This is a genomic window from Colwellia maritima (assembly GCF_022669015.1).
GTDB lineage: Bacteria > Pseudomonadota > Gammaproteobacteria > Enterobacterales > Alteromonadaceae > Colwellia > Colwellia maritima.
The window spans coordinates 115,344-230,686 of record NZ_JAKKSL010000002.1; the positions used below are offsets into that span (position 1 = coordinate 115,344).

General features: G+C 36.1%; 100 protein-coding genes and 19 pseudogenes (2 of these 119 cut by a window edge). 62 read left to right on the plus strand and 57 right to left on the minus strand.

Annotated features, from left to right (window positions below; all coding sequences use genetic code 11):
• From L3081_RS10615 to pspF, 4 genes and pseudogenes are all read right to left on the minus strand, one after another.
• Positions 1-230, minus strand: the 5' portion of a protein-coding gene (locus L3081_RS10615; protein WP_242285978.1) for an ABC transporter permease subunit. It extends 664 nt beyond the left edge of the window; 230 of the gene's 894 nt are visible here — the first part of the coding sequence; the start codon lies at positions 228-230; the stop codon falls past the left edge of the window.
• Complete coding sequence (locus L3081_RS10620) at positions 220-1,005, minus strand: ABC transporter permease subunit (RefSeq protein WP_242285980.1); 786 nt, start codon at positions 1,003-1,005, stop codon at positions 220-222. Before L3081_RS10620 ends, L3081_RS10615 begins: the two co-directional genes overlap by 11 nt.
• Before the next feature lie 245 nt (positions 1,006-1,250).
• A complete protein-coding gene (locus tag L3081_RS10625; RefSeq protein WP_242285982.1) occupies positions 1,251-2,939 on the minus strand; it encodes an ABC transporter substrate-binding protein in 1,689 nt (562 codons plus the stop codon).
• A pseudogene (pspF, locus tag L3081_RS10630) lies at positions 2,932-4,058 on the minus strand (phage shock protein operon transcriptional activator). Before pspF ends, L3081_RS10625 begins: the two are co-directional and overlap by 8 nt.
• 256 nt (positions 4,059-4,314) lie before the next feature.
• On the opposite strand from pspF, the pseudogene pspA reads away from it, so the two are divergent.
• The 4 genes and pseudogenes from pspA (at position 4,315) to pgi (ending at position 7,798) form a co-directional block, all read left to right on the plus strand.
• Positions 4,315-4,973 (plus strand): annotated as a pseudogene (gene pspA, locus L3081_RS10635) (phage shock protein PspA).
• A 123-nt stretch (positions 4,974-5,096) separates the two neighbouring features.
• Positions 5,097-5,293, plus strand: a pseudogene (gene pspB / locus L3081_RS10640) (envelope stress response membrane protein PspB).
• A 15-nt stretch (positions 5,294-5,308) separates the two neighbouring features.
• Positions 5,309-5,761, plus strand: coding sequence for an envelope stress response membrane protein PspC (gene pspC, locus L3081_RS10645; RefSeq protein ID WP_242285984.1), 453 nt, complete (start codon positions 5,309-5,311; stop codon positions 5,759-5,761).
• A gap of 393 nt (positions 5,762-6,154) precedes the next feature.
• Complete coding sequence (pgi, locus tag L3081_RS10650; RefSeq protein WP_242285985.1) at positions 6,155-7,798, plus strand: glucose-6-phosphate isomerase; 1,644 nt, start codon at positions 6,155-6,157, stop codon at positions 7,796-7,798.
• A gap of 67 nt (positions 7,799-7,865) precedes the next feature.
• Here pgi and epd read toward each other — a convergent pair.
• A pseudogene (epd, locus tag L3081_RS10655) lies at positions 7,866-8,929 on the minus strand (erythrose-4-phosphate dehydrogenase).
• Positions 8,930-9,024: 95 nt separating this feature from the next.
• Positions 9,025-11,014, minus strand: a pseudogene (tkt, locus tag L3081_RS10660) (transketolase).
• Between the two features lie 354 nt (positions 11,015-11,368).
• On the opposite strand from tkt, the gene L3081_RS10665 reads away from it, so the two are divergent.
• Positions 11,369-11,509 carry a hypothetical protein gene (locus tag L3081_RS10665; protein ID WP_242285987.1) on the plus strand — a complete coding sequence of 47 codons (141 nt, stop codon included), beginning with the start codon at positions 11,369-11,371 and terminating at the stop codon, positions 11,507-11,509.
• A gap of 64 nt (positions 11,510-11,573) precedes the next feature.
• Here L3081_RS10665 and L3081_RS10670 read toward each other — a convergent pair whose 3' ends face one another.
• From L3081_RS10670 to L3081_RS10715, 11 genes are all read right to left on the minus strand, one after another.
• Positions 11,574-11,897 carry a hypothetical protein gene (locus L3081_RS10670; protein ID WP_242285988.1) on the minus strand — a complete coding sequence of 108 codons (324 nt, stop codon included), beginning with the start codon at positions 11,895-11,897 and terminating at the stop codon, positions 11,574-11,576.
• Positions 11,898-11,949: 52 nt separating this feature from the next.
• A complete protein-coding gene (locus L3081_RS10675) occupies positions 11,950-12,747 on the minus strand; it encodes a type II toxin-antitoxin system HipA family toxin (RefSeq protein WP_242285990.1) in 798 nt (265 codons plus the stop codon).
• A 120-nt stretch (positions 12,748-12,867) separates the two neighbouring features.
• The gene (locus L3081_RS10680; protein ID WP_242285991.1) at positions 12,868-13,269 is read right to left on the minus strand and encodes a HipA N-terminal domain-containing protein; all 402 of its coding nucleotides are present in this window, start codon (positions 13,267-13,269) and stop codon (positions 12,868-12,870) included.
• On the minus strand, positions 13,263-13,610 hold the full coding sequence (locus tag L3081_RS10685; protein WP_242285993.1) for a helix-turn-helix domain-containing protein: 348 nt from the start codon (positions 13,608-13,610) through the stop codon (positions 13,263-13,265). The genes L3081_RS10680 and L3081_RS10685 overlap by 7 nt, the downstream gene beginning before the upstream one ends.
• A gap of 351 nt (positions 13,611-13,961) precedes the next feature.
• Positions 13,962-14,678: a tyrosine-protein phosphatase gene (locus L3081_RS10690; protein WP_242285994.1), complete on the minus strand. Its 717-nt coding sequence runs from the start codon at positions 14,676-14,678 to the stop codon at positions 13,962-13,964.
• Between the two features lie 425 nt (positions 14,679-15,103).
• A complete protein-coding gene (locus tag L3081_RS10695; protein ID WP_242286010.1) occupies positions 15,104-16,840 on the minus strand; it encodes a GumC family protein in 1,737 nt (578 codons plus the stop codon).
• Positions 16,841-16,845: 5 nt separating this feature from the next.
• A complete protein-coding gene (locus L3081_RS10700) occupies positions 16,846-17,349 on the minus strand; it encodes a Wzz/FepE/Etk N-terminal domain-containing protein (RefSeq protein WP_242286012.1) in 504 nt (167 codons plus the stop codon).
• A gap of 94 nt (positions 17,350-17,443) precedes the next feature.
• The gene (locus L3081_RS10705; RefSeq protein ID WP_242286014.1) at positions 17,444-17,902 is read right to left on the minus strand and encodes a polysaccharide biosynthesis/export family protein; all 459 of its coding nucleotides are present in this window, start codon (positions 17,900-17,902) and stop codon (positions 17,444-17,446) included.
• A gap of 45 nt (positions 17,903-17,947) precedes the next feature.
• On the minus strand, positions 17,948-18,457 hold the full coding sequence (locus L3081_RS26795; protein WP_338027349.1) for an outer membrane beta-barrel protein: 510 nt from the start codon (positions 18,455-18,457) through the stop codon (positions 17,948-17,950).
• Positions 18,417-19,151 carry an outer membrane beta-barrel protein gene (locus L3081_RS26800; protein ID WP_338027296.1) on the minus strand — a complete coding sequence of 245 codons (735 nt, stop codon included), beginning with the start codon at positions 19,149-19,151 and terminating at the stop codon, positions 18,417-18,419. Before L3081_RS26800 ends, L3081_RS26795 begins: the two co-directional genes overlap by 41 nt.
• A gap of 166 nt (positions 19,152-19,317) precedes the next feature.
• Complete coding sequence (locus tag L3081_RS10715) at positions 19,318-19,734, minus strand: 3-phosphoshikimate 1-carboxyvinyltransferase (RefSeq protein ID WP_242286016.1); 417 nt, start codon at positions 19,732-19,734, stop codon at positions 19,318-19,320.
• Positions 19,735-19,974: 240 nt separating this feature from the next.
• Between L3081_RS10715 and L3081_RS10720 the strand changes: the two genes are divergently transcribed.
• On the plus strand, positions 19,975-20,217 hold the full coding sequence (locus L3081_RS10720) for a hypothetical protein (RefSeq protein WP_242286018.1): 243 nt from the start codon (positions 19,975-19,977) through the stop codon (positions 20,215-20,217).
• A 118-nt stretch (positions 20,218-20,335) separates the two neighbouring features.
• Here L3081_RS10720 and L3081_RS10725 read toward each other — a convergent pair whose 3' ends face one another.
• The 10 genes and pseudogenes from L3081_RS10725 to L3081_RS26810 form a co-directional block, all read right to left on the minus strand.
• A complete protein-coding gene (locus L3081_RS10725) occupies positions 20,336-20,908 on the minus strand; it encodes a uracil-DNA glycosylase family protein (RefSeq protein ID WP_242286019.1) in 573 nt (190 codons plus the stop codon).
• Positions 20,905-21,150 (minus strand): cysteine-rich CWC family protein, encoded by a 246-nt coding sequence (locus L3081_RS29040; RefSeq protein WP_420839724.1) that lies wholly within the window; start codon positions 21,148-21,150, stop codon positions 20,905-20,907. Before L3081_RS29040 ends, L3081_RS10725 begins: the two co-directional genes overlap by 4 nt.
• A gap of 178 nt (positions 21,151-21,328) precedes the next feature.
• Positions 21,329-22,168: a phosphate signaling complex protein PhoU gene (gene phoU, locus L3081_RS10735; RefSeq protein ID WP_242286023.1), complete on the minus strand. Its 840-nt coding sequence runs from the start codon at positions 22,166-22,168 to the stop codon at positions 21,329-21,331.
• Between the two features lie 12 nt (positions 22,169-22,180).
• A pseudogene (gene pstB, locus L3081_RS10740) lies at positions 22,181-22,926 on the minus strand (phosphate ABC transporter ATP-binding protein PstB).
• Positions 22,927-23,042: 116 nt separating this feature from the next.
• Positions 23,043-24,359 (minus strand): phosphate ABC transporter permease PstA, encoded by a 1,317-nt coding sequence (gene pstA / locus L3081_RS10745; protein WP_242286025.1) that lies wholly within the window; start codon positions 24,357-24,359, stop codon positions 23,043-23,045.
• The gene (pstC, locus tag L3081_RS10750) at positions 24,352-25,125 is read right to left on the minus strand and encodes a phosphate ABC transporter permease subunit PstC (RefSeq protein WP_242286026.1); all 774 of its coding nucleotides are present in this window, start codon (positions 25,123-25,125) and stop codon (positions 24,352-24,354) included. The genes pstA and pstC overlap by 8 nt, the downstream gene beginning before the upstream one ends.
• Positions 25,074-25,628 carry a phosphate ABC transporter permease family protein gene (locus L3081_RS10755; RefSeq protein WP_338027297.1) on the minus strand — a complete coding sequence of 185 codons (555 nt, stop codon included), beginning with the start codon at positions 25,626-25,628 and terminating at the stop codon, positions 25,074-25,076. The genes pstC and L3081_RS10755 overlap by 52 nt, the downstream gene beginning before the upstream one ends.
• Positions 25,610-25,783 (minus strand): hypothetical protein, encoded by a 174-nt coding sequence (locus L3081_RS28200; protein WP_338027298.1) that lies wholly within the window; start codon positions 25,781-25,783, stop codon positions 25,610-25,612. The genes L3081_RS10755 and L3081_RS28200 overlap by 19 nt, the downstream gene beginning before the upstream one ends.
• Positions 25,784-25,868: 85 nt before the next feature.
• Entirely contained in the window at positions 25,869-26,471 is a 603-nt protein-coding gene (locus tag L3081_RS26805) for a substrate-binding domain-containing protein (RefSeq protein ID WP_338027350.1), read from the minus strand.
• A complete protein-coding gene (locus tag L3081_RS26810; protein WP_274620492.1) occupies positions 26,471-26,947 on the minus strand; it encodes a substrate-binding domain-containing protein in 477 nt (158 codons plus the stop codon). The genes L3081_RS26805 and L3081_RS26810 overlap by 1 nt, the downstream gene beginning before the upstream one ends.
• Positions 26,948-27,289: 342 nt before the next feature.
• Here L3081_RS26810 and L3081_RS10765 point away from each other — a divergent pair, with 342 nt between their 5' ends.
• Together L3081_RS10765 and tyrA are read left to right on the plus strand one after the other, a co-directional pair.
• A complete protein-coding gene (locus L3081_RS10765) occupies positions 27,290-28,390 on the plus strand; it encodes a 3-deoxy-7-phosphoheptulonate synthase (protein WP_242286028.1) in 1,101 nt (366 codons plus the stop codon).
• 208 nt (positions 28,391-28,598) lie between these two features.
• Positions 28,599-29,732, plus strand: a pseudogene (tyrA, locus tag L3081_RS10770) (bifunctional chorismate mutase/prephenate dehydrogenase).
• 95 nt (positions 29,733-29,827) lie between these two features.
• On the opposite strand, the gene L3081_RS10775 reads toward tyrA, so the two are convergent.
• A complete protein-coding gene (locus L3081_RS10775; protein ID WP_242286034.1) occupies positions 29,828-30,424 on the minus strand; it encodes a hypothetical protein in 597 nt (198 codons plus the stop codon).
• 250 nt (positions 30,425-30,674) lie between these two features.
• Between L3081_RS10775 and L3081_RS10780 the strand changes: the two genes are divergently transcribed.
• On the plus strand, positions 30,675-31,361 hold the full coding sequence (locus tag L3081_RS10780) for an MOSC domain-containing protein (RefSeq protein WP_242286035.1): 687 nt from the start codon (positions 30,675-30,677) through the stop codon (positions 31,359-31,361).
• Positions 31,362-31,558: 197 nt separating this feature from the next.
• Here L3081_RS10780 and L3081_RS28205 read toward each other — a convergent pair whose 3' ends face one another.
• The 5 genes and pseudogenes from L3081_RS28205 to L3081_RS10810 form a co-directional block, all read right to left on the minus strand.
• Entirely contained in the window at positions 31,559-31,816 is a 258-nt protein-coding gene (locus L3081_RS28205; protein ID WP_242286037.1) for a PEP-CTERM sorting domain-containing protein, read from the minus strand.
• Between the two features lie 314 nt (positions 31,817-32,130).
• Entirely contained in the window at positions 32,131-32,364 is a 234-nt protein-coding gene (locus tag L3081_RS10790; protein WP_242286038.1) for a hypothetical protein, read from the minus strand.
• Positions 32,365-32,690: 326 nt separating this feature from the next.
• Positions 32,691-33,918 (minus strand): annotated as a pseudogene (locus tag L3081_RS10800) (sensor domain-containing diguanylate cyclase).
• Between the two features lie 190 nt (positions 33,919-34,108).
• Positions 34,109-36,442, minus strand: a complete 2,334-nt coding sequence (locus L3081_RS10805; protein WP_242286043.1) for a ligand-binding sensor domain-containing protein — start codon at positions 36,440-36,442, stop codon at positions 34,109-34,111.
• Positions 36,443-37,092: 650 nt separating this feature from the next.
• Positions 37,093-37,728, minus strand: coding sequence for a TetR/AcrR family transcriptional regulator (locus L3081_RS10810; RefSeq protein ID WP_242286045.1), 636 nt, complete (start codon positions 37,726-37,728; stop codon positions 37,093-37,095).
• A 196-nt stretch (positions 37,729-37,924) separates the two neighbouring features.
• Here L3081_RS10810 and L3081_RS10815 point away from each other — a divergent pair, with 196 nt between their 5' ends.
• The 8 genes from L3081_RS10815 to L3081_RS10840 all read left to right on the plus strand — a co-directional run bounded on the left by L3081_RS10815 (position 37,925) and on the right by L3081_RS10840 (position 45,358).
• A complete protein-coding gene (locus L3081_RS10815; RefSeq protein WP_242286047.1) occupies positions 37,925-38,410 on the plus strand; it encodes a TonB-dependent receptor plug domain-containing protein in 486 nt (161 codons plus the stop codon).
• A 65-nt stretch (positions 38,411-38,475) separates the two neighbouring features.
• Positions 38,476-39,921, plus strand: coding sequence for a TonB-dependent receptor (locus tag L3081_RS10820; RefSeq protein WP_274620493.1), 1,446 nt, complete (start codon positions 38,476-38,478; stop codon positions 39,919-39,921).
• On the plus strand, positions 39,866-40,306 hold the full coding sequence (locus L3081_RS26820; RefSeq protein WP_274620494.1) for a hypothetical protein: 441 nt from the start codon (positions 39,866-39,868) through the stop codon (positions 40,304-40,306). Before L3081_RS10820 ends, L3081_RS26820 begins: the two co-directional genes overlap by 56 nt.
• An 85-nt stretch (positions 40,307-40,391) precedes the next feature.
• Complete coding sequence (locus L3081_RS10825; RefSeq protein WP_274620495.1) at positions 40,392-41,312, plus strand: AMP-binding protein; 921 nt, start codon at positions 40,392-40,394, stop codon at positions 41,310-41,312.
• Positions 41,231-42,079: an AMP-binding protein gene (locus L3081_RS29045; protein WP_274620496.1), complete on the plus strand. Its 849-nt coding sequence runs from the start codon at positions 41,231-41,233 to the stop codon at positions 42,077-42,079. The genes L3081_RS10825 and L3081_RS29045 overlap by 82 nt, the downstream gene beginning before the upstream one ends.
• Positions 42,076-42,828, plus strand: a complete 753-nt coding sequence (locus L3081_RS26830) for a biotin carboxylase N-terminal domain-containing protein (RefSeq protein ID WP_338027299.1) — start codon at positions 42,076-42,078, stop codon at positions 42,826-42,828. The genes L3081_RS29045 and L3081_RS26830 overlap by 4 nt, the downstream gene beginning before the upstream one ends.
• On the plus strand, positions 42,768-43,196 hold the full coding sequence (locus tag L3081_RS26835) for an ATP-binding protein (RefSeq protein WP_338027300.1): 429 nt from the start codon (positions 42,768-42,770) through the stop codon (positions 43,194-43,196). The genes L3081_RS26830 and L3081_RS26835 overlap by 61 nt, the downstream gene beginning before the upstream one ends.
• Positions 43,175-45,358 carry a carboxyl transferase domain-containing protein gene (locus L3081_RS10840; RefSeq protein WP_242287016.1) on the plus strand — a complete coding sequence of 728 codons (2,184 nt, stop codon included), beginning with the start codon at positions 43,175-43,177 and terminating at the stop codon, positions 45,356-45,358. The genes L3081_RS26835 and L3081_RS10840 overlap by 22 nt, the downstream gene beginning before the upstream one ends.
• 185 nt (positions 45,359-45,543) lie before the next feature.
• Here the strand turns inward: L3081_RS10840 and L3081_RS10845 are convergent, their stop codons facing one another.
• The 6 genes from L3081_RS10845 to L3081_RS10870 all read right to left on the minus strand — a co-directional run bounded on the left by L3081_RS10845 (position 45,544) and on the right by L3081_RS10870 (position 50,296).
• Positions 45,544-45,684, minus strand: coding sequence for a hypothetical protein (locus L3081_RS10845; RefSeq protein ID WP_242287064.1), 141 nt, complete (start codon positions 45,682-45,684; stop codon positions 45,544-45,546).
• 324 nt (positions 45,685-46,008) lie between these two features.
• A complete protein-coding gene (locus L3081_RS10850; protein ID WP_242286049.1) occupies positions 46,009-46,491 on the minus strand; it encodes an HAD hydrolase-like protein in 483 nt (160 codons plus the stop codon).
• Positions 46,492-46,582: 91 nt separating this feature from the next.
• Positions 46,583-47,767 carry a GGDEF domain-containing protein gene (locus L3081_RS10855; RefSeq protein ID WP_242286051.1) on the minus strand — a complete coding sequence of 395 codons (1,185 nt, stop codon included), beginning with the start codon at positions 47,765-47,767 and terminating at the stop codon, positions 46,583-46,585.
• A gap of 243 nt (positions 47,768-48,010) precedes the next feature.
• Positions 48,011-49,531: a hypothetical protein gene (locus tag L3081_RS10860; protein ID WP_242286053.1), complete on the minus strand. Its 1,521-nt coding sequence runs from the start codon at positions 49,529-49,531 to the stop codon at positions 48,011-48,013.
• The gene (locus L3081_RS10865; protein WP_242286054.1) at positions 49,506-49,937 is read right to left on the minus strand and encodes a fibronectin type III domain-containing protein; all 432 of its coding nucleotides are present in this window, start codon (positions 49,935-49,937) and stop codon (positions 49,506-49,508) included. Before L3081_RS10865 ends, L3081_RS10860 begins: the two co-directional genes overlap by 26 nt.
• Entirely contained in the window at positions 49,934-50,296 is a 363-nt protein-coding gene (locus L3081_RS10870) for a hypothetical protein (protein ID WP_242286056.1), read from the minus strand. Before L3081_RS10870 ends, L3081_RS10865 begins: the two co-directional genes overlap by 4 nt.
• Positions 50,297-50,988: 692 nt before the next feature.
• Between L3081_RS10870 and L3081_RS10875 the strand changes: the two genes are divergently transcribed.
• The 4 genes from L3081_RS10875 (at position 50,989) to L3081_RS10890 (ending at position 53,183) form a co-directional block, all read left to right on the plus strand.
• Positions 50,989-51,585: a winged helix-turn-helix domain-containing protein gene (locus L3081_RS10875; protein WP_242286057.1), complete on the plus strand. Its 597-nt coding sequence runs from the start codon at positions 50,989-50,991 to the stop codon at positions 51,583-51,585.
• A 91-nt stretch (positions 51,586-51,676) separates the two neighbouring features.
• Complete coding sequence (locus tag L3081_RS10880) at positions 51,677-52,165, plus strand: hypothetical protein (RefSeq protein ID WP_242286059.1); 489 nt, start codon at positions 51,677-51,679, stop codon at positions 52,163-52,165.
• A gap of 62 nt (positions 52,166-52,227) precedes the next feature.
• Positions 52,228-52,767: a hypothetical protein gene (locus L3081_RS10885; protein ID WP_242286061.1), complete on the plus strand. Its 540-nt coding sequence runs from the start codon at positions 52,228-52,230 to the stop codon at positions 52,765-52,767.
• 2 nt (positions 52,768-52,769) lie between these two features.
• Positions 52,770-53,183 (plus strand): hypothetical protein, encoded by a 414-nt coding sequence (locus L3081_RS10890; protein WP_242286063.1) that lies wholly within the window; start codon positions 52,770-52,772, stop codon positions 53,181-53,183.
• A gap of 213 nt (positions 53,184-53,396) precedes the next feature.
• On the opposite strand, the gene L3081_RS26845 is transcribed toward L3081_RS10890, so the two are convergent.
• The gene (locus L3081_RS26845) at positions 53,397-55,541 is read right to left on the minus strand and encodes a PKD domain-containing protein (protein ID WP_274620497.1); all 2,145 of its coding nucleotides are present in this window, start codon (positions 55,539-55,541) and stop codon (positions 53,397-53,399) included.
• Positions 55,538-56,176: a collagenase gene (locus L3081_RS10900; RefSeq protein ID WP_274620498.1), complete on the minus strand. Its 639-nt coding sequence runs from the start codon at positions 56,174-56,176 to the stop codon at positions 55,538-55,540. The genes L3081_RS26845 and L3081_RS10900 overlap by 4 nt, the downstream gene beginning before the upstream one ends.
• Before the next feature lie 722 nt (positions 56,177-56,898).
• Here L3081_RS10900 and L3081_RS10905 point away from each other — a divergent pair.
• The 5 genes and pseudogenes from L3081_RS10905 to L3081_RS10925 all read left to right on the plus strand — a co-directional run bounded on the left by L3081_RS10905 (position 56,899) and on the right by L3081_RS10925 (position 59,503).
• Positions 56,899-57,066 (plus strand): hypothetical protein, encoded by a 168-nt coding sequence (locus L3081_RS10905; protein ID WP_242286065.1) that lies wholly within the window; start codon positions 56,899-56,901, stop codon positions 57,064-57,066.
• Positions 57,067-57,357: 291 nt separating this feature from the next.
• Positions 57,358-57,639, plus strand: a pseudogene (locus tag L3081_RS10910) (transposase); the annotation flags it as partial.
• Positions 57,640-57,926: 287 nt separating this feature from the next.
• Positions 57,927-58,160 carry a CopG family transcriptional regulator gene (locus tag L3081_RS10915; protein ID WP_242286067.1) on the plus strand — a complete coding sequence of 78 codons (234 nt, stop codon included), beginning with the start codon at positions 57,927-57,929 and terminating at the stop codon, positions 58,158-58,160.
• Positions 58,147-58,410: a type II toxin-antitoxin system RelE family toxin gene (locus L3081_RS10920; RefSeq protein WP_242286069.1), complete on the plus strand. Its 264-nt coding sequence runs from the start codon at positions 58,147-58,149 to the stop codon at positions 58,408-58,410. The genes L3081_RS10915 and L3081_RS10920 overlap by 14 nt, the downstream gene beginning before the upstream one ends.
• Positions 58,411-58,813: 403 nt before the next feature.
• A complete protein-coding gene (locus tag L3081_RS10925; RefSeq protein WP_242286071.1) occupies positions 58,814-59,503 on the plus strand; it encodes a hypothetical protein in 690 nt (229 codons plus the stop codon).
• Between the two features lie 271 nt (positions 59,504-59,774).
• Here L3081_RS10925 and L3081_RS10930 read toward each other — a convergent pair.
• Positions 59,775-60,017: pseudogene (locus tag L3081_RS10930) on the minus strand (transposase); the annotation flags it as partial.
• A gap of 464 nt (positions 60,018-60,481) precedes the next feature.
• On the opposite strand from L3081_RS10930, the gene L3081_RS10935 reads away from it, so the two are divergent.
• The 6 genes and pseudogenes from L3081_RS10935 (at position 60,482) to L3081_RS10960 (ending at position 66,963) form a co-directional block, all read left to right on the plus strand.
• Entirely contained in the window at positions 60,482-61,207 is a 726-nt protein-coding gene (locus tag L3081_RS10935; RefSeq protein ID WP_242286073.1) for a hypothetical protein, read from the plus strand.
• A gap of 182 nt (positions 61,208-61,389) precedes the next feature.
• The gene (locus tag L3081_RS10940) at positions 61,390-61,872 is read left to right on the plus strand and encodes a hypothetical protein (protein ID WP_242286074.1); all 483 of its coding nucleotides are present in this window, start codon (positions 61,390-61,392) and stop codon (positions 61,870-61,872) included.
• 314 nt (positions 61,873-62,186) lie between these two features.
• Positions 62,187-63,620, plus strand: a complete 1,434-nt coding sequence (rimO, locus tag L3081_RS10945; RefSeq protein WP_242286076.1) for a 30S ribosomal protein S12 methylthiotransferase RimO — start codon at positions 62,187-62,189, stop codon at positions 63,618-63,620.
• 635 nt (positions 63,621-64,255) lie between these two features.
• Positions 64,256-65,464: pseudogene (zigA, locus tag L3081_RS10950) on the plus strand (zinc metallochaperone GTPase ZigA).
• Positions 65,465-65,731: 267 nt separating this feature from the next.
• Positions 65,732-66,220 (plus strand): ferritin-like domain-containing protein, encoded by a 489-nt coding sequence (locus L3081_RS10955; protein WP_242286078.1) that lies wholly within the window; start codon positions 65,732-65,734, stop codon positions 66,218-66,220.
• The gene (locus L3081_RS10960; protein ID WP_242286079.1) at positions 66,208-66,963 is read left to right on the plus strand and encodes a ZIP family metal transporter; all 756 of its coding nucleotides are present in this window, start codon (positions 66,208-66,210) and stop codon (positions 66,961-66,963) included. The genes L3081_RS10955 and L3081_RS10960 overlap by 13 nt, the downstream gene beginning before the upstream one ends.
• A gap of 170 nt (positions 66,964-67,133) precedes the next feature.
• Here L3081_RS10960 and L3081_RS28215 read toward each other — a convergent pair whose 3' ends face one another.
• The gene (locus L3081_RS28215) at positions 67,134-67,700 is read right to left on the minus strand and encodes an AAA-type ATPase lid domain-containing protein (protein WP_338027301.1); all 567 of its coding nucleotides are present in this window, start codon (positions 67,698-67,700) and stop codon (positions 67,134-67,136) included.
• Positions 67,669-68,433 carry a sigma 54-interacting transcriptional regulator gene (locus L3081_RS28220; RefSeq protein WP_338027302.1) on the minus strand — a complete coding sequence of 255 codons (765 nt, stop codon included), beginning with the start codon at positions 68,431-68,433 and terminating at the stop codon, positions 67,669-67,671. The genes L3081_RS28215 and L3081_RS28220 overlap by 32 nt, the downstream gene beginning before the upstream one ends.
• Positions 68,434-68,878: 445 nt before the next feature.
• Between L3081_RS28220 and L3081_RS10970 the strand changes: the two genes are divergently transcribed.
• From L3081_RS10970 to cydC, 7 genes and pseudogenes are all read left to right on the plus strand, one after another.
• Positions 68,879-69,433 carry a GbsR/MarR family transcriptional regulator gene (locus tag L3081_RS10970; protein WP_242286081.1) on the plus strand — a complete coding sequence of 185 codons (555 nt, stop codon included), beginning with the start codon at positions 68,879-68,881 and terminating at the stop codon, positions 69,431-69,433.
• A gap of 95 nt (positions 69,434-69,528) precedes the next feature.
• Positions 69,529-71,114 (plus strand): annotated as a pseudogene (locus L3081_RS10975) (cytochrome ubiquinol oxidase subunit I).
• A gap of 10 nt (positions 71,115-71,124) precedes the next feature.
• Positions 71,125-72,277: pseudogene (gene cydB, locus L3081_RS10980) on the plus strand (cytochrome d ubiquinol oxidase subunit II).
• A 41-nt stretch (positions 72,278-72,318) separates the two neighbouring features.
• Positions 72,319-72,444 carry a cytochrome bd-I oxidase subunit CydX gene (cydX, locus tag L3081_RS10985; RefSeq protein WP_242286083.1) on the plus strand — a complete coding sequence of 42 codons (126 nt, stop codon included), beginning with the start codon at positions 72,319-72,321 and terminating at the stop codon, positions 72,442-72,444.
• Between the two features lie 92 nt (positions 72,445-72,536).
• Positions 72,537-74,024 carry a thiol reductant ABC exporter subunit CydD gene (cydD, locus tag L3081_RS10990; protein ID WP_274620499.1) on the plus strand — a complete coding sequence of 496 codons (1,488 nt, stop codon included), beginning with the start codon at positions 72,537-72,539 and terminating at the stop codon, positions 74,022-74,024.
• Positions 74,025-74,164: 140 nt separating this feature from the next.
• The gene (locus L3081_RS26855) at positions 74,165-74,287 is read left to right on the plus strand and encodes a hypothetical protein (protein ID WP_274620500.1); all 123 of its coding nucleotides are present in this window, start codon (positions 74,165-74,167) and stop codon (positions 74,285-74,287) included.
• A complete protein-coding gene (gene cydC, locus L3081_RS10995; protein ID WP_242286085.1) occupies positions 74,284-76,014 on the plus strand; it encodes a thiol reductant ABC exporter subunit CydC in 1,731 nt (576 codons plus the stop codon). Before L3081_RS26855 ends, cydC begins: the two co-directional genes overlap by 4 nt.
• Positions 76,015-76,122: 108 nt before the next feature.
• Here the strand turns inward: cydC and L3081_RS11000 are convergent, their stop codons facing one another.
• From L3081_RS11000 to L3081_RS11010, 3 genes are all read right to left on the minus strand, one after another.
• Entirely contained in the window at positions 76,123-77,010 is an 888-nt protein-coding gene (locus L3081_RS11000; protein WP_242286087.1) for a hypothetical protein, read from the minus strand.
• 169 nt (positions 77,011-77,179) lie between these two features.
• On the minus strand, positions 77,180-78,745 hold the full coding sequence (locus L3081_RS11005; RefSeq protein ID WP_242286089.1) for an esterase-like activity of phytase family protein: 1,566 nt from the start codon (positions 78,743-78,745) through the stop codon (positions 77,180-77,182).
• A gap of 341 nt (positions 78,746-79,086) precedes the next feature.
• Positions 79,087-80,787 carry a M28 family metallopeptidase gene (locus L3081_RS11010; RefSeq protein WP_242286090.1) on the minus strand — a complete coding sequence of 567 codons (1,701 nt, stop codon included), beginning with the start codon at positions 80,785-80,787 and terminating at the stop codon, positions 79,087-79,089.
• 392 nt (positions 80,788-81,179) lie between these two features.
• On the opposite strand from L3081_RS11010, the gene L3081_RS11015 reads away from it, so the two are divergent.
• Positions 81,180-81,956: an FHA domain-containing protein gene (locus L3081_RS11015; RefSeq protein WP_242286092.1), complete on the plus strand. Its 777-nt coding sequence runs from the start codon at positions 81,180-81,182 to the stop codon at positions 81,954-81,956.
• A gap of 275 nt (positions 81,957-82,231) precedes the next feature.
• On the opposite strand, the gene L3081_RS11020 is transcribed toward L3081_RS11015, so the two are convergent.
• The gene (locus L3081_RS11020; protein WP_242286094.1) at positions 82,232-82,606 is read right to left on the minus strand and encodes a hypothetical protein; all 375 of its coding nucleotides are present in this window, start codon (positions 82,604-82,606) and stop codon (positions 82,232-82,234) included.
• A 1,340-nt stretch (positions 82,607-83,946) separates the two neighbouring features.
• On the opposite strand from L3081_RS11020, the pseudogene L3081_RS11025 reads away from it, so the two are divergent.
• The 6 genes and pseudogenes from L3081_RS11025 to L3081_RS11050 all read left to right on the plus strand — a co-directional run bounded on the left by L3081_RS11025 (position 83,947) and on the right by L3081_RS11050 (position 92,770).
• Positions 83,947-86,128, plus strand: a pseudogene (locus tag L3081_RS11025) (OsmC domain/YcaO domain-containing protein).
• 145 nt (positions 86,129-86,273) lie between these two features.
• Positions 86,274-86,740: pseudogene (locus L3081_RS11030) on the plus strand (hotdog fold domain-containing protein).
• Positions 86,741-87,015: 275 nt separating this feature from the next.
• Entirely contained in the window at positions 87,016-88,614 is a 1,599-nt protein-coding gene (locus L3081_RS11035; protein WP_242286096.1) for a cation:proton antiporter domain-containing protein, read from the plus strand.
• A gap of 193 nt (positions 88,615-88,807) precedes the next feature.
• Entirely contained in the window at positions 88,808-89,593 is a 786-nt protein-coding gene (locus L3081_RS11040; protein ID WP_242286098.1) for a hypothetical protein, read from the plus strand.
• 7 nt (positions 89,594-89,600) lie between these two features.
• Complete coding sequence (locus L3081_RS11045) at positions 89,601-90,398, plus strand: mechanosensitive ion channel family protein (RefSeq protein WP_242286100.1); 798 nt, start codon at positions 89,601-89,603, stop codon at positions 90,396-90,398.
• A gap of 242 nt (positions 90,399-90,640) precedes the next feature.
• Positions 90,641-92,770 (plus strand): TonB-dependent receptor, encoded by a 2,130-nt coding sequence (locus L3081_RS11050; RefSeq protein ID WP_242286102.1) that lies wholly within the window; start codon positions 90,641-90,643, stop codon positions 92,768-92,770.
• Positions 92,771-92,949: 179 nt separating this feature from the next.
• On the opposite strand, the gene L3081_RS11055 is transcribed toward L3081_RS11050, so the two are convergent.
• Positions 92,950-93,366, minus strand: a complete 417-nt coding sequence (locus L3081_RS11055; protein ID WP_242286104.1) for a DUF4124 domain-containing protein — start codon at positions 93,364-93,366, stop codon at positions 92,950-92,952.
• Positions 93,367-93,731: 365 nt separating this feature from the next.
• On the opposite strand from L3081_RS11055, the gene L3081_RS11060 reads away from it, so the two are divergent.
• Entirely contained in the window at positions 93,732-94,421 is a 690-nt protein-coding gene (locus L3081_RS11060; protein WP_242286106.1) for a cytochrome b/b6 domain-containing protein, read from the plus strand.
• A 75-nt stretch (positions 94,422-94,496) separates the two neighbouring features.
• Here L3081_RS11060 and L3081_RS11065 read toward each other — a convergent pair whose 3' ends face one another.
• From L3081_RS11065 to L3081_RS11075, 3 genes are all read right to left on the minus strand, one after another.
• Entirely contained in the window at positions 94,497-94,973 is a 477-nt protein-coding gene (locus L3081_RS11065) for a c-type cytochrome (protein WP_242286108.1), read from the minus strand.
• 151 nt (positions 94,974-95,124) lie between these two features.
• The gene (locus L3081_RS11070; protein ID WP_242286126.1) at positions 95,125-95,661 is read right to left on the minus strand and encodes a gamma carbonic anhydrase family protein; all 537 of its coding nucleotides are present in this window, start codon (positions 95,659-95,661) and stop codon (positions 95,125-95,127) included.
• 100 nt (positions 95,662-95,761) lie between these two features.
• Positions 95,762-97,471, minus strand: coding sequence for an ATP-binding protein (locus L3081_RS11075; RefSeq protein WP_242286128.1), 1,710 nt, complete (start codon positions 97,469-97,471; stop codon positions 95,762-95,764).
• 334 nt (positions 97,472-97,805) lie between these two features.
• Between L3081_RS11075 and L3081_RS11080 the strand changes: the two genes are divergently transcribed.
• The 8 genes and pseudogenes from L3081_RS11080 (at position 97,806) to L3081_RS11125 (ending at position 105,427) form a co-directional block, all read left to right on the plus strand.
• Positions 97,806-98,636, plus strand: coding sequence for a metalloregulator ArsR/SmtB family transcription factor (locus L3081_RS11080; RefSeq protein ID WP_242286130.1), 831 nt, complete (start codon positions 97,806-97,808; stop codon positions 98,634-98,636).
• Positions 98,637-98,663: 27 nt separating this feature from the next.
• Positions 98,664-99,686 (plus strand): annotated as a pseudogene (gene arsB / locus L3081_RS26860) (ACR3 family arsenite efflux transporter).
• A pseudogene (locus L3081_RS11100) lies at positions 99,679-100,658 on the plus strand (permease); the annotation flags it as partial. The pseudogenes arsB and L3081_RS11100, both read left to right, overlap by 8 nt.
• An 18-nt stretch (positions 100,659-100,676) precedes the next feature.
• A complete protein-coding gene (locus tag L3081_RS11105; RefSeq protein ID WP_242287020.1) occupies positions 100,677-100,910 on the plus strand; it encodes a thioredoxin family protein in 234 nt (77 codons plus the stop codon).
• A gap of 81 nt (positions 100,911-100,991) precedes the next feature.
• On the plus strand, positions 100,992-102,008 hold the full coding sequence (locus tag L3081_RS11110) for an ArsJ-associated glyceraldehyde-3-phosphate dehydrogenase (RefSeq protein WP_242286133.1): 1,017 nt from the start codon (positions 100,992-100,994) through the stop codon (positions 102,006-102,008).
• Between the two features lie 37 nt (positions 102,009-102,045).
• A complete protein-coding gene (arsJ, locus tag L3081_RS11115) occupies positions 102,046-103,284 on the plus strand; it encodes an organoarsenical effux MFS transporter ArsJ (RefSeq protein ID WP_242286134.1) in 1,239 nt (412 codons plus the stop codon).
• A gap of 240 nt (positions 103,285-103,524) precedes the next feature.
• The gene (locus L3081_RS11120) at positions 103,525-104,919 is read left to right on the plus strand and encodes a Na+/H+ antiporter NhaC family protein (RefSeq protein WP_242286135.1); all 1,395 of its coding nucleotides are present in this window, start codon (positions 103,525-103,527) and stop codon (positions 104,917-104,919) included.
• A gap of 4 nt (positions 104,920-104,923) precedes the next feature.
• Positions 104,924-105,427: a hypothetical protein gene (locus L3081_RS11125; protein ID WP_242286136.1), complete on the plus strand. Its 504-nt coding sequence runs from the start codon at positions 104,924-104,926 to the stop codon at positions 105,425-105,427.
• 184 nt (positions 105,428-105,611) lie between these two features.
• Here L3081_RS11125 and L3081_RS26865 read toward each other — a convergent pair whose 3' ends face one another.
• From L3081_RS26865 to L3081_RS11140, 4 genes and pseudogenes are all read right to left on the minus strand, one after another.
• Entirely contained in the window at positions 105,612-105,983 is a 372-nt protein-coding gene (locus L3081_RS26865) for a pyridoxal-phosphate dependent enzyme (protein WP_274620501.1), read from the minus strand.
• Between the two features lie 11 nt (positions 105,984-105,994).
• Positions 105,995-106,459: a pyridoxal-phosphate dependent enzyme gene (locus tag L3081_RS26870; RefSeq protein WP_274620502.1), complete on the minus strand. Its 465-nt coding sequence runs from the start codon at positions 106,457-106,459 to the stop codon at positions 105,995-105,997.
• A gap of 77 nt (positions 106,460-106,536) precedes the next feature.
• Positions 106,537-107,493 (minus strand): histone deacetylase family protein, encoded by a 957-nt coding sequence (locus tag L3081_RS11135; RefSeq protein WP_242286138.1) that lies wholly within the window; start codon positions 107,491-107,493, stop codon positions 106,537-106,539.
• Between the two features lie 44 nt (positions 107,494-107,537).
• Positions 107,538-109,402, minus strand: a pseudogene (locus tag L3081_RS11140) (GNAT family N-acetyltransferase).
• Positions 109,403-109,739: 337 nt separating this feature from the next.
• Between L3081_RS11140 and L3081_RS11145 the strand changes: the two are divergent.
• From L3081_RS11145 to L3081_RS11160, 4 genes and pseudogenes are all read left to right on the plus strand, one after another.
• Positions 109,740-110,376 (plus strand): annotated as a pseudogene (locus tag L3081_RS11145) (sulfotransferase).
• Positions 110,377-110,430: 54 nt separating this feature from the next.
• Positions 110,431-111,003 (plus strand): tRNA-(ms[2]io[6]A)-hydroxylase, encoded by a 573-nt coding sequence (locus L3081_RS11150; RefSeq protein WP_242286140.1) that lies wholly within the window; start codon positions 110,431-110,433, stop codon positions 111,001-111,003.
• A gap of 55 nt (positions 111,004-111,058) precedes the next feature.
• On the plus strand, positions 111,059-111,607 hold the full coding sequence (locus tag L3081_RS11155; protein ID WP_242286142.1) for a sugar O-acetyltransferase: 549 nt from the start codon (positions 111,059-111,061) through the stop codon (positions 111,605-111,607).
• 200 nt (positions 111,608-111,807) lie between these two features.
• Positions 111,808-112,455, plus strand: a complete 648-nt coding sequence (locus tag L3081_RS11160) for a LiaF domain-containing protein (protein WP_242286143.1) — start codon at positions 111,808-111,810, stop codon at positions 112,453-112,455.
• A gap of 113 nt (positions 112,456-112,568) precedes the next feature.
• Here L3081_RS11160 and L3081_RS11165 read toward each other — a convergent pair whose 3' ends face one another.
• Positions 112,569-113,804 carry an alpha/beta hydrolase gene (locus tag L3081_RS11165; RefSeq protein WP_242286145.1) on the minus strand — a complete coding sequence of 412 codons (1,236 nt, stop codon included), beginning with the start codon at positions 113,802-113,804 and terminating at the stop codon, positions 112,569-112,571.
• Positions 113,805-113,915: 111 nt separating this feature from the next.
• Here L3081_RS11165 and L3081_RS11170 point away from each other — a divergent pair, with 111 nt between their 5' ends.
• The 3 genes from L3081_RS11170 to L3081_RS11180 form a co-directional block, all read left to right on the plus strand.
• Positions 113,916-114,326 carry an acyl-CoA thioesterase gene (locus L3081_RS11170; protein WP_242286147.1) on the plus strand — a complete coding sequence of 137 codons (411 nt, stop codon included), beginning with the start codon at positions 113,916-113,918 and terminating at the stop codon, positions 114,324-114,326.
• Between the two features lie 89 nt (positions 114,327-114,415).
• Positions 114,416-114,760: a YajD family HNH nuclease gene (locus L3081_RS11175; protein ID WP_242286149.1), complete on the plus strand. Its 345-nt coding sequence runs from the start codon at positions 114,416-114,418 to the stop codon at positions 114,758-114,760.
• Positions 114,761-115,319: 559 nt separating this feature from the next.
• Positions 115,320-115,343 carry the beginning of a hypothetical protein gene (locus L3081_RS11180; protein ID WP_242286150.1) on the plus strand. The gene runs 771 nt beyond the window's last position, so 24 of the gene's 795 nt are visible here — the first part of the coding sequence; the start codon lies at positions 115,320-115,322; its stop codon lies beyond the right edge, outside the window.

Consider the following 115,343-nt stretch of genomic DNA (forward strand, 5'->3'; position numbering starts at 1 on the left):
AAAAAGCTTACATTACCATCTGCGTGCCATGCAGGGGGTAATAATATCATATCAAGTTGCCCATCAACTGGAGAGTAAGGTGCTAATATAGGGGCGAAAATAGCGAGAATTATTAAGAATATAAAACAATTAAAGCCCACCATGGCCACAGGCGTTTTACGAAAAATTTGCCACAATTGCATAAAGGGCGAAGGAAAAATTTCTTCCGTATATATCTTATCACGAGCCATACTTGTTACCTCGGGCTAGTGGATTCAGTGCGGCATAAATAAAGTCTGTTAAAATGTGAATCATAAATATAAAACATGACAAGACCAATAAGCCACTTTGTATTGCAGTGTAGTCGCGTTGATAAATACTTTCAATGAGCCGGCGACCAATGCCAGGCCAACTAAAAATCACTTCAGTTACCATTGCTATGGTTACTAAGTTAGCAAACTGTAAGCCAACATGACGAATAATCTTAATCAATGCATTTCTAATAGCGTGACGGAAAATAATTTGCTGAAAGCTTAATCCTTTAGCATTAGCAGCTCGAATATAACTCGTTTCTAAGACTTCAATCATCGATGTTCGGGCTAAACGGATAAAGATGGTAGCGGGAGCAACTGAAATAACACTGGCGGGTAATATTATGTGTGAAGTAGCATCAGTAAATGCTTGCCATTTATAAGGACTATCGCTAAGTAAAATATCAATAAATTGGATTCCAGTAACATGATTTATTTCAAATAGTAAGCTAATTTGGCCGGCTGAAGGAAGCCAACCTAAGTTGATTGAAAAAATTAAAATAGCTAACAAGCCAAGCCAAAAAACAGGTATTGAATAACCGATCATTGATATAGATAAAATTAAATTATCAGCTGTTTTATTATGTTTTATTGCGGCAATAAAACCGAGTGGCACCCCAATAAACATTGCTATAAATAGCGCAACCAAACTTAGTTCTATGGTTGCAGGCAATAAATTAAGTACTTCAGCCCCTATATCTGATTGACTTGACATTGAAATGCCAAGATCACCGTGAATGATATGCTGCAAATAAGCAATATATTGCCAAAAAATATTACTGTTGGTTTGATATGATTCTTGAATTTTTCAAGTCGGGTATGGGGTTGCGTTGATTGCACCCGTTATGTTGATGATAGCATCGCCTGGAAATAAAAAACTTAAACTAAAAGAAATTAGTGTTAATACTAACATGGTAAAAATAAACAAATTGAGCCGGCGTATGGTAAAAATCAACATAATTATTGTTTACCTATTTGAGGAGGGTCAACTTCTTCGGAGGGGACGATTTTTATTTTAGTATTTTTTATCTTTTTTAAAGGGATGGCTTTGGCGGCAGAATAAAAGTTTATACCACCAAAGGCAGCTAATATTTCGCCGGTTACATTATCACTTCTTGCTTGATATCGTTTTGAATGAGCAATGGGGATTAAGGGAATTTCTTGCGTTATTATCTTCATTGCTTGGGCGTAGTATTTTTTTCTTAAATTTAGATTGTTAGTTTGTAACGCTTGTTGAATAATATCATCATATTCTTGATTACACCAAAAAGTTGTATTACTGCCGGTATCTGCGGCAGAACAACTTAGCATTGGCGAGAAAAAATTATCAGGATCGGGATGGTCTGCTGACCATCCCAATAAAAAGCTTTGGTGTTCGCCACGTTTTAAGCGGTTTAAAAAAGTATTCCACTCATAGCTAACAATATTGACTTTTATACCAATGTTATTTAAATCTGCTTGAATAAGTTTAGCCATAGTTATTGCATTAGGGTTGTAGGCTCTTTGTACAGGCATTGCCCATAAGTCCATAGTAAAACCTTGCGGATAACCGACAACTTCAAGCAGGCTTTTTGCTAGCATAGGATTAAATTCTTGCTCTGCAATAGTATCATCAAATGCCCATGAGGTATTAGGCAATATTGAATTAGCCAGTTCCGCCTTACCTTTATAAATGGTTTCAAGCAATACTTGTTTATTAATTGCATAACTAATTGCTTGTCTAACTAATTTATTATCAAAAGGGGGATTTCTAACATTAAAGCCAAAATAACCAACATTTAAAGCTGTGATAGACTCTAATATTAAGTTTTTATTTTGGCTTATTTTATTGTGGGCAATTGGATAAGCAGTAACATCGCACTCTTTTGCTAATAGTTTAGTTAGCCTTCCTGTATTACTTGGGGTTATATCAAACACTAATTGTTCTATTTTTGCAGGTTCTTGCCAGTATTGATCATGACGATAAAATCGAATTAATGAGCCAACACGGTATTCTTTTAGTTTAAAAGGACCTGTACCAATGGGGTATGTATCTATGTTTGCTTTGTTATTTTGTTTGGTAAGCTGCTCTGCATATTCAGCAGATAAAATAATGGCATAATCGGTGGCTAAATTCGCCAAAAAAGCGTTGTCTGCATGGGTTAAATGAAAGCGTATGGTGTAATCATTTATTTTTTCAATTTTTTCAACAAGGTCTTTTAAACCGATATTTTGAAAAAAGGGATAGCTACCACCTGATACTAAATGGAATGGGTGGTCTTCCTTTAGCATACGATTAAAACTAAATAAAACATCATCTGCGTTTAAAAATCGTGTTGGCGTAAAATAGTCAGTTTGATGAAACGCAACATCTTTGCGTAAATAAAAGGTAACTTTTTTACCATTTTTAGTAACATGCCAAGATTTTGCTAATGCGGGAGTTAGCGTGTTTTCTACTCCCTGATAAGTCAGTAACCTATCGTACAATTGGTTTGATGTGGCATCAATAGTTGTGCCTGATGTGATCAATTGAGGATTAAATGTTTCTGGTGAGCCTTCTGCGCAATAAATAACACTGTGCTCGCTTAATGAAACAATGCTTTCGTCATTGCAGCCAAAGAGTGAAAGTAAACTCATGCAAACTACGGAATTAAGTGTTCTCTTACTCATCAGAATCGTTACCATCAAGTAGATTGTATTTTTTTAAATAACCCCTTAACTGATGATAGGTTAATTCTAACGCTTGTGCTGTTTTCTTTTGATTATATTGGCAATGTGCTAGCGCAGATTTTATCAACTCTACTTCATAATTTTGTGATAATGTTTTTAACGATTGCGGAAATTCGTTGTTAATAAGCATTGGTGATACAACGGTTGTTGCTACCTCTGCTTCATTCTTTGTACTCTCTGGCTCATTATCGTTAACTAAAGCTTGGGGGGCCTCGTTAGGCGTTGTTTGCTGTGAACTTGTTATTCTATCAAGTGTTTTAATGCGTTGACTCGGTCTAAAAGGGGATTCAAACGGGTCAATAATTAACTCATGAACAGGTAGGTGAGGGTTGTTACATCGATAAACACTTCGTTCAATTACATTTTTTAGTTCGCGTATATTACCGGGCCACGAATATTCGAGCATTGTTCGTTTTGCTTTTTCTGTAAAACCACTGAAAAGCTCAAACTCTAGTTCACGTGCCATATTCATAGCAAAATGCTCTGCCAACATTAACACGTCGTCAAGGCGTTCTCTTAATGGTGGTAAGGTAATAACATCGAATGCTAAGCGATCAAGCAAATCAGCTCTAAACTGTCCGGAGGCTGCCAAAAGGGGTAAATCTTCATTTGTTGCGGCAACTAAACGAACATCTGTTGTAATTGTACGAGAGCCACCTACGCGTTCGAATTCACCGTATTCAACCACACGTAATAACTTTTCCTGAATTAAACCTGATGTGTTGGCAATCTCATCTAAAAATAATGTGCCATTATCTGCGCGTTCAAATCGACCTTCATGCCGTTTACTTGCTCCTGTAAAAGCACCAGAGTCATAACCAAAGAGTTCTGTTTCCAGTAGATTTTCATTTAATGCGGCGCAATTTAGTTTTAAATAGCTTTGTTCCAGCGTTTAGATAAATAATGCAAACGCGCAGCGACCAATTCTTTACCTGTTCCGCGCTCACCAATAATTAATACTGGTTTGTTTAACTGTGCAATCTGAGAAATTTGCTCTAAGACTTCTAGAAAGCTGTTTGATTGCCCAAGAAGATTATCTTGTTTACTAAAGCGTGCCATGGTTAGACCTAACTTTTGGTTTATTTCACTAACAAATAGTGTATTTTATTAATTGATTAGATAACAGTACTTTTTGATTATTTAAAAAAACTTTTTAAAACATGAGGTTAAAAAGTATTGGCATGTTGGCGTAAAACATGAATAACATTAGATATAAATTTAAATGCAAATTTATAGTCGATTTCATTAAAGTTGAGCAAGCACTACTGTTTGTTTATACATGAAAGCGTTCATTTAAGTAAGAGAGGATGTTGTTATGGGTATTTTTTCAAGGTTTACCGATATTATTAACTCTAATATCAATAATTTATTAGATAAAGCCGAAGATCCGACCAAAATGGTTAGATTAATTATTCAAGAAATGGAAGATACCTTAGTAGAGGTTCGTTCTAGCTCAGCTAAAACTTTAGCGGATAAAAAAGAGCTAACGCGCCAAGTTACACGCTTTGAAAATGAAGCTCAACAATGGCAAGAAAAAGCTGAATTGGCCTTGAGCAAAGATCGAGATGATCTAGCGAGAGCAGCTTTAATGGAGAAGAAAAAAGTACTGAAAATTCACAATCATTAGTACAAGAACTAGTTAATGTAGAAGAACACATAACTAAACTTCAAGGTGAAATTTCACAGTTACAAGATAAGTTAGCTGATGCAAAAACACGTCAAAAAGCCATTATCATGCGAGAAAAAACGGTGAGCTCTCGTTTAAAAGTAAAGCAGAATATTGATAGTAATAAAGTCAATGATGCTTTAAGTCGTTTTGATCGTTATGAAAGTAAAATTGATGGGATTGAAGCACAAGTTGAATCATACGATTTAGGACGTAAATCGCTATCTGATGAAATTGCTGAACTTGAATCCAATGAAAAAGTTGATGATGAATTAGCGTCATTAAAAGCTAAAATGAACAAAAAATAATAATAAGCTATTAGTATAAAGTTTTGAGTAGTGAAGTTAATTTACTCACTTTAAACTTGTTGTATAAGTTATTAAAATAATTTAAGGAGACATATCGTGGAAGGTATTATTATTGCACCTGTCATGGTTTTTATGGTTATAGTTGCCCCCATTTGGCCGGTACTACATTACCGAAGTAAAGGACAGGTGAGTCAAGGCTTGAGTGAAGAAGAATATATACAATTATCTAACTTATCGGAAATGGCTGATAAAATGGCCGATCGAATTAAAACGCTTGAGGCGATTTTAGATGCTGAGACCCTGATTGGAGAAGTAAATGATGAGAACCAAGCGAGGTGAGCTATATCGAAATTCGGCAAAAGGGAAAATTCTTTGGTGTTTGTGCAGGCATTGCGGATTACTTCGGATGGGAAACTTGGTTAGTAAGAATATTGGTTGTTTCAGGTGTATTGTTTGGCATGCCTTTTTTGGTTTTAGGTTATATTGCGGCTTGGTTTATTTTGGATAAAACTCCGAAAGCGCAACAAAAATCAGGTAATGATAAATTTCAACGCTCAAAAGGAGAACGTTTCTATAACCAAGATAACCCTGATAATAATTCAGATTATGAGCGGGCTAATGAGTCAATTAAAGTCAAAGCGAGGGTGTGGCAGTCAGGTGAGCCACCTAAACAAGCCTTTCATGATATTCGTAAAAAATTTGGTTTACTTGAAAAGCAATTACAACATATTGAAAAATACGTAACGTCATCTGAATTTACTGTTGCTAGAGAGATCAATAAGCTATAAGTGATATACTCAAACCACCTCAAACTGAGGTGGTTTGAGTATATAGAGCATAGTTTATTACTCGTGAAACATTTTTAATGAATACACCTGACTGTTTGGCGACATCACTAATCGTTTATTTCATCTAACCAATTCACCTTTAATGTTGATATTTAATGGCATTACAACGAACAGAAGTGGTAGAACAATTCTTACTTGTATCATCCGGCCAATAACTAATACTATTTTTATCTAATTAAATAAGCAGCTAGTATACGCAAGTCCATTTACAATAATTGATAGCGCTGTCATTTTTATTGATTGTACATCAATATCCATACAGTGTCATAAAACAACCCTACAGTTATGTAGGATTCACTCGTTACCGAAATCCCGGTTTTTATAGGAGCTTCTATGTCAGATCGTCAAACATTAGCTAGTTGGAAAAAGCTGAAGCAGTTAGCTTTAGATAAAAAATCTCAGCACATGAATACTTTGTTTGCCAACGACAGTAAACGTTTTGAAAAATTCTCAATTGAGTTGCCAAACTTGCTACTTGATTACTCTAAAAATTTAATAGATTGTGAAACCATTGATAGTTTAATTGCGTTGGCAGAAGAAACTGAAGTATGCCAATGGCGTACTAAAATGTTTGCCGGGGATAAAATCAATAAAACGGAAGAGCGGGCTGTACTTCACACAGCTTTACGACGTCTGAATAATGATGAGCCACTGATTGTTGATGGTGAAAATATCACTGAACAGGTGCAACAACAATTAAAAAAAATGGAAGGATTCGTTAATAAAGTACGCGAAGGACATTGGTTAGGATATTCAGGTAAACGTATAACTGACATTGTAAATATTGGTGTTGGAGGCTCTAACCTTGGTCCGCAAATGGTGACAGAAGCATTAAAGCATTATAGTGATGGTGCCGTGAATGTACATTATGTTTCTAATGTTGATGGCGCACAAATTGTTGAAGTATTGAGGCCGTTAGATCCGCAAAATGTCTTGTTTATCGTATCCAGTAAAACCTTTACAACTACAGAAACGATGACTAATGCGAAAACCGCAATGAAATGGCTCACCAGTGCGTCATTCGACGAAAAATCTGTAGCAAAACATTTTGTGGCTGTGACTGCTCATAAAGAAAATGCCATGAATTTGGGTATTGAAGAACAGAACATTTTTGGCATGTGGGATTGGGTTGGCGGTCGCTTCTCGCTATGGTCAGCTATTGGGCTAGCGATTGCTTTAGATTTAGGTTTTGATAAGTTTATTGAACTTCTCGATGGCGCGAGTGAAATGGATCAGCATTTTATTCATGCGCCATTAAGAGATAATATGCCAACAATTATGGCATTGATCAGTGTTTGGAATACCACCTTTTTAGGGGCACGATCACAAGCTATTTTACCTTACGACCAAACATTACATATGCTTTCAGCTTATTTACAGCAGGCGGAAATGGAGAGTAATGGTAAGTCAGTGACTTGGGATGGTAATGAAGTCGATTACGCAACAGTTCCTTCTATATGGGGAGAATTAGGTATAAATGGGCAACATGCTTTTTATCAATATCTTCATCAAAGTAACAATGTTGTACCTGCCGATTTTATTGGTTCAGTTGAAAGTGTTACCCCTGTATTTGGTCATCATGAAACATTAATGGCCAATTTTTTTGCACAAACTCAAGCGTTAATGGCAGGAGTCAATGAAGAGCAGGTTAGAGCAGATCTAAAGGCGAAAGGGCGTACGCCTGATTACATTGACAAGGTAGCGCCACATAAAGTGCACAAGGGTAACCGACCTACCAATACCATTTTACTAAAACGTATTGATCCTAAAACACTGGGAAGCTTAATCGCTGCTTACGAACATAAAATATTTGTTCAGGGTATTATTTTGCAAATATGCTCGTTCGATCAATGGGGGGTTGAACTAGGCAAAGGTTTAGCAGCTGAAATACAACAAGAGCTAGAAAATAATAGTATTTCAGCGAAACATGATTGCTCTACCGCAAGCTTAATGAAATTTTATTTAGAAGCCAATTGATATCAATAGCGCATAAAATAGTATAACGTGTTTAATGAATAAAGCAGTCATTATTTTAATGACTGCTTTAAGCCATTGCTTGTGCCGTATCTAGCATTCTATTAGCAAATCCCCATTCATTATCGCTCCATATTAGCATTTTAACTAAACGTTTATGGCTAACGCGTGTTTGATTACCATCGACAATACATGAATGAGTATCATGATTAAAATCAACAGAAACTAAAGGCTCTTCAGTATAGGCTAGTATATTTTGTAATCCATTCTCGCTAATAGGCTTTGCTTCGGCATTTTTTATTATTTGATTAATTTCAGCAATACTTACATCAGTATTCACTTTCACACTTAAGTCCATCGCAGTAACATTGAGTGTTGGAACACGTACTGCAATGGCTTCAAACCGTCCTTTAAACTTAGGTAAAATTCGCTCAATGCCTAAGGCCAGTTTAGTATCAACAGGAATAATAGATTGACTCGCAGCGCGACTTCGTCTTGGATCAGGATGATAGGCATCGATAACTTGTTGATCATGCATTGATGAGTGAATAGTCGTGATAGTGCCACTTTCAATACCGAACGCATCATCAATTACTTTAATCACTGGCACTATACAATTTGTGGTACATGAACCATTCGAAACAACCCGATCTTCATTGGTTAGCTCCTGATGATTAATACCATAAATGATGGTGGCATCAATGTCTTGAGTACAAGGATGTGAAAATAATACTTTTTTTGCACCCTGTTTAATATGTGCCAAACCATCAGCTTGACTACCAAATATACCTGTACAGTCTAGTACAATATCAACCTGATGTTCATGCCAAGGTATTTGTTCTATCTTTTCAAAATGTAGTAATGCTATTTTGTTTTTACCCTGTGTATTTAGGTTTTCTGTCGAAGTGAGCGTTTTGCGATCAGAAATTATCAGTGTTTCATCTTGTTGCTCAACACCAAAAGCGAAGCGTCCGTGAGTGGTGTCATATTTAAGTAAATGAGCCATACCATTTCTGCCGGAGCAAGATCGTTAATTGCAACAATGTTGAAAATATCTGTTTTACCACTTTCATAAAGTGCTCGAACAATACTACGGCCAATGCGGCCAAAACCATTAATAGCAATGTTTATCATAGAAATACAGTAATGGGGGGAATCCGCATAATAGAGGGATAAAAGGTGGGCTATTAAAATCGCCCACCATAGAAGTGCCGTTTGGTAAACGTAAATTAAAGTTTATTTACCGTATTGATAACATTATCAACAGTAAAACCAAAGTATTCAAGTAGCACATTACCCGGTGCAGACTCACCAAAAGTTGTCATACCAACTACTGCGCCATTCAAGCCTACATATTTAGCCCAAAAATCAACATGCGCAGCTTCAATAGCAACACGTTTGGTTACGTTTGCAGGTAAAACTGATTCTTTGTAATCATTGGTTTGTGCGTCAAAAACATTAGTAGATGGCATTGAAACAACACGTACTTTTTTGCCTTGCTCGGTCAAAACTTTAGCTGACTCAACAGCCAAAGCAACTTCTGAGCCAGTAGCCATTAAAATAACGTCAGGTGTGCCATCACAATTTTGTAAAATATAAGCACCTTTGGCAATATCGCTAACTTGTGATTGGTTACGAGTCATTGCCGGTAAACCTTGACGAGAAAAAATTAGCGCAGTTGGAGCTTTTTGGTTTTGTACTGCCGCTTTCCATGCAACAGCTGATTCAGTTGCATCGCATGGGCGCCATGTGGTTAAGTTTGGTGTGGTACGTAAGTTAGTTAACTGCTCAATAGGTTGATGCGTAGGACCATCTTCACCTTGACCAATTGAATCATGGGTGTAGACAAAAATATTTTGGATACCCATTAATGCTGACATACGTACCGCATTACGTGCATATTCCATAAACATCATGAAAGTAGCGCCGTAATTGATAAAACCACCATGTAATGAAATACCATTCATAATACCGCTCATACCAAACTCGCGAACACCATAAAAAATGTAGTTACCGGCTGCATCTTCTTGAATACCTTTAGAACCAGACCAAAGTGTTAGGTTTGAACCCGCTAGATCGGCAGAGCCACCAAGCATTTCTGGTAAAACGTGACCAAAAGCTTCTATAGCATTTTGTGATGCTTTACGTGAGGCAATATTTTCACTATTTTCATGGCATTCTTGTATGAACGCATTCGCTTTTTCTTCAAAGTCTTTCGGTAATTCACCTTTTATAACACGGCGTTCAAATTCACTGGCAAGTTCAGGGTAAGCTGCTTGGTAAGCGCTGAATTTTTCATTCCAATTAACTTGGTTAGTTGCGCCTTTTTCTTTTTGATCCCATTGTGCATAAACATTTTCAGGAATTTCAAAAGGAGCATGAGTCCAATTTAAAAATTTGCGTGTTGCTGCTATTTCGTCATCACCTAAAGGAGCACCGTGACAGTCATGAGTGCCTGATTTATTGGGTGAACCAAAACCGATAATTGTTTTACAACAAATCATACTTGGTTTGTTAGTAACCGATTTTGCTTCAGTTATCGCTGCGGCAATTGCCTCACTATCATGTCCGTCAACACTAATGACATGCCTGACCGTATGATTCGAAGCGTTGTGGGGTATTATCTGTAAACCGACCATCAACATGACCATCAATAGAAATACCATTGTCATCCCAAAAAGTGATTAGCTTGCCTAATCCTAAAGTACCTGCCAATGAACATGCTTCATGAGAAATACCTTCCATCAAACAACCATCACCTAAGAAACAATAAGTGAAGTGATCAACAACGTTGTGTCCTTCACGGTTAAACTGTGCTGCTAAAGTTTTTTCCGCAATTGCCATGCCTACGGCATTTGAAATACCAAGACCTAACGGGCCTGTTGTTGTTTCAACGCCAGGGGTATATCCATATTCAGGATGGCCTGGAGTTTTAGAATGCAATTGGCGGAAATTTTTTAAATCATCAATAGATAAATCATAACCAGATAAATGTAATAGCGAATAAATAAGCATTGAGCCATGACCGTTAGAAAGAATGAATCTGTCACGATCCGCCCAGTTTGGGTCATTTGGGTTATGTTTTAAAAAGTCACGCCATAATACTTCAGCGATATCTGCCATACCCATAGGGGCCCCAGGGTGTCCTGATTTTGCTTTTTGTACACTGTCCATGCTTAAAACACGAATAGCATTGGCTAGTTCTTGACGCGACGACATATTAGCTCCGGATCTATTTTTAATTAAAGGGGAAATTGAATTGTGCTTATTTTCCCTTACCATAAGTCATATCGCAAATGATATTACATTATTTTTTATATTAACTCGGTAATATACTTAACTAAGCGTTATTAAAAAGTGCCGTAAAGGTAGTGTTTTGCTTAATTAGCTTATAAATAGTAAATAAATCAATAATTATATTGAATTATTTACTTAAATAGTTTAGTTTTTAATCAAGTTACTTAGATGGTTAATTATTATGTATCTAGTAATTTAATAATATTTAATTTAGATTTAGAAAATAAAAAAAGAAAAGGTAATCCAATCAAAATTTAGTAAATTTAGGTAAATAAAATGCGTAAGTCATCCCCTAGAGGATTAAAGCTGACTACGGTTATTTTTGCAGTACTTATTATGACCGTTTCGGCAATATTGAGTAATACCTCAATAGCTGATGACATGGAAGTAAAAACAGCACAATCAGAATCACAATGAAAATTTAAGCCCTGTTCTCAATAGATTGAGTAACAGGGCTTTTTTCTTTTATATCTGAATTAACTTAACGATACTTGCCATTTTTCGTTTTTATACTGGCTACTTTGCGCGCAATAGCGAGTAATTCTGGCGAAATATCATCAGCACCTGCTTTGATTAATTTGCTCACATCCCCTGATGAAAAAAGTGTTCCGCGATCAGATTTTACACCTAACGATCTTACAAAATCTTTTGTTTTTCCTGTGCTACAAGTATCAATATATTTATAGATAATTTGTTCATTAAAACTTTCAGGCTCTTTTCTCAGTATCGTAATTTGGTCAGAGAGTGATTTAATTTCCGACTCCAAGGTTTCAATTAGGTCGGCAATATTTAAATAGGGTTTCATTAAGTTTTTGACTCTTATAAAGGTTGGTTGATTTTGTACGTAAATGATGCAATTAAATTGTTAGTCTTAAATTTTGATTTACTTCTTCTATTAAAAATTTAGGGACATCTTGTTCTGTAGCAACTTTACGCCATTGAGACACGATTTCTGTGGTGTTATCTATAATATCATCTATTTTCTTTTTACTAAAAATAGGGCTTAGTTTTTCAAAGGTATAAAAATCTTTTCTGGTGAAGTTATCTTGTTTTGAATTGAGTGTCATCCAGTGTTTACTTACCCAATGGCTGTTTGGTTTATAACTATAGGCAAGATCATAAGCAGGTGCTAGCTGCCAACTGTTATCGTTATTTAATATGAACGCAAAATTTTTGGCGTGATCGTCATGGTTTCTAGCCACAACATTAAACACCATTCGTTTAAACAGTTGTAATGCATCCACAGCACCTAATTTTAGCTTTCTAGCGGTACCAAATAATTCAGCATATGAATATGAGCCTATATTTTTATAGCTCACATGTTCAAGCCCGTTGAGTGTTTGTACGTGTATTTTCTCATTACCGCGTCGGTCAAATCTTTGCGTAATAAAATGTCTGCGGTCACCTTCATTGAGCAAAAAGCAGGGCTGCATATTGATGCCGCACTCGGTTGCCATTAAATGGTATGCGTATTCCATAGCACCATACCCCATAGGGTCACCAAAAGTTTCTTGGTTTTTATTATGTTCACTAACCCCGTCAAATTTCATTAAATAATGACTAAAGCCTTCTGGTGCATTTGTTTGCCCAGAGCGCACTTGAGTAAAATCGTTATTAAATGCTAGTACTGCTTTCGGTCTTGCTCCGCCAAGCACTCATACCTACAGACATGAGTGACATCATGGCTTCTTGGTCTTCATGGGCGTTATTTGCTAAATGTAAACTAAATTTTTCTCGTTGGTTTAATACTTCTTGGGCGATAGTAATAAGCGAGTCTAGTTGTATTGCTTGAGAGGCGTTAAGATTTTTTCTTTTAACTGCGGCGCATATGTTAATGCACCCATCCCACGCGTACCGGTATATTGTAAACGTTGTAATGGCGTAATATCACTGGTGGATTTACCTTGGCTAGCTATCCATGCATTCATGACGGCATTACCAAAGTCGTCGGGTAGTGAGTCAGCTATTAGTCCAGGAAGCCCTTTAAATGTTTCGTGATCAATTCCTGGAAATGAATATATTTTACTTTTTAATGGCATTTTTATTGGAGACAGCTCAATACCTGTTTTTATAAAACGAGGAAAGTATTCAAAATAGCCGAGTTGAGTTTCTGTGTTGTAGCTAAGAGCACCAACGTCATGATGTTGGTATTTTACCGTGATAACTTCCATTACCATGAGGTGTTTTCCTTGTTTTTGGCTATGCTTTTAGTCATTGTTTTATGCTCGGCGGTAGCTCTTTTTCGCTGTTTCCCTTGAAGTTTTGCTAATTGAATAGGTGATATTTCTTGCTTGGGGATAAATGCATTTAACTGTTCTGTAAGATTAAGTGCAATTAAAATGGCAATAAAAGATTCGAGTGTTGATTTTCCTTTTTCACTATTAGTGACAGCCTTGATTGATATTCCTGCTTTTTGGGCTAAAGCTTGTTGTGTTAAATCTGCATTTAGGCGAGCGGTTCTTATTCTATCGCCTAATTCACTCGCTATAGCATCAGGTGATTCAGAATCGAATGTCATTATAAACTCCAAAAGAGTGATAGAAACGTATTTATACCAATCTCAGTAACTATGTGATCATTTCTACTTGCTAAAATCACCCACTAGATCGTTATTTAATCATTAGACCAACTCGTTATTGAAATAAATGCCTTGTATTTGGCAATTTTTTCAACGTATAAAATAGATCACTTAGTTAATGAAACTGGTATTATTTTATAGAGTATGACACAGTATTGGAATATAGAAAATAACAGATTTTGTAATCCTCCCTTAAGGGTGTTTTAATCGCTTTTTATGGCTTTTACAATCCTTTAAGGGGTGGTAGGTATGCTATGTAAATTTAGGCGAGAATTTGAACTTTTTGTAAAATCATTGAAATTTATTATTGTGAATCAAACTGTTAGGTATTAAATTAACCAGTGTGCTTGCTTGTTGTTCACCAATTAGTGCTTTTGCATGTTCAAATCCGACCAATATATCAGGTTTTCGTCCTTTTAAATTATGACAATCAGAGGCTATTGCACTGACTTTCTCATCAATAAGGAGTTGTTCTGCAAAATGTTGTACGTCACTACCAAACTTACCTGTAAGGCTGCAAGAAGTGATTTGGATAGGACAACCTAAATCGATAAATACTTGTAGCTTTTCTGGATGGTTCATGAAGGTACTGTTACGTTCTGGATGCACAATAATAGGAAGATATTTATTTGATAATACCCAACGAACAAGATTGTCACTACCATAAGGAATATCGTTTCGAGGGAACTCTAGCAGAAATGTTTTTTGATCTTGATATTCACCTAACCAAGGTATCTGGTTGCTGCTAACCATGGTCATAATTTCAGGTCCAATGCGAAGTTCTGCACCCAAAAGTAGTTTAATTTGAATATTTTCTTTATCTACTTCTTCTTTAAATTGTATAAATGCTTGCTCTAGCTGTTGCTTTGTATTGTTAAAGCGACCCATATGGATGTGTGGGGTGAGTACTTGTGTTGTCACACCGTTATCAACCGCTATTTTCAGCATAGTTAGTGCTTCGTCTAAGCTGCTAGCGCCGTCATCTATATTGCAGTTTGGGTAAAACATGGCTGTGAATATCTATCATTTCTACATCGATTAAATCTTTTTGATTTAGAGTAATATTATATCATGACAGAGAGATTAGTGATTTTTTATTTATCATTAATACCCGTTTCATTAATTAAGTGATCTATTTTATATGTATAAAATTATATGTATTAAAAATTGCCAAATACAAGGTATTTATTTCAATAACGAGTTGGTCTGATGATTAAATAACGATCTAGTGGGTGATTTTAGCAAGTAGAAGTGATCACATAGTTAGTGAGACTGCTATAAGTTAAAAGAGGGGGAATATAGATAAAATAAAGGTAGCACGGTGAATGAAAAAATTCAGCGTGCTACATTGAAAAGCGCTCAGCAGTTGTTATTGTTTAATTTCTGTTGAAGCTTTATTTAAGCGTGTATTAATTTTTATGTACTTATAAAAATTAATCTTTCGCAGGTTTAGTACCGTAATACTCACCTGAGTAGTAGTGATCACCGTAATAACTCATTTTATTAGGCTCTGCTACCGTTAATACGGCACCAATAATATTCGCGTTTAATTTTTGTAATCTAGACACGGCTTCTTTAGCGACTTTAACACGCGTATCTTCAGCTTTAGCTACAAAGATAACCCCATCAACTTTGTTCGCTAAAATACACGAATCACTTACAGGTAAAGTAGGAGGGCCATCTAAAATTATGTAGTCAAACTCCTGTTTTAGTTTTTCAAGTATCAGTTCAAACTTGTTTGATGACAACAACTCCAGTGGATTTCTTGCAATAGTTCCACACGTAATTACATTTAGTTGCTCATTGTTGTCTTTGTAATATATATCACTTTCTGTGGTCACTGAACCGGTAACTAAATCGGTTAAACCAAATTTAGGTTTTATGTTTAAACTGCTCGCTATGCTAGGTTTACGCAAATCTACTTCCAACAGTAATGTTTTACCTAGGTTGCTATAAGCAGCAGCAAGGTTAATTGCCATCGTTGACTTACCTTCGCTCCCTGTAGCAGAAGTCACTAAAATTGTTTTTGGTGGGTTATCAATATTGGAAAACAGTAACCCTGTGCGGATAGTATTGATACTTTCCGAAAACGGCGAACGTGAATCATCTAAATATTGTTTCTCAGGTTTAACTATGCCTTTTTTACCTTTTACAACCGGTGTAATTCCCAATCTTGGTAGTTTGAGTTTTTCTTCAATAGCGTCTGGAGTTTTAAAGGTGTTGTCTAATGCTTCTCGCATAAAGGCTAATACAACGCCAAAGAAAGCACCAAAGACACCCGCTAGCACTATGATAAGTTTAATATTTGGTTTAAAAGGTACTTTAGGTACAGTCGCACGATCAATGATATGAACATTAGATGCGGTGTATTCACTTTTTCCACTGGTTTCCATTAAACTTACTTGAAAGTTTTCATAGATTCTTCGGTTATTTTCTACTTCTCTTTCTAAGCTTACAAGTGAAAAGTTTTCAGTTTGTAGTGATTGAATGTCAGCTCTCGTTGTGCTGATTAATTTGTTTATATTGGTCACTTGAAATTGTGCTAATCTATAATTTTTCTCAATATTATCAACGACTTTTTTTACTTCTTCGGTAAGGTTTTGTTGTGCGCTTTTAAGCTCTGAACGGGCAGCAATCATTTTAGGGTGTTTCTCACCGTAGCGTTCAAACAGTTCATTAACTTTTCGTGAAAGAAATGCCTCTTCTTTTACCATGTCACTGGCTGTTTTATTCTGTAATACAGGGCCAAGTGAATAGAATTCTTTTGAACCTGGTTCAATATTTTTAATCGCTAAATATTGTTCTTCAGCGGCACTAAGGTTAGTTTGTGCACGTATTAACTCATTATTTAAAGATTGTAACTGAGTGTTAGCAATACGCTGTTGTTGGCTAGTATCAACCAAACCTTGTTGTGAACGATATGTGCTTAATTTGGTTTCTGAATCTTGAAGTTTGGCTTTTAGTGCTGCAAATTGTTCACCTAACCAAGACTCTGTGTTTTTTACTTCACCTAAGCGTGATTCTAAACCAAATTGAATATAGGCATCAGAAAGAGCATTGATTATATCTGCTGCTTCTTGTGGGTCAGCCGAAGTGTAACTAATATTGATGATCTGGCTTTGTTTGCCACCCGATACTTCAATGCCACTTTGAATGCCAGAAGCAAGCATTATTTTTATGTCAGCGTCTGTTGGTGCTGATTTTTTTGGTTGTCAGTTTTGCTAAATAATGCAGAAAACTCTGTTTTTATGTCTTTAATAACACTGCTTAAGCCAGATATTGGTTTACTTTTATTTTCTTTTTTCGCCTTCTTATATTTTTCTACTAAGCCTAGTTTTTCAACAACTGTTTCAGCAATATTACGAGAATTAATTATTTCGTATTGCGTTTCGTAGTATAAAAAAACTAAAGCAGAAGCGATATATTGTTCGTTTCTGTTAGCATTGGGTTGTTGTGGATCTGCTAAAATTTTTGCAGATGCCCTGTAAATAGGAACAGAGGAAGAGGCGATTAAACCGCCAATAATAAGGCAACATAATGTGACTGCCATTATGCTCCATTTAGCTCTTTTGATAGTACGCCAATACTGCCCCAAATCGATAACTTCTTCATTATCAAAGTTTATGTTGGTCGATTGGTTTTGAACGGTCGGTGATTTGTCAGCAACTACTGTGTTCATATTCATTTGTCCTTAAAAAAAGCTTTCGCTGACAGTGATTACATCACCAGGTTTGATTTTGTCATTTAAGGCTACGGCCTTGATAAAACGTTTGTCATTCTCGCTTACTAAAGAAATAGTGGTGCGAGAGGCTCTTTCGGTGAACCCACCGGCCAAGAGCTACTGCTTTTTCAACTGTTAGATTCTTTTTATAAGGGTAGCTACCGGGTTTTTTTATTTCACCATTAATATAAAAAGGGCGGTATTCCGTGATAGTTACAGTAACATTAGGTTTCTTTAAGTAACCTTCGAGTAATAGTTCTGTTATTTTTTGCTCAACTTCAGAAATGGTGTGGCCCTCGATAGCAACTTGCCCTAGTAATGGCATAGAAATGTCTCCATTACCACTAACGCGGACTTTATCGACACTTAAATCATTTTCATTAAATACGGTGATTGATATTTGATCGTCTGCAGAAATACGATAATCATCGATTTCGTCAGCAATGGCAAAACCTGATATTGGCATAATTACAGTTAAGTAAAGAATGAAAAAAAGTTTTAATAACTTCATGAGTTCCCTTTGATATATACGAGTAGAGTTGGATAATGTTTAGGTTTATTTAAACTTAGTGGTTAATGAAAGCCCGATAATATTGGCTTTGTAGTTATAGATTGCAAAATCTGAATTTCTTTCAATGTATTTATAATCTAAGCTGATGTTAAGCCAAGTTAATAGGCTGTGATCTAATCCTAGTTTTATATTATGGCGTTTATCTGTTCTGCTTTGTGCCGTTACTATATCGTCATTATCATAAGTGTATGATGCTTTAATTTGTGTTCTTGGCGTAATTTTATGTTCAGCATTAACCGTATATGTATTGGTTATAAAGGCACTTGTTAGTTGCTGAGAAGATTCTCTCGTCATTCTACTAGCGCCGAGTTTAATCTTGGTGTACGTGTTTGGCTTCCATGTCATATCTAGCATGTATGATAAACCCGTAATGTCGTTATAAACATCTTGCTCAAAGTCTTTACTCTGATAACCAAGTTTAAATGTTCCACTAGTTTTAGCGGTTATATCCCATTCAACACCAAACCAAATAGAAGGCTTCTTTACTTGATTGATCGGGAAATTGACTCTTAATTATGTAGTCATAATCTGCAACACTGGCTTGAAATAATAATCGTGTTTTTGGGGCGATACGGTAAAAAAATGTACCGGTTAATGCATTGCGATCTACATCACGATAATCTTGAAAGTTGTTGCTATAACGGTACTCTCTGTGATCTAAGCCGAAAACTAATTGACCAATACTTTCGCGTGTGCCGTAGTAAAATTTAGCATAAGCTTGTTTTTTTTCGGTTTGATTAAACTCATTAATTAATGAAGACACTGAGTTGTTTGTACCTGGCTCTTCAATTTTATCCTGATAAGAAACTTTAAACTCGGAGTCAATTTTTAGTGAATGATCAAAATGAGCAAAAAGAGCAATATCGTGGTTGTTGTAATTAAGCTCACTATAGTCTTTATAAGCCGCATATTCGCCTTGATAATCCAATGCTAAAATGTGTTTACCCATATAAGTAAAATATTTTAGATCAGGTGAAATGGTTACTGATGAATCTGCAAAAGGTTCCACATTTCGTAACACATTATTGTCATGTTGGGTTAGTAATGAGGCATTTAGTAGTAACCCTTGGCGCTCTTGAGCATGGGTGATTGGGCCAAAAAGGGTACATGTTGCTATGCCAGTGATTAAGATTATTTTTTGTATTTTTTCCACAAAGTTCACAATTACCACAATTTCCTTATCTAGCACAAAAATACCATTTTATTGTTTGTTGCTATCATTCAAAATTTTACGTAAGCAATAAATATGCCCACAATTAATTTTATTTAAAAACAAAAAGTTAGGTTGTTTTTAAATGATGTTTTTTTATAGTGTAAAAAAAGCTGACACGCTTTCTATGATTGATGCGTAGTTTTTACAAAAATGTTTCTTTAAACCGGCCCCAAATACCAAGCGAAAAATTAGGAAATAGATCAATACCTAAGGCAGATTTTACCAGATAAAGTATTAATAATCCAAGTCCAGTACAAAATATTAAAAATAAACTTGATACTATCGCAGTGAGGATGATAGACATGCGTCTTTCTTGTCGGCTTAATTCCCTGTAGTTCTTTCCGGCTAGAAAAACATAGTAAAACCGCCATTGGTAAAAGGGGAGCTTAAATGTGCCTCTTAAATCTATTTTGTGTTTACCCCGCCTACGTGATCCTACTGCAGTTAATAAATGAGTTAACTGTTCATCTGAAAAACTGCTAGCTACCTCTTGAGGCATTCTTGATAATAATTTTTTTATTGCGGGTTGATTTGTTATGTTGTGATCGGTTGCATCCACTTGCATTAATCTTTGTTTTAAAGTGCTTTAATAATTAGAATATATTTTTTTATATCCTTGTGCTACTGTTAATCCTGAGTTTTTACTCTTTCTAATAGTATTGTCTATTTTATTTTTTAAGCTATTTTGCACACTTATATATTTACAGTGTGTAGTTATATAGTTAGTAGTAATGTCATAGTATAGTGATATGGCTTAATTCAATCTAATCATCATCTAAATGCAAAAGGATTTTAGCAAGTGAAACTTTCGCAATGTAGCACAATTAATATACATAAATTACCACCTAAATTAGTTGAGTTATTAAAAACAGCTGAATGCAGCTCTATTGTTGGTTTTGGTGTGACACAAGAACAGCGAGACTTTATGCTATTCACGGCTATTGTAGATAATCAGGATTCTGATTTTTTTAAAGGGCTAACTAAGGAGGTAAAAGAATATCTTTTAACGTTAAGCGAAAGTTTATCCGTTGAGGGACATTAATTACGCTCTCCTTCTTTCATAATCATACCAATCTCACTAACTTAGTGAGCATGGCTACTCGCTAAATCATCATTTACATAGAAAATTAAGTTTCACGTTTATTTTTACTAATGTGATGCTAGTCAGGCATTAACGCGGTAACTTTCTTTTGAAGTAAGGGAATAACCTCTTTTTCAAACCAAAGATTTTTCTTTAACCATAGATTATTTCTTGGGCTAGGGTGAGGCAATACTATTTTATTCAACGGTAATAAAGTTTGCCATTGTTTTGCTAGCTTTGTTATAGGGGCTTTAGAGTGCAAATGCCATTCAACTGCATATTTGCCTAGTATAATTGTTAATTCTATTTCCGTTAGTTTTTCTAATAACGCTTTTCGCCAAGTTGTTGCACATTGGGGTATTGGTGGTAAATCACCTGATTTTCCTCTACCAGGATAACAAAATCCCATAGGCAAAATGGCAAATAATTGCTCATTGTAAAACTGACTTTTATTAACCCCAAGCCATGCTCTTAATCTATCGCCACTTTTATCATCAAAAGGCATTGATTTTTGATGCGCTTTTATTCCAGGAGCTTGTCCCACAATAAGTATTTTACTTTGGGTACTAATTTGTAATATTGGATTGGGTTCTAAGGGTAAGATTTTTTCGCATAATCGACATTGTTTTACTTGAGACAATAAATTTTTCATGCGGATTGTTTTTTGTAGGATGTCAGAATATATTGACGTTTAAATTGATCTGGTTTGTTATTGAACAAGTTAATACAATTTTCGCAAATGCACGATGTACGTCGCAAAGCCGCAGGTACTATAGCCGTAAGCTCATTAGGAATTTTTGCAGTGCTACACCGGCAAGCGTTATTACTGTTAACCATACAATTATTTATGCCCTTACAAAAAGGGCATAATATTGCATTGACTGAATTTTGCATCGCTATATATCTCTTTGGTTAAATAAAACATGCTTAAAACATAGCTAAAACACAACTGATACAGGTTACTATACACATATGTGCAATTGTTGTTTTGCGAGTTTACAAACTTTTAAGTTTTATTTAAAGCTTAATAAATAATAAACGTGCTTTACTTTTTGTAATAAGGCGAGGGGCTTTAAGTTTTCATTTTTGCTTTTATTTGTTCAGTAGTTGCATGTCGAACATCTTTACCTTCAACGAGGTAAACAATATATTCGCACAGATTCGTTGTGTGATCACCTATTCGCTCAAGTGCTCTAGCACACCAAGTAACCCGCAATGCATTTTTTATTTCACGAGGGTTTTCCATCATTTTTGTGACCAACAAACGTGAGATATTGTCAAACTCTTCATCAACTACGTTATCATTTCGGATAATTTCTAATGCAGCTTCTACATCCATTTGGGCGTAGGCCATTAAGGCTTTATTTAACGTTTCACTGACATGCTTACCTAGGTGTTTTAGTTCAACTAACGGTCTTGTATCAACTTCGTCACTATTGCCTTCAATGCTGCCTTCTTTATCTGTATTAGCTTTAATCGCACGATATTTTGCCAATTTTATTGCATTTTTTCCGAACTTTACTGCTTCATCACCCATACGTTCAAGATCGGTTATACTCTTAATAACGCTAACCAATAAACGTAGATCACTTGCAGCCGGTTGTCTTCGTGCTAAAATTTGAGTGCAATATTCATCAATTTCTAGCTCCATAGTGTTGACTTCTTTATCACGTTTAATTACTTTTTTTGCGAGTTTTTCGTCAGCATTTAAAACGGCACTTAATCCATCGTTCACTTGTTTTTCAACGAGGACACCCATATCCATGACTAATGTTCTTACTTGCTCTAACTCTTGGTTAAAGCGCCGTGAAATGTGCTTGTCTAAATGTAATTTTGTCGTAAAGCCCGTAGGATTGTCACTTGATTCACTAGGTGAGCTTTTATCTGTGTGGCTGTTATCTTGCGTTGTCATGTGATTCTCCAATTAACCGAATCGGCCAGTGATATAGTTTTCGGTAAGTTTGTGGCTAGGGCGTGTGAAAATATCTTCCGTTTTGCCCATTTCAACTAATTTTCCCATATGAAAATAGGCGGTGTGTTGCGAAACACGAGCGGCTTGTTGCATTGAATGAGTTACGATGGCAATAGTGTATTTTTCTTTGAGCTCGTCAATTAACTCTTCAATAATTGCTGTGGCTATAGGATCAAGAGCTGATCCGGCTCGTCCATTAAAATAACTTCAGGGCTAACGGCTATTGTTCTTGCGATGCACAATCGTTGCTGTTGTCCTCCAGATAAACCCGTTCCTGGCTCTTTTAATCTGTCTTTAACTTCATTAAATAATCCTGCTTTTTGTAAACTAGTTTCTACAATGTCATCAAGTTCTGATTTGTTGTTGGTTAAACCGTGAATACGGGCCCCATAAGCAACATTATCATAAATAGATTTAGGAAATGGGTTGGGTTTTTGAAATACCATACCAACACGAGCACGTAATAAAACGGGGTCTAAATCTTTGGCGTAAATATCTTCATTATCAAGCAATAATTGACCTGTCACTCGACAACTATCAATAGTGTCATTCATTCGATTTAAGCATCGTAAAAAGGTAGATTTACCACAACCAGAAGGCCCAATAAGTGCAGTTACTTGGTTTTGTGCTAGATCTAGACTGACATTGTGAATTGCTTGTTTTTCACCATAATAAACATCAGCTCCTCTAATTGACATTTTTGCTTCATCGGCGTAGATATTGCCAACAGTATGCGTTATTTCATCGAGGGCAAATTCATTTGGTTTTGTTTCTAAATTAATCATGTATGTTTCTCAATAGATTCTTTTATACGTTATTTATTTTCAAACTTAGAACGCAACACGGTTGCCGTAATGTTTATCACTAATAATAAGGCTAAGAGCACTAAAATAGCTGCGGATGTTTTTGCTAAAAAGGCTCTTTCTGGGCTGTCGGCCCATAAAAATATCTGTACAGGTAAAACGGTTGCTGAATCTACAATACTAGTAGGTACGTCAACAATAAAGGCTACCATACCAATCATCAATAAAGGTGCTGTTTCACCTAATGCCTGAGCTACACCAATAATTGCACCTGTAATGATGCCAGGCATAGCTTGGGGCAATACATGTGAGAATGTTACTTGCATCTTTGATGCGCCCAAACCTAATGCTGCTTCTCTTAATGAAGGCGGAACCGCTTTTATCGCTGCTCTGCTAGCAATTATAATGGTCGGTAATGTCATAAGTGTTAGAACTATCCCACCTACTAGTGGCGCTGACCTAGGCAGCTCAAATAGGTTAATTATCACCGCTAACCCCAATAAGCCAAAAACTATAGAAGGTACTGCGGCTAAATTATTTATATTAATTTCAATTAAATCGGTCCAACGATTATTTGGCGCAAACTCTTCTAAATATAATGCACCAAAGCAACACCCAAAGGAAATGAAAGTAATAAAGTTACCAAGCATGGTCAATAATGTGCCGGCAAGGGCACCTTTTATACCTGCAAGTTCAGGTTCTCTTGAATCACTCGCGGTGAAAAAACTTAAGTTTATGCGATTATCAACACGGTTCTCTGTTACAAGTTTTTCTAGCCAAATAGCTTGTTGCTTTGAAACTCGTAAACCTGCTTCTCCTTGAGAGAATCCTTCTTTAAGATAACTATCCACGTCATCATCCGACCTAATCCAGACATTGACCTTTTTATCAAATTGTTCAGGAGCGGCAATTAACATATCTTTTATCGTAAATTCAGCGTTAGTTGAGAACAACTTAGTTAATTGACGTTTTTCTGAGCGACTAAGTTTTTCACCTGTTGAGAACATTTGATAAACAGAGTTTTTTAATACCTTGCGGTAATTGGCTGTTTTTAATTGTTCAGCAAACGCGGCTTCATTGGTGGGCGATTCAAGGCCTAACCATTCTTTTTTATAAGTAATATCTAGTTTAACCCAGTGCTGATTAAACGCCGGCAGTGCTTTAATTGTTATATCACTGATTAAAATTACTACTAACATAAAGCCAAATAATACCGCTAAGAGTCCTAGACGTTTAAAGCGTTTTTCCTTTTTGTGCCGTTGCTTCAAACTCCGAGCAACAAGCTCTGTGGTAGGAGATTTTTTTGTGTTTTGGATAACTTTAGTCATATTGTTCTCTGTATTTTCTGACCACTTTTAGCGCCAAAATATTTAAGCCAAGTGTGGTAATAAATAACATTAATCCAAGCGCAAAAGCGGCTAATGTTTTTGGACTATCAAATTCTTGATCGCCAGTGAGTAAGGTGACAATTTGCACGGTAACGGTTGTGACTGAATCTAACGGGTTTGCCGTTAAATTTGCAGCCATACCCGCGGCCATTACTACAATCATGGTTTCGCCTATTGCACGTGAAACAGCCAATAAAATAGCGCCAACAATACCTGGTAAAGCGGCCGGAAGTAGAACGCCTATCACGGTTTCGCTTCGCGTAGCTCCCATGCCAAAAGAAGCTTCTTTAAGTGAGTGGGGTACCGCGCTTATTGCATCTTCTGATAAGGATGATACAAAGGGGATAATCATCGTACCCATCACTAACCCAACGGCTAAAGCGCTTTCGGAAGCAACGCTTAAACCAAAGCTCTCGCCTACATTTCTGATTACTGGTGCGACAGTTAATGCGGCGAAAAAACCATAAACAACGGTTGGTATACCTGCTAATATTTCTAACATGGGTTTGGCGACGCTGCGTAATCTAGCGCTAGCATATTGAGATAAATATATTGCTATCATTAAGCCAACGGGAACAGCAAGAAGCATGGCTATAAAGGTAATTAACATGGTGCCGGCAAATAGAGGAACAGCGCCAAAACTACCTGACCCACCTACTTGATCAACACGCATTGCCGTTTGTGGGCTCCATTGCGTGCCAAACATAAATTCAGCAGGGGAAACGCTTTTAAAAAGTGAATTGACTCAAACAAAACCGAAACAACAATGCCTACTGTGGTTAAAATGGCAATGGCTGAAGACGATATGAGTAATGCTAATATGATAGTTTCAGATTTTTGTCGGGCTTTAAAGTTGAGACTAAACTTTCTCACGAGCATGATAACGCTTACTACAGCAATTACTAATACTAGGGCTGTTTTTAACCAAGCGGCTTTTTGATTCAGTGTTTGTAGCGTGAGCGCGGCTTGAAATTGTGCTTGTATGCTTGTATTGCTTTGTTGTTCTATGCCTGCAGCTGCTATGCTTTGAATTAATCCTTGAGCTGTTTCTGTTGAAGCAATAGAACGAATATTGTTTAGATACAAGCCTAAATCAATAGATGATAATTGCTGAATTTTTTCGGGTAATGTATTGGTGAGTAATTGTTCAATAACTAGTTGTTCTACGCTATTGAAAATGAGCAAGGTAATCAGTGCGGTAAACCACATACCATGGCGGTTAATAAACCAAATTGCTCTGGCAAGTTGGTAAGTGCTTTTTTATGTTCTGCTCCGCCGCCAATTTTCAGTGAACGTTTTATTCCAAACCAATAACTAAACAAGGTTAATGAAAGTAGAACAATAAAAAGTAAAGATGAATTCATATAATAAGACCAGTTTTCCAAATTTAACGATAAGATATGACAAGAAGCTTATTCTCGTCATATCTTACGCGTTAGTTAATATGGGTTACTTGTTCAAAGTTAGCGGAGTAAGTGATAAAACATTTTTACGTACGTTTGATAACTTTTCTTCACCAAGAGGAATAAGACCTTTGTCAGTTAAGTAACCTTCTTCACCCATTGCCGCTTCACTAGTATATTCAGTTAAGAATTCTAAAATACCAGGAACTTTACCTACATGAGCATTTTTCACGTAAAAGTATAATGGACGAGATACTGGGTAAGAACCGTCAGCAATGGCCTCAAATGAAGGACCTTCACCATCAATAATTGAACCTTGAAGTGTATCGTTATTTTGATCTAAAAAGCTAAATCCGAAAACGCCGAATGCTTTAGGGTTGCTTGAAAGTTTTTGTACAATTAAATTATCATTTTCACCTGCTTCAATGTAAGTGTGATCTTCACGAACACTGTGGCAAATTTCTTTATACTTAGCTTTGTTTTGTTTTTTTATTGCTTTAATCCAATCGAATTTTTTACAACCGCCTTCTAAAACCAATTCAGCAAACGCATCGCGGGTTCCTGAAGTTGGTGGTGGACCTAATACCTCAATTTTAGTGGTCGGTAGTGTTGGGTTTATATCACTCCATAATTTATATGGGTTAGCAATTAACTTAGGGCTGCCGTCTTTTTCGGAACGTTTTTAGCTAAAGCGAGAAACAATTCTTTACGAGTAATATTCATTTTATTGGCAGTATTTGAGTTCGCAAGTACAATACCGTCGTATCCTACTAATACTTCTGTGATGCTTTTCACACCATTTTTTACGCACATATCAAATTCACTTTTTTTCATACGGCGTGAAGCATTTGATAAGTCAGGTGTGTTTATTGCGTTGCTAGTACAAAATAACTTCATACCACCGCCAGTACCTGTAGATTCAATTTTAGGTGTGTTGAATTTTGTACTTTTACCAAAACGTTCAGCAACAACTGTAGAAAAGGGGTAAACAGTAGAGGAACCTACAGCGGTAATGGTGTCACGGCTATTGCTTTGTGCGTTTGCAACCTGAGCCATTAACGCTACAGTGCTTAAAGATAAGGTCATTATTGTCGTTGTTATTTTTCTCTTCATCATGTTGTTCATAATATTTCTCTTGTTAAAATTTTAACGTTATAAAAATTATTTAATTTAAAGCTGTTTTATTAATCTGGGCACAGTGTAGGAATGTTATATTACAGTTACATGACTGAATTGTTACAGTTATGTGAAAGCGGTACATGAAAGGATTTTTTAAAATTACGCTGTACTCCATTAAATTATTGTGTAAAAATAACCTTACAAATAGCGTAATTAATTCTTTACGATTTTATGTTTTTATTTTTATCAAGCTGCAGTCTTCTATAGACGCATTTTGAAATTTTCAATATTTTCAATAAATCTTGTTTTAGCCAACGCACTTTTAATGACTAAATTATAGGAAAGAACATGGCAACAATAACGGCCGACCGTCAAGCTCACAAAAGCACCTTGAATGATATTCATGTTAACGAAGAACGTGTACTGATAACGCCAGAGCAACTTAGAGAGGAATTACCTTTAAAAGATCCTGGCAGAGCATTTGTAAAATCTGCGCGTAAAATTATTGCCAATATTATTCATAAAAAAGATCCCCGCTTGCTTATTATTAGTGGGCCATGCTCAGTGCATGATATTGAAGGTGCGAAAGAATATGCCCGTGAGTTGAAAAAATTACATGATCAATATAAAGATTCTTTATATATAGTGATGCGTGTATATTTTGAAAAACCTCGTACAACGGTTGGTCGGAAGGGACTAATTAATGATCCACATATGGATGGTTCGTTTGATGTAGAAACAGGGCTTAAAAAAGCACGAGAATTATTAATCTACTTAACTGAATTAGGACTACCATTAGCAACAGAAGCACTTGATCCCATTAGCCCTCAATATTTAGCCGAGTTATTTAGTGGGTCTGCTATTGGTGCGCGTACTACTGAGTCACAAACTCACCGAGAAATGGCAAGCGGTTTATCAATGCCTATAGGGTTTAAAAATGGTACAAATGGTAGTTTAGATGTCGCAATTAATGCATTGCAGTCGGCTGCGTCGTCACATCGGTTTATGGGGATTAATCGCCAAGGCCAAGTGTCGTTGATTAAAACATCAGGCAACCCTGATGGCCATGTTATTTTACGTGGTGGCAAGAAACCTAACTATGATAGCGTTAATATAAATGAGTGTGAGCAAGTGTTAGCCAAACATAGTTTAGAACCAGGAATTGTGGTTGACTGTAGTCATGGTAACTCTAATAAAGATTATCGTCGTCAACCTCTTGTTGCAACGAATGTTTTTAATCAAATAGTTGAAGGTAATAAGTCAATTATTGGTATTATGTTAGAAAGTAATATAAACGCAGGAAATCAAAGTAGCGATCTTGCGATTGCCGATATGGAATATGGTGTGTCGGTTACCGATGCATGTATTGATTTAAACAGCACTAAAACGCTATTATCTCAAGCGAATGATATGCTGAGTGAAGTATTAAACAACCGCATTGCAAAATAATTTTTAGCTATGCGTATTAAATAAAAATTTGGCTAACCATTTTTTTAGAAAACTGTTATTTCAACAAAAGGGTAATTTATTACCCTTTTGTTGGATCTGAGTTTTTTTATTAGCAAACGCTTATTACCATAAGAGAATGTCATAAGAGAATGCCATAAGATATTAGATATAAAAATAACCATAATAGAAAATTGATAAAAGAGAACGTATGAATAATTTTGACGACAATCTTAAAGTTTTACGAGATGAGATTGATGAAATAGATAGCCAGTTAGTCGAGTTATTAGCGAAACGTTTGGCTGTTACTGCCAAAGTGGGGGAATTAAAAAGCGCCGAAGGCATGCCTATTTTTGCGCCTGAACGTGAAGCGCACCTCATTAGTAAACGCAGAGAGCAAGCCGAGCAGGTCTGGTTTAAGTGGTGATTTAATTGAAGATATTTTACGTCGTCTAATGCGAGATTCTTATGTCAGCCAAGACGCCGCCGGTTACCAATGCATTAACCCTGCTTGTAAAAAAGTGGTTGTAGTGGGTGGTAAAGGCCAATTAGGTAGTATCTTTGTTGATTTGTTTCAACGCTCTAACTATCAGGTGGCCATTATCGAACAAGATGACTGGTCAACTAGTGCTGATGTGTTAGCTGAAGCTAGTTTGGTTATTGTTGCTGTGCCAATAAGACTTACATCTTTGGTTATTAATCACTTAAACCATTTACCACTGATTGTATTTTAGCAGACTTTACAAGCGTTAAAGAATCACCACTATATGAAATGATGAAAGTGCATCAAGGACCCGTGGTAGGTTTACACCCTATGTTTGGCCCAGACGTTACTGGGTTAATTAAGCAAACTATTATTGTTTGTGATGGTCGCGAAACAGAGCAGTACCAATGGCTGTTAAAGCAGTTTCAAGTGTGGGGCGCTAAAATTTATCAAGTATCGGCACAAGCACACGATCAAGCTATGTCAATGGTGCAAGTGATGCGACATTTTTCAACCATCGCCTATGGTTATCATTTAATGGCTGAAGGGGCAGATATTGAACAACTGTTAAATATGAGTTCACCTATCTATCGCTTGGAGCTCATTATGGTGGGGCGCTTGTTTGCACAAAATCCTATTCTATATTCAGATATTATTTTTTCTAATCCTGACAATATCATGATGATGAAACGTTTTGCTTATCGTTTTTTAGAGTTATTAGAAGATGTTGAACAAGGAGATAAAACAGCTTTTGTAAGCATGTTTAAACAGGTATCTGATTGGTTTGGCGATTATGCAGACGACTTTTTGGCAGAAAGTAAAACAATGTTGTTAAAAGCAAATGAATTGAAAAAGATCTAGCCCAAATGTTACTTTTCAAGACTAGCCGCGCACTAAAGTTAACGATTTTACTCGTTAACTTTTTCAAGCATTAATTTCAAGCATTAAATTCAGCACTAAAAACGATAAGCAAGCCCGATAGAAATTTGGTGATCAATCCACACAGCTCGGTCAAACTGTGCTACGCAGCCATCTGCTTGACAAAATAAAGTATCATCGTCGTCAGTTAACGTTGCATAGCCACGTAACTCAGTAATGAAGACTAGATTAGCAGAATAATTGTAGCGAGTTCCTACTGCCAAAGTTATTGATGGATAAATAGCGCTATCAAAGTCACTGTGAAAATAAGTAGTACCAATACCTAAACCTAAAGTGGTTACATATTCACGTTCTTTAAACAGTGATACACCGCTGAAGTGCGTATAAACAGTATCAAAAGAGTGTGTTGTGTTATCTATTGTGTCAGTGAAGTCGCGAGAAATATAATTAACTAAAATTTGGCCTTGCCCTGTGGGCGAATCTTGCCAAGCAAAAGCTAGGGCAAAGTTAGGTTCATTTGTCGTTGATAATTCAGCGCTATAATCGTCATTTATCAGTTCAGGACTAAAGTTTTTGCCGATTAATGCTGTTACCTCTAATTCTACCGCTTGAAGGTTAGTTGAGAATAAAAGCATTAATAATAGGCTATACAGTGTTTTTTTTACACCAATCAACCGGGGCGGGCGTGAATAAAACTCCAATGGTGGCATAATTGATTCTTCCTTAGTTTTTTTATGTTTTTCTGTTTATAGTCATAAGCTTACTCTGCTTTATACAAATTACAAGTGATAAAAGGGCAAGTCAGTGGCAATTTAGTGTTTTATTCTTGAGCCCAAACTCAAGTTGATGGTAATTGTAAGTCAATATATTCGATAATCAAAAACTGTTGACCAAAATAAATATTTGGAATGCAGGGAGGTTAGTATGACAAAACAGTATTATCTAAAAGGGGTGTTTCGGGGCACAGCCGAATCTGCATATGGTTTGGAAACCGCAATAAATAAAATTCGGGTTGAAGAACCCTTATATCTATTTTCTGAGGGGTTGGATGGTGATCAATCTGCTGATTTACGTCATCACGGAGGATTAGAACGTGCATTACATCAATATCCTTTCGAGCATTATGCTTACTGGCAACAAAAATATGGAGTCAATAATGAATGGCAAACAGCCGGCATGGGAGAGAATATAAGCTCAATAGGTATGACTGAAGAAATCGTTTGTATAGGGGATCGTTATCAATGGGGCGCAGCTATTATTGAAGTCAGCCAACCACGTTCGCCTTGTTTTAAACTAAATAAACGATGGGGAATTAAAAATTTTTCGGTTGCGATGCAAGATATTAGTCGTTGTGGTTGGTTGTATCGTGTCATTCAACCGGGCCGGGTTAGTGTAAATGAGCCTTTGCAACTGATAGAGCAAGTGCCTAATACAATGACATTACGTGAAGTGTGCGACATTTTTTTTGGTGATCCGCTTAACATAGAGGGATTGAAAAAACTAAAAATGCAAAATAAATTATCACAAAGTTGGATGTCTAAAGTGACTCAACGTCTTGAGACAAATGAGGTGGAAAATTGGCATACTAGACTGCTAGGACCTAAAAAATGAATAAATAAGCGTTATATTATACTTTTTAAGTATAAAAATTATTTTCATCATTATCTTACGCTTACATTTAGCCTTTTATTTTTACTCAGTGGGAATCAACTAGTCATATTACAACGGATGAGGCTATTTTAAAAAAAGCCTCATCACGTAACATAACGCACAAATAAATTGAATTTTATACGTTTTTTTGTTCCCTATTAACGTATTTTTTGTCTCTGTGTTAAGGTAATACCCGCTAGACCTAAACCAAGTAAAAATAGAGTGCCAGGCTCTGGAACATTAGCAGAAGCAGCAGCTACTCTTGCATTAGCAACGATGTAGCCGGTACCATTGCCTGAAATGTAATTGGCTAAAGTATCACCAAAAACCCAGTTAACACCGTAGGCAACATTGGTACCTAAATCTCTAGGAGCTCCAGTACCAAGGCCTGTCCGCCCAGTTGTGAATTCATTCACGCTTGGTGGGGCAATTGTAAAACTAGCTAAGTCAGCAAAGGTTAAATTAACACCTGCACCGAACCCAATGTCGGGAAGCCAAGATTTATCGCTATTTTCATATATTTTGGCTACTTTGTTACTTAAATCAGCAAAGGATAAGTCATAGCCGTTATTGTAAAGTGGTCGGAAGGCAGCATTTGATGGCTCATTTGCAACGACAGCAAAGTTTCCAAGACCATCAGTAATCCAAAAATTTAAATAGGGAGAGACATAAGGTCCAGTTCCAACCGTAAATCGAGTAAGATCATCTAAGCGATCAATATGTAAATTAGTTATATCACCCGCGTTGCACCATTAATATCATTTGAACCAAGACCTGCTTTCTCGCCACCCACATCAATTATAAATTCAATGCTGCTACCGTGGTCAATAATGGTTGGTGTGGTGCGAATATCATAAGCAATAAAGCCGGCGTAGGTTGGTGCTGTAAAGGCAAAAGTACTGAGCCCTGTGATTAGAGCTAAAACTACAGATCGTAAACGGTCTATACATATATTTTTATTCATAAATAACCTCATCTTGTAATTAGTTTTATTGAGCCTTAGAATAGAGCATATTTTATACCACATTAAATTTTGTAGTTTAAAATCAAGTAAATAGGTGGATCTTGGTGAGTATTTAATTGTTTTGGCGGTAGTATTGTAAAAAAAGTAGACAGCTATCATGGTATGAGTGGCAAGTAGATACAATCACCAATTACATCGTTGTTTATTTAATAATTAGAACAACTCGTTATTGAAATAAATGCCTTGGGTTTGGCAATTTCTTCTACGTATAAAATAGATCACTTAATTAATGAAACTGATATAATACAAACACAGTTTTATCAGTGTCAATTTAGGCTAATAGTAACTTGCCTGTCTGTAATAGAGGTTGTTAATAGTAAATTTTGTTTGTCTATATGTTCTTGTATTTTATCTATTAGCTCGTTATAGGATATATCGTTGTCATTTAATGGATTAAAACAAAGTTCAACCCACGCATTTCGTCCATGGGTTTTAGCGGCATACAGTGCAATATCTGCAATATTAAGTGATTGTTGCCAAGTAATATTATTGTTTTTATTTTTACTAAAAGGTATGGGGGCTATACCTAAAGAACAGGTGTTATGAATGAATTTACCATTACCTAAATCAAATGAATGTTGCTCTATATTGTGTCTGATACGTTCAGCCATTTTTGTTAAAAAGTTACGTTCAGTATACTGACAGACAACAAGAAACTCTTCCCCCCCCCCGCACAACCCAATCTGATTGGCGGCATGTCGTTTTAATTATATCTACCAGTTGGCAAAGTACTTTGTCACCGCCTTCATGACCATAAGTGTCATTAACCCGTTTAAAATGATCTGCGTCGATTAATATAAAGCCAAAATCTAGGTTCGTTGTTGAACCATCAGTATCACATTGTCGTTGTTGTAAAACTAATGATTGACTAAGGTATTTATCGAGAAAACGTCGGTTATGCGCACCGGTTAACTGATCGGTATAAGTTACTCTTTCGAGGTTTTCAATCGCTTTATTAAGTGCTTCATTTTTATCTTCAATTTGCTCATAAGCTAAAATGTTGTCCATAGCAACGGCAGTATAACTTGCTAAAGTGCGTAACATTTCAATATTTGTTGAGGTGAAGGCATGTTCATTTTTACTTTGAACACTTAATACCCCAACGGTTTTATTTTTAAAGATCAGCGGTTCATAAATTACAGACGACATTTTGTTGTCTGTTAAGGGTTTAACTTTAACGGTAAACTGATAGTTATTTAAATCCGTATCAGACATTAGAATATACTCTTGGGCGTTAATGACGCTTTGTACGGCAAGCCTTTCTTTATTGGTAATAGAGAAATTAAAACTATCAAGAAAAATGTTTTCTTCGATAACCGTTGGAAAATAAATACTGTTTGATTTTTCTTCAATTATTCCAAGTAAAAAAGCGTCTACCGGCATTATTTTACAAAGACTATTGTATAATTTGGTGCCAACTTCTTGCTTAACATGAGAGGCTGTTAATTCTTTTCCTACTTCGCTAAGCATTAATATATCAGCGGTTTTATGCATAACTTTTTCTGTAAAGCTACTTTTTGTATATGTAAGTGATGCAGTCTAAGCTTTAAAATCAAATAAAATCCAAGACAAATCGTTAATAATACCAGTATTTTGAACCATAATGTTTGGTGCCAAGCTGCTTCTTGCGTAAATGATAAAGCAACTTGTTTACCGCTCCATTTGCCTGTTCTATTGGTCGACTTTACTTTAAAAGTATAGTTGCCAGGGGGAGATTCGTATATTGGGTGGAACGCTGTTTAGCATTAGTTTCAATCCAGTGGTCATCATACCCTTCTAGCTGATAGGCATAGTGTAACTTTTGAGGAGCTGAGTAGTCTAAACCAAGAAATTCAAATGATATACTTTTAACTTCTGCAGGTAATATAAGTGACTCTTCATTTCGTGAATTTTGAGTTTTACCATCTATTTTTAATTTAGTAATAACAACGTTAGGCTCATGCTCCCAATCACGATAAAGCTCTGGTTTTATGATTAATAAGCCATTACTCCCACCAAAAAATAAAAGACCTGCTTTTGTTTTACCTACATTGCCATAATATTGATTACCAACATCAATTCCGTTAGCTTGATCTAGTTTTACACTTTGCAATGTTGAAGTATCGAGCATACCTTCACTACCCCATAAGCGGTCACTCTCATTGTGTCCCATTCTATAATAGAAAGTCATTTTTTCATTATTTGGTATTACCTTTATTGCTTGAGAGTTGACAATATTTTTAGTCCATGATGATATTTTGAATAATTTATCTCGGTTGCTATTTACCCACATATTTTGTTCATTATCAAAAAACACTGAGTTTATTTGTTGGTTCAATTCACTAATCAAATGGCCATGTTCATCAACAATGGGTAACAACTGATTAGTGCCTTTTAATATGACAAAAAGACCTTGAATAGTGGCAACCCAAGTAGAGCCATCACCAGACACACGTATTCCGTTTACAGAGGTGCTAAATTCTTTATTATCAAAGGTTGTCTGCGCAATAAATTGTTTATTCTTGCTGTCAAAACGGTAAAAACTGACATCTGAGGCTATCCATAAATCCCCATCATTATCAGCCCATAATCTTGTAACCCCTCTAACATCAATACCATCTTGTGGTGTAAAGTGTTTAAAATTGTCAGTTTTTGAGTTGTATCGATATAAGCCTTGATGCATTGTACCCACCCATATATCACCATTAGTTGTTTGAGCCATGGCTAAAACACCGTCAGCTTGTAATTGATCGTCTTGGCCATTGCTTGGACGATGGCCGTTGATAAAACCAAGGGTAGGTGAAAAAACATCAATACCATTTTTATTGGTTCCTAACCAAATATGGCCATTTTTCAGCTCTAAAATAGATAATACTTCATCGGTACTTAGTCCTGTATCTCTTACTGGACTATGGCGGAGAGTTCTAAAAGCAGCATTGTTAGTGTTGTAAATATTAATGCCTTTTCCCCAGTTACCTATCCAAACAATACCTGAGCTATCAATAAACAGGGTACTAATTTCATTTTGATTAATGCTGCCAACAATAAACTTATCATAAAGCATATGTTTAGTTACTTTGCCTGATAAGATGTTTACTTCATTAATTCCCCCTCCATATGTACTTATCCAAAGTGTTGTGGGTGTTATTTGTTTGATAGCAGTTACCCAAGGTGACGAAATTGCGTTTTTATTACTTGGCTCAATACTCAACCAATTGATGGTTAAGTTTTTTTGTTTTAAAGTAGGTTCAATCCATGCTGCACCTTTGTCTGCAGTGCCTAACCATAATTTTCCATCGGAAGATTCAAACATGGTATAAATAATTTGGTTAGCGAAAGAATTAGGCTGATTATGATCACTAAGCACACTTTCAAAGGTTTGAGTATCGTGATTAAATTTATTGAGCCCTTGCCAAGTACCAACCCATAATACTTTGTTTTTATCGATGAGAAGTGAACGAACATGGTTATCGTTTAGTGTGGCTTTATCATCTTTTTGATGTGTAAAGTGCGTGAACGTGTTCAGCGAGGGATCAAAATAATCTAATCCACTATTTGTTCCTAACCAAATTCCACCTTGTTCGTCGCCTATGATTGCTCTGATAGAATTATTGGCTAAACTATTTTGGTTGTTTGAATTGTGTTTGTAGTTAATAAATTGTTCGGTCTGTGGGTTAAATACTGATAATCCATTCGCATTAGTACCGATGTAAATTAACCCATCGTAGCCTTTCCACATGGTGTTAATACGGTTACCACTTAATGAATTACTCTCATTTTCATCGTATTTAAATGCTTTATAATCGGAGCCATCGTAACGCAAAAGACCATCAGAACTCGCGATCCAAATAAACCCCTCGTTATCTTCAACAAAGCTTGAAATAGCGTCTCTTTGTAGCACTTGGTCAGCATTAACATCTTTAAAGTAGTAATCTCCAAATTCAAAAATGCTATCAGAGTTATTATTTTCAATTGAAACAACTTTCTCAGAATAAATAAAACCGAAAAACAAAATGAAAAGTAAAAAACGAATAAACATTAATTTATTATCCTAACGTAATTTTATAAATAGCCACTTATAAAGTTGTTGATACACCTGTAAATGAAACAATTACTTACCTATTTATAACAAGCTATTACCGCAATAGAAACCTTTATTCATACACTGTTAATGCAATTGTATTATGCCACCGTTTAATTGAACTGTTAAAATCAGCGTTTTAGTCATCTCAATGAATAAACTAGTTAACTAACGATTTGTTGTTATATTCTGTGCTCTCAAAACTTAATATTTCGTTAGCTTAAATAATAAAAACGCTTATGTATAAAGTGTAGAACAGTTTTATACAATAGTGTTTTTAATTTATTCATAGCGAGTCCCTTTGTGTTTGGATGGCTGTCGCCTCAATTAATTTGACAAAGAAACAGGGAGCAGTATGTAATTAACCGTAGGTTCTTTAAGGCATTCACAACAAAACAAAGGCATGATGGTTTTGATGTTGAAACATTAGCGAAATGAATAAGCTTGTATCAACAATGAAAAGAAACTAGCATTCTGATCTATGAACAAAAGCAGAGATTACTAGCTGTCTTAGCCGTCAAAAGGTGCTATGGAATTAAATTCACAGCAATATAATGAAGCTGCTTAACTATTTAAGCGAAAATTGTCTTGAAAACACCGTTAGTCGGTTATTGTACATTAAAGCCTTCAAGTAATATTTTCATTACAAGGTGAAATTGATTTTTCAACTCTTCACCATTGGCTTCTTCATCAGGTTGAATTAACCACTTTCTAATGATATCAAAACGTAAGGTATCATACATATCGCATATTAATTTGGCTGATATATCATTACGTATCAAACCTGATTCCTGAGCAATTTCTACCCTATATAATCGCGCTGCTCTAAAAGGGGAAAAAACATCATACACTTTAGTTTTATTTTTAGATTTAGTTAGATAAATACCGCTAAGAATATTAGTGTGTGTTAAAACCATTTTAAAAATGCGTCTGTGATCGACAATCCAGTCTAATAGTTCGTCTATATTAGGAGGAATAAGTATATTTTTATATTTCACCTTATTATTTGAATCGTTTGACCAAACATTGCTATTAGCAAACCAGTCTAAAGTCCATTCTTCTAACATTTTGTTTTTACTAGTAAAATAATTAAAAAATGTTTTTTTACTTATTTTTGCTTCAGAAACAATATCTTCTACTGAAACTTCGTCAAAATCCCTTTCACTAAACATTCTCTCAGCAATAGTTAAAAGTAATGACCTTGTTTGTTGTTTTTTATATTCCCGTAATCCCACATTATTCATATTTATTACCAAATCTATTGCAAGCCAATATTTTAATTTAGCCCTGTGTAAAAGGCAAACTAATAACTTTATCGCCTAGGTGTAAAAATACTCTTGACATAATTTTACACCGAGTGTAATTTATTGGTGTTATTTAAGCTTTAAAAATTACAAAAAATAGCAAATAAAAATAAATATTTTAGGGGAGACAGTAGATATGAGATTAGAAAAAAGTATTTTAACACCTTTAGCTTTATCTATTTCAGTAGCATTAAGCCTTAATACCGTTGCTTATGCTGAAGAAAATGAACAAGTTTTACAAAAGGGCAAACAGGAAATAGAGGTTATAGAAGTAACGTCCCAAAAACGAACGCAAAGTATTCAATCTGTGGCGGCTTCAATTTCAGCAATATCAGGCGACAGTATAACGAAAGGGAATGTTACTAATATAGTTGATATGTCTGACATGATTCCAAATGTTCAAATTGCCGGACAAGGCGGTTTACCTAATATTTATATACGAGGTATTGGTTCAGGTGTTAATTATTCTTTTGAACAGTCCATTGCACAATTTAAAGATGATATTTATCAAGGAAGAGCTGTTTTAGCGCGTGCACCTGTTTTTGATATAGAGCGTATAGAGGTAATGAAAGGTACGCAAAGTATTATGTTTGGAAAAAACGCAACTCTTCGGTGCTATTAATACCACGACTAAAAGTGCTACTTCAGGAACGGAAGGATTTATTAGTCTTGGTATTGGTTCATTAAATGAAAAAACTGGAAGGTGCTTTTAATACTGACATTAGTGATAACTGGTCTGCAAGGGTTTCTATTTTAGACCAAAGTACCGATGGTTTTATGGTAAATGATTATGACGGTAGTGATATTGGGGGTATTGATAAATCAGGTATTCGGTTAGCTTTGAACGGAAGTATTTCTGATAATTTATCTCTTGATTTTAAAGTTGAGCATAATGAATCTTCTGTTGACGATAGCATAAAACAATATGAAGTTGATGAAGAGCAATTACAAAAAGCATTAGATGCGGGTTATCCAGGAGGATTAGTTAATACACTACAGTATAGTGGACCAATTGATACGCACTCATATTATTCAGACCCAACAGGCCAACAAAAACCTTGGGCGGATGAATTGAAATCTGATACAGCAGTATTGAGATTAGATTATCGACTAGGTGAGAATACCGTTACCAGTATTACCTCGTATACTGACTATATTTGGGAATACTCTTATGAACCAACTTACTCAGAGCAAACATGGTTAGCGTTAAAAAGAGATGAAGACTTTAATCAAATAACTCAAGAGTTTCGTGTTGTCTCTCCTGTAGGTGAATTTTTTGATTACATAGCGGGCGTCTATTTTAATAAAAACACTTTAACCCTTACACAAAGTGTTGATGTATATGATTTTATTTCTGTACCTATTCCGCAAGCCGGTTTTGGTTTGCTTTCTGATTTCACTCAAGATACCTCAAGCTATGCTGCTTTTTTCTCATTAGGTTTTCAGTTGAGTAATAAATTTAAAGCAACAGTCGGGGTAAGGTATGACTCAGAAACTAAGGAGGTAGATACAACGCAAAATACTTATACGGAAGATTTTGGCTATCCAGAATCAGTAGGTTTAGGTATTGCTGATTCAGTTGTAGCAAGTTTAGGTGCAGGAAATTTAGATTTAACTGATAAACGCCATAAAAGTAACGTATCGCCAGGCATTAATTTAACTTATCAAGCGAGCGAAGATTTAATGGCCTATGCCTCTTGGAAAATTGGTTATAAAGGCGGTGGGTTTGATGGAAGTTTAGCAAATGGCTCTGGAATTTTAGGCAGTATTGATGAAAATGGCATGCCATACAATTATGCTAACTTGCCGACAGAGCCTAACGACTCTTTTGAGTTTAAAGAAGAAAAAGCAACCGCCTATGAGTTAGGCTTTAAATCAACAATATTAGATGGTATTGGTCGATTTAACATGGCTTATTACCACACCATTTATAAAGATCAGCAAGTATCTACATGGAATGGTAATGCTTATATAGTTAACAATGCGTCGGAAGCTGAAATTCAAGGTGTTGAGATTGAGTCTATTTTCATCTTAACAGACTCACTTACCTTAGTTGCAAATGGTGCTTGGTCAGATTTTGAATTTTCTGATTATAAAAAAGGTCCGGCCTACTGTATGGCAGCAAAAAATTGATGGTGTATTAACGCAAGATTTAACAGGAAGAACAGGACTTTTTGCTCCTGATTACACGGCCTTTATTAGCTTAAACCATGAGTACAGCATTAATGATGACTGGTTATTAGAATCAAACATTAATTTGAGTTACTCAAGTGAACTTTATACATCGTCTGATTTGGATGAAAGATCTAAACAAGACGCCTACTCGAAAGTTAATCTGCGTTTTAGTTTATTAGATGTTAACAATGACAATTGGTCATTTAGTTTGTTAATCAAAAATTTAACAGAAGAAACGATCATGAGAACATCTCAAGACATGCCAGTAACAGCATTTGCATATTGGGCTTCAATTGATAATCCAGAAAGAAGCTATTCGTTAACTGCAACCTATCAGTTTTAATTATATCAAAACAAAAGTGTGAATTGGTTGTAGTAATTCACACTTTCTCCTAATCAAATTAATAAAAAATAACAGGAATACCTTCATGAACGAAGCCTTATACTTGGAAAAGCTAAATATGCTTTGGAATAAAGCTTGGCCTTTAAATACCCCTCGTTTACCAGAATACCCAAAAGGTAAAAAGCCTTTAAGTGATTACTTAAAACAGTGGGCAGAAGAACAACCTGATAAGCTAGCGCTTTGTTTTTATGGGAATGATATTACCTATAGTGAACTCGACATATTGAGCACTCGCTTTGCCAATGTATTAATATCTTTGAGCGTAAAACCTGGCGATCGAATAGCTGTTTATATGCCAAATTGCCCTCAATTACACATTGCATTTTATGGTATTTTAAAATGTGGTGCTGTTTATGCGCCTTTGAGTCCCTTATCAAAGGGCATGGAACTTCAGTTTCAACTTAATGATTGTGATACAAATATTGTTATTTGTTTTGATCAGCTTTTACCTATTTTATTACCCGTTAAGGAATTACTTGGTATTGAGCATGTCATTATGACAAGCATCAGTGAGTTATTACCAAAATCACCAACCATTCCTTTACCAGAACTATTCAAGCTTCCCAAAATAGAAAATGATGAATGTCTGGATTTTTATACCGCTGTTCATGCTGCGTCATTAAAAGCTATTACTCATCAACCTAAATTAAATGATATGGCAGCGTTAAATTATACAGGGGGAACAACGGGGTTACCCAAAGGTTGTATTCATACCCACGGAGACATGCTTTATACCTGCGCAAGTTATGTACCTGTGTCTTTAGGAACAGACCCTAATATGATCAGCTTGAATTTTTTACCTGAATTTTGGATTGCTTTGGTGAAAACTCAGGTTTGCTATTTCCTATTTTCAATGGCACAACCATGGTATTGCTTGCTCGGTGGGATGTTGAAGTTTTTTTATATGCTATTCAGCATTACCGTGTTACTCAATGTGGTTTATTAGTTGATAGTGTTGATGAAATTCTAGAATACCCACAGCTTTATGATTTTGACATTAGTTCTTTAACAGCCACAGGCTGTATTTCATTTACCAAAAAACTGACTGCTGATTATCGAACACGTTGGCAAGCGCTAACAGGTTGTATATTGCATGAGTTCAGTTACGGAATGACAGAAACTAATACATGTGACACTTTTACTTTAGGGTTTCAAAGTAATAATTTTGATTTGTCATTTTCACCTACATTTGTTGGTTTACCCGTTCCAGGCACTGAATTTAAAGTATGTGATTTTGAATCAGGCGAATTAGTGCCTTTAGGAAGCGAGGGAGAATTATGTATTAGATCTCCTTCCTTATTTAAAGGTTATTGGGGGAGTGAACAAAGAACAACGTTAAATAACAATTGGTTTCATACTGGCGATATTGGCCTAATTACTGACGCCGGATTCATACGATATTTGGGACGTCGTAAAGAAATGCTAAAAGTAAATGGTATGAGTGTGTTTCCCTCAGAACTAGAAGCAATGCTTGGCCAACACCCTAATATACTCGGTAGCGCAGTATTAGGAAAAGAGGATACAAAGCGAGGCCAAAGGGTGATTGCTTTCGTGTTACTCAAACCCAATAGTGCTGAAACAGAACCCTGTTTAAAAAAATGGTGTGAAGAAAGAATGGCTATATATAAAGTGCCAGACATTATATTTGTAAAAGAACTACCGATGACTGCCACAGGAAAAGTAAAAAAACAGGATTTGGAGAAATTATTGTGAGTAAAACCTTTAAACGTATTTTAATTGCCAACCGAGGTGAAATAGCAATACGGATCACCCATACCCTGTCAGCAATGGGAATAGGATCGGTTGCCGTTTATGCTGAAGATGATAAAAACTCTTTACATACCACTAAAGCCGATGTGGCCGTTCCTTTAAAGGGGAAAGGCGTAAAAGCATATTTAGATATTGAGCAATTAATTAGCCTTGCCATTAATAACCAATGTGATGCTATTCATCCCGGTTATGGTTTTCTGTCTGAAAACGTTGATTTTTCTCGTCAATGTGAAAATAAAGGTATTACTTTTATTGGTGCTAATCCTCATGTTTTATCATTATTGGGTGATAAGGCTCAAGCACGAGAACTGTCAATATCTTGTAAAGTACCCTTAGTACAAGGGCTTAATAATAGCCTTACTTTAGATGAAGTTATTGACTTTTTTGAGCATAAAAATAACAGTAAACCCATCATGATTAAAGCGCTTGCCGGTGGTGGCGGTAGAGGCATTAAACCTGTAAATAGAATTGAAGACATAGAACAAGCGTATAACCAATGTCAAAAAGAAGCGTTAGCAGCATTTGGCTGTGGTGATTTATATGTTGAACAACTTGTAGAACAGGCGCGTCATATTGAAATACAAGTTATTGGTGATGGCACTGGGGCTGTTAACCATTTATGGGAACGTGAGTGTACGCTGCAACGAAATCATCAAAAATTAATGGAGGTAGCACCCAAATCCCTTCATTAGATGAAGACACTCGCCAAAAAATTATAGAAGCGGCATTAAGGTTAGCGTCAACAGTAAAATATCAAGGATTAGGTACTTTCGAATTTTTACTGGATGCAACAAACCATCATAATTTTTATTTTATGGAGGCTAATCCTCGGATACAAGTTGAGCATACCGTAACAGAAGAAATTACTGGCTTAGATTTAGTTCAAATACAAATACAGCTTGCCCAAGGAAATACGCTAGCAGAGTTAAATTTAGTGAATGAGCCTGTAAAATTGGGCTATGCTATGCAAGTTAGGATAAATACAGAATTAATGGATCCTGATGGTACCGTTAGCCCCGCAACGGGTGTATTGACCGAATATCAAACCTCTGTGGGTTAGGTGTTCGCGTAGACGGCTACGGCTACCAAAATTATCAGGTCACTCCTGTGTATGACTCACTTATTGCGAAATTAATCGTTAAAGGTAGTGACTATGTTACTACGGTAAACAAAGTCTATAGAGCCCTATGTGAATTTATAATTGAAGGCGTAAACACTAATAAATCAGTATTGTTAAATTTATTACAGCTACCCCAAGTAAAAGAAAATAACATCACGACAAATTTTGTTGAACAGCATTTAACCGCGTTGTTTGCTAAGCAATCACATCCTGAATTATGTTTTAGTCACAATGATAATGGTTTGCCCACCCAACAGGATTTTAACATACCAATTGATTGTGAAGGAGTGATGTCCCCAAGTGTAGGCGTTTTGGTTGAGTTGTGTGTTAAAGAGGGAGATACAGTTTTTAAGGGACAAACGCTCGCTCACCTCGAAGCCATGAAAATGGAATTTCCAGTAAAAGCAACACTCAGTGGCACGATAACGCATATAACCGTGGCGATGGATTCACCAATAAATAGCGCAGAATTGATGTTCATTATTGCACCATCTGATGTTGATACAGGTGAAGTTCAAATAGAAAATGAATTAGATTTAGATAGTATACGAGATGACTTGTTAGAAGTTTTACAGCGCCATGAACAGTTAAATGATGATGCAAGACCGAAAGCCGTGCAAAAGCGTCATGAAAAAGGGATGCGTACAGCACGCGAAAATATAAATCATTTACTTGATGAAGATAGCTTTAATGAATATGGCGCAATGCTGATAGCTGCCCAACGTAAACGTTTTTCTGTAGACGAATTAAGAAAAATGAGCCCTGCTGATGGTTTAGTTGCCGGTACGGGGACAGTAAATAATGCTATTTTTGATGATGACTCATCTCGTTGTATTGCCATGTCGTACGATTACACTGTCTTTGCCGGCACACAAGGGATTATGAACCATAAAAAAATGGATAGAATGCTTGATCTAGCTAAGCAATGGCGTATACCCGTCATTTTATTTGCAGAAGGGGGCGGAGGTAGACCATCAGATACTGATTTTAATGGTATTGCCGGGCTAGATTGCCATACTTTTGTTGCAATGGCAGCATTATCAGGATTAGTGCCAACGATAGGTATTGTTGCAGGACGATGTTTTGCAGGAAATGCCGCTTTACTTGGTGTTTGCGATGTGGTGATTGCTACAAAATCAGCATCTATTGGAATGGTCGGCCCTGCTATGATCGAAGGAGGGGGTTTAGGAACATTTACAGCGGAAGAAGTTGGTCCAGTTTCTGTGCAATCACCCAATGGCGTTATTGATATATTGGTTGAAAATGAACAAGAAGCCGTTGATACAGCCAAAAAATATTTATCATATTTTCAAGGAGCAGTAACAAACTGGCAAAGTGATGACCAACGCAAGTTAAGGCATTATATTCCTGAAAATCGCATGCGTATTTATAATATTAGAGACCTCATTAGCACTATTGCAGATATCGACACTGTACTGGAAATACGTCAAGATTTTGCGCCTGGGATTATCACGTCATTGATCAGAATTGAAGGCAAACCTTTTGGACTTATAGCAAATAATCCAAGCTATTTAGGTGGAGCTATTGATGCGGTATCTGGTGATAAAATGTCTCGCTTTATGCGGTTATGTAACGCATTTAATATACCAATGATATCACTTTGTGACACACCAGGTTTTATGGTTGGGCCAGAGGCTGAAAAACAAGCAACAGTGCGTCATATCGCTCGAATTTTTGCTGCTGCCGGCAGTTTAACCGTACCATTTTTTACTATTGTACTGCGCAAAGGCTACGGTTTAGGTGCTCAAGCAATGGCCGCCGGTAGTATGCATTCGCCCGTATTTACAGCGTCATGGCCTACGGGGGAGTTTGGCGCGATGGGGGTTGAAGGCGCAATTAGTTTGGCTTTTTCAAAACAGCTTGCGGCAATAGACGATATTAATGAACGTGAAAAAATGTTTAAATCTTTAGTTGATAAAGCTTATGAAAATGGTAAAGCATTGAATATGGCCAGTTACATGGAGATTGACGCAGTGATTGACCCTTTAGACACAAGAAAATGGATATTAAGAGGGTTAAAAGCAACACCACAACCCAATAACAAAACAGAGACAAAACATTCGTTTATTGATACTTGGTAACTTGTATTAATTAACTCGCACGCGAATCTCTGCGAATAAACCCGATAAGGTTGTTTGCTGTTAACAACCTTATCAATGAATTACAGGGGCTAAAAAAGGGAAGGGTGACAAAGTAAAGTAGCAAGAGTCATATCATTCTTACATGTCACCAGACTCCGTTATATTTTGATGCTATTAAAGTCTATTTAGCGATGTATTGCGGAGATAAATTCAGGGAAGGTATTAAAACACCATTGTGGGTTGTATTGTGCAATATCTTCGCCGTAGTTATAACCGTAAGTTAAACCAACACTGTCTATATTCGCTGCCTTTGCAGCTAATACCAAGTTGATTAAGTTCTTTCCCACTCAGCGAGAATTAAAAGGCTTAGAGGCAAGGCATTGATTGAAGAGAATGGTTATTCCCTTGTCAAAATCAATAACGCCGCATATAAGCCTTTTAAACTCGCCCTTCGGAGCTCATTAGCAACCTGATAACATCACAAAATTGAAGAAATATAGAGTAACTATGTTTAATCAATTTTGCTTGTTCTAAGCTCGCTAATGAAGCTCTGAGTTGGGAAGAAATTTAATCAAATTGGTATAATATATCATTCTTAGAATCACCAATCATTAAGCATTGCTCTGCCATCACGTCAAGTTGTTTTAAGGCTAAAAATAGTGGTGCCTTGGATCAGGTTTTTTTTCTGGTAAGGTATCACCACCAATGAATATTTCAAACATATCACTAATACCTAAACCTGATAATATTGGTTGAATAAAATCTTCAGGTTTGTTGGTAATTATCGCTAAACGAAAGCCCTCATTTTTTAACGTAATTAAACCCTCTTTAACACCCTTGTATAAAACAGAATTAACACATAAACATTCTTGATAATGAGTTAAAAAAGTAGCTAAAGCACTCTGCACTATCCTTGTATCTAGCGTTTTATCCACTGTAGATGAGCCTGATAATGCGCGTTCTATTAATGATTTAGCACCATTACCTACCCAATGGCGAATACTTTCTTCATCAAATTCAGCTTTATTTAAATCTTTTAACGTTCTATTGACCGCTAAAGCAAGATCTGGCGCACTGTCTACCAAAGTGCCGTCAAGGTCGAAAAGTAATACCTGTTTTTGTTTTATGCTCATAAAGATTTCAATCAGTATATTAAGTTAGTTGGAATTTATAGAATTATATCACTCAAGTAAAACAATTATCTAAGTAGAACAGGTAAGTGTGCTACTGGCTGACATTATTTCGGCCTTTCTTTTTAGCGCGATAAAGTGCTAAATCAGCATTTTTTAATGCTTGCTCAAAACTTTGTTTAGGCGCTCTTTGCGCAACACCTATTGATACCGCCACATTCACCTTTTTGTTATTATTCTTTTTAACGTTCCTGCTCGTTTTACCTGTTCGTTGTGCGCTACGGATTACCATGTCGTAGTTAGCAATACTTTGGCGTAGTTTATCTAACACCGGAATAGCTTGTTCAGCTGTTTTTCTTGGAAAAACAATAGTGAACTCTTCGCCGCCATAGCGATAAATTTTACCACCACCACGCACTTCAGTCATTCTTGCAGCAACAAGCTTTAAAACTTCATCACCAATATCATGACCATAGGTGTCGTTAAATTTTTTAAAATGATCAATATCAAGCATCGCCACTGTGTATTTGCGCCCAAGTGATAAGGCGAGTTGATTTAGTGCACGACGAGTCGGCAACCCAGTTAAATCATCTCGGTAAGCTAAATAGTACGAATCAGTGCTAACGGCGAGTAAATATAGTGCAGACATTACTAGGGCAATAAGCGACCAAGGCAAAGTTATTATGCTTAGCTGATTTAAATACCAAACAATAAACGTAATGAGTAGCGCTGTGAGTGTTAAATCGTGATTTTTTATACTACGCCACATTAATAAAATACCTATGAGTCCAAGTGGTATGGTAATAGGAATATAGGGTGAAACAGATTTCCACAATGGCGTTTGTGGTACTAAGCTATTTAAATTCTGGTTCAGTTGCAGCCAAAAAAATGTCAGTACTCCAAACAAAGCAATAAATATAAGCCGACTGACGAGATGAACAGATAAAAGTGCTCGATCTTTTATTAAAGCCAATAACATTAATAAGCTAGCACCGTATAAAAATAGCCATTGCTTATTCAACATTAAAGATTTGGTGTTAATAGATGGGGAGTTTGTTGCCACTAAAAACAGCAGCCAAAAGCCGCATAAAATAGCTATTCTACTGCGATTAAATTGGGTTGCAAATATTGCCGTAACTATCAGTAATGGATAAACCAAGAAGTTGACTAACGTTAATTTACTTTGCCACTGTATTTGAAAGTGAATTAATAATGAGAATAAGCCTGTAACTGCAATTAAACATAATAATGTAGACTTCATCCCTTTTAACTTAACCAACTGAAACTCCAAAAACTTCTACTCAAACAAAGTGACTATTGTATTGATATACTTATTGCTTTTCTACTTTTAGATTAAATAAGCGCTTGAAGCTTTATGTGAAGCCATATTGATTGAGTCTAATCAATATATAAAAACGCCATAAGAAAGCTTATGGCGTTTAACATAGTTCTATCGTTTTTTGTCACAAAATTAATTTACCGTATGAGAGACATTAAACATAATCTCTGCGGGGTTAGGTGATTAAAAAATTGTAACTTGCACGTCAATCCAAGCATTTGCAGTACCTAATGTTCCACCTTTAGCAACAGGGTAGATGCTAAAGCCATTCCATGGGTCAGTAAATGTTTGATTAATTTGTAATGGTGCATCATTGAAATCTTCAGGCGCCCAAGTTGAGCTACGGGAGTTAGGTGTAGCATCGAGTAATAATGAATTATGATTGTACCATGGTGCATTGTTTATGATATCTGCTGTATTATCGAGGTAATTAATTAAATTAATTGAAATACCATTTTCTAAAAACGGCGTGCGAATTGGCGATGGACTATTAATTTCACTTTTCTCGACCGTTCTATATTCGATAAAATAAGTTTTATCACCCGTACCACCTGATTTTAATTTAAGACCTATAATACCAGGAGCATTATGACCTGAGGCTGTACCATGGTTAAATGTATATAAACGATAGGTACCGGATGTTGTGATTGTAGGTACATCAGTATCACTAAACCAGTTGAAATAGTTCTTATAAGCTAAGTTAATTTCTTCTAGTGTGTGTCCACCCATACCCATTAAATCAAATACGTTGGCGTAGTTAAGTATACTGTCATTTGCATTACCATTAAGGGTGCTGTTACCACCTTCAAGTCCCATTGCGTGTTGTAAACCCATTGCATGAATAGCTTCATGAGCGATAGTACTTGCTGCATGCGTATAAATCTCCATTAACGGTGGACCTGCTTGCGAGTTAATTGCTGTTAAATCTGCACCGTCATTTGGACCAATTTTTTCAGATGTCACCATCACAATAGTTGCTTCACCAGGGAAGTTTGGATCAACACCGGTGTTAACAATTTGTTCTTTATATTCTTTAGCCCATCTCGCCTTGTCGTTGTCGTAAACCGAACTATTACTTGGCATAGTGATTTTATTCTTTATTTCCCAAGTAAAAGTAAATTTACCATACGATTGCTCAGTGAAGTATTGCTTAGCAATTTCCATTTCTGCATTGATTTGAGCGGTAGTAAACGATAAGTCTTTATTAGGGAATCTAAAAGGGTAAACAATGACGTGTAATCTATCGTAATCGTAGCCGTCGTTACCGGGATCAACAGCGCCTGGCGTTACACGACAACTCGTTTTATTAAAATCAGCAACAACACTTACGCCTTTAAATAAACCTTCTAAGCTAACATTGTTCCAACCATTTTTAGGTTGATTAAGTACTACACATTCAGTGTTGCCAACATGCGAAGACCTAATGCTGTCATCGCCTGCCACTGGCCAACCATTAGCGCTACCCGCGAGTGTTAAGTTACCCAACCCATGAGCAGAACTAAAAGCAATGCTTGTCACATCTAAATTAAAAGTAGACACACTAAAGCCATGTTTACTTGACGCTGCAGGCACACAAACTGGTACACCATCAGTTAATGAACCAACCGTTGTAGGCTCTTGCGTTGCGCAAATATCTGCTAATACATCTGTGTTAATTGGATCTGTTGGGTTTGTTGGATCAGTCGGATCTGTTGAGCCAAACATCTAAAGTTTGTACCGTAATAGTTGAACTCCATGCAGAAGTGTTAGTACTATTTTTAGCATGCATGGTGTAGTAATACGTAGAGTTAGGCGATAACGATGAATCATTATAGCTAGTTGTATTTGCTCCAGGCGTTGCAATAGTTACCCAAGAGCCACCAGGTGCTGAACGTTGTAAAGTAAAGCTATCCTCGTTATTAGAGTTATCACTCCATGTGAGGTTAATTGAGTTTGTTCCTGGAGAGCCTGCAAGGTTATTTGGCGCAGGAACTGGGCCTGTATTATTACCACCTGAGCCACCACCAGTATCACCACTACCAGTATCTCTACCAATTGAAGTTCTACATGATGTTGCATCAAAATCAACAGACAAAGATGCGTTGTTACGTGTACCTGTAACGGCAATCATGGTCCAATATTGGTTAGGGTTAGATATAATGACACATTCACTATTAGTGCCACTGTTAAAGATTTGTAAGCAGTACTGTTTGATGCCGTGCTCGGCCAAACACCTGCACCAACATAAAGGTTTAGGTCACCAGTACCATGCGCTGTACTTATAGCTATACTGTTATGATTGCTTGCACCACCTAAACTAAGGTAGGCAGTACCATTATTGCTAACGCAGATGGGAGAGCCGTCTGATATTGAAGTGGAGGCCCCTTGTGTTGCACACATATCGGGCAAGTCTGCAGCGAAAGCATTTGCGATGCCGAGGTTTGCTGCAATGACACTTGTTGTAATATAGAAAATTCTTTTATATTTCATAATTATTATCTTTTTTTGCATGAATTTACATGGGTGTTTTAAAAGTATTTTTTAAGTACTCATGCTCTCTAACGATATCCTTTGTTTAATAAATTCTTCCCTGCTTGAAGTTAAAATCTCATTTTTTCTTTAGAATTTCTTCTTCAACTTCCAAGTGATTATTTAATCTTGAAAATTTAAATTAATAGTTTTTTCATGTTTGTGTCATGAAAAATTCATAAATAAATGTTAGGCGTATAAAATATCACCATATCGAATCTATATTGAAAAAAGTAAGTAGGTCAAATAGTTTTTAAATTTAAATTTGTTTTATTATTTCTAGTAAAATCAAAGACTAATAAGTGACTTTAAATGATTTTTTATGATTTTACATGACAATTAATGACGCTAGATTACAGAGGCAAAAGAAGAGTGAATAATATATTAACTGACCCTTTGGTTAATAAAATGATGATTGACGGTGAAATTTGAATAGAAATATTTTTAGATAGCACAACATTATTTTCTAAATGACTAAACTTAAAAATAGCATTGCTGTTAAGTTTTACTACTGATTTTTCTTAAGCTAATTGGAAAGCATAGGTAATGAATGGAAAATTGAATATTTTATATCTTATACCTAGTAAGTTATGTAATTTTTATGCAATCTAACTTACACTTAAAAGAAGGTGTAATAGAAAAATAGCAGTAACATGATTGATACCCAACAACCATTTAACATAGCCAATATAACCATTTACCCAAAAACTGATGAAATGAGTTGTGATGGAACCACCATTGAAATCAAATCGATGGCAATGAAAATGATCTGCTTTTTTGCTAGTCATCATGATGAAGTTATTACGCGTGACAATTTAAGAGCAAGTATATGGCAAAACTCAAATGCCTCTGATCATACAATTAATAATCATATCTACAGTTTACGACAGATCTTCGCAAAATTTGATGATCAAACAAAGTTCTTTCATACGGTAACGGGAAGTAAGAGCGGCTATCGATTGTTAGCCGAGGTTACCCAAGAAAATGTTGATACAGGGGACAACAGTGATGATGCCTTATTAGCTAAGATAAATACTAACCTTCCTCCCCAAAGAAATACTGAAAAGCCGTCTTCGTTAATCATACAAAAAGTGACTAGTTTATCTTATCTAATGAAGCTGTTACTTCTTGTAGGCGTTGTGCTTATTTTTCTACTGAGTCTAAGGTTGTTTACTAACGAAGAGCCTAAATATGATAGTTTGTCATCATTAACAGCGATGATAGGTAGGGAACAAAATCCAAAGAATTAGCGAAGATGGGACTATTATACTTTATGCTAATCGAAGCAGCAGAGAGTCTACTTGGGAACTCTATGCAAGTCGATTATCTGAGTCTTCAGAAGTGCTTGAAACGACCAAAGTGTTTTCTACTACCTCAAGGAATGAGAATTACGTTAGTATCTCACCTAATAAAAGACAAATCGCATTTATTCGTTATCCAAAAGAGCAAAGAGGCATTTATCTTGCCGATTTTAATGAAAATACACTATCTGCCTCAAATGAAAAATTACTAATTCCTTTAAAAACAATAAATTTATCTCCAATCATTAGTTGGTTAAATGATTCGCAATTTTTCTATAGCGCAACTCAATCCCAATCAGCGCCGAGGAAAATATATAAATATGATTTAGCAACAAACTTATCAGAGCCTATAAGTGCACCACCTTTAAATACTTATGGAGATTTTGCTGCGATTGTTTCTCCAAATAAGCATTGGCTTGCCATTATGCGTTCCGATGAATTTTATGGTTATCAGTTATTCCTTTATGACTTAAACCAAAAAATACTATTACCTACTAACGTTACAAATAAAAAGAAAGGCTCAAGGTAAGCTTTAGTGATGACAGTAAATCAATATATTTCATCAATGAAGAGGGCTACCTATCAAGCTATTTGATAGCTGAGGCAAAGGAGAAGGTCATTTCATCAATTATTAACCCCGGTTATTGGCCTTTAAAAATTCCGAAGCAGAATAAGTTCATTCTTCAACAAGACTGGGGATTATCTTCTTTAACTAATCGAATTATACAAATTAATAATCCGAAAGTAGGTGGGGATGGTAAGAGTAAAGTAGTTGTTGATAATGGTTTATCAATTCGTTCAATAACTGAAATTGATAACGACGGACTTATTTTCGCTTCAATAGCCGCAAATCAACAAGTTGAATTATGGAAATACCAACACGGAACATCGATAAAGCTTGAAGCATTTAATACTATTGCACATCAACACTCTTTTTTGAGTTTACATTGGCTAAAAGGTAGCAATAAAGCTTTGTTATCCATCAATAATTCCTGTCATATCATTAATATAAATACTGGAAAAGATAACCCCCTATGTCCACTAAGGAGGTATTATATGCAGGTAGATTCTCAAAAGATGGTAAATCAATTTACTTGGTGGGTGATTATCAAAATACTTCTAGAGCAATAAAAATGGGTTCGTCAGGATACCCCTTATCTCCATTTCCTAAAATTAATAACCTAAACTCAATTCATGAAGGTGAACAGGGGGACTTTTATTATAGTCATGAACCAAGTTTTGATATATACCACTTTAATAGCGAAACAGGGCAAAGCAAAAAATTAATAGAGCGTACCTTTGTGATTGATAGTTTTTCAAATAATGACTTTGTTGTAAGAAAAACAGGAATTTATTTTATGGATAGAAAAAAAATCAAAAATAATGCTATTTATTTTTATGACTTTGCTAGTAAGAAGATAAGCTATGTTGTAGCAAGCAAAGACAATTATCCAAATGTGGTGATCAGCGAAGATGAAAAGCATATTTTCTTAATAGAGTCGTATGATAATAACAGTAAACTATTGCTCATTAGCGCGAGTGATTAAAGGTATCAGGTAAATCAACGCGATTTAGTGCGCCGTTATCAAGTACATCAGTGATTAAATAGTGCTCAGTGTCGAGGAGATACATACGGTAGATTCTGTTGTAGACACCTATTAGTAGTAAAGCCAGTAGTCAAGCGTTATATATTAAAAAAGACTACTTTGTCACCAGAGTAGTCTTTTTATTTTTTAAGTATACGTTTTATTCAATCCCTGTTATTTGAACTCAAACTTTACTGCCATACCGCTGTGTTGACCAACAATACTGAAGTATCTATAACCACTTCCAGGGTTATTTATGGTGATAGTTTCTGTATTACCTGCATTGTCAGATTTTTGATGATAACTTGAATTGTTTGCCCAACCTGAAGCACTGTAATATAGGTTACCGTTTCCTGTCCCGTGGTCTGCAGTAATAACAATAGTGCCGGTTCCTGCCGGAACTACCATGCCGTAGTAAGCAATTGAGTTATTCCATGACCCCGTTGGCACACACATATCATCATTCGCATTTACCTGCCCTGACTTTGGCCCCTCACTTGCACAAACATTTGCAACAGAGCTTCCGCCACCTGTTTGTTCTGGTTGTATTGTTGCCGTCGTTGTTGCACTTGCCGTAGCACCCTCATTATCTGTCACAGTTAACGTTACGTTATAAGTGTTGGCTGTTGTATAGGTATGGCTCGGGTTTGCTAAAGTGCTTGTACCGCCGTCACCAAAGTTCCGGCTGTATGCTGTAATAGGGCCTTCATTGTCAGTAGAGCCAGAGCTGCTAAAGCTTACTTGTGTATTGGCTGTACCAGTATATGCTCCATTTGCATTAGCTGTTGGTGCAGTATTTTGGTTGCCACCACCGGTATCACTGTCACAATTTGCACCATCAAAGTCAACTAAGATTGATGCACTGCCATTTGAGTTAGAGACTTTTACATTACCCCAGTAGTTTGTGCCACCTGTCACATGAATACACTCACTATTACCTGCATTGTTAGAGCTTCCATCATCACTACTAGTGCCATTTGGCCAGTTAGTATTATCGTAGCTAAGGCTTAAATTACCTGTCCCATTACCTGTTCTAATTGTTACGCTGTTGTGGCCACTTACATTAGGGATATTTAACCAAATGGTTGATGAGTTACCTAAACAAGCCGCATCACCTGCTGTTAAGTTACCGTTAGTAATAGCATTTTCTGTTGCACAGGCATCAGGTACGCTTGTTACAGGAGGAACCACAATAATATCGGCTGAAATTGTCGCTGTAGTTGTAGCTGTATTTGTTGCCCCTTCATTATCAGTTACTGTTAACGATATAGAATAAGTATTCGCGCTAGAATAAGTATGACTTGGATTAGCTAATGTACTTGTTGTGCCGTCACCAAAATTCCAGTTATATGAGGCTATAGAACCATCGCTATCTGAAGAGCCAAGACTACTAAAGTTTACTGCTGTATTCTCAGTACCAGTATAAGCACCATTTATTTTCGCAGTAGGTAAAGAGTTTTGAACAGCATTATCAATTGAATACGTATTAGTGCCTTCAAGTAGCGATACCACACCTTTACAGATATTAGATGAATCAACAAAGATCATTCTGTCGCCGGCTTTCCAAGTAGTACCTGTATAACTTTGACCTGCGTTCAACGTTCCATAAACAGTATCTGAGCGAACGCCTGTTACATAGTTAACCCAACGTACTTCCATGGTTTCTGAAGTGTTATTAGTTACGGTTACATCCGTTGCAGTATCTGATTTGAAATAAGGTCTTTCTAAACTACATGCTCCAATTTCATTGGCTGTAGGCAGTACATCGGGTACTACGTTAGCGACTAAGCTTGAATCAATTGAGAAATTAGCTGTTTGACCAACAACACCCACACCAACACATTCACGGTTGTCACTCATCATCATGAAACGATCGCCTTTGCGCCACAAATTATTATTATAATTTTGCCCTTGAGTTAAACGAACAATTTCATCAACACCGGCATAACCGGTGGTGTTGCTAATCCACATCATACGCAGTGGTACTGATGAATTATTGGCAATAGTTAAGTTTGAGGTAGCCGCTTCTCTGACATCACGTACATACATATGTTCTAAATCACAGGCACCGAAAGTATTATCAAGAGGCTCTGTACCTGGAACAATGGCAACAGCTGAAGTCAATGATTTAACATAAGCATCAAACCCTCCGCCAATATTGTCAGCAACATTTTTGATTGCACTTCTATAGGTTGCAGTATTTCCTGAACGAAGTGCCGAAATAATCGTATCGTAATCACTTCTATGTTGTGCATGCATATAATGAATTGCCATATAGCCCCATTTATAGAGGTCTTCAAGGTAATAATCTGCACTCAAAATATTATAAAGAGGAGGGATGTTTTTACCACAAGTCCTGTTAACGTTCGACTATAATTCGTACCTTGGGCTAAATAGTCTGCTAAACCTTCGGTTAACCCTGCATTATATGAAAAGATACCAAAATCACCTGAAACATTAAAACGACCATCTAAATAGTGAACGTATTCGTGCTGTAAGTTATACACTTGACCAGTGTATTCACAAGAAAAAGGTACCCAACTATCTTCACAAATATGTGCAATAAACTTTGCTTGGTTATTTGCATCAGATGGCGTGCCTTCAAGATACATTCCACCATTATCGGTATTAATACCAAAGTGCGTATTACCATTTGCCTTATATTCAGCGCTTGATAAATATACATAAACATCAAGTGTATTGTTATTATCGTTTGGTAAAGGGGAATTAGGACTTGAATTGAAGAAATTGTGAAAAGCTGTGTTTGTTTCTGAAATTTCATTACAACTCGTGATTAGTTGTTGTTGAGTCACACCTGTTTGTGCTCGAAATTTCACAGAATTACATTGATAGCTTTGTGTAAATGTCTGATCAATTGTAGCAGCGTTAACATTTTGACTACTAGCTAGTGTAATCGCTGCTAGTGCCCCCATAGAACTAATAATTCTCATCATAAATTGTACCTTCCTATTAAATTTAAGTAAGGTGACAAACAATATTCATCCAATGTAAAAAAGCATTTCTTATTATTTTATTGTTAAAAATGAGCTGCTTTAAACTTCCGTTGTTACAGTGTTAAATCACATGTTGAGCCCGACTAAAGAAATACAGTAAGAATATTGTTTATTGAGGTTGATACTTTTGTTACGTCTCAACTAACCAAATAATTACAGTTATAAATATAAGCCGAGCATACTGATAAAGTTCCTATTTCATTTATTCTTGATTAAATTTTTGTTTGGTTTTATACAGTATACAATCTAGAAGCTATCAGTGTGTTGTAAATATGTAAATAGGACAAGCCAGTAAATACGGGCATTGGAGGAAAAATGATTTAAAATGACTCCTTTTGTTGGTGGTATCAGTTTTACCAACTAACAATAAAAAGTTATTGGGCCATGATTTGTTTGATTTAATGCAGATTTTCGTGCCGTTGTATCTATATTCTAACCCCGTAAAATTATCACCGATAAACAACACAACAGCACTCTGTTTAGACTGAGAGTGATTTTAATGTTTAACGGCGCACTTTGGGTTGATTACGATAATTAAAATTCAACATTATTTAACATCGGCCACGGCTTAAGAAATGTACTATAATATTTGCCATGTTGTATAATGTATATTATTCTATAGATCTTTTAGTAAACAAATTCAATACTTCGGAATGATCAATATGATCAATATGAAAAATAAAAACAGTAGTGAAGACAAAGGCAATAAAAAAGAGCTTATTACCGAGACAAATGTCAATGTTAAGGGAGATGAAAATAAGGAGTCATCATCTGACTGTTTAGAATATTTTGAGGAGTTATATCCTAGCTATGAACTAGGATACAACTAAGTTTTGCTTACTTATCGGTGGAAATTGGATGTGATCAAAATTACGTCCTTATCCTCGATTCACAGCAATAAAGAAACTCTTAAGAATGATAGTCATTCAATCCCCGTTTAACTTACTAACACATTCCTGTAAAACCCCACGCATTAAACATTTGCCTTAGCGCTTATTCCAACAAAGCTTGCACTACACTTTGCAGAAAAAATTAAAAATTAACATGGACACTCGCTCAAATTTGAACAATACAGATTGCTCAACTAAGGTTAATAAATAACCTATAGTTAAGAGGCCTCCATGACAACAGCCCTAAAACAACTCATTAGCTTAGCTGATACGCCTTATTATCATTGTATTTCTCGTTGTGTTCGCCGTGCTTTTTTGTGTGGTGAAGATAAAAATACAGGGAAAAACTTTGATCATAGGCGAGGTTGGGTAGAGGATAAATTACTCAGTTTAACTCAGGTGTTTGCCATTGATGTTTGCGCTTACGCTATTATGAGTAACCATACACACACGGTATTGTTTATCGATGAAAATACTGCAAAAGGATGGTCGACAAAAGCAGTACTTGAGCGTTGATTGCATTCATTTTGAGTAACTATTTAACCTTTGTTATTTTAGTCTAATATTATAAGCGAGTGTCCGAGTTAATTTTACTCAGTAAAAACGACGAATTTTTAAGCTCCTGTATCACGCTGTAGAGTGTTAATGCGATATAGGTAATGCATTTAGTCCCCCTATTTTACGGGGTAATTAATAATAAACGAGTAAGTCTACAGTCTCGTTAGTTGCTTCTCGTCGTTTCGTGACATTATAACGCTATAGTGCTATGATGTTTTTGTCGAATTAATGGAGACATAATCATGAGTAACCTATCAAAACGTTCTACCGTTTATTTTGAGCCGGATATACATCAAGCTCTAAAAATACGCGCTGCTTCAGCTCATTTATCAGTTTCTGAGTTAATAGATGAAGCTGTTCGTTTATTAATGCGTGAAGATCAAGAGGATTTAGCCGCTGTATCAGCAAGAGCCAATGAGCCTGATATTTCATATGAAGATTTATTAAATGATTTGAAGTCACATGGAAAAATATAGAATAACGTTTAAAAAGTCAGTGGCTAAAGATTTACGAGTTATACCTAAAAACGATATAAAAAAGATCTTAAGTAAAATAGATACATTAGCTGTAAACCCTCGTGGTGAAGGTTGTATTAAACTTTCAGGGAAGGAAAATTATCGAGTTCGCCAAGGCTTATATCGAATAGTGTATGAAATAAAAGATGATGTACTTGTCGTTAATGTAGTAAAAGTTTCTCATAGATCACAGGTGTATAAAAACAACTAACAACACGCCCTGAGGTGGACAACAAGGACAAAGTACAGTTGTTTTTTCCCCTGCTTCGCGATTTTGGCCAACCGTTATTTTTCGCTTAGCAAGTGTTAATTAATCAGGCCATCCATGATAAATCTTCTTTTTAGTTTAGATGTTTTTGTGATTGTTTATTTTATTGTTGACTGTGCATAAATACACTAAAGTCAAAGAATATGTTATTTGCATGAAAAAAGGTTTTTACTAACTTTTAACTCATCAACCAGTTGGCGGGATTACTATTAACTTATTGATGAGTAGAGATAATAAGAGTATTGTATATTTTTAAATTTACATGATAGAAGGATCAATGTCGTGTTTAAACATGATATTCATCCTTCTACTAAGCGTTATAAGCCAATGCAGGGTTTGGAGTATCATGGAAGAAAATAAGTTTTTTAAATTAGTTTGGCGCTTCAATGGACTAGTAATTTCAGTTGCGGGTGTACTTGCAGTAGGCGTTCTTTTATTTGTTGCATTTAAACTTTTTCAGGATGTGACGAGAGAAAGAACAACTAGAAATATTGTAAACATTGAAGAGAACGCTGAAATAAAAGAAAACTGGAGATTTGGGCAACTAACTAAGATAAATGATGGAAAAGTACTAATGATTCCACTTTATTCCGACCAATCATTCGATCGTGATTATTTCAGTAAATCGTCAAACTCAACAAGAAATCATTTATTTATTAACACAGAAACGTCTCAAAAAACGTGGTTGTTTGATCATACAAATTACTTAATAGAACGCAGTGATAAATTGAGAAAAGGTGATTTCAATTCCAAAGAACCTATTGTTGCTATCTTATATCAACTTGTTCAACTGGATTCAGATCATGATAATCGTTTATCTGCCGGTGATTTAAGAACAATAGCTATTACCAAACCTGATGGTTCTGGCTACAAAGAGTTAATAAAAGAAGTAGAATCTATTGTGGATCATACTTTATTAAATAAAACCGAATTATTCCTAGTTTATCAAAAGGCTGGTGTGTCATATTCTACAGTCTTAAACTTGGAAAAATTCGTGCTAACTAAAACGGGTAAATTACCAAAAGTTGGATTATAACAAATAAGAATAGGTGTCGCGTCAGCCGACACCTTATTCGGGTGTTGAACAAGCCCGAAGCGCTACTTATTGTGTAAATAGTGATTTTTTTGTTGAAGGGTTCACAAGCAATTACTTGATCGCAAGACACACGAAGTTAAGACGTAAAATAAAGGCTGTTTTTCGTCTGTTTTTCACTGAATTTTTCTTTACTGTCTCATAGGGGGCTTTCTTCTTTTCCTCGTTTTTGTTTTTCATTTTAGCCATTATCCTTATACTATTCGCCTTTCGGCTACCTCGTTCGCGTGATACCAATACAATGCATTTTATGTTGGCAGCAAGGACATATTCTACTGGCGTGGGTTATTAGCTCATTATTTGGTGTCAGCCAATTGTGGTTAGGTATTAACAGTAATTGAATAAGCAATCGCAGTTTTTTAGCTCCCGACGACAACAACCCGTAATCACGCACCCGCTTCAATCCTGTGGGCAGTACATGTTGTAATATCAGCAGTAAAAACTTGAGTACGGGCAAAATTTAAAAAAGGGGGTACACATAATTTAATTTGTACCTGACCCCATTTATCTGACCCCATTTATCCATTTATCCTTGGTGCAATGTGCACTTAACAAGTGTTTTCAAGTCGGACACATAAAGTTGGCTGTGTTCGTTCCTCACATTTTAGCCAACTTTACTTAGGCGCTTAAAACGGCGTTGAGGCTGTAGAATAACTAATTCAGTCAAAACGATGAATTTATTGAGCTCCTATATCACGCTGTAGCGTGTTAACGCGATATAGTTAATGTATTTAGTACCCTTATTTTACGGTGTAATTAATAAAAACGAGTAACTCTACAGTTTCGTTAGCTACTTCATAATCACTAATATTTTGGGTGTTCTATTCCAAGTTATTGAAAAAGAAATTACAATAGAATATCAGGGTTATTTTTACCTCTGATATTGTCAAAAATGGATTATTAACCAAAAAGGAGTTTACTATGGGTGTACATGACATCTACCGCTTTAAAGAGAACCAACTTAAGTCTAAACTTTCGTATAATATTAACCAAAAGAAACTGTTTCAGGATATTGACAGAATACCTGAGCTGTATGGCGCAGCTGTAGTTTATATTGATAGTAATTACACAATTACAGAACTTAGACCTTTTGACCCTTCCTGTAGTTTAAATCCTATCAAAGTCGTTTTACGTGAACCACCGAACTTAATGAATCAAAAGGAATTTCTTGGACACTTAAAAGGAAGTCAAGGAAATATCCGAGAATCTAAGCTTGTTGGTGAAGTAGTCGGTACGGTACTAAGTTGTGGGGCTGCATTTCTAGGTTGGGTTGTTGTTTTTGGTAGCAGTGCAGCTATTCCTTTAACCGGAGGAACAAGCACAGCGGTAACTTATCTGGCAGTAGCTGCAAGTACTGCTAGCACTGCACAGTGTATAAACGGGTTCGTCAGAACTACATTGGAAGTTGCTTCTCCCCAATCTAATGATTTTTTAGACTCACAGGAGTGGTATCAAAGTGCTACAACAGCATTAGACATTATTTCACTTCTTGGTGCCGCAGCTGCGGGAGCTATGACATTGAAAACGGTAAAACTTTTAAATATTAATAGTGGTAATTTTATCTATTTTGAAAGGCTTATCTCGTGCAGAGAGAAAACGACTAAGCCAAGAAATAATCCGATTAAATCACCCTGGAATATCAAATAAATTATTGAAAGCTTTAGTTAAGGTGGTAGTTATCCTAAGCGCTACGCCGGAATTAAAATAACACAATCACTTACACTACAGCTAAAAGATGCTATAGGTGCATCAATGAGTTTTGCAGGTAGCGCACTTTCTGGTGGTGTTAATTCTCTTGCTGTTGGAATATATGAGGAGCTAGATCAATAATGAGGGGCGAAGAAGAAGAAGTTAATTTGCTATTTCCTCCTTGGAAACTAATGGGGAGGTTTTTATTAGTTATTATGCTGTTAATGATAGGGACTGGACTCTCTGGAACTATGTTCTTTCTTGAGTATTTTGATACTAAGCCAGAGTGGTTGGTTGGAACAATGTTCACAGTATCTATCATTTTTTGTTTAGTTAACTTTCGTGTGACTCGAGGCTCGTTTTTATGTGCAAGGATTCTAAAGTACTATTCGCTTTGCTTAATAATTATATGTCTACCACTACTGGTGATGATCGAGGGTGAAAAGTATTACATACTTTTATCAATCAATTTCTTTGCACTTACCTGTGCGCTTTATTTGATATCAGGGGAAACTTATCAAAAGTTGGTTCAGTATCAGCATGACTTCTTTGAAGACATTAGAGAAGCGAGAGAAGTCGTAGAAAAAGAACTAGCAAAATCTCGTAAATCAAAACGTAGCTAACGAGTCGTTAAAGCAGGACAAATAACAGTTGGCTTTTGCTCCTGTTCGCGATTTTAGCCAATCGTAATTTTCCGCTTAGCAAGTGTCACTAACACCCAATTTACTATCTATAGCTAGCCAAATACAACTCAAAAAACATTTATTCATCCTCAGCTCACATTCCTGTATAATCTCACGCATTAAAAAACTGCCTAAACGCTTATTCCAAGTAAAGCCTGAATTAGCAATAAAGGCAGTTAAACCACCATTTATGACGCTGCTCTTCATTAGTAAAAGCACCAGTAATAGAATATAGAGTAAGTTGAGAGCAATACATGACCGTAGAACAATTCGATCCAAGCACAAGTAATTCAAATAAAAGCCAAACAACCACGTTAGACATTCCTTCTAAAATGATTGAAGAGCAAAGTAACACTCAACCATCTGTAGAACGCTCTGCAAAGGTAGGCTTCGTGAGTCTGGGTTGTCCAAAAAATTTAGTCGATAGCGAACGCATTCTTACTCAATTACGTACTGAAGGCTATGATGTTACCAATAGTTATGATGATGCGGAATTGGTGATTGTTAATACCTGTGGCTTTATTGATTCAGCGGTTCAAGAGTCTTTAGATACTATCGGTGAAGCGTTAGCGGCTAATGGTAAAGTGTTGGTTACCGGTTGTTTAGGTGTTAAAAAAGATGAAATTATTGAATTACATCCGAACGTACTTGGGGTTACTGGTCCACATGCCTATGATGAAGTATTAACACAAGTGCATAAACATATTGCAAAACCAGTCCATAATCCGTTTATTGATTTAGTGCCGGCGCAAGGCGTTAAATTAACACCGAAGCATTATGCTTATTTAAAAATATCAGAAGGCTGTAATCACCGTTGTACTTTTTGCATTATTCCATCAATGCGCGGCGATTTAGACTCTCGCCCTGTAGGTGATGTATTAGGTGAAGCAAAACGTTTGGTTGATTCAGGCGTTAAAGAATTATTGGTTATTTCTCAAGATACATCAGCATACGGTGTTGATGTAAAACATAAAACTGATTTTTGGGATGGCATGCCTGTTAAAACTCACATGCAGCAGTTATGTGAAGAGTTGGCGAAGCAGGGCGTTTGGATTCGTTTACATTATGTATATCCATACCCTCATGTCGATAAAATTATTCCATTAATGGCGGAAGGTAAAATTCTGCCGTATTTAGACATTCCTTTTCAACACGCCAATAAACGTATTTTAAAATTAATGAAACGCCCTGGTAGTTCAGATCGCGTTTTAGAGCGTATTGCCAAATGGCGAGAAATTTGTCCAGAGTTAGTCATTCGTTCAACCTTCATTGTTGGCTTCCCTGGTGAAACGGAAGAAGAGTTTCAAGAGTTGTTAGACTTTTTAGAAGAAGCACAGCTAGATCGTGTTGGCTGTTTTAAATACTCACCAGTTGAAGGTGCTACGGCGAATGAATTACCTGATCATGTATCAGAAGAAGTGATGGAAGACAGGCTTCAACGCTTTATGGCCGTGCAAGCAAGAATAAGCGCTGAAAAACTCCAAGCGCGTATTGGGCAAGAATACCTTATTCTTGTGGATGAAATTAATGGTTTAGGTATTGTAGGGCGTTCTTACATGGATGCACCAGAAGTTGATGGCAAAGTGTATTTGTCTGACGATTTTGATGCAGAGCCGGGCGATCTTATTTGGGTGCAAATTATTCATGCGGATGAACATGATGTTTGGGGCGTTCGCGTAGAAGATTAATCTTTATAGAGCTTTAAGTTACAAAACACTGTCTGATAAATCAGGCAGTGGTGAATTTTTAAGTTACGTTACCTCATCTCGGCTTAACTTAATAAATCTTTCTAAAGTGATTTTTTTACTAACTTCTTCGTTAAATTCACTTGCAATACCTTGAAGATTAATATCAATTAATCCTACTGTAAAAATATCATTTCATTTTAGAAAATAAACTCACCAGTCAATTATGCCTTAAAACTAAAGCGTGTGAGTATTGACATGGTCATGGCTAGGTTTATTAACATAGTGCTTCTCAATAAAACTAGTAATAAAGTAACGAATCTAGTCTCCAGAATACAAAATATGTATATTTCAGTTTAAAGAACGTTTGCTAAGGTGGGTTTTTCTATGCTTGTGTTTTTGTTTTATCTATATTTATGTTTTTGCTCTGTTTTTTCTCTATTTTTATGTGGGTACTACTTATTTTTTAGTTCGGTTTACAATTCGGTTTACAATGAATTATTGTAATCATGTTGCAACCAATTTGTGATATTATCACGATAATTCTTTATTAAGTTAGTGTTATAGTATAACATATTGCTTTAATGTCTAGATAGTTGTGCTAGTCAATCTCAATGATACAAATAGAGAGTGTTCTCATGGTTCACAAGAATAAGTTACCAGTTACTGTTCTATCGGGGTTTCTCGGTCTTTGGAAAAACCACGGTACTAAGCCATATTTTGAATAATCGTCAAGGTAACAAAGTAGCTGTTATCGTTAATGATATGAGTGAGATTAATATCGACTCTGCCATGGTTGCAAATGAAGTGTCTCTTAATCGAAGCGATGAGAAGCTCGTTGAAATGAGTAATGGCTGTATTTGTTGTACATTACGTGAAGATCTTCTAATTGAAGTTACCAAATTTGCAAAAGATGGACGATTTGATTATTTGGTTATTGAATCTACGGGTATTTCTGAGCCATTACCGGTAGCCGAAACCTTTACTTTTTCCGATGAAGACGGTATTTCATTATCGGATGTAGCAACATTGGATACTATGGTTACCGTTGTTGATGCAGTAAATTTTTTAGAGGATTACGAAGAGGCATTGTCCTTACAAGAAGTCGGGAGTCGTTAGGGGAAGAAGACGAACGTAGTGTCTCTGATCTACTCGTTGATCAAGTAGAATTTGCTGATGTCATCTTGATTAGCAAAACTGATCTGGTTGATACTTGTGAAATTGAGCGCCTAAAAGCAATACTTAAAACCCTTAACACGCATGCGAAAATTATTCCTATAACACAAGGACAAGTGGATATTGATACAGTGCTGAATACGGGGTTGTTTGATTTTGAACGTGCCCAGAGCGCGCCGGGGTGGTTGAAGGAAATGCGCGGTGAACATATTCCTGAAACCGAAGAATATGGTATTAGTAGCTTTAGTTTTCTTGCTCGTCGCCCATTTCATCCTGAGAAATTCTATCATTTTCTTCACGATACGGAAAAATTTGGTAAATTAATTCGTTCTAAAGGGTATTTTTGGTTGGCATCTCGTCCCCTATTTTCAGGCCAATGGAATCAAGCGGGTGGAATTGCTCATTATGGTTTTGCTGCCATGTTTTGGAAATCAGTACCCAAAAAACATTGGCCTACCGATGAAGAGTCATTGATTGCTATACAAAAGCAGTGGGTTGAGCCATTTGGTGATATGCGTCAAGAATTAGTATTCATTGGTCAGCGATTAGATCAAACAGCGATGATTCATGCACTCAATGAATGTTTGTTGTCAGATGATGAATTAGTAAAAGGGAAAAGTTATTGGGCAACACTAAGTGATCCATTTCCAGAATGGAGTGAAAGCGCGTGAGAACATCAATGTTAAAAATGAAAGTTATTCAACAAGTATCGGACTTTTGAAAAACTTACAATACGTACTAGTACAAGTGACAAATTTGAGGCTTTTACCTATATTGTTTTAGCAGTTTCATTAATTAGGTGTTCTATTAGCAAGTAGAAATGATCACATTGTGAGTGAGATTGGTGTCAGTGTTTATTGAAACTTTTGTGCTAGCTATGTGCTAGCTAATGATACGTTAGCATAAAATTATTACAGCTAGTACTTTTAGGAGGTATTATGTCAGAAAAATTAAAAAGTGCACTTATCGAAGCAATCAATGATGAGTATAAGTCAAGGGCAGCATATAATGCTGTTATTAATAAGTTTGGTGAAATACGGCCATTTATCAACATAGTTGAAGCGGAAGGGCGCCATGTTGAGGCCTTATTGTCTCTGTTTGCTAAATACAACATTGATATCCCAGAGGATGATTGGAATTCACGTATAGACACTCCAACATCAATTCTTGATGCTTGTCAGTTGGGCGTGAGAGATGAAATTGAAAATGCAGAGATGTATGATAGATTACTTGATTTAACCATTGACTATCCAGATGTGCAGCAAGTTCTCAAAAACCTACAAAGAGCATCTAAAGAAAATCACCTTCCTGCTTTTCAGCGTTGTGTTGAAAGAGGTGGTGCTAGAGAAGATGGTGGAAATAGAACTGGTAGAAAGAAAGGTAATAATAGAAAAGGCTTGGGGCAACGGGGCCAATGCTTAAAATAGGATTTGAAAATGGAAAATACATTTTGGACAGCGTCGGCACGAGTTCTTTAGCCGCAATTGTTACGTCAATTGGCATATATACTATACGTAAATATGTAAATTGGGGAGAGCGCAATATTACCTATTTTATGTGTTTTGCTGCGGGTGTTCTTATTTCGGCATCTTTTCTTCACATTATCCCAAAATCGTTATCTATGAACCCCAATGCCGCTGTATATTTGTTAGTGGGGTATTTTGGCTTACATTTACTTAACCGTTTTCTTACCGTATTAGTTTGTCAAAAAAATCCTGAAAAAGAGAAATATGGGCTAGGACTTGTTCCAATGATAGGCATTGGATTTCACTCGTTCATTGATGGATTTATATACTCAATTGCATTTACTGTAAGTGTTTTTACAGGTTTTATCGCAACGGCAGGCATGGTTTTACATGAATTCCCCGAAGGTATCATTACTTATCTTTTATTAATTCGAGGAGGCGTTAGTGAGAAAAAGGCAATGGTACTTTCCTTTATTGCAGCAGCACTAACAACGCCTCTTGGAATGCTTTTTTCATATCCGCTCATAAGTGAAATTGATAAACCAATGTTAGGTGCTTTGTTATCATTATCAGCAGGCGCATTAATTTATGTCGGGGCAACGCATCTCCTACCTAGAGCAGAGAAAGAACACAAAAAATATAGTTTTGTTGCATTGGGTGGCGGAGTGCTAGTTGCTGTGCTAATCGTTTTATCAAAAGCTTGATTTAATAAGATGCTTTTTTAGTTAGTTTGGGCTGCATACATCAAATGATGATTGCCCCTAATTGAATTTGAGCAGCCCACAATAAATGTGTCTTATGCGGCTTGATCAGAAAACACATCCTTTAAACGACATACAAAATAAATTGAAAACCTAGAGGTAAGTAGGACTTTTTATTTATTAAAATCTTGAATCGTTAATTCGTGCTTTTGTAGTTTTCTATAGAGTGTTCGCACACTTATGTCTAATTTTTCCGCAATCACTTTAGGTTGATTTCCATATTGTTTAAGTAAGTCAGTGATATATATTTTTTCGTTGGAAACAAGGTTTGTTGAACTTGTTTCTGGTTTACTTAATGCTGTGATTTTTTGTGGTAATTCTGCCACGGTAATTAGCTCGTCATCACTTAATAACGCGCTTCGTTGCACTATGTTTTTGAGTTCTCGCACATTGCCAGGATAATGATAAAGTGCTAATGCCTTTAATGCCTCGTTAGTAAATTTTTTAGATGAAAATTCATTTTTTGATAATAAATGTTCAGCGAGTAATGGAATATCAGTTTTTCTTTCTCTCAAGGTTGGTAATCGTATAGGAAAAGCGTCAATCCTATAATATAAATCTTCTCTAAATTCACATTGTTTAACCATTACTTCTAAATTTTTATGGGTTGCACAAATTAACCTAAAATTAGCCTTTTGTTTTTCAGTACTACCAACTCGTCGATAATGCCCTGTTTCCAAAGAATCGTAACAATTTCACTTGTAAGTTTAAGGGAATATCGCCAATTTCATCTAAAAACAAGGTACCGCCATTGGCCATACTAATTAACCCTTTTTTACTGGTAGTCGCGCCGGTAAATGCGCCTTTTTCATGTCCAAATAATTCAGATTCAAATAAAGACTCATTTAACCCTGTGCATTCAACTTCTATAAAGGGCTTCTTCGATCGTTTGCTTGCTTGATGTATTGATAAGGCCGCAAGCTCTTTTCCTGTGCCTGTTTCACCTTGTAATAATATACTTATGTCGCTGTTGGCACTGCGAGTGATCATTTTAATTAGCTCTTGAAAAGCGTTACTTTTACCTATCAATTTTCGGTCACTACTGTAGCTACTCGCAAAATCTATCTTTTCAAGTATTTCTAAAAAGCCAATAGTTATGCCGTCATTATTCTTGACGGGTTTCATTAAAATATTGCAATAAGTATCACCTGAATCGGTTTTGTGTATATGCAGAGCAGAGCTATTTTTGTTGTTTTGTATACATGATGATAAAGGACACTGTTCGCCATTTTGATCACAAGGTTTAGTTGAGTTATGTGACACTTCATAACATTTACTTTTTCCTAGTATTACAGGGATAGAGTAAGTATCTCTATAAGCCTGATTTACCGCTTCAATTGAATAATCGGGTGTAATGAAAATTGTCGGCTTTTCAACAGACTCGATTATTGCTTGGATTGTTTGATGTACCATTGCTATTTACCTTTAAGCCTATGAGTCAAAATTGACAAAACAAAAAGCATTAAATGTCATTTATGACAAAAAAAGAAGTTTTTTTTTATTTATATTTCACGTCATCAACTTAAGGTTATGTTTTTAAAAGCTTTATAATAAGTGGTGCTTTCTGGCGTATTTATTGCTTTATAAGATTGTAATGCTAGAAATATTGGATAAAACAATCATTATGTTTTACCAATCGGAAATAAAAGCACTAATTGATTGGCATTAAACCAAGTAAACGTTTATAGGTGTGAATATGTATTAGATAAAGCGATAAATATTAGTTTTAATATTTCAGTTGTAGTGAGTTATTTGGCATAGAAATTACAAATATATACGTATTTATTAATTTGATCTGGATCAAACTTTCAAAAGGTATTAAACTTTCAGAAATAATTGAAACTTTGCGTTTGGTTCTATGGAAATTTCAGAAAAAAATCAGTCTTTCGTTTATCACTTTGGTGAAATGGGCAGTAAATGGGGTTTTAACCGTACCGTTGGACAAATGTATGCATTATTGGTGATTACGGATAAACCGATTACTGCGAATGATCTAGCGGGTACTCTTAATATCTCTCGTGGTAACGTCAGCATGGGTATTAAAGAACTGCAATCATGGAAACTAGTGCAAGTGACTCATGTGCCAGGAGATCGCAAAGAATATTACAATGCGATTGGTAGCGTGATGGATATGGCGAATATTGTTTTTGAAGAAAGGCGAAAACGTGAAGTAGACCCGACATTATCATTGCTAAGAAACTTGCTATTAGATACTCCTGAAACCGACAGTGAGATATATGCTCAGCAACGTATGAAGGATATTCATGACTTGCTAGAAATGATCACAAATTGGGCTTCAGAACTACAAAAATTGACACCTGAACAATTAAACACGTTAATGAAACTAGGAACAGGCGTGACCAAATTATTATCAGTTAAACAAGCGCTTTTTTCTAAAAAGGAAACGGAATAATTAAATTTGAAAATAAAGATTACCGAGAGATTTAATATAATAACGTATATGGTAAAAAACTATGTTGCGAAATCATCACGTAAGAGAGAAAAAATATGATCAATGAAACCTTAGTAGAGTTATCGCGGTGGCAGTTTGCTGTTACCGCTTTATTCCATTTTTTGTTTGTGCCACTAACTTTAGGTTTGACCTGGATTCTATTTATAATGGAATCCGTTTATGTAATGACTGGCCGCGCGATTTATCGTGACATGACCAAGTTTTGGGGGAAGTTATTTGGTATTAACTTTGCCATTGGTGTGGCTACTGGTCTTACAATGGAGTTTGAGTTTGGTACCAATTGGTCTTATTACTCTCATTATGTTGGTGACGTTTTTGGCGCGCCATTAGCGATTGAAGGGTTAATGGCTTTTTTCCTTGAATCTACCTTTGTTGGTATGTTCTTTTTAGGTTGGGATCGCTTAAGTAAACGACAGCATTTAATGGGTACTTTCCTGATGGCATTAGGAACTAACTTATCTGCCTTATGGATATTAATTGCCAATGGTTGGATGCAAAACCCCATTGGTAGTGAATTTAATTACATGACCATGCGCATGGAGCTAGTCAGCTTTAGCGAAATTATTTTTAACCCAGTTGCTCAGGTTAAATTTATTCATACGGTTGCCGGCGGTTATGTTGCGGGTTCAATGTTTGTATTAAGTATCAGTAGTTATTATTTACTTAAAGGGCGAGATGTTGCTTTTGCTAAACGTTCTTTCTCAGTTGCGGCCGGTTTTGGTTTAGCAGCGATTTTGTCTGTTATTTTACTTGGCGATGAGTCGGGTTATGAGGTGGGTGAAGTACAACGAGTTAAACTTGCTGCCATTGAAGCTGAATACCACACAGAGCCGCGCCTGCCGCCTTTACTTTAGTTGGTTTACCTGATGATGAGGCAATGGAAACCCATTATGCAGTAAAAATACCTTATGCATTGGGGCTTATTGCGACGCGTTCTTTAGATGAAGAAGTCATTGGTTTACGTGACTTACAAAAAGCCCATGAGCCACGCATTCGTAATGGGATGATCGCTTATGAATATTTAACTAAGTTACGTAACGGTGAAGAAACGCCTGAAAACATTGCTCGATTTAATGAGACTAAACATGACTTAGGCTACGGACTGTTACTTAAACGCTATACGGACAATGTGGTGGATGCTACAGAAGCACAAATTCAACAGGCTGTTAAAGACTCTATTCCTGCAGTTGCTCCCGTGTTTTGGGCTTTTAGAATCATGGTTGGTTGTGGTGTTGTGATGTTAATTCTGTTTGTTTTAGCTTTTTACTTTAACGCGCGTCGTGAAATAGAAAGTAAACCTTGGTTATTAAAATCATTATTTTTTGCCTTACCGTTACCCTGGATAGCCATAGAAACAGGCTGGTTTGTTGCTGAATTTGGTCGTCAACCTTGGGCGATTAGTGAAGTATTACCGACCTTTTTATCAACTTCAGACTTAGCGGTTGGCGATGTACTGTTCTCGCTTATCGCCTTTATCGTTGTTTATACTATTTTATTTATTATTGAGATGTATTTAATGGTTAAGTTTGCTCGATTAGGTCCTAGTTCTTTACATACAGGGCGTTATCATTTTGAAAAATCACCAGAGTTAACATCTGGTCTTCGCAGCCAGAATTCTTAAGGAGCAATGTATGTTTGATTATGAAACATTAAAATTTATATGGTGGGGCTTGGTCGGCTTTCTTTTTATTGGTTTTGCGATTACTGATGGCATGGATATGGGAGTAGGTGGTTTATTGCCGTTTGTTGCCAAAAAAGATGTTGAAAGTCGTGTGGTTATTAATACCGTTGGTGCCCACTGGGATGGTAACCAAGTATGGTTAATTACCGCGGGGGCATCACTGTTTGCTGCCTGGCCATTAGTGTATGCCACAGCGTTTAGCGGCTTTTATTTTGCGATGATGCTAACATTATTTAGTTTGTTTTTAAGACCTTTAGCATTCGACTATCGCAGTAAAATAGAATCTAATAAATGGCGTACTAACTGGGACAAAGCTTTGTTTGTAGGGTCTATGGTGCCGCCATTAGTCTTTGGTGTTGCCTTTGGTAACTTATTACAAGGTGTGCCGTTTAGCTTTGATTCATTAATGCGGGTAACGTATACCGGCTCATTTTTTGCGTTATTTACGCCTTTCACCTTATTAACCGGTGTTGTGAGTGTATGCATGATGTTGCTACATGGCTCTACTTGGTTAGTATTAAGAACTGATGCGGATGTTGCACAGCGTTCAGCCACTATTGGGCGTGTAGTTGCTTTGGTTTTAGCGGTTACATTTACTCTTGCTTGGTGTGATGGTTTGGCAAACTGTTGATGGCTACTCAGTTGTTAGTACAATCGATACCATGGGACAAGCACAGCCAACTACTAAAGTAGTCAGTACAGGCGGTGCTTGGTTAACTAACTTTATTGAAACTCCATTATTATGGTTAGTACCAATTACAGGCATAGTGATGCCATTAGTTGCTGCTTTCTTATTAGGTATTAAAAATAAAAGTACCTCGGTAAAAACTACGGCTTTGCTTACGAGTTCGTTAACCATTACGAGTGTTATTTTAACGGCAGGTATTGCTATGTTCCCATTTGTTATGCCTTCAAGTAGCCAACCTAACCATAGTTTATTAATGTGGGATACGGTATCTAGTGAAGGTACCTTAGGGTTAATGTTAATGGTTGTAGGTGTTTTTACACCAATCATTTTAGGTTACACCATTTGGTGTTATAAAAAAATGTGGCGCACCGTTACGATTGAAGAAATTGAGCAAAATAATCACACTGCGTATTAGTTCGGTTGTTTTCAATTTAAGTAAGATTAGAGGAATTATATATGTGGTATTTTAGTTGGATTTTAGGTGTATTGCTTGCTGTGTCTTTAGGGATTATTAACGTGATGTGGTATGAAATGGAGCAGCATATAGACAACGTTGCTGATGACCAAAATCACGATGATTAATTAAACCTACACTCAAGTTTAATAAAGAGTGAAGATTGAGCTTTAAAAAATATGAGCCGACGTTCAGTAATAAAATAAGCAAAGTGAGTTAAATGAAAGATAAAACTGAACAACAGAAGAAACAGGTTAATGGTCGGCTCAAAGCTCAAAAAAAACATGCTCATGGCAAGTTAAGTAGGGCAATTGCCTTAGGATCTGTTAATGGATTATTAATGATCCTACAAACGGCAATTTTAGCTTATTTAATTGATTTAGTTATATTTTCAAGTGAAGAAAGTAAAGCATATACGCTCACCCAAATTAGTATTGTATTAGTCGGTGTTATTTTTGCACGTGCAGCATTAGGTTACTTTAGTGAATGTTATAGCCGTCGTGGTGCGATGTTAATTAAAGCAAATATTCGCTCACGCTTACTTCATCGTTTGTTTCAATTTGGGCCGGCTTATACCCAAACTAAAGGTAGTGCAAAATTAGCCAGTTTACTTAACCAAGGGGTTGATTCGTTAGAAGACTATTTTGCGGGCTATCTTCCTGTTATTGCATACTGTGCGGTTATTCCTATAGCCATACTGATTGCTGTGTTTCCAATTGATTGGCAATCAGGATTGATTTTATTAGTTACAGCGCCTATGGTACCGTTTTTTATGATATTAATTGGTCATAAAGCACAGCGGTTAAATCAAGAACATTGGGCTAAACTTCAACGTATGAGTAGTCATTTTCTGGATATTATTCAGGGGTTAACTCAACTTAAAATATTCAATGCCTCGCGTAGAGAAATAGCCGCAGTAAAAAAAATTAGTGATGACTATGGTGATGAAACCATGGGTATTCTTAAAATAGCCTTCCTTTCATCATTTGTTTTGGAATTTCTTGCTTCTATTTCTATCGCCTTGGTTGCTGTGGTGTTAGGTTTCCGTTTGTATTATGGCGATGTAGATTATGTGTTTGCCTTATGGGTGTTATTATTAGCGCCAGAGTTTTACTTACCTTTTAGGCAGCTTGGTACCCAGTATCATGCAAAAATGGCGGGTGTTACTGCTGCTGAAGATCTTGTTGATGTACTCAGTCAATCACAATTTCAAATCAAATCTCAATCTCAGCCGAATCATACCGCAGTATTTCACTCACCTTTTACCATTAAGGTTGAACAAGTTGATTTTGCATACCCAGAGCGAAAGAATGCTTTATCAGCGATAAATACCGTTTTTTCAGCTCAAGGTTTATATGCGATTATTGGTGATAGCGGCTCGGGAAAATCAACATTAATTGACATGATATTAGGCTTTATTCAACCCTGTGCAGGTCAAATACGCATTAATGATGTTCCGTTAACAGCCACTAATCGCGATGCTTGGTTAAAACATTGCGGTTGGATTGCTCAACAAGCTGAAGTATTTCATGGTTCATTAGCGTTTAATGTCGCTCTGTCAGAAACATATAATGATGATCGGGTACTTGAAGCACTTACAAAATCAGGTTTATCGAGCCATTTAGCAAGTCTCGATAATGGTATAGAAACCCAAGTAGGTGAGTCTGGAGTGGTTTTTCTGGTGGGCAAGTACAACGGCTCGCATTAGCCCGTGTTTTTTACCATCAACCAGATGTACTTATTTTAGATGAGCCAACAAGCCATTTAGATAAGCAAACAGAACAAATAATAACGGATTCCATTAATGCTTATGCTAAAACGCATCTTGTTATTGTTATCGCTCACCGTTTGCATACGGTTAAAAACGCCAAGAATATTATTGTACTTGAAGAAGGTAAAATTATTGAGTCGGGTTCACATCAAGCGCTACTCGCTCAAAATAACTATTATGCTAAGCAGATAAAAATATGAAGGTTTTTTTTCGTTTAATTAAATTACTTAAACCTCAATTGCCTTTAATGCTATTGGGGGCGTTATTATCGGTAATTACGGTATTGGCTAATATTAGTCTGCCGGCTATTTCGGGTTGGTTTATTACGCTTATGGCGATTGCGGGTACCACAGGAATAACCGTTAACTATTTTACGCCGGCAGCGATAATACGTTTTTTAGCCATAGTGCGAACTGCAGGTCGTTATGCCGAAAGAATGTTAACGCATCGAGCAACTTTTAATGCGGCTTATCTGCGCCATTACTTTTACCAACAACTAGAGCCTTTATTACCTTATTACCAAATTGATTTAAGATCTGGCGACTTATTGGCTAGACTACAGCAAGATATCGACAACCTAGACAACTTTTATTTGCGTGTGTTGTTACCGATATTTGTTGTGCTTATTTCTGTGCCTATTGTTTGTTATGCACTTGCGTTATTTTCAACAACCATTGCTTGGTTCATGCTAAGTGCTTTGCTAGTTGTTGCTATTGTTTTACCTGTGATTAGCTATTTTACTTCTAAGACGTTAGCAAAAGAAAAAACACGATTGGAAAGTCATTTAACAGAAACGTTAGTTAATGGTATTAGCGCTATTAAAACCTTACTAGTGTATCAAGTCGGTACAAGTTATCAGCGTTCTATCGCAAGTATTACCAAACAGTATTATGATATTCGGTATAAATTAGTAAAAATTAATACGGCTTTAAACGCGCTTATTTTTTTATTTATTCATCTTTCAGCATTAGCTTGTTTATTTATTTTGTTGCCATCATTAGCCACTGGCGAGGTAGATAGTAAATCTTTAGTGGCCATTATTTTACTTGTTCTAGTTAGCTTTGAAACTGTCAGTAGTATGCCTCTGGCATTACAGTTACTACCCCAAAGTTTAGCCAGTGCAGCAAGACTTTTTGCGATTATAGATAAAGATAAACCTGTTGAGGTTGGAACTCGACAAATGCAGCAAGGAGATATCCACTTTGATAGCTTTACTTTTTATTATCCTGAACAAACTAAGTCAAGTTTAACGGAAATAACACTCTCAATAAAAAAGGGAGAAAAAGTGGCTATTGTGGGTGCTAGCGGTGCAGGTAAATCAACGTTAGTTAATTTACTGATGGGATTTTGGCCGACAGGTGATGGTGTCAATGCAGGAAAAATCTCTATTGCCGGAGATGATTTAAGCCAGTTAAACCAAGCGTCATTACGTGAAAATATTGCATTAATGAGCCGGCAAGGTCATATTTTTGATGCCAGTATCGCAGATAATTTACGTTTAGCTAAGTCAGATGTTACCAATGAAGAGATGCGTAACGCTTGTGCGCAAGTTAATTTACTCACGTTTATAGATAGCTTACCTAATGGCTTTAATACTTGGTTAGGTTCAACTGGCGTCGGCTTGTCGGGAGGACAAGTACAACGATTACAAATAGCACAAATATTACTTCGTTCAGCTAAGGTTTTGATATTAGATGAGCCGACAAAAGGGTTAGATCGACATAATGAAGAAGTTGTGATGGAAAATTTATTAGCGCATGTTATTGATCAGCAAAAAAGCTTATTGTTAATTACACATCAGCCGCTAATGTTACAACAAATGGATAAGATCATTGTTATGGAGCAAGGAAAAATTACCGCGCAAGGAAGTCACAATGAACTAATTAATAGCAACAATTATTATCAGACATTGCTGAATTATTTTTAAGTGTTCTTTATTTTCAATTTCATTCTGATTTTTTTCGGATTATAAAAAGCCAAATTCGGGACAATTTGGGCTTTTTATCTAGAGTTCTTTTATTGTAGAAAATGTGTATTAGTCACAAAAGTTACTGTCATACTGATAAACGGTTGCCGTTTTAGTCAGTGAATTTTGGGCATTCCAACTCACTAAGGTGGTTTCTTGCTGTAATGCTGTAAATAAGTCTTTAGCACGTGTGACTACATTGTTGCTAAAATCTTCGTTTGTATCTTCATATTTAAATGATATTTCCGCTACAATTGGCACCGTAGTACTTACCGATTCGTTATACCATAAAGTTAATGAAATTTCGGCGTCTAACGCACCTAAGTCTACACTCGCATTTTTATAAACGTACTCGTTTACTGTTAAGTTTCCTACTTTTTCAATATCGAGCGTTTCATCAAAGTTTTCGTCTTCTAAGCCAGGATATAGCCCGACAGGATCATCCATTTTGTTTAGATTTTTGCTATTACTAATATCTTGTTTAGTCGAATACGAATACTTGCTAATAAAAGGGGCTGCTATATCTTCTTCAAATTTACTTTCCCAGCCTGATTCAGTGCCATCCATATCTTTTTTAGTGGCGATGAATCTATCTGCTGATCGATACTTTAACGTAACTTCACGGTTGCCGTTTTCGATTCGTTCACGAAAAATATAATTGGCATTGTATAAGTCACAGCTTTCTTCTACATCATAGAATATAATGGTACGATCTTTTTCTAAACTTAAGCTACCTGATGTATCGCGTTCGATTGAACTGTTCTCAATAACGTTTTTTAATGCCGTCCAGTAGTTACTTACTTTGCTAGCGCGTGTAGAGGCATCACCAGTAAATAAACTGGTATCGAGGAGTATTTTATATTCGCGTGAGCCTACATCAACATCGGCCGCTGATATTGATATTGACAAGCACAACAGGGAGGTTGAGATGATGCTATTTGTTATGGTTTTATTCATGTGTATTCCTTTTTTACAATAAAGTCTAAAGAGAGAACATGGTTGAGTAGGTACTGTTGTTTTTGTTAATTTTGGGCTAAAAGTAAGCAAGTTGCGTAGGCTTCTATTGAATGCAACTTGCTTTTTATACGTATAGCTACTGGTTGTAGCTACTGGTTGTAGCTACTGTTTAGTGAGTTAGATCAATGTCTTCAATGATGTACAAACGATTACTGTCAATCACTGTTTGACCAAGATCAAGGTATTTTTGCTCAAGTACGCCGCCTGATGCCCAGGTAGCAAAGTCATCGTCGTTTATCACGCCAATAGTATTATCATTGATTAACCACATGCCTTCTAATTTGTCGTGCGGGTAACCAGTTTCAGCGACTAAATCTACCAAAAAGGTTTTATTAATGGTATTAATTCCTGCATTGGCGAGTGTTGCCCAACCATCCGCTTCAAGTGTTACTTCTTCTAGCGTTTTTCCATCAATTAATAAACCTAATGAATCATCTTGTGTCATCGTGGTGGTGGTTGTGATTGCTTCTATATTGGTTGCATTGCTGATGTCAATTTTATACAGGTGTTTCATGGCAGAAGTATCTTCATTATAAAACTTGCCATCACGTTCAATAACAACAAACTCTGTTTCACTTAAGGCAACAATACCCGATTGTGAATTTTGCGTTTTTTCTTGCTTGTAAAGGTATTGGCTAACGTTACCATTGGTTAAGTTAATAGTAACAATACGAACAATATCGTTGACCTTAACTGCACTAGTTGGGTTATACATAGTAGACTGCATAATACCAACTAAGGTAGTTTCATCTGGTGTAACGGTTAATCCTTCCATACCACGATTAGCGCGACGATTAGCAAATTCAGCAGGTAATGTGTAGGTATTTCGAGTATCATTATCAAAGGCATTAATACGACCAATTTCAATGCCCTCAGCATTAAAATGAACCATATGTGGACCATATTCATCACTTATCCAAAATGTTCCATCAGACAAAGCGACTAGGCCTTCGCCATCTAAACCATAATCATCTAACTTAATTGGGTTCGTTGTTTCATCATAGGGTAAGTTCATGTCTTCAACGATTATATTTCCATCTGCGTCATAGGGGGTTTCACCTGTACCACCTAACGCGCTGCTGTTAGGTAAACCTGTTATAAGTGTGCCATCCGGACGTTTTAATAAGATATCCTTAATTTTTTTTACATCGCCATTATCTTGCAGTTCAAACAAGCCAATTCTAGGGGTGTAGTCAGGTGTTGGAAACTTTTTCCCAGTTCCTTGAGCCCCTGTAAAGGTAGCGTTGGGGCCTCGATCGGTTAGAGCATAAAAGCGCGTTGAATCTGAAGGGTCTGCAACCATATCAGAGCCAAAACCACCATTGCGAATCTCCATAAAACTGCCAGGTAAAGCACCGTTGTCAATATCAGATCGCATTACCGTGTGGGGTAACGGTGAGCCAGAAGTACTGACGGGATTTACATCACAATTTGTGCTTGTATTCGTTATTTCGGTTTCGGTTAATATGTTGTCAGCATTAGTATCTAAGCCAGACATTATCTTTGAACCACCAAAAAAGCATTCATCATTACCTAACGCTAGTGTTTCTAAGGCAATTAAACTATTTAGGCCATTAATACCTTGCTCACCTTTATCACCTTTATCACCGTCGCCACCACATGCTGTTAAACCTAGACTAGCCATTAAAATTAATGTTAATTTTGTGTGTTTCATTGTTACCCTTTTATTTTAATCTTAGTAATTATTTGATTAAGTTGAGATTAAGTAAAATTTATTACAAATAGATTAAGAAAAAATTACCGTTTAATGAAATAGGGTGGATAAATGAAGAAGATAGAGTAGGGAAGCTGATAAATCATTCCCAGTATGGGGTATCGCCAAAATATTCAGTAAAGTAATGAATAAAGGCTCTAACTTTTGGGTCTAGCAGTCTAGAACTAGGGTAAACAACCCAAATTGCTGTATTAGCAGCAATAGGGTAATCGTGGAGTATTTGGACAAGTTCCCCACGTTGGAGATGTTTATAAATACTCCATTTAGAACTTATGGTAATACTATTTACCCCGTTGTGCGTCACGAATAGCTTTAAATTCTGTACCTTCATTCCATTGGGGCCAAGCGTTACTATTAACGATTTCTGAGCCAGTTAAAAAATATAATTGAAGGTCTTCAACTGCTCCCGTTAATATCCAGTCGTCTTGATACTCGTCACTTGGACCATGATAGTGTTTTTTTGTGTATTCTTCTGCTTTTTCAATACCGTAGGCAACGCCTTTATCGACATGATCATAACCTGAATTGGGGTATAACATCGGCACACCTAATTTGGAAAGCTCGAAGTGGTCTGAACGATAAAAATACCCTTTTTCTGCTTCTGAATCAGGATTCAAAATACGGTTTTTAGCCTTAGCATTTTTTTCTAGAATATTTTCAAGCTCACTCATACCTGAACCAATAACGGTAACGTCTTTGGTTGGCCCAAAGTTATTCAAACCGTCCATATTGATACCACCAACGGTCTTTGCTAAGGAATAAAGAGGATTTGAAGCATAATAAGCTGAGCCCAATAATCCTTGTTCTTCCGCCGTTACTGCTAAAAACAATACAGAACGTTTAGGCTTTTCTTGCATGCTTGCATAGGCTTTGGCAAGTTCAATTAAACCAACTGTACCTGTTGCGTTATCTAGTGCACCATTATAAATACCATCGCCAGTTTCTTTCTGAAGTACAGGATCTGTACCTAAATGATCCCAATGAGCCATGTAAATAAATACTTCGTCAGGGGATTCAGACCCTTTAATAAAGCCAACAACATTTTTTGAATTGATAGTGGTGGTTTTGTTTTCTATTGTTGCTGAAACGGTTAAATTTAGCGGTACGGCTTTGAAACCTGGTGTTTTTGCTGCTATATATTGAGCGGTTAAATCTAATCCTGATTTGTTAAATAAAGCCTTTGCACTATCGAGGGTTATCCATCCCTCCATTGAGGCTAATTCAGAGCCTTGGTCAGCACGCACCATATCAAATTGTGGACCTGTCCAACTTGAACTAACCGTAGACCATCCATAAGCGGCAGGCTTTGTATCATGTATGATGATCGCCGCCGCCGCACCTTGTCGCGCAGCTTCATCAAATTTATAATCCCAACGACCGTAGTAGGTCATAGCATTGCCGTTAAATAAGGAACTATCTTGTGTAGCATAGCCGGGATCATTGACTAACATAACAACGGTTTTACCCGTGACATCAATGTCAGCATAATCATTCCAGTTTCGTTCTGGTGCATTGATACCGTAGCCAACAAATATTACTTCGCTGTTATTTATCTCCACAGAATTTATTTGTTTGCGCGTCCAAACAACTTGTTCGTTTGAATATGTCAGTGTTAAATCGTCACTTTTTCCATCTGAAAATAGTATGCTTGGCTTATTTATTGCCTCAACAGAAGTGAGGGGAACCTCTTGAAAATAGCTATTACCATTCCCCGGTGCTACACCAAATTTTTTGAATTCACTCGCAATGTAATTTACGGTTAATTCTTCGCCTTCAGATCCTGGCGCTCGACCACCGAACTTGTCGGAAGAAAGAATTTTTATATGTTGAGTAAGCGATTTGGTAGTAATTGCTTTTTCACCGAAATTGATTGATATTTTATCTTGGTTAGTTTTTTCTAATAACTTAGGTTGATTAGATTGTCCGCAAGCAGTTAGTATTACTAATAATGAAAGTGATAATGTGATCTTTTTAATAATCATTGTTATTTCGATATATTGAGGAATTATTTATTATTAATGAAAAGATAGCACTACCAATTATATATGCAAATTTATTTAGTTGATGAAGGTCCTAAGCGAAATAAGCTAAGTGAGCTATTACCCGCGAAGTCGCCCAATGGCTTTATCCAATTTGTCTCCTTAATCTGCTCGCTATTTCTCTGGTTGTAGCCACATGAAGTTTTTCAAGATCATATTTTGTAATTACTTATAATAAGACAGATGAATGAAAAAATGTATTAACCGCTGTTTTGGGCTAATGTACTGTTAGTTGAGATGTTACAATTAAGTTGATATGTTACGCATACGTTAGTTTCTTACCAAGCGTTTAGTCAAATACTTAATGATATTCGATCTCACTATAAGAAGAAGTTATGGCCACTTTATTTAATAAAAAAATACAACAGCGTTGTTTTTTACAATCTCACCATAGTTTTGGTCGACTTAAAAATTCGGTAAATACTTTTGTTGATGATTCGTTTGTTTCTAAGGTTCATGCTTTTATTGAGTGGAACGATAGATATTGGTTGTTACGTGATGTCAGCAGCAATGGTACGTGGTTAAATGGTAATAAACTGGGACGAGATCAAGTAGCTCAACTTAATGTTGGCGATGTGATAAATTTTGCAAGTAACGAGAATAATGCGTTTGAACTACTTGATACTAAGCCTCCTTGTGACTGTCTTATACCTGTTGAACACAATAGCGAGGTTATCGAACTAGAATATTTTCATTTATTACCGAGTCAAGAATCACATGAAGTTTTATTGCGTTATAACAATCAAACCTGTTCTTGGTGGCAAGAAATATTTGATGATAATCTGAGTGAATCAGTAACGACTATGGAATTGAGTAATCGAGATTATATAATAATTGATGGCTTGAAATGGCAGTTACAAATAAATCGCCCACTTACCGAAACGCAAATTGTTAAACCAAGTGTTACTTCGCTAAACGAGTTAACATTGCTTTTTCAAACGAGCCTTGACGAAGAAAGCACACATCTTACTATACAAACAGGTGATAAAAATATTGACTTATTGGTGCGTAGTCATCATTACCTCACATTGTGTTTGGCTCGACAACGAGTTAAAGATATAGAAGCGGGTTTGATAATAGTGAACAGGGATGGCTTTATGCCGAGTCATTAGCTAGAGATTTAGGCGTAGATGCCAGTCACTTGAATATCCAAATTTATCGTATTCGAAAACAATTTGTTGAGGCACTCAATAACACTTGTGAAACCAAAGAATATTATTGAACGTAATGCGGGGAAAATACGTTTAGCTTCTAAAATTTTTAGTATTACCAAAGGTGATAAAGTTGAATACGATACTCGTTGTCAGTAACCAATAAATAAGTTGAACGGTGTTTTTTAGCCAAGAAGTAACCCCGGCGAAAAACAAAAATTTTTATTAAGTTTCTTCTATTTAAAAAACAACATCATTGATTTGTTAAGTCTATTAAGCTTAGATAGAGCAGTATTGATTTTATCAATGATTGCCACTGGTTTCTCAGGTTTTACTAATGAATTCTGATCTTTATTACTCATTGTATTGTCTTGGTTATACACATCAATAACCGTTACGCGAGTAGGAATTGGCGATTTTTTTGATTTGTTTTGTTTTGTTTCAACATTGGTAACAATATCATCGCGATTAATTCGTGTGAAAAAGCAGTATAAAGAAGTATTGTTGTTTACTTGATCATTATTCAAGTTTTTTGCTGATGTATGGTGAACAAGTGCATTAGATTTATGCTCTTTAGGCTTTACCTTAGTCTTATTTAGATGTTCGCTCATTGTTTTCTCCAATCTCTTCATATTATGTCGCCGTATATAACCACTTGTTAGTCAAGCTATACACTATACAATTTGGCAATCATTGCATTTTAATGATTCACTATAATATCTACTAAGAAAGAAAAAATGACCATTACACGGCATTACACGGCAAATTAACATTAAGAATTTAATGATGGGAATTACATTGCGAAATTGTTGTTAAGCTAGCTATAGGCTTTAAGGGGTGTGTTATAAGTGTTTGTATTTAAGTTATTAATATTTTTTGTTAATGCTTGAATTCTATTTCATAACCCCTCAGTAAAGCATGAAAATACTTGCATTTTGTCTCCAAGTTAAGCTTGTATCAGCTCAGAAGTTAATTTGGTGTATTACGACTTTCGTTATGCGAGTAACCGTGACTAATAAAACATCACCCCTATAGTCATTTGCCATAAAAAATGTAAGACATGTCTTACAAGGTCGTAAGACATATTGTCATTATTTTGAAGGATAAAATCAGCTTTTCAACTAAGTGTATGAATATATTAATTAAAATATTTAATACAAATTTTACAAATTTGTTACATAAAAAGTTTTTTTTTAATGTTCGCCTAAAAAAAATATATAAGCGTATTATTACTCGTGTCAGGAAGACATAGAGAAGGACGCTCTATTAACATATTTTACTTGAGTAATGATTATTTGATGGAAATATATTAAGGGAATAAATAGGAGGGAGGCTTAAGGATTAAGTCGAGTGAAGAGGACTTCACTGAGGGATGATACGAATATGGATGTGATCAATTATGGATAATTGAAGTCAGGAAGATAATGTCTAGGAGACAAAACGTGTTTTACATGGAGTTAAAACGTGAAGACTAAGGATAGCCATAGCAAGGAATACATGGATGTAGCGCTAAGGACAATAAGTAGAGTTTACTTAAAGGAAATACTAGGGATAGTCTTTCATGGATGAAATGAGAACACTAAATAAAATGCAGGATGCATTATATAAGCTAGTTACAAAAATGCAGCTCTTTGAGCTGCATTTTTCTTTTATGTGCTTCTCAATATAAATCAAATAAACTTGATGTAATGCTGTGCAATGAATTTTTGGCTATAGTATTTATATCAATAACTTAACACGTCTCCTTATTATACGTGTTAGTCATTAGTCGTCGACAGTCAATTTTTATAGAACAATTATTTCTGTATTTTAGAGATATTTTCCAAGACTATTGCTGCGAAAAACACGATAATTACCCTCATTATGCTCAATGCACCAGAAATTAGTGGCTAAATCTTTACACAGGTTTGGTTTAAACACTTTGTTGCAACAAAAATATGGACACTATTCAATGGAAATCAAAGTAAATTTTCTAGATAATCTCAGGCTTGAAGCTAAATTTGATGATTTTTCGGTTATTGCGGATCAGCCTATTCGTTACAAAGGGGATGGTTCTGCGCCGGGCCCTTTTGATTATTTCTTGGCATCATCAGCACTTTGTGCCGCTTATTTTGTCAAAGTTTATTGTACCTCTCGTGATATTCCTACTGAAAATATAAGGTTATCACAAAACAATATTGTTGATCCTGAAGATCGCTACAAGCAAATTTTCCAAATTCAAGTTGAATTGCCTGAAAATATTTCGGCAAAAGATAAACAGGGGATTTTACGCTCAATTGATCGCTGTACCGTGAAAAAGGTTGTGCAAACAGGGCCTACATTTAAAGTAGAAACTGTTGATAATCTTGAAGAAGATGCTCAAGCAATGCTTACGGTTAAGCCTGAAGGTGATTCAAACACTTTTATTTTAGGTAAAGATTTGCCCCTTGAAGAAACTATTGCCAATATGACGGGAATATTAGCCTCCCTTGGTATGAAAATAGAGATATCTTCCTGGCGTAATATTGTACCCAACGTGTGGTCTTTACATATTCGTGATGCTGCGTCACCTATGTGCTTTACTAATGGTAAAGGTTCAACAAAAGAGAGTGCACTTTGTTCTGCCCTTGGCGAATTTATTGAACGTTTAAATTGTAATTTCTTTTATAATGATCAGTTTTTAGGCGAAGACATTGCTAACAGTGATTTTGTTCATTACCCAAATGAAAAGTGGTTTAAACCAGAAAACGATGATGAATTACCGTCAGGTATTTTGGATGATTACTGTTTAGGGATTTATGATCCTGATAATGAATTACGTGCGTCTAATTTAATAGATACAAATTCAGGTAATGTTGATCGCGGTATTTGCGCTATTCCATATACACGTCATTCAGATGGTGAAACCGTGTATTTTCCTTCAAATTTAATTGAAAATTTATTTTTGAGTAATGGTATGAGTCTTGGTAACAACCTACCTGAAGCACAAGTACAGTGTTTATCTGAAATTTTTGAACGCGCAGTAAAAAGACAAATTATAGAACAAGAGATTGTATTGCCTGATGTTCCGCCGCAGGTGCTAGAAAAATACCCAAGTATTCTAGCGGGAATTAACGGTTTAGAAGCACAAGGGTTTCCTGTGGTGGTGAAAGATGCTTCCTTAGGTGGGCAATTTCCTGTTATGTGTGTCACGCTCATGAACCCTAAAACGGGTGGCGTATTTGCTTCATTTGGTGCTCATCCTAGCTTTGAAGTAGCACTAGAACGTAGCTTAACAGAGCTGTTACAAGGGCGTAGCTTTGAAGGTTTAAACGATGTTCCCAAGCCAACCTTTAATAGTATGGCTGTATCAGAGCCAGAAAATTTTGTGGAACATTTTATTGATTCAACGGGGGTTATTTCTTGGCGATTTTTTAGTGCTAAGCATGATTATCAGTTTTGTGAATGGGATTTTTCAGGCACGAATGAACAAGAGTGCGAAAGCTTATTTGCTATTTTGAACGGTCTTGGCAAAGAAGCGTATATCGCGGTATTTGATCAACTAGGGGCTACAGCTTGTCGTATTTTAGTACCCAACTATTCAGAGGTATATCCAGTTGAAGACTTAATTTGGGATAACACTAACAAAGCATTGGAATACAGAGCTGATATATTGAATCTTCATAGTTTGAGTGATGAAGCCTTGGCAAGTTTGTTTGAACGATTAGAAGATAGCCAACAAGATAATTATATTGATATTCGCACCTTAATTGGCATCGAGTTTGATGAAAACACGGTGTGGGGACAGTTAACGATTTTAGAATTAAAAATTCTTATTTGTTTAGCACTTGGTGCACTTGAAGATGCATTGGATTTAGTGGGAGAATTTTTACAATACAATGACAACACAGTTGAACGGGGTTTATTCTATCAGGCAATTAACGCTGTGCTTGAAATTATGTTAGATGATGATTTAGCGCTAGATGATTTCATTCATAATTTAAGCCGTATGTTTGGCGAAGAAAATATGAAGAATGTTGTTGGATCAGTGTCGGGTGACATTCGATTCTTTGGTCTGACTAAAACCAAGCATGAAACTTGAAGGGTTAGATAAACACTTGCGATTAATTGAAAGTTATAAAAAACTGCATCATGCGAGAGGTTTAACTTTGTAGATCGGCTAAAAGCCAACGTGATTGGTGTGTACTAATGTATCGCTTGAATAAATAGTTTATTGCTTTGGGGTTGAATGTTTGTTGAATCTAAAATTAATAGTGTTAAACTCATCCGACCAGATGAGTGTTAACAGGAAGATTGAACATGGCAAAAGAAAAATTAACTAAAGTAATGGCGCTTTATAAAAGAGTTACGCGACTACCATTTGGTCAAAAAATATTTTCAATTATGGTGGCGCGAATGGCGCCTTATTTTAGTACCATTAAGCCACTCATTACTGAATTAAGAGCTAATTATTGCGAATGTTTGATAAAAAAAGAAAAAGTGTTCAGAATCATATAAAAACAGTGCATGTTATTGCCATTTGTAATGGTTTAGAGATGGCAATGGGGGTTATGACTGAGGCATCTATTCCAAAACATCTTCGCCGGATACCTAAAGGCATGTCGCTAGATTATACCGCTAAGGCCGGATCAGATATACGTTGTGTTGCAAAAGTCACACCAGAGCAGTGGCAAGTTGGTGATCTGCTTGTTGAAGTAACCGCCTTTGACATTAATGATGTTGTGGTGGTAAAAGGGCACATTAAACTTTGGATCTCTGAAAAATAGCGTTTTTCACAAGTAAAAAAGCTTATATACTCATGACATATTTTGGTGCATTTATTAACAAACGCGCCTCTATATGATGCAATAAAAACCCCTAAGAAAAACACCGTTTAAAATACACATCTAACTTATTGATATTTTGTTGTTTATTTGGTTTTTATGTGCTGTTTTTTTTGGTGCGTTTTTTGCTTGTTAGTAATAATAATCCCCGCTTTAACCTTAGTTGTCCTAAAGTTTAACAAATATAGGCGGCTGTTGATGTTTGTTAAGGAAGTAAAATGGACTCCATACTTGTTATTATCACTATCTCTTTAGCGCTTGCTAGCGTATTAAATATAGTATTAGCTAAATTTTCAATTTCTCATATTATTGGTTATATCATAACGGGTACTATTGTCAGTACACTTTTTGATTTTAATGGTAGTCATGATCTTCATTCATTAGACTTAATTGGTGAATTCGGTATAGTCTTTCTTATGTTTACCATAGGTTTGGAAATGTCTTTTTCTAAACTTGATAAAATGAAACATTTGATATTTATTAACGGTTTTTTGCAAGTCGCTTTTAGTTCTCTTTTGATTTTTTCTGTTGCTTTTTATGCCTTTTCACTTGATGCAATATCATCATTAATCATTTCACTGTCATTTAGCTTATCTTCAACTGCTATCGTGTTACCGTATTTGAAAAAATCAAAAGATATAGTAACACCTTATGGTGAGAAATCTGTTGCCGTTTTAGTTTTTCAAGACTTGGCCGTTATTCCTATCTTATTGCTAATGAGCTTCCTATCGAATAATGAAATGTCGATGACCGATATTTTATTAAAAACATTTCTATACGCCACCGCTATCATTGTTTTTATGTTTACTTTAGGTAAAAAAATCATTGGTTGGTTACTGCATTTTTCTTCCACTGCCAGAATGGAAGAATTGTTCTTAAGTTCTGTTTTTACCATAGTTATAGGTGCATCATTACTTGCCCATGAAATGGGTTTTACGTATTCATTAGGCGCGTTTATTGCGGGAATGATTATTGCTGAAACTAACTTTCATATTAAAGTAGAGTCAGATATTGCGTCATATAAAGATCTCTTGTTGGGGGCATTCTTCTTCTCTATTGGTACCAAAATAGATATTTTCTATTTCGCGAGTAACTTATATTTAGTACTTGGTATTCTCTTGCTTGTGATGCTCATTAAAGCATTCATCATCTTTTTTATTATCAGACGAAATACTAACAAAAGTGATGCAATTAAGTCTGCGCTTGCGCTCTGCCAAATAGGCGAATTTTCGTTTGCTATCTTTGCTTTGGCGGTAAATCAAAATATTCTGCAAAGTGAATTAGGTAATTTTCTAATCTTAATCACGGTATTATCAATGTTGTTAACGCCATTTATGGTGAATAATATTTATAAAATAGCCTCTTTGTTTGTCGTTGAATTTTTTGAAGCAGATAAAATAGCACCAGTAAATATTAGTAATCATACTATTGTTTGTGGTTTTGCTATTTTGGGTAGAATTGTCGCGAAAGAGCTTACCCAAAAAGAAATCGATTTTTTAATCATTTCTGACAATTTACAACATGTATTACTGGCAAGAAAACGCGGATATAAAGCCTATTTTGGTCATTTAGATAAAACGCCTGTGTTGGAATCACTAAAAGTAGAACAATCCAATAGTATTATTGTCACCGTTAGTACCCTAAAAAATAAGCAAATAATTTGTGAAGCGGTTTTAGAGTATTACCCAGAAGCCAATTTGATCGTTAAAGTAAACACCCTGGAAGAGAAAACAGCTTTATCTGTACTGAATATAAAAGCTTTTGTTCATGCGCAGCATGAAACAGCAATGTTACTTGTTAAACGTAGTCTGAGTTAACCTGATGAGCTCGGTTTAGTTTTTAAAGATTTAGTCATTAAAGGTTGATCATTGAAACGTTAGTGATAATTTAAATGTGGTGAATGTGAATGAATAATCTCGCATTTCTTAGTCGTTAATGCTTATACTTGGCGCTAATTGCGAAGCAATCAATTTAAACTAACGAGTATGAGTACAATATGAGTAATAATGTTTGGTGGGGGGAATTCTCTTTTCAGCCCCAAGAGACAAAATCCGGAGTGTCGGTGAGCGTGCTATTTTAATTAAGCGAAAAGCAACTGAATGGAATACTTGGAACGTTGAGAGTATTGCTGTTGAGAGTCAAGGCGCTGAGGATGATATTTTAGTAACTGACGGTACGAGTATTGTACTAGAAAGTGACATGGTAACCGGGCGGTTTTTGGAAAAAGTTACCTTGGGTAAAATTAAAGTCTCCCCGTTATTGGCCGATCGCACAATGATTGCAAGACCTTCTTCGCCATTAACAATTCTCGCGGGTGAAAAAATTCAACTGTTTATTAGTACACCCGTTTGGTTTTATGCTGAATTATTGCCCAGTAATAAGTGTTTGGTTGACTTGCCTTTTTGGCGTCCATCGGATTCATGGTTTGGTAGCTCCACAATAGATGGGCAACTATGCTATGCAAAATATACCTCAGCTAAAACTAACCTTGAAGAGCTAGACTTACACCCTCATCGAGCAACAACAGCTATCATGGTACATAATCGACATAATAAGGCATTAACGATTAACCGAATAAATGTTCCGGTTAATTACTTAAATTTGTATAGTGACGATAAAAATCAACTGTGGACCTCTAGTATTTCAATAAAGATAGAAGGGGAGTCTGCGGATGTTGAGTTAATTATCGACAAACATTTTCTTTCAGAATTTGAACCACAAACACTAATCAGTAGACCACGAATATCATCCGAACATGGAAAATTAATTCGTCGGATTAGTCATTTATTTGGGTAGGGATTTTATGGACGTTATTTTAGAATTTGTTGGTATGCTCGAAACATCACATTTATATTTGTTTTCTCAAGCACTAGTTTACTTTGTTGTGGGTTTTTTTATTGCTAAAGCTATGAGTAGTGCTGCAGCAAAAATTGCACAAAATAAACTGACAACGCATGGCGTATTTTTGCTCAAAAGAACGGTGTTTTACACCTTATTGGGATTGTTTGCTTTGTCGGCATTGAAACATATTGGTATAGATTTAACGATTTTATTGGGTGCAGCAGGTATTTTTACTGTTGCTATCGGTTTTGCTTCTCAAACGTCAGCTTCAAATTTGATCAGTGGGTTATTTTTAATGATTGAAAGACCTTTTTCAATTAGTGATGTGATTAAAGTAGATGACATTATAGGAGAAGTTATTTCAATTGATTTGTTATCGGTTAAACTTAGAACGTTTGATAATTTGTTTGTCAGAATCCCGAATGAAAGCATGATAAAAAGCGCTGTTACCACACTAACTAAATTCCCTATCAGAAGAGCTGATTTAAAATTAGGAATTGCTTATAAAGAGGACATTGAACAAGTAAGAAAAATATTATTAACAATTGCTGAAAAGAATGTTATTTGTTTAGAAGAGCCGGCACCACTTTTCATACTAACGGGGTTCGGAGCATCTTCTGTCGATATTCAATTTTCCGTGTGGGCCAAAAGAGAGAACTTTTTGACATTGAAAAATGAGATGTATCAAAACATTAAGAAAACTTTTGATGAGCAAGGTATTGAAATCCCCTTTCCTCATATTAGTGTGTATCTTTGGTAATCAAAGTAAGCCTTTTGATGTTTCTTTGACTAGTACAAACAACAACGTTGAAGAAGGTAAAAATATCCGTTAAGTATGGATAGTGATTAATGTCCTTACGTGAAATAATTATTGGTATCGAATGTATCAATAAAAAGGTAAAAAAAGTTCATTTTTTTACTAAAACGAGACAATATGTCGCACGTGTAAAGAAGGACATCATTATATAATTTTTACCACTTATAACAGTGGTATTAATTATTATGAATAATAAAAAAATTTCTCAAGTTAATTATTTGATTTCTCCATTAGCACTTTTAATCAGTGCTATATTGTCTCCATTTGTTGTTGCCGATGATAATTCATTGGAAGTTATAGAGGTACATGGGCAAACGCAAAACACCCATTTAGCATTAGGTTCGTCAGAGTCTTTGTTAAGTGAATCGGGGGTTGATTTTTCTGCTGCAGGTGGTGTTTCTAATTTACCTATTTTAAATGGGATGATGGGGGACCGAATTAAAGTTCTAGTCGATGGGGCTGACGTTACAGCGGCATGTGCTAATCATATGAATCCGCCTCTTTCTTATATTTCATCAAACCAAATATCCTCTTACAGTGTAGTTGCCGGTATTTCGCCCGTAAGTGCAGGTGGTGATAATATTGCGGGTGTTATCAATGTAAATTCTATTGCGCCTAAATACAGTGAAGGCAGTGATTTGGCATGGCACTCAGGTTACCTTTCTGCACGCTATCGCAGTATCGATGATGGACGTTCTGTTGGTGTTGGTGCGCGGTTAGCCAGTGATACATTAAGCCTTAACTATCAAGGTTCCTTCACGGATGCAGATAGTTATGAAGATGGCAATGGTGATTTAGTGATTGATACCTTATACCGAGCACAAAATCACAGTTTAACCGCAGCAATGCGCGATCAAAAACAACAATTTGTTGTGAAATTAACTCATCAAAAAATTCCTTATCAAGGCTTTGCAAATCAATACATGGATATGGTGGATAACACCAGTTACGGCGTTGTTGCTCAGTATAAGCGTGAATTAGAAAATAGTGAATTTGAAGGACAACTTAATTGGCATAGCGTAAAGCATGAAATGGGTTTTTTCACACCTGAAAAAATGGGCATGATGCCTATGGAAACGGATGCGGAAGATGTAAGTTATCAATTAAAATGGCGACTTAATTTAGCAAATAAGAGTACGCTGTTACTCGGACATGAGTATTTTGATTACCGTATTGACGATTGGTGGCCAGGTATTGAAGGTTCAATGATGATGGGGCCAAATGATTACATTAATATTAATAATGGTAAAAGACAACGTCTAGCAGTATTTGCTGAGTATGAAAGTCAATTATATGAGAAGTGGTGGCTAAATGCCGGCATGCGTGTTGAAAATGTACATACGCAAGTTGATGACGTACAAGCCTACAATGATGGCATGAGCATGGGCGGAATGGGCGGAATGTCAATGGGTCCTAACGATGCTGTTGCGGCTATGGCATTCAATGCGCTTGATAAAGAACGTGATGATACCTTAGTGGATGCAAGCGTGTTATTAAGTTACCAAATTACCCATAATGATGAATTACAGTTTGGCTTAGCCCGAAAAAATCGAGCACCAAGTTTGTATGAAAGATATAGGTTGGGGTGTTGGCAGTATGGCCACACGAATGATTGGCGGTATGGCGATGGCAATGGCTATATGGGTAACCCCGAGTTAGATGCTGAAACTGCGCATACCTTGAGTGCCACTTACACAAAATCGGCAAAAGATGATAGTTGGCGTATTAGTACCAACGCTTGGTATACCGATGTTAGTGATTATATTGATGCGGATGTTGTTAGAAACTTGAATACCACTGATGATGCAAGTTTAGACCGAAATGCATTACAGTTTACCAATGTTGATGCGACATTGTATGGTGTAAAAGTTGATTTTCAGGCCAGTATTTACGAGTCCAAACAACTTGGCGATTTCCAATTAAAAGCCAATATTACCAATACCCGTGGAACACGTGATGATACTAATCAAGACTTATATCAGATAAAACCTTTGCAAACTCAATTAGGGCTTCATCAAAAAATAGGCAGATTTGAAAATGCTTTAACGTGGGAATGGGTTGACAATAAAAAACGTGTTGATCATAACCGTTTTGAAAATCAAACGGATAGTTACCACCTAGTTAACTTAAGCACAAAAGCATCATGGAATGCGTTAACAGCAAGTCTTGAAGTGACAAACTTACTGGATGAATATTATCAATTACCGCTAGGCGGAGTGAGTGTGGCGGAATATAGACGAGATAACGCTCAAGGGTTTCAGCAGCTAGCAGGGCAGGGGCGCTCAGTTAATATCGCATTAAGTTATGCTTTTTAATAAGCGCTTAAAGCTATTATTTTAAAGTACAGTGACTGTTTACAACGGAATGTGAATGGTCACCTGCTATATTATTTCCCTGAATGGCAATCGTTATTTTATCCATGACCATAAGATTAACGTATTTGCATTTTATACAGCCATCTGAAAATTACTATTTATCCTAAAGCGAACAGTTTTTACTTAATTAAGTATTGAATCTTGCTCAATTGACTACCGTCATGATTTAAAAAGCAACGATAAGATTTTGTACCGGCATACATGCCGTGTATATTTTTAGAATTTATCCCTAAAATTAATACTTGTCTGGCGCCACTATCGTCGGTCATCCATATTTTTTGTGAACTTTCAATTAGGATTGAGTCGGGGTTGTTAAACTTATGCTGTGATATGAGGTAGTCCACACATTCAGCATTATTATCACTTTCTTTGACATCTCCGCCAGAACCCACCATCACATCGATTTGTTTATATTCATCATCACAAGGTGTTTGGCTAAATGTACTTACACCATCAACGGTACATTGATATACAGAATTGGCAAACAATGGTGAAGGTAAAAGCATTAATATTATTGACGATAGTATTATTTTCATGAGAATTTCCAAAGTAATACCAGTTTCATTAATTAAGTGATCTATATTATACGTAGAAAAAATTGCTAAGTACAAGGCGTTTTTTTCAATAACTAGTTGTTCTAATTAATAAATAAAATTGTGTTTTTATTTATGGTTATTTTGTTGTCGCTTACGGTAAAGGAATGTACAGCTGAAGAGCGCAATCACTAAGCGATGTTTTTTAAATAAAAATTCTGGGTTAAGTTTTCATACCCCATAATAGTTTTTAATATGGGGTTAATTGCAACAATCTGAAACTTTATAGGAGTATTTGTTAAAGGGTAGGTTTAGTCACTGTTATTAGTTATTATAAGGGGACTTTTGATATTTAATAAAACCAACCCATGACAAAAAAATTATTCGTTTGGGATCTTTCCGTTAGATTGTTCCACTGGCTACTGATTATTTCACTTTTATCTGCATGGTATACATCAGACGGTGAAAGAGGCTTAATTGATTATCACTTAAAAATTGGCTATTTTATTTTAGGCTTAATACTCTTTCGTATTACGTGGGGAATATTTGGCACACATTACGCGAAATTTTCACAATTTCTACCCACGAAAACAAAGCTGAAAAATTACTTAAAAAAATCAAAACAAGAAAAAGGTTACACCACGATTGGCCATAATCCGTTGGGTGGATTAATGGTGGTTTTTATGTTGTTATTAATTTTATCACAAGCAATCAGTGGCTTGTTTATGAATGATGATGTATTTACAACAGGGCCCTATTATGAAAGTGCCAGTAGTTCAGTTCAAAAGATTATGTCGTTTATCCATCACAATGTTTTTGATGTAATACTAATCGTTTCAGTGTTACATATTGGTGCTATTTTTTATTACTTGTTTACTAAGAAAATTAACTTAATAGTCCCTATGATTACTGGGTATAAATTAAGTCATAGTGAAAAAACAAGCGGCATAAAGTCATCTAAATTATTATTATCATTAATAATAATTATAATAGTAGCTGTGTTTTTATATTGGTTGTTGGTGTTGAATATACCAGTAGAGGAAGAGTTTTATTATTAGGTGTATTAGGTTAATGAGCCGGTTAGTTTTTGAAAAAGGTCTGAAAATCTAGCGTAGAATTTCAGACCTGATAATTTAGTCTTCTTGTTTAAAGTTATCGTGACATCCGCCACATGTTTTACCAACACCGCCAATGGCCGCTCTTGTTGAGGCTTCATCGCCAGTAGATGCCGCTTTAACAAGTTTTTCTGACGCTACTGATAAATCCTTGATTCTTTTTTCAAACGCGTCTCTATCAGTCCAAACTTTGTTTAATGCTTCAGTTTTAACTTTATAAGCGCTAGTATCAGTTGCCGTGTAATCAGCAATCATAAAAGATAATTGATTAATTCGAGTGGCATTTTTTTCAACTACTTTTGCGTCAAAAGGAATTTTACCTTTTGCCATAGCGCCTAACGTACCCATGTTTGCACCCAACATTTTAAATACAGCTTGACGCAATTCAGTTGCCTTTACAGCATGTTTTTCTGACGTTGCTGTGTTAGCCACCGCTACATTAGTTGCTAAAATGAGTGCACAAGCCGTTATGATTTTTGATGTATTTAATTTCATTGTTTTCCTTTTCCTTCTTAAGTCGTTAACGAGTAAACTGTACCATTAAAATCTTTATGAGTTAACCATTCAAAGCGTGTTTAAAGTTGTGTTTGTTATTTTATTTATCGTTATGCAAACTAATTCGTATTCTCTGTGTTTTACGACGCTGTTATTCACTTGAGTTATGAACGATTTCTTTTAATTCTTGCTTATAATAATTACCGTTATCAACATAATGTATTGCGCCTTGTGCTAGCATGGTTTGTGATTTCTCATCAAGTTGCTTAACGACTTTAGGCGGCGAGCCCAAGACCAAACTCCCATCAGGAATATTCATATTCTCAGTTACCAATGCATTGGCACCAATTAAGCAGTTTTTGCCAATTATTGCACCATTGAGTACAACAGCATTGATCCCTACTAAGCTTCCTTTGCCTATAGTACAGCCATGTAGCATAGCTTTATGCCCAACAGTGACATTTTCAGCTATGGATATAGGAAAACCGTCATCAACGTGTAAAACGCTTCCATCTTGAATATTTGAGTTTGTTCCTACGCTAATTTTTGCTTTATCAGCTCTAATGACCACATTAAACCAGATACTTGCGTTTTCACCTAACACCACATCACCAATTACACTGGCATTAGGTGCTACAAAACAGTTTTTAGGAATCATTGGGGTAAGTTTACCTAGCTGATAGATCATAAGTATGTTCCTTTGTGTTATTTATAAAATTGAACTGATTAAGTACTCTTATCTAAATAAAGTACTCTTATCTAAATAAAAGGTTTATTTAACCATTGGCTTAATATTTTAATGGTAAAATTAATGAAAACACACTGCCTTTATTAATTTCACTACTTACTGTTACTGTTCCTTTATGGGCTAATGCAATATGTTTTACAATAGATAACCCCAATCCAGTGCCCCCTAATTGTCTGCTGCGAGCTTTATCTACACGATAAAAACGTTCAAATAAACGAGTTAAGTGCTCTTCAGGAATGCCACTTCCTTGGTCTGCAACACTGATCTTTATATCATTGTTTTGTTTCATTACGGTTATCGTTATTTCACTATTACCATTACTATATTTAATGGCGTTGTTTAATAAATTGATAATGGCTTGTTCTATTAACGCAGAGTTATGTTTAAACTTTATTTCTTCTTTATTGTGTAAAATAATCTTGATGTTTCTTTTTAATGCTTTGTCTTTACAAAGAAAAATTGCATTGCTGATGGCGAGCGTAATAGACTCGTTTATAAAGTCAATTTCATCTATTTCTGTCTCTTTTTCTATTTTAGATAAAGACAGTAAGTTTTCTATAATGCTTTCTAATCGAATGGAATGTGTATGAATAACGTCAATAAAGTAGGCTCTTTTTTCTTGAGCTAAATCAGGGAACTCTATCAATGTTTCAGAAAACCCCTGAATAGCGGTAAGCGGGGTTCTCAGTTCATGTGATACATTGGCAACAAATTCTTTACGTTGTAATTCAAATTCTTTTAGCTTAGTTATGTCATTAAAAACAACAAGTGTGCCACATTTATTTTTATAAATATCAAGCAAAGGAGCTGATTGCGCAAATAACACTTGTTCAAAGTCGGCATTACTATGAACAACTATTTCTTGTCCAACTGGGCTATCTTGCTGTAATGCATAAGCGATTAGGTTACGTAATTCTTTATTTTCAATAATGGTATTTAGATTATTACCTTCAATGTTCTTTGCGGAAATCTTTAATATTTTATAGGCTGCTTGATTTATACGCAGAATTTTTTGGTTATTATCAACCGCTATAACGCCTTCTACCATGCTTGAAAATACTGCTTCTTGTTCGTTCCGTTGGTTAAGAATAATTTCAATTCGTTGGTTTAATTCAATGGCAATTTCGTTGAATGCTTGGCCTAATTGTTCAGTTTCGAGGGAATCATTTGAATGTAGTTGCACACGACTAGAAAAGTCTCCTTTAGCTAGGCGTTGTGCTTGTACCTTTATCATTTCAAGGGGCCTTACTAACGATTTAGATAGCCACCAACTGGCAAAAATAGTCATTAAAATAAGCATGATAAAGCCTATCGCTATTTTATAATAAATGCTCCATAGGGCTTTTTGTAAGGTGTCTAACGGTGTTGATGTTCTAATAAAACCAATTATATTTCCTTGTGCATGTAGCGGCATGGCAAAATTCATTCCGTCGGTAGCAATCGTGTTGCTATACCTTATGGATAAGCCTTTACCAACAAGCATAGCTTGTTTTATTTCAGGTCTATTTTTATGGTTATTCATCTTTTGTGGATTTTCTTTATTATCACCAAGCACTTTGCCTGAAGGTAAAATAATTGTTAGGCGAGTAAGTGATTCGTTCCCCAGAAGTACTGTTTTTTTCTGAATATCTTGATAGTTATTTGATTGAATCAGGCGTGAAAATTCAGGTGCTAACAATTTTGCTCTAATTTCTAAATCAATTGCGCGCTCTTGATAATAGAAGGATTTAAAAGACCAAAGTGCAATCATTACAAAAGCAAGCAGTGAAATAAAGGAGATAAGTAAGAAAGAGGGGTACAACTTCCAAAAAAGGGTCTTGCGTTTTATTGTCATTTTATAGTCTTTATCAATGGACGTTGTGATTGATTATCTTCATAAGAGAAATTCTTAAATTTTAAGCTTGTGATAATACTATATTAATTAGGAAAAATAGTAACGAGTTTTATAGTGAATTGTTAGTTTATCTATACTTTAATGTAAAATATTGTATATATGAAATATTGCATATATAATAATTTTTATGTAAAGTGATTGTTATATTGTTTAGGTATGGTTTTGATTTTCTGGAGAGACAATAGTAACTATGAATAAAAATAAACGCAGCGTTCTTTTTCTTTGTACGGGTAATTCCGCTAGGTCGCAAATTGCAGAAGCTTTACTTAAACATAAGGCGGGCGATAAGTTTGATGTTTTTAGCGCAGGCACTCATCCAGAAGCTATTGACTTACGCGCGATAGATGCATTAGAACAATTTGGTGTAGAGACAACGCATTTGGTTCCTAAAAGCGTTGATACATTTACAGGCAAAACTTTTGATTTTGTTATTACATTATGTGACAGAGCAAGCAATGAATGTAGAGACTTCCCTAATACAGATAAGCAATTGTCATGGGACATTCCTGATCCTAAAACTCGTACCGATTATATGCCTTTTACAACAACATTAAATGAGTTGAATAATCGTTTATCGATGTTTTTATTGGTAGAGCATACAAGTGATGTAAACCTTGCTGATTCAAATTTTAATAAAAATGTTGTTACAAAAACACAAAAGCAATTCGTTACCCTTGATCCTGTCGATTTTTATAAAAACTTTACCGATGAAATCAGGCTTAAAGTCTTAATGCTGTCGCATTATCATGGTGAACTTTGTGTTTGCGAGTTGATGGAAGCGTTGGCTGAAGACAGTCAACCAAAAGTTTCGCGAAATTTAGCGGTATTAAGAAAATCTAACATCATAACGGCAAGAAAACATGGGCAATGGGTTTTTTATCGAATCAATCCACAATTACCGCTTTGGGCCAAATCAGTCATAGCACAAACAACTGAAAATAATATTGTGATGATCTGTAAACCGCTTAAGCGTTTAGCTGAAATGAAAAATCGCCCAAGTAAAGCCAATTTTTGTAAGTAATGTCAGTAAAAATAAAGGATATAAATAATGGGAATTTTTGAACGCTATCTCTCACTTTGGGTTGGTATCAGCATAGTCTTAGGTGTGGTGTTAGGTTTGTGGCAACCTGATGCTTTTCAAGCTATTGCTAAGTTTGAAATTGCCCATGTTAATATTGCCGTTGCGGTATTTATTTGGGTGATGATATATCCCATGATGGTACAAATTGATTTTTCAGCAATTAAAAATGTCGGTAAAAATCCGAAGGGATTGGTATTGACTATTGTCATTAATTGGTTGATTAAACCTTTTACAATGGCCGCTTTAGGTTGGTTATTTTTTAATATTCTATTTGCTGATTTAGTCGACCCCACATCAGCACAAGAATACATTCGGTATGATTTTACTGGGTGTTGCCCCTTGTACAGCCATGGTATTTGTCTGGTCGCAACTGACCAAAGGAGATCCTAATTACACCTTGGTTCAGGTGTCTGTCAATGATGTGATTATGATATTTGCTTTTGCCCCTATTTCAGCATTATTGCTAGGCGTAAGCGATATTCAAGTTCCTTGGGTAACGTTATTTATTTCTGTGGTGCTTTATGTGTTGCTACCTTTGATCGGCCGGTGTATTCACACGAAAAATTTTGAATAATAGTGAAAAATCGTTAACGTATTTTTTATCAGTAATGAAACCTTGGTCAGTTATTGGTTTACTTGCTACCGTTGTTTTATTATTCGGCTTTCAAGCTAACACTATTATAGATGAACCGGAAACTATCGGTTTAATTGCTATTCCGCTAATGATTCAAACTTACGGGATTTTTATTATTGCATACATGGCAGCTAAATGGATGAAGCTTCCACATAATATTGCGGCACCGGACCTGTTTAATTGGTACATCTAACTTCTTTGAATTAGCGGTTGCTGTGGCTATTTCACTGTTCGGTTTACATTCAGGTGCGGCTTTGGCAACGGTTGTCGGCGTACTGGTTGAGGTGCCTGTGATGTTATCATTGGTTTATATTATTAATCGCACACAACACTGGTTTGGAGAAACGCATGTTTGAATGGTTTACTGATTTTGCTACTTGGTTAGTAGTAGATATTTTTGGCTTATCAAAAGCCACAAAACTGGGTGATGCACTGCATTTTTTCATAGAAGATACCACGAAAATATTCTTTTTATTATTAGTGATGATTTATGTGATTGCATTATTACGCGCCTCAATGAATGTTGAACGTGTACGTGATTATTTGGCAGGAAAAAACAAAGGTATTGGTTATTTATTAGGGTCTGGCTTTGGCGCTATTACGCCTTTTTGTTCATGTTCAAGTATTCCCGTATTTCTAGGGTTTACCTCAGCAGGCATTCCTGTTGGTATTACCATGTCATTTTTAATTACATCGCCTTTAATTAATGAAGTTGCGGTATTGTTATTGCTTGGTTTGTTGGGTTGGAAATTTACCATGCTCTATGTTGTTGTTGGCATGTTAGTGGGTATTTTAGGTGGTTTCTTTCTTGATGCGATTAAAGCAGAGCGTTGGCTACAATCGTTTGCGGCTAAAGCGTTAGAAAAGGGTCAACAAGTTACAACGACTTCAAACGGTTCACCGGTAAGTTTATCGTTTAAAGAACGCCATAGTTTTGCTAAAGAAGAAATCCGGAAATTTTTGGTCGAGTATGGAAATGGGTCATCATTGGGGTTGGTTTAGGTGCGGCGTTACATGGCTTTGTGCCGGAAGGCCGGATTAAAGAAAATTTAGGTAATGGACAGTGGTGGTCTGTACCTTCTGCGGTTTTATTGGGCATCCCATTGTATTCAAACGCCACGGGTGTGATTCCTGTGATGGAAAGCTTAATTAAACAAGGATTGCCTATTGGAACCACACTCGCTTTTTGTATGAGTACCGTTGCTGCTAGCTTCCCAGAATTTATTTTACTAAAACAAGTCATGCAATGGCGGTTACTAGCCATACTATTTTTGGTTCTGCTTGTTGCATTTACACTTATTGGCCGGATTTTTAATATATTAACCCCTTCATTTAAGGAAAATATCATGAAAGAAATTAAAGTATTAGGTACAGGTTGTGCAAAGTGCACTAAAACCGTTGAACTTATTGGTAAAATTGCCAAAGAGTTACACATTGATGTGCATGTTATAAAAGAAACTAACCCAGAAGTTATTATGGGTTATGGGGTTATGAGTACGCCGCCGGTTATTATTGATGAAGTCAATGTACATAGTGGCTCTATTCCACATCGTGAAGCGGTAGAATCTTGGTTAAAATAGTTATGATCATAATTAGTACCACCTGAAACAAATAGAATACTCAAACCACGAAATACATCGAAATTATTGTAGGAGAAAATAATGACTATTAAAATTGGTATTAACGGCTTCGGCCGAATGGGACGTTTATCTATGCGGGCAGCATTTGACTGGGATGATGTTGAAATTGTCCATATAAATGACCCTGCTGATAATGCTGAAACCCTCGCACATTTGATGAACTTTGATTCTGTGCATGGTCGTTGGCAACACGAGGCTATAGCCACAGCGGATGGTGGTGCTATGAGCATCAATGGAAAAAGTATTCCTTGTACACAAAACAAAGCAACACAAGACACTGATTGGTCGAAATGTGATGTGGTGATTGAAGCTTCGGGAAAAATAAAAACCAAAGCGTTATTACAAGCCTATTTAGATCAAGGTGTGAAGAGAGTGGTCGTCACTGCACCCGTGAAAGAAGAGGGTGTTTTGAACATTGTTATGGGGGTGAATGATGATTTATATGACAAAAATAGTCATCCCATTGTAACTGCTGCGTCATGTACAACTAACTGTTTGGCTCCGGTAGTAAAAGTAATTCATGAGAATATCGGTATTAAACATGGTTCTATTACCACCATTCACGATATTACTAATACGCAGACTATTATTGATGCGCCACATAAGGATTTACGCCGTGCGCGCTCATGCGGCACTAGCTTAATTCCTACCACAACAGGATCAGCCACTGCTATTACACATATATTTCCTGAACTAAAAGGTAAATTAAATGGTCATGCGATACGTGTGCCGTTAACGAATGCGTCTATTACTGATTGCGTATTTGAAGTAGAAAAAGCGACAAGTGTTGAAGAAGTGAACCAATTACTTAAGGCTGCAGCTGATAATGAACTTAACGGTATTATGGGGTATGAAGAGCGTCCATTAGTATCGGTAGATTACAAAACTGACCCACGTTCAGCCATTGTTGATGCACTTTCAACCATGGTAGTGAATGATACGCAAGTGAAGCTATATGTTTGGTACGATAACGAGTGGGGATATGCTAATAGAACGGCTGAACTTGCTCGTAAAGTGGGTTTAGCTGATTTGTGGTAAAGCATAAGCATAATCATAAGAATAAGGAATAGTACACATGGGGCTTTTATCGTTTAATGGGGTGCCATCATTAAAGTCGTTGTCTCCACAAATTAAACAATATTTAGTGATTACAGGTAACTATTGGGCGTTTACCTTAACTGATGGTGCATTACGTATGTTAGTCGTATTGTATTTTCATCAGTTAGGCTATAGCCCATTAAATATTGCCATGTTATTTCTATTTTATGAAGTGTTCGGAGTCATCACCAACTTAGTTGGGGGGTGGCTTGGGGCACGATTAGGTTTAAATAAAACCATGAATATTGGTTTAGCGCTACAAATTGTGGCGCTAGCAATGTTGGCGGTGCCTGCTGAAATGCTTACTGTTGCCTATGTTATGGTTGCACAAGCATTATCAGGGATAGCCAAAGATCTAAATAAAATGAGCGCTAAGAGTGCGATAAAATTATTGGTACCTGACAATGCTCAAAGCAAACTTTATCAGTGGGTTGCTATCTTAACGGGCTCCAAAAATACGTTAAAAGGTGTTGGGTTCTTTTTAGGTGGGGTGTTACTCACGTTACTGTCGTTTAAAGGCGCAATTATTGTAATGGCACTGTTGTTACTCTGCGTGTGGATTTTTAGTCTGTTATCTTTAAAAGAAGATTTAGGCAAAGCGAAAAACAAACCTAAGTTTAAAGAGCTCTTTTCTAAAAGTGCAGCTATTAACCGCCTCTCTGCTGCACGTATGTTTTTATTTGGTGCTAGGGATGTCTGGTTTGTAGTCGCTTTACCTGTTTATCTTGCGGTAACCTTTAATTGGGATCATTGGTGGGTCAGTGGTTTTATGGCTTTGTGGGTTATTGGTTACGGTATAGTGCAATCTTTTGCACCTTACCTTACGGGAAAAAAACAAGGCAAAGTACCTACGGGAAAATCGGCTTTTATTTGGGCTAGTATATTGAGTGTTTTGCCTATATTAATCGCCTTATCAATACAGTTTGATTTTTATATTCAGTTGTCAATTATCATTGGCTTATTAGTCTTTGGAGTAATATTTGCTATTAATTCATCACTGCACAGTTACCTTATTGTCAGTTATGTCAGTGAAGATGGTGTGTCACTAGATGTTGGTTTTTATTATATGGCGAATGCAATGGGTAGGTTAATAGGTACCGTATTGTCAGGTTGGATTTATCAGTTATATGGATTACCTGCGTGTTTATGGATTTCGACATTATTTGTCAGTATTGCAGCGGTTGTTTCCTATAAGCTGCCAAACGAGGTTGGTTAATTAAAAAGCTAACTGGTTCACAATAACACCTCTGTAGATCCCTTCATTGCGACTTGTGTAGGTTATTACTATATCTGTTACCAATCAATATGTGTATTTCAGAGTGCTTACGCGACTTCAATTCAAGGCGAAGGGCTTATAATAAAACTTGTATACTTTATTTGTATTTGTAACACTGATTTGGTTTTTAATTATTTTTCACCTAGTCATTTTTTCACATACTTATTATAAAGGTTTCTTATGGAATGGTTGTCTGTCCTTCCTCCTCTGGTCGCAATAGTGGTAGTTTTATGGCGAAAGGAGGTTATTCTTGCTTTGTTAGCGGCTATTTTTAGTTCGGAATTACTTTTAGCTTATCATCACCAGACCAATGTGTTTTTTTACGGTTTTATCGGCTCTCTTGAAAGAGTTATTTCAGTTGTTGCATCACCAGGCAATGCGCGGTTACTTATTTTTAGCTTACTTATTGGAGCTTTACTCGCTTACGTTAGAAATTCAGGCGGCGTAACGGCGATGGTAAATAAGTTAGTGAATAAGGGGATTGCTAAAAATAAGCGACAAGTAGGCGCCGTTACCATGGTGACGGGTATGGTGATATTTATTGAATCGAATTTAAGCGTGTTAACTGCAGGGATTTTATCCCGAGATTTATTCGATAAATTTAAAATGAGCCGTGCTCGACTTGCTTTTATTATTGATAGTACGTCAGCACCTGTTTGTATTTTAATCCTGCTAAACGGGTGGGGGGCTTATGTTCTAGGCTTGTTAAATAACTATGAGCTTGAACAGTCAGCAATGTCAATATTATGGGGTACTATCCCTTTTAATTTTTATGCCATTATCGCGATATTAATGGTTGCTTATACTATCGCGACAGATAAAGTTTATGGTCCGTTAAAACAGTCAGAACTTGAATTACATAAAGTGAATGAAGAAAATATCGATTATGTAGAAGAAACGCTAATTAAACCCACTAAAGCACGTTTTATGGTAATACCTTTGTTAACGATGGTGTTGGGGATGTTTTTCTTTATGTATTGGACCGGTAATGGTGATATTACCCAAGGAAGCGGCGGTAAATCTGTATTATATGCAACCTGTTTTGCCTTGGCTGTTGCTTATATTTTATTACTTACATCAAAACGTTATTCACATAAAAAACTGGTCGAAGTTGGCTTTGGCGGTATTGCTGAATTATTGCCTTTGGTTACCATTGTTTTATTTTCTTTAACTTTAGGTGCAAGCTTAAAAGAGTTAGGGACTGGGCTATTTATCGCCGGTTTTGTGGGAGATAACTTACCCTTAGTTTTTATTGTGCCAATGTTATTTATTGCGGGTGGCATTATTTCATTTAGCACGGGAACTTCATGGGGAACGTTTGCTATATTAATACCTATTGGTGTACCTCTGATTCAATCGTTAGGCTTACCTCCGTCACTGGTTATTGCCGCAATTTTAGGGGGAGGGATATTTGGTGATCATTGCTCACCCATCTCAGACACTACATGTGTTTCCGCCATTGCATCAGGTTGTGATTTGCTTGAGCATGTTAAAACGCAATTACCGTATGCTATTTTTGGTGGTGTGGTAACGCTGATTGCTTATTTTATCGCAAGTTTAATTATGGTGGGGTGATCATTTGAAAACAGTATTATCAACTATATTCGTTATTTTTATGGCAGGATTTATTGCAGCAAAATTCTTTTTTTCAAGTATTTTGGCATTATTTGGCTACACCGCATTACCTATTGAAAGTTTAGCTAAATTAACGCATTCTCAAAAAGTTGTACAGAAAATGCAAAAACGGCATAAGAGCAAAAGTGCTAATGTATCGAAACGCTTTATAAAACGTTCAGGTAAGAAGGTAGCGATAACCGCTGCCTCTGCTGCTACCATTGGCACCGTTGCCGTTATTGGCACCTTAACTTACTTAGAAGTTAGCCAATATTGTGACGAACAGCGAGAATTAAGCGAAGACGCTAACTTATTGTTTGACACCAATACAACCTTTGATATGAAAGCTTGCCTTGTGCAAGGTAAACAAGATTCAGCACAATTTGCTAATGAGGCATGGCAAGGTGTGAAAGATAGCAGTAGTGTAGTCTTGGATGATGTATTAAAAAGTATCGAAAAATCCCGATGAACTACTTGACCCAAGTCGGAAGGCAACCGCTGAACTATTTGAATCAATAGATAAATGGTATCAAAAAGTCTTTAAATAATATCATTAATATACTGAGTAAAACGTTGATAATCAATATTACCGCCCGTTAGAATAATGGCAACTTTTTTAGCTTTCATTTGAGATTTTTCTTGGTTTAGCGCGGCTAAGGTAATGGCACCAAAGCACCTTCTGCTAAGTTATGCGTTGTTTGGTAATATTGCAGCATGGCTTTTGCAATTTCATTGTCGTTCACTTGCACAATATGATCACAACCTATTCTGATAATATCGAAGGCTTCTTGCATAGGTGAACGGGTTTTTACACCATCGGCAATGGTTTGTGCTTGCTCGGTATTGATTATTTTGCCGGCGGCCAAAGATAAGGCAAATGTAGGGGCACCTTTTGCTACAACACCGACTATTTTAGTCTTTAAGCCAAGTAAGTCTCGTACTTGAATTAAACCCGCAATGCCTGATCCCATTCCAATGGGAACATAAACAGAATCTAAATCTTTTACATGACTAAATAGCTCCAATGCATAAGTCGCTACACCAAGTACGGCGCTTGCTCAAAGGGGGCAACAGCGCGGTAGCCTAATTCATGCTGAAGCACTAAACTATGTTGGCGAGCGGCTTCAAAATCATGACCATGAATAACGAGATTTGCACCATGTGATTGTATTGCACGATTTTGATCTTCGTTATTGCCTTCGGGTACCACAATAGTAACAGGCAAGTTTGCTCGTTTTCCTGCAAAAGCAAGGCTTTGCCCATGGTTGCCAATAGTAGCCGATATCAAGCCTTTTGGCGGATTACCTGATTTCATTAATGCATCAACCAATACAATGCCGCCACGCACTTTAAACGCTGTGGTGGGAGTATGGTTCTCATGTTTAACCCAAACTTCACAGCCACAGGCTTGAGTTAATTGAGGCCAATTGTACTGCGGTGTTGCAGAAAACACACCATGAACTAGGCGGCTTGCTTGTGTTAATTCTTCTAATGAAAACATAATTTAATACTTTATTAAACGAGTAAATAACGATAAAAAATTTATTAAATTATCGTTTTTAACACCTTATTTAAGGATTAATTTCCAATTAAACCATTGATATGTGCGACGACACTTCTTCCTAAAGCGCTTAAATTGTACCCTCCCTCTAGCACTGAGACAATACGTCCTTCACCAAATTCTAGGGCAATCTCCCTTAATTCATGAGTAACCCAACGATAATCGCTTTCAGTTAAACTGACATGTGACATGTCATCTTCTAGGTGCGCATCAAATCCCGCTGAAATAAAGATCATTTCAGGTTTGAATTTACGTAATGCGGGTAACCAATGTTCAGAAATGGCTTTCCGGAAATCTTCACCTTTTGTTGTGGCAGCAAGGGGAGTATTTATTACAGGCGGTGTATCACTTTCTTTAATATCGAAGGGATAAAAAGGATATTGGTAACTAGAACAAAATAAATAGCCTTCATTACTGGTGTTATCAACGGTAGGAAAGTAGTTTCTAACAATATCCTCAGTACCATTACCATGGTGAACATCAAAATCGACAATCGCTACTCGTTTAAGTTGGTATTTTTTTCTTGCATACGCTGCGGCAATAGCAACATTATTAAAAAAGCAAAATCCCATGCCTTTGTTATGTTCAGCATGATGCCCAGGAGGCCGTGTTGCACAAAAAGCCCGTGAAATAGTTTTGTTCATTACTAAATCAACAGCATCAACAGCAGCACCCGCAGATAGCATAATAGAAGTTAACGTTTTTGAACTCATTACAGAATCTTCACCAACAGTAAAATATTCGCCTTCGACTGTTGGCGCATTGTCGAAAACAAAGTCGATGTGATCCTGAGAGTGGGCTAAAGATATTAGCGACTTATCGATAGGCTTGGCGTCAAATTGTCTAATCACATAATCTAAACCACTTCGGATGAGTTGATCCGATATTGCCGTTAAACGTTTTCCATTTTCAGGATGGTGTTCACCCATATCGTGTTCGCCACAACGATAGTGGCTAATAATTCCAACAGTCATATTTTTCTCTTTAATAAAGTATAGTTATTCATTTTACTTGGTAATTAGGTTTCGGTATCGTTCTCATTAGGATCTATTAATGAAAGCTTTAAACTGACTTCATCAAAATCATCACTTGGTTGCCGTATAAAGCCAGAGCGTTCAAACACTTTGAGCATTGAAGAATTATCTCTACGTACACAAGCAACTAAGCTATCTAGTTTTCTTATTTTAGCAATTGCGATCATTTCACCTAATAAAGTCGTGGCCATGCCTCGTCCACGTAAGCTTTCTTTAATCACAAAAGCAACTTCGCCCGAGTTAATGCTCTCAATATAGTAATATCGAGCAACCGCTTGAATTGCTTCACCTAAATAATCTCTACGAGTAAAGCACAATGCTAAATCGACGTGTTGATTAACGCTAACTAAATTACATGATTTTTCACGAGTCATTTGCGTTATATGATGGTTATATCGCATGATTAACGTTTCTTTATTATGCGAATAAAAGAACTCTTGTAACTTTCGTTCATCAGCAGGGGCTAACGGACGTAAGGTATAATCAATATTAGCAAAAGTGAATTTTTTCAGCTCTACATCACCTAATTCTGGGACTGAACTCGGTGAACTTTCTTGATATTCAGGCACCCAATAATGTTTACGTACATCAGCAAGCAATTGATCTCTAAACTTAGGATGGGCGATGCGTATTAGTTCTAACGCGCGTTCTCTTATACTCTTTCCTTGCAATGATGCTATGCCAAATTCAGTCACGACATAAGATACATGGCCCCGTGAAGTTACTACACCTCCACCTTCTGTAATATGGGCGACAATTCGTGATATTTTTCCATCTCGGGTAGTTGACGGCAATGCAATAATAGGTTTTCCGCCTTTACTTAACGAAGAACCACGTACAAAATCTACTTGCCCACCAATACCACTATAAAATTGATATCCAATAGAATCTGAAACGACTTGACCTGTTAAATCAACCTCAATAGCGCTATTGATTGACACCATGTTGTCATTTCGTGCGATGTTAACGGGGAGTTTACATGTTCAGAGGGATAAAACTCAATATGCGGATTTCCGTCAACAAAATCATATACTTTTTGGCTCCCCACACAATAGGTTGCTACCGCTTTTCCTTTGTGAAATGTTTTTTTTCGGTTGTTGATAGCCCCTTTTAACATCAGATCAATAATGCCATCGGAAACCATTTCACTGTGGATACCTAAATCTTTGTGGTTAGCTAAATACCGCAGAACTGCTTCTGGAATTTTTCCTATGCCTATTTGTAATGTTGCACCATTTTCTATTAGCATTGATGCATATTGGCCTATTTGTTCTGTGCGTCGGTCGAATTCTGGCGGAATTACTTGGGGTAAGTCTTGCGCTACATTTATCCAAGCGTGAATTTGATTTAAATGCACAAAACTATGTCCGTTGGTACGCGGCATTTTAGGGTTAATTTGCGCAATGACATACTTTGCTGCTTTGACGGCTGATGAAACGATATCGACACTGACCCCTAAAGAGCAATACCCGTATTCATCGGGCGGGCTAACCATGATTAGCGCGGCATCAAGGGGTAAGCTGTTTTCATTAAATAAGCGTGGAATATCAGAAATAAAGCATGGAGTATAATCGCCACGGCCTTCCGCAATGGCTTCACGAATATTCTTTCCACCAATAAACAAACTATTCACCTTGAAAAGATCTTTATGTTCAGCTTTGGCCCAAACATTTTCCGACAAAGTTAAAATGTGAACGGTTTCAATATCGTGTAATTGCTTGGAGTTGGCTATTAAATCATCAATCAAGGCATTGGGTACGGCAGCACCTGAGCCGATAAATATACGATTACCTGACTTTAAAAAATCTTCCCAATTGATGCTGTTGCGTTCTTCATAATCTGCTGACATGCAAGTTCCTATTTAAGTACCAAGTATCATTTGTATTAGTGCCATACTATTGAACTAGTTATAAATGATAATCTTATTAAAACACGTAAAATAGCGGTAAGCTATTAGCTATAAGTATGATTGAGTATCATAGATTTTTATTGATCACCATCAAGGCAAAGTTTGATAATATTACTTTTAATCAAACGTTAAAACATTGTGTTTAAATATGGGATTTATTTAATCACCACTTTTTAGTATAGCAAGTGGATATGTTTTTAGCTGAGTGTGAAAGAAAGTATTCATTTAATCTCAGCCGTTTATAACTGCTATCGGTTTTCATTTTCAGGAATTATTCGTGCCAACTAACAAAATATTCATCATTGGATTACCAAGAACAGCTACCACAAGTGTTTGTTTAGCGATGTTAAGTTTAGGTTTTAAAACGGCGCATAATGCCTATACAGAGCACGCTTTTTCTGAAGCAGAGGTGATTGCAGATACCCCAGTATTTTGCGATTATCAACTACTTGATCAGCACTTTCCTAACAGTAAATTTATTTATTTATCGAGAGCGAAAGAGGGTCTGGTTGCCTTCAATTAAACAGTTGTTACATCGAATGATTATTAATTTGCAACGCAGTGATGGTGGTTTCAACCCCCATTTAAAGCGCTGTTATAACGACGTTTTTTCTCCATTAACACCTGAAAATATTGCTCAAGACGATTTTCTTCTTCAGTGTTATCAGCGTCATCAACAAGGCATTTACACCTATTTTAAAGATAGGTCGAAGGACTTTTTAACGATAGATGTCAGTGATACTTCAAGTTACCAACAATTGTTAAGCTTTTTAGGTATTTCAATCTCGCTAGGTAAAGAAGGCGGTTTTGAAAAAATTAACATCGGCGGAAAAGTCAAAGCCTGGCAGGATATTAATAATGTGTTGAAAATAGAATCGACCAATAAAGGACGGATTGATAAGACTCTTTATTAATCGTAGCTTGACCTGTAAAATCGAACCAATTATTTAACTTTAGAAATAAAATTTATGTTTGAATTAAAATTTAACACGACGCAAGCGTGGACCGACGCCGTAATGGCTGATTTTCCGAGCTTTTTACAAGACCATGCGGCCGCTGAAAAAAAAGCGTCGGGTATGGCGATGGCTATGTTGTCTCATTACCCAGATAAAGCAAAATTAGTGCGTGCGATGACCGATTTGGCGATTGAAGAATTGATTCATTTTAAACAAGTATTAAAGCTATTAGTCGCGCGAGATGTAACCCTAGGGCAAGACAAAAAAGATACCTACATTACTAAAATTCGAGCACTATTTCGTAATGGAACCAACTTGTTTTTAATGGATCGCTTACTGGTTGCTGCAGTGATTGAAGCACGAGGTTATGAAAAATTTTGGTTAGTATCGCAAGCTCTTCCAGAAGGAAAAGATAAAGACTTGTACGTTGCCATTGCCAAATCAGAAGAAAAACACAAAAATTTATTTGTTGAGCTTGCTTATGAATACTTTGATAAAACAGAGGTTGATCAGCGTTTAGAAGAAATTTTGATAGCAGAAGCTGAAATCTGTAAAGGATTACCGATTAAAGCCATACTTCATTAATTAAGAGTTAATTCTTAGTTAACTCTTAATTAACTTACGCTTTTTGTGTCTAATAATGAAAAAACAGTTTGATAGCATTACACCCCAATTAATTGGCCGCCGAAAATCGGTTCATGAAGTGTGTCGGCAATTTACTCGTAGCCCAAGTAAAGGCAACTTGAAACGTTTAAAAGCGCTGTTTGCTTCATGCGGTGATAATGTGTTTATTGAATACGGTTTTCATATGGATTATGGCGGTAGCATTTACTTGGGGGATAGAACGTTTATCAATGCCAATTGTACTATTGTTGATGGCGCACAAATTGATGAAGTTAAACTAAATGATTGTAAAATAGATATTGGTGCCGACTGTTTAATAGGCCCGAATGTGCAATTATTAGCGGTATCTCATGATATCGACCCAAAAGAAAGATTAGCAAAATACAATTATGTTGACGATATTATAATTAAGGATAATGTGTGGCTTGGGGGCGGTGTTATTGTACTTGCGGGCGTTGTTATTGGTGAAAACACCGTAGTAGGAGCGGGAAGTGTTGTAACCAAAAGCATTGACGCGAACAGTTTTTATCTTGGTAACCCCGCGGTTAAAGTTCGTAATTTATAAGTTTAAATAACGATTAATTTGTAGTGTATTTTACCAAAAGTTCGTTTTATTTACTTTGCTTATATTTTAAGTTTATTTAATTCATTGTTTTTTAATAAATATTTTATTGGCTTGGGATTTGCTTTATTACTTACCGATGAACTCATTTAAATAAAACTAGGTAACCTGAGCTCAGGTTAAGTACTAAACAAGGAACTCAAATGTCAGTTATTTTAGAAGATAGACCAATCGAAAGTGTCCGCGGTGAAATTATTGATCAATTAATTATGAATTACAGCCATGGTGAATTATCTTATGAAGCATTTGAACGCCGTTTAGATCAAGCCATGGAGTTACAAAGTCATCAATTATTAGTTGAGCTTGTAAAAGATTTACCCCTAACCGTTGATAAAGCTTTTGTTGAAAGTAAAAAACAAGACTTAGCGCCAAATATTGTTATGGGAGATACTGAAGAGGTTGAATATATTATCAATGTTTTTAGTGGTAATACCCGCAGCGGTGCTTGGACAGTACCCAAAGAAATCAGATCTTTCAGTGTATTTAGTGGCTGTGATATTGATTTAACCGATGCAATATTTACGCAAAGGGAATTACGCATCAAAGTCTTTTCTTTATTTAGTGGTAGTAATATTTATATTCCTGAAAACGTCAATGTAGTCTCTAAAGCATTTTGTATTTTTGGTGGTATTGATTATCAAACGGCTGCACCAGTGAATCCTCATATTGTTCCGCCAACGATTATCATTGAAGGTGTTTGTATTTTTAGTGGTGTGGATATAAAAGTAAAACGCACAATTAAAGAAAAATTTGTTGAAATGGCAAATAACTTTAAAAAATTATTTTCCTAACTAAGCCTAATTCAGTTTAGTTAATTACATATTAATTGCGTATTAATTACTTATGATAGTTTTCTGGCAATTTCTAATGTATACCTAACTTAATGTCTTTCTTAACCTCTAACTTATTGCAACTCCCATACTAGCCATGTTGGGAGATGTTGCTTTTTAGCTAGTATTAACGCTTGCTTTTGGTGATTAGCGGCTAATTTTATCTGATTGAGCGCAGTGTAACTTAAAGCCATTTCTCTATGCCACAATGGATTGTTTTTTGAACTATTTTTGATACTTAATAATAACTGTTGCGCATGTTTAGGCTTGGATGTTGAGGTGAGTTTTTTGGCTAATTGTATTGTTACTTCCGCGTGAGATTCGGGAAAGTGTTGGGCAACTTCTGTTAAAAAGTTATCTGTATCATTTAATTGTTCCGACCAATGCATATATTTAGCTAATTGGTATGCTTGTAACCATTCGATTCGAAAACCAGTCCAAAGCGATTTTTTCTTTTCAAGTTCTTGAAGTACTTCTTGATAACTCGTCATTTTCATCATGTCTTGAGGATCAAGATAATAATCGGGCGATAGAAAAGTAAGTGCATCGTATAACGCCGGCATTGCTGTGCTAAAATGTGTCTCTTCTGGGTAGTTGTTAAATTGCCAATGCCAAGGTGTATCTTTTTTATCTATTTTTTTCAATTCGTCAGCGAGTTTTTTTACACCCATGCCTTCTTCGTTTGCTACCGAAAGAAATAAGGCAGGGATTTGTCTTTTTTGGTTTGAAATAGCCAAAGGGAGTTTTTTTGTAATTGCATAATCGTCAAACCAAGCACTTGGACTCATGGCTAAAAAAGCATTAAAAGACGTGTTGCCTTGCATCATAACATAGCTAGTAAATAATCCACCTAAGGAATACCCCGCAAGTGCCTGTTGTGAATTAGTGCGATAGTTATGTTTGATCAGTGGAATCAGTTCTTGTTCTAAATACTGAGAAAATAAGGGGGCACCACCATATTCAGGTTTATTGTCAATTGCCCATGTGGTTTGATAGATATAATCTTCTTGTCCTTGATTTGCTACGCCAATGACTATCATTGGCGGAATTTTACCCATGCGACTTAAGTTTGTCACTAAAGCTGAAGTATGCTGAAATTGAAAGTCACCATCAATAACATATAAGGTTGGATAATGTTGGTCACTACTATAGTACCGTTCAGGTAAAGACACCATGTAGCGCCTATTTTGTTGCAATAATTTTGATTGATGTTCAAATTGATAACCGCTAATGATTGGGGTTTTTAGCTTCTCAGCATATGAAGTGTTGCTAAGTAAGCACAGTAATATTATTGTTATCCGTATGAGCATAGGAACTCCAGTTAAATCGATTTAATTAACGCGACCAGTTTTTGCGAAATTATGTCGTTATTATTCTAATTAATCCTAGCATTATTTAATACTCACAAGAAAAGGTTTTATATGAGATTTCTCTCCCGTCGATTAGTGATGCCTAACGATCTAAATTATGCAAACTCCTTATTTGGTGGACGTGCGCTTGAGTGGATAGATGAAGAAGCGGCTATCTATGCTATATGTCAGCTTGAAACTAACTGCTTGGTTACCAAGCATATTGGCGCAATTAGTTTTGAGTCAGCGGCAATGCAAGGCGATGTAGTTGAATTTGGTTTGGAAACTAAAAAAGTTGGTAATACTTCAATTACAATAACGTGTTTAGTACGTAATAAAATCACCAAAAAAACGATTTGTTTAGCCGATGATATTGTTTTCGTTAAGGTAGATCCTCAATCACGCAAGCCTGTACCGCATGGAAAAACTCTTGAGCAGTTAGTCAAACAAACGGAAGTAGAATTTAACAAGTTGAAAGTTTAATGACAATTAAATAATTTCAACATAAGCCATTGATTAGCCGTTAACTTGGCAATACAATACTTTATTATTTATTTTCATTTAGGGTTACTATGTCTTCTGAACGTTTTGGTACAAGTGCCAACTATAAACAAAAAGAGCAGGGCTATAGAGATCGTGCTCTAAAGTTATTTCCTTGGGTATGTGGTCGTTGTGCACGGGAATTTGTTTATTCAAATTTAAAAGAATTAACGGTTCATCATATGGATCACGATCACACCAATAACCCAAATGATGGCAGTAATTGGGAATTGTTATGTATTTATTGCCATGACAATGAACATGCTAAATACACCGAACACGCTAATTATCAAACCGAAATTAAAGCGGGGGATACTAACCAAGATACCGCAACCTACAATCCGTTTGCTGACTTAAAGTCAATGTTGAAAAAGTAATTTATAAACTTAGGTGGTTCTGCGAAAATTCAATACTATCTGAACAGGGGGATAGATTCTGTAAACAGAAAAGTGAATTAATTTGTGATTTTTTATATCAATCTTTATGAACGAGAATATTAATTGACAATATTCGAATTGGACTAGATATTAATATAACCTGTTTGTTTCTCCAAATACTAACTTTAATAGATGTAAGGTATTTTAGTTCAAGTCTGACAGTTGCAAAAGCCACCATTGCGGTCGTTCACATTTGAAATATTAACGATCACTTTGTGCGCTTAGCAGAAGAAAACCATCAACAAAAACGCAATACTTTTTCTAATGTTTTATTTTTAAAAGTTTGGTTTGAATTTTAAATCCTCCTTTCCACCGCAAATAGGGAAAAACTACACTTTTCAACGGATAGTTACAACATCATAAATCTATAACCTATTGATGATATGTTAGTAAAAAGGTAAAGTTATAATATTGAATAATAATTTAATCGGAAATTTTTCAGTCAGAAGCACGGAATTTATCCGGTTAGAATATTTGTTAGGCGTATAAGGAAGTATCGATGAATTTTGAAGATGTGAGAGAA

Coding starts and splice junctions, on each gene's coding strand:
- L3081_RS10620 (WP_242285980.1), bottom strand. CDS start 1,005: ATGTCAAGTCAATCAGATATAGGGGCTGAAGTACTTAATTTATTGCCT.
- L3081_RS10625 (WP_242285982.1), bottom strand. CDS start 2,939: ATGAGTAAGAGAACACTTAATTCCGTAGTTTGCATGAGTTTACTTTCA.
- pgi (WP_242285985.1), top strand. CDS start 6,155: ATGTCAGATCGTCAAACATTAGCTAGTTGGAAAAAGCTGAAGCAGTTA.
- L3081_RS10665 (WP_242285987.1), top strand. CDS start 11,369: ATGCGTAAGTCATCCCCTAGAGGATTAAAGCTGACTACGGTTATTTTT.
- L3081_RS10670 (WP_242285988.1), bottom strand. CDS start 11,897: ATGAAACCCTATTTAAATATTGCCGACCTAATTGAAACCTTGGAGTCG.
- L3081_RS10680 (WP_242285991.1), bottom strand. CDS start 13,269: ATGGTAATGGAAGTTATCACGGTAAAATACCAACATCATGACGTTGGT.
- L3081_RS10685 (WP_242285993.1), bottom strand. CDS start 13,610: ATGACATTCGATTCTGAATCACCTGATGCTATAGCGAGTGAATTAGGC.
- L3081_RS10690 (WP_242285994.1), bottom strand. CDS start 14,678: ATGTTTTACCCAAACTGCAATATAGATGACGGCGCTAGCAGCTTAGAC.
- L3081_RS10695 (WP_242286010.1), bottom strand. CDS start 16,840: ATGCTTGCTTCTGGCATTCAAAGTGGCATTGAAGTATCGGGTGGCAAA.
- L3081_RS10700 (WP_242286012.1), bottom strand. CDS start 17,349: ATGAACACAGTAGTTGCTGACAAATCACCGACCGTTCAAAACCAATCG.
- L3081_RS10705 (WP_242286014.1), bottom strand. CDS start 17,902: ATGAAGTTATTAAAACTTTTTTTCATTCTTTACTTAACTGTAATTATG.
- L3081_RS10725 (WP_242286019.1), bottom strand. CDS start 20,908: ATGAAAAATTTATTGTCTCAAGTAAAACAATGTCGATTATGCGAAAAA.
- L3081_RS29040 (WP_420839724.1), bottom strand. CDS start 21,150: ATGCAAAATTCAGTCAATGCAATATTATGCCCTTTTTGTAAGGGCATA.
- phoU (WP_242286023.1), bottom strand. CDS start 22,168: ATGACAACGCAAGATAACAGCCACACAGATAAAAGCTCACCTAGTGAA.
- pstA (WP_242286025.1), bottom strand. CDS start 24,359: ATGACTAAAGTTATCCAAAACACAAAAAAATCTCCTACCACAGAGCTT.
- pstC (WP_242286026.1), bottom strand. CDS start 25,125: ATGTTTGGCACGCAATGGAGCCCACAAACGGCAATGCGTGTTGATCAA.
- L3081_RS10755 (WP_338027297.1), bottom strand. CDS start 25,628: ATGTGGTTTACCGCACTGATTACCTTGCTCATTTTCAATAGCGTAGAA.
- L3081_RS28200 (WP_338027298.1), bottom strand. CDS start 25,783: ATGAATTCATCTTTACTTTTTATTGTTCTACTTTCATTAACCTTGTTT.
- L3081_RS26810 (WP_274620492.1), bottom strand. CDS start 26,947: ATGAACAACATGATGAAGAGAAAAATAACAACGACAATAATGACCTTA.
- L3081_RS10765 (WP_242286028.1), top strand. CDS start 27,290: ATGGCAACAATAACGGCCGACCGTCAAGCTCACAAAAGCACCTTGAAT.
- L3081_RS10780 (WP_242286035.1), top strand. CDS start 30,675: ATGACAAAACAGTATTATCTAAAAGGGGTGTTTCGGGGCACAGCCGAA.
- L3081_RS10790 (WP_242286038.1), bottom strand. CDS start 32,364: ATGAATAAAAATATATGTATAGACCGTTTACGATCTGTAGTTTTAGCT.
- L3081_RS10805 (WP_242286043.1), bottom strand. CDS start 36,442: ATGTTTATTCGTTTTTTACTTTTCATTTTGTTTTTCGGTTTTATTTAT.
- L3081_RS10810 (WP_242286045.1), bottom strand. CDS start 37,728: ATGAATAATGTGGGATTACGGGAATATAAAAAACAACAAACAAGGTCA.
- L3081_RS10815 (WP_242286047.1), top strand. CDS start 37,925: ATGAGATTAGAAAAAAGTATTTTAACACCTTTAGCTTTATCTATTTCA.
- L3081_RS10820 (WP_274620493.1), top strand. CDS start 38,476: ATGAAAAAACTGGAAGGTGCTTTTAATACTGACATTAGTGATAACTGG.
- L3081_RS10825 (WP_274620495.1), top strand. CDS start 40,392: ATGAACGAAGCCTTATACTTGGAAAAGCTAAATATGCTTTGGAATAAA.
- L3081_RS29045 (WP_274620496.1), top strand. CDS start 41,231: ATGGTATTGCTTGCTCGGTGGGATGTTGAAGTTTTTTTATATGCTATT.
- L3081_RS10850 (WP_242286049.1), bottom strand. CDS start 46,491: ATGAGCATAAAACAAAAACAGGTATTACTTTTCGACCTTGACGGCACT.
- L3081_RS10860 (WP_242286053.1), bottom strand. CDS start 49,531: ATGTTTGGCTCAACAGATCCGACTGATCCAACAAACCCAACAGATCCA.
- L3081_RS10865 (WP_242286054.1), bottom strand. CDS start 49,937: ATGATTGCCGTTACAGGTACACGTAACAACGCATCTTTGTCTGTTGAT.
- L3081_RS10870 (WP_242286056.1), bottom strand. CDS start 50,296: ATGAAATATAAAAGAATTTTCTATATTACAACAAGTGTCATTGCAGCA.
- L3081_RS10875 (WP_242286057.1), top strand. CDS start 50,989: ATGATTGATACCCAACAACCATTTAACATAGCCAATATAACCATTTAC.
- L3081_RS10890 (WP_242286063.1), top strand. CDS start 52,770: ATGGGTTCGTCAGGATACCCCTTATCTCCATTTCCTAAAATTAATAAC.
- L3081_RS10900 (WP_274620498.1), bottom strand. CDS start 56,176: ATGATGAGAATTATTAGTTCTATGGGGGCACTAGCAGCGATTACACTA.
- L3081_RS10905 (WP_242286065.1), top strand. CDS start 56,899: ATGATCAATATGAAAAATAAAAACAGTAGTGAAGACAAAGGCAATAAA.
- L3081_RS10915 (WP_242286067.1), top strand. CDS start 57,927: ATGAGTAACCTATCAAAACGTTCTACCGTTTATTTTGAGCCGGATATA.
- L3081_RS10920 (WP_242286069.1), top strand. CDS start 58,147: ATGGAAAAATATAGAATAACGTTTAAAAAGTCAGTGGCTAAAGATTTA.
- L3081_RS10925 (WP_242286071.1), top strand. CDS start 58,814: ATGGAAGAAAATAAGTTTTTTAAATTAGTTTGGCGCTTCAATGGACTA.
- L3081_RS10935 (WP_242286073.1), top strand. CDS start 60,482: ATGGGTGTACATGACATCTACCGCTTTAAAGAGAACCAACTTAAGTCT.
- L3081_RS10940 (WP_242286074.1), top strand. CDS start 61,390: ATGAGGGGCGAAGAAGAAGAAGTTAATTTGCTATTTCCTCCTTGGAAA.
- rimO (WP_242286076.1), top strand. CDS start 62,187: ATGACCGTAGAACAATTCGATCCAAGCACAAGTAATTCAAATAAAAGC.
- L3081_RS10955 (WP_242286078.1), top strand. CDS start 65,732: ATGTCAGAAAAATTAAAAAGTGCACTTATCGAAGCAATCAATGATGAG.
- L3081_RS10960 (WP_242286079.1), top strand. CDS start 66,208: ATGCTTAAAATAGGATTTGAAAATGGAAAATACATTTTGGACAGCGTC.
- L3081_RS28220 (WP_338027302.1), bottom strand. CDS start 68,433: ATGGTACATCAAACAATCCAAGCAATAATCGAGTCTGTTGAAAAGCCG.
- L3081_RS10970 (WP_242286081.1), top strand. CDS start 68,879: ATGGAAATTTCAGAAAAAAATCAGTCTTTCGTTTATCACTTTGGTGAA.
- cydX (WP_242286083.1), top strand. CDS start 72,319: ATGTGGTATTTTAGTTGGATTTTAGGTGTATTGCTTGCTGTGTCTTTA.
- cydD (WP_274620499.1), top strand. CDS start 72,537: ATGAAAGATAAAACTGAACAACAGAAGAAACAGGTTAATGGTCGGCTC.
- cydC (WP_242286085.1), top strand. CDS start 74,284: ATGAAGGTTTTTTTTCGTTTAATTAAATTACTTAAACCTCAATTGCCT.
- L3081_RS11000 (WP_242286087.1), bottom strand. CDS start 77,010: ATGAATAAAACCATAACAAATAGCATCATCTCAACCTCCCTGTTGTGC.
- L3081_RS11005 (WP_242286089.1), bottom strand. CDS start 78,745: ATGAAACACACAAAATTAACATTAATTTTAATGGCTAGTCTAGGTTTA.
- L3081_RS11010 (WP_242286090.1), bottom strand. CDS start 80,787: ATGATTATTAAAAAGATCACATTATCACTTTCATTATTAGTAATACTA.
- L3081_RS11015 (WP_242286092.1), top strand. CDS start 81,180: ATGGCCACTTTATTTAATAAAAAAATACAACAGCGTTGTTTTTTACAA.
- L3081_RS11020 (WP_242286094.1), bottom strand. CDS start 82,606: ATGAGCGAACATCTAAATAAGACTAAGGTAAAGCCTAAAGAGCATAAA.
- L3081_RS11035 (WP_242286096.1), top strand. CDS start 87,016: ATGGACTCCATACTTGTTATTATCACTATCTCTTTAGCGCTTGCTAGC.
- L3081_RS11045 (WP_242286100.1), top strand. CDS start 89,601: ATGGACGTTATTTTAGAATTTGTTGGTATGCTCGAAACATCACATTTA.
- L3081_RS11050 (WP_242286102.1), top strand. CDS start 90,641: ATGAATAATAAAAAAATTTCTCAAGTTAATTATTTGATTTCTCCATTA.
- L3081_RS11055 (WP_242286104.1), bottom strand. CDS start 93,366: ATGAAAATAATACTATCGTCAATAATATTAATGCTTTTACCTTCACCA.
- L3081_RS11060 (WP_242286106.1), top strand. CDS start 93,732: ATGACAAAAAAATTATTCGTTTGGGATCTTTCCGTTAGATTGTTCCAC.
- L3081_RS11065 (WP_242286108.1), bottom strand. CDS start 94,973: ATGAAATTAAATACATCAAAAATCATAACGGCTTGTGCACTCATTTTA.
- L3081_RS11070 (WP_242286126.1), bottom strand. CDS start 95,661: ATGATCTATCAGCTAGGTAAACTTACCCCAATGATTCCTAAAAACTGT.
- L3081_RS11075 (WP_242286128.1), bottom strand. CDS start 97,471: ATGATTGCACTTTGGTCTTTTAAATCCTTCTATTATCAAGAGCGCGCA.
- L3081_RS11080 (WP_242286130.1), top strand. CDS start 97,806: ATGAATAAAAATAAACGCAGCGTTCTTTTTCTTTGTACGGGTAATTCC.
- L3081_RS11105 (WP_242287020.1), top strand. CDS start 100,677: ATGAAAGAAATTAAAGTATTAGGTACAGGTTGTGCAAAGTGCACTAAA.
- L3081_RS11110 (WP_242286133.1), top strand. CDS start 100,992: ATGACTATTAAAATTGGTATTAACGGCTTCGGCCGAATGGGACGTTTA.
- arsJ (WP_242286134.1), top strand. CDS start 102,046: ATGGGGCTTTTATCGTTTAATGGGGTGCCATCATTAAAGTCGTTGTCT.
- L3081_RS11120 (WP_242286135.1), top strand. CDS start 103,525: ATGGAATGGTTGTCTGTCCTTCCTCCTCTGGTCGCAATAGTGGTAGTT.
- L3081_RS26870 (WP_274620502.1), bottom strand. CDS start 106,459: ATGTTTTCATTAGAAGAATTAACACAAGCAAGCCGCCTAGTTCATGGT.
- L3081_RS11135 (WP_242286138.1), bottom strand. CDS start 107,493: ATGACTGTTGGAATTATTAGCCACTATCGTTGTGGCGAACACGATATG.
- L3081_RS11150 (WP_242286140.1), top strand. CDS start 110,431: ATGTTTGAATTAAAATTTAACACGACGCAAGCGTGGACCGACGCCGTA.
- L3081_RS11155 (WP_242286142.1), top strand. CDS start 111,059: ATGAAAAAACAGTTTGATAGCATTACACCCCAATTAATTGGCCGCCGA.
- L3081_RS11160 (WP_242286143.1), top strand. CDS start 111,808: ATGTCAGTTATTTTAGAAGATAGACCAATCGAAAGTGTCCGCGGTGAA.
- L3081_RS11165 (WP_242286145.1), bottom strand. CDS start 113,804: ATGCTCATACGGATAACAATAATATTACTGTGCTTACTTAGCAACACT.
- L3081_RS11170 (WP_242286147.1), top strand. CDS start 113,916: ATGAGATTTCTCTCCCGTCGATTAGTGATGCCTAACGATCTAAATTAT.
- L3081_RS11175 (WP_242286149.1), top strand. CDS start 114,416: ATGTCTTCTGAACGTTTTGGTACAAGTGCCAACTATAAACAAAAAGAG.